Source organism: Acidovorax sp. IB03, assembly GCF_016406015.1.
In the GTDB taxonomy this organism is placed as follows: domain Bacteria; phylum Pseudomonadota; class Gammaproteobacteria; order Burkholderiales; family Burkholderiaceae_C; genus Acidovorax; species Acidovorax temperans.
Genome location: NZ_JAEFCH010000001.1, coordinates 1 through 115343, shown reverse-complemented (window position 1 = coordinate 115343; position 115343 = coordinate 1). Strand labels below are relative to the sequence as shown.

The following is a 115343-nucleotide window of genomic DNA, read 5'->3' as shown; positions in this document are numbered from 1 at the left end:
GCCCCGTGCTGGTCATCCACCAGTCTGATGAGCAATTGGCAAAGATGGACGCCTGGAACCGTGGAACCCATGGCCGCAGCGGACTCACGGACAAGGTGAAAGCATCCACCCTGACGGAAGAGCAGGCCGAGGCGGAAATTCTGGCCTTTCTGCGGCAGTACGTTCCCAAGGGTGTTGCACCCATGTGCGGCAACAGCATTGGTCAGGATCGAAGGTTCCTCGTGCGCTACATGCCCAAGCTGGAGGCGTTCTTTCACTACCGCAATGTCGATGTGAGCACCCTGAAGGAGTTAGCCAAGCGCTGGAAGCCGGAAGCCTATTCGAGCTTCAAGAAGGCGCAGAAGCACACGGCTCTGGCAGACGTTCATGAATCCATCGACGAGCTGGCACATTACCGAACCCACTTCCTGGCCGTCTGAAAAGGGCCAAGGTTTTCCCGGCCTGGTTGCGCCAGCGAGAGAGGTCGGTGAAAGCCCAAGAAGGGCTTATCACCGCCGTTTGCACGCGTCTATTGCGGGGAAACCCTGAACGTGTAATAATCTAGGGCTGCGCAGTTTTCTGCTGCAGATTGTGCATCTCCCCTCACACACTGGGCTCGCAAGCTCGCTGCCATGGCAGCAAAGTTTTTGCATTCTTCGCCCACCCGCTACGACCAAGTTCATGGCAGGTTTCGTTTGATGGTTGATGTTTTTTAACCATTGACGAAACCACCGCAGGCGCCCGCTTGCGGCAGGTCTCGTGTGAGAAAAATATGACCGACACTTTGCAAGTGCAGGGCGAATTCGCGCCTGCTGAATCTTCTTTTGCCGCTGAAACTCTGGCTGCTGCAGTGGTAGCTGATGCAGCTGCTGACGCAGTCACTGCCGAGCCTAACGGCTTTATTGAACTGGGCCTGGCTCCAGAACTCGTGCAAGCGGTGGCTGACCTGGGTTACACCCAGCCCACCAGTGTGCAGCTCAAGGCCATTCCATTGGCGATGGGTAGCGGCAATGATTCCACCAGCTTCATTGATCTGATGGTGTCCAGCCAGACAGGCAGTGGCAAGACCGCCGCCTTTTTGCTGCCTGTGCTGCACACGCTGATTCAGCAGCAAGCTGCTGCTGAAACTGAAGAACGTGCTGCGTTTGAGCGTGCTGTTGCCGAGGCTGCTGCTCGTGGCGAGCCAGCTCCCAAGCGTGCCAAGCGCAAGGACCCCACCAACTCACGCAACTTCAAGGCTGCTACGCCTGGCGCACTGATTTTGTGCCCTACCCGTGAGCTGGCCCAGCAAGTGGCGCACGATGCGATCGACTTGGTCAAGCACTGCCGCGGCCTGCGCGTAGCCAATGTGGTGGGCGGCATGCCTTACCAATTGCAGATTGCCAAGCTGCAGAACGCAAACCTCGTGGTGGCTACGCCTGGCCGCTTGCTGGACCTGCAACGTTCGATGCAGATCAAGCTCGACAAGGTGCAATTCCTGGTGGTGGACGAAGCCGACCGCATGCTGGATCTGGGCTTCTCTGACGACCTGGCTGAGTTGAACCAGCTCACGGCCCAGCGCAAGCAGACCATGATGTTCAGCGCAACGTTTGCCCCGCGCATCCAGCAATTGGCCATGCGTGTGATGCACGATGGCGGCGCATCGGTGCAAAAGGTGACGATTGACTCTCCGCAAGAGAAGCACGCCAACATCAAGCAGATGCTGTACTGGGCAGATAACGCGCAACACAAGCGCAAGCTGCTGGACCACTGGCTGCGTGACACCTCCATCAACCAAGCCATCGTGTTTGCAAGCACGCAGGTGGAGTGCGATGGCTTGGCCAATGACCTGCAGCAAGAAGGCTTTTCTGCTGTGGCGCTGCATGGTGCATTGAGTCAAGGTTTGCGCAACCGCCGACTGATGGCTCTGCGCAGCGGCCAGGTGCAAATCCTGGTGGCAACCGATGTGGCTGCACGCGGTATCGACGTGCCCACCATCACCCACGTGTTCAACTTCGGCCTGCCCATGAAGGCTGAGGATTACACCCACCGCATTGGCCGTACCGGTCGTGCTGGTCGCGATGGCTTGGCTGTGACGTTCGCCGAATTCCGCGACCGCCGCAAGATTTTCGACATTGAAGGCTACAGCCGTCAGCAATTCAAGTCGGAAGTGATTCCAGGTCTGGAGCCTGCACAGCGCGCTCCCCAAACGCCTCGTGGCGATTTTGGTGGCCGTGGCCGCTCTGGCGGTTTTGAAGGTCGTGACTACGCCTCGCGTGATCGCCGTTTTGGTGGTCCAGCACGTGGCAGCAATGACCGTGGCGGCAACGACCGCGGTGGTTTCGGTGGTGGTTTTGCCGGTCGGGGCGGTCCTGCTCCCCGTGGCGGTGAGGGCTTTGCACCTCGGGAAGATCGTGGCTTTGCTCCACGCCGTGACGGCGAAGGCTATGGCCGCAAGCCCGGCTTTGGCGACAACGCCCCGCGTGGCTTTGCCCCGCGTGGTGACATGGGCGCCCCCCGTGGTGCGGACCGTGGTGATTTTGCTCCCCGCAAGCCTGCGTTTGCCAAGCCTGCTGGCGGCAAGCCGTTTGCACCCCACGATGCGCGCAAGCGTCCTGCACGCCCAGCTCGCTGATAATCTGCCAAGTGCCTGACCCTTTGGTGGGTACATCGCATGAAAGCCGCCTCTGATGAGGCGGTTTTTTTATGCCTGATCGCTTGGCGAGAGAGTCACCGACATTGGATGGAGGCGTAGCCCAGGTTCGCATAATGGGCGACGAAAGGATTCAACGTGCAGCCCTATGTTTCTTCTGGTGCAGATTTTGAGCACATGTTCAACCTGGCGCCCGTATCGCTATGGCTGGAGGACTACAGTGCCTTGAAGGCTTTGTTCCAGCGCTGGCGAGAAGAGGGGGTCGATGACCTGGAAGCCTATCTGCGTGCCGATCCCCCGTTGTTGGCGCAGTGCAGTGCGGCTTTGCGGGTGCTTCAGGTCAATCAGCGCACCCTGGATTTGTTTGCTGCGCCTGATCAGGCCACCTTGGTCGCGCAGCTGGGGCAGATTTTTCGAGATGACATGTACCACTCCTTGGTACGTGAGTTGGTTCAGCTCTGGGAGGGGCGGCTGGAATATTCCAATGAGAGCGTGAACTACGCCTTGGACGGGCGGCGCCTGGATGTAAGGGTGAATGTGCGGGTGCTCCCCGGCCATGAGGAGAACTGGAGCCGGGCGCTTGTTTCACTGGAAGACATCACGCGGCAAATGCAGGATGCCCTCCAGCTGCGACGTAGCGAGCAATACGCCCGCGGCTTGTTTGAATACTCCCCCGTGTCGTTGTGGGTTGAGGACTTCAGCACCATCAAGATGCTGCTCGATGGCGTGCGTGCGCAGGGAATCGCTGATTTCAAAACCTTTCTCAAAGTACACCCAGAATTCGTTTCTCGGTGCATGCAAGAAATCCGTGTGATCGACGTGAACCAGCAGACCCTGGAGATGTTCGGAGCACGCTCCAAAGACCACTTGCTCAACAACCTGAGTCAGGTGTTTCGGGGTGAAATGGCGGAGTCGTTTGCCGAGCAGTTGCAGGATTTGTGGGAAGGCAAGACCGTGCAGCAGCGTGAGGTCACCAATTACTCGCTGCCTGGGGATGCGGTGCACATCCACATGCAGTTTTCTGTGCTGGGTGGTCATCAGGACGACTGGAGCCTGGTGCTGCTCTCGCTGGTAGACATCACGGCTCGCAAGAAGGCTGAGGCCTATCTGGAGTACCTGGGCAAGCACGATGTGCTGACCCAGCTTCGCAACCGCGCGTTTTATGCAGAAGAGCTTAATCGCCTTGCGCGCAAGGGGCCGTGGCCATTTGCGGTGATTGCCATCGATCTCAACGGCCTCAAGGCCATCAATGATGAGCAGGGTCACGCGGCAGGTGACGCCATTCTGCGCCGCGCTGGCGAAGTACTTGCCAAGGCGGTTGATGCGCCAGCTTGCGCGGCCCGGGTGGGAGGCGATGAATTTGCGGTGTTGCTGCCGGGGGGGGGGGCGGATGAGCGAGGCGCTGCTGCCATGCGTGACCGGATTCAGTCGCTGGTGGAGTTGAACAACCAGTTCTACTCAGGGCAGCCGCTGGGATTGGCCATGGGGGTCGCGTGCTGTCAATCCGGCGAGGCAGTGGAGTCTGCCCTGCACAAGGCCGACCAGGCCATGTACGAGGAAAAGAAGCGTTACTACCATCAGCAGGGCCTGGAGCGCAGACGCTGACCGCTTCTGCTCACTTCTTCATGAAGCGGTAAAGGTGGAGCTCAGCCGCCGGGTGTTACGCCCGCGTGGCCGCCAATTTCAGGCCAGCGGTGGTGCACGTACATCCATGATGTCAGCCCAATGCACATCATCAGCAAAGACGCTGTGGCCAGCCCAAGTGCAGAGTGCATGACCAGGGGGGAAATCACGCCGGCCACCACCCCGTTCGCGGTAGAGCCTACGAAAGCCTGCAGCGACGATGCCATCCCTCGGCGCTCGGGCACCAGGTCCAGCACCAGCAACGTGACCACGGGCACCATGAGTGCCCAGCCGAAGGAAAAAATGGCGATGGGCAGTAGCGCCCAGGCTGGATGAGGCGCAAGGACGGTGTTAAGCGCCACATTGGCGATGCCCACCACGAACATGATGACGAATCCATGGCGGATTTGCCGCTTGGGTGCGATGCGCCCTGCCAGGCGTCCGCTCAGCCATGCTCCCCCCATGATTCCGGAAATTGTCAGAACGAAGAACCAGAAAAATTGCGTGGGCTCGAGTTTCAAATGTTCGCCCAAGAAAGCAGGGGCAGACAGCACGTACAAGAACATGCCGTTGAACGGTACGCCACTGGCCAGTGCCAGCAAGAGGAACTTGGGGCTGGAGCCCAGCGCCCAATACCCGCGCATCAAGTGCCGCACGTTGAAGGGCTGGCGGTGGCTTGGGTGCAGGGTTTCGGGTAGCAGCCGGAAATTGGTGATCCACAGAATGGCCCCCACCAGTGCCAGGAACCAGAAGATACTGTGCCAGCCGGTGTGTACAAACAGCCACCCACCCACGATAGGTGCCACGGCAGGTGCCACCCCGAAGTAGATGGTGACCTGGCTCATTACCTGCTGGGCTTGCGCTGGCGGGAACATGTCGCGGATCACAGCGCGTGACACCACAATGCCTGCCCCGGTGGATAGCCCTTGTACCGCACGGAAGAACACCAACTGTCCGATGCTTTGCGAGAGGGCGCAGCCTGCAGAAGCTATGGTGAACAGCGCAATGCCCCACAACACTACGGGCCGGCGGCCAAAGCTGTCTGCCAGGGCGCCGTGAAACAGGTTCATGAAGGCGAACCCGAAAAGGTAGGCCGACAGCGTTTGCTGCATCTCAATGGGCGTGGCGCCCAGGGCCGTGGCAATGCCGGCAAAGGCTGGCAGATAGGTATCAATCGAAAACGGCCCCAGCATGCCCAGAACGGCGAGCAGAACCGCTAAGGCCCATTTGGGGCCGGTCCAGAGCATATTGGCTTGTGGATTCATTGCCGTGATCAGATCAGGAAGAGAAACGCCGCGCGTTAGAAATTGATACAGAGGCGCGGAAATGCAAAAAGCCGAAACTACGATGTAGCTTCGGCTTTTTTTGTTTGGTGGGTCCTGAGTGACTCGAACACTCGACCTACGGATTAAGAGTCCGCTGCTCTACCAACTGAGCTAAGAACCCAAACTTTTTAAGTTGTCTGCATCGCTGCAGAGACTCGTATTATGCACGATTTTTTGCGTTGTCCGCAAGTCGTGCAAAAAATTTATTGCATTGCGTTGCGACTGGCCAGCTCCACAAACAGCCCGCTGTGGTCCAGTTCGCCCAGGCCGTGTTCCACGCCTTCGGCGTACAGGGCTTCAAACAAGCTCGTGACCGGTGCGTCAAAACCTATTTCCTTGGCAGTGCCCAGCGCATTGCGCATGTCCTTGAGTTGAACGCCCATGCGTGCCTTGGGCGCAAAGTCGCGGTCCACCATGCGCTGGCCGTGCAATTGAAGGATGCGGCTGTCGGCAAACCCGCCTTGGATGGCCTCGCGCACCCTGGCCATGTCGGCGCCGCCTTTGGCGGCAAACAGCAAGGCTTCTGCCACGGCACCGATGGTGATGCCCACAATCATCTGGTTGGCCAGTTTGGCGAGCTGCCCGCTGCCGTGCGGCCCCACGTGGGTGGCGCGCCCCAGTGCGGCGAACACCGGTTGTGCGCGAGCGAAGTCTTCTGCCCGGCCCCCGGCCATGATGGCGAGGGTGCCGTTCTCGGCCCCTACCGTGCCGCCAGACACTGGAGCATCCAGGTGCGCCAGGCCCATTTCACCAAGCCGTGCGGCGTGGTCGCGCGCCTCGCGGGGCTGGATCGACGCCATGTCGATGAACAGGGTGCCGGGGCGCATGGCTTGCGCGGCACCCGCATGGAACAGCACATGCTCTACCGCTGGACCGTTTTCCAGCAGGCTCACCACGATGTCAGCTTGTCGCACCGCCTCTGCGACGGTGGCATGCACAGCAATGCCCAACGCTGCCAGCGGATCGGCTTTGGATTGGGTGCGGTTCCAGGCGTGCACGGTATGCCCGGCCTGTTGCAGGCGGCGTGCCATGGGACTTCCCATCATGCCGATACCGAGAACGGCGATACGAAGCGAAGGAGTGGTCATGCTTGGTTTGGATGCGTGAGATGTTTGAACTGCGTCCTGAATGATGGGCCGATTTGGAACGAGCAGCCTGTCACGTAGCTTGCAGCATGGAGTGGTTTGGCGGGATGATGTGGCGCTTCTGAGGAGATAAGAACGATGTCGATTCCCTTGCACGACCCAGCCTGGCTGGAGCGCATGTACAACAACCGCGCGCTGGTTCCTGATTACATGGATTACCTGCAGCGCTGGGCCCAGGACTCCGCGCAGGTGCGCGCCAACTGCCCTTGTGCGCTGGACTTGGTCTACGGCCCTGAGGCTGGCGAGACCCTGGATGTCTTCCCCGCGACACGCCCCGGCGCAGCGCTGGCGCCCGTGCTGGTTTTCATCCACGGCGGTTACTGGCGCTCGCTCGACAAGTCCGACCATTCCTTTGTGGCGCCTCCTTTCACCTTGGCGGGGTACTGCGTGGTGGTCGTCAACTATGCGCTGTGCCCAGGCACCCCTGAACACCCGGTCACCGTGTCCCACATTGGCCGCCAAATGGAGGCCGCACTGGCCTGGGTGTGGCGCCACATCGGGCAGCATGGTGGAGACCGCCGCCGCATCACCGTGGCCGGGCATTCCGCCGGTGGGCAGCTGGCCGCCTGGTTGCTGACCAGCTTGTGGCCGCTGGTGGCTTCTGATTTGCCTGACGGGCTGGTGCGCAGTGCGCTGTCCATTTCGGGGCTGCATGATCTGGAGCCCGTCATGCACGCTCCATTCCTGCAGCAATCCTTGCACCTGACCGAACAGCATGTGCAGGACGCCAGCCCGGCACGCCTGCAGGCTCCCGCCCAGGGGCTGCTGTACAGCGTGGCAGGGGCCGATGAGAGTGAGGAGTTTGCGCGCCAGGCGCGGCTGATTCAGGACGCCTGGGGCACCCATGTCGTGCCGCGTTGCCAGATCCTGCCGGGCTTGAACCATTTCAGCATTCTGGATGCCCTGACCAAACCGGGCCATGACCTGCACCACATGGCGCTGAATTTGCTGCGCGCCTGAAAAGAGCCCGCAGTGTTGGCGGCAGTGCGGTGCTGGGTAGGGATCCTCTGCACAAATCACCGCGCCGTGTGCATCTGCGGCCTCGGGCGGTCTGCTGCGTTGCAAATCCTCGCAATAGCAACAGCTATTGCTGCGTTTTGCGCCTTGCAGCCCATCCCGATCCGCAGTGCACACTTGACGCTCGATTCGTGCAGAGGATCCCTAGCACCGCACGCCGGGCTTACATCAGCAGGTGTTCGCCTGCGTTGTCTCCGCCCAGGATGACGTAGTTCACCTTGCGGATGTCCATGAGCTTGGTGCCCCCCGCGTAGCTGATGGAGCTTTGCACGTCCTGCTCCATTTCAATCAGCGTGTTGGCCAGCTTGCCCTTGATGGGCTCCAGGATGCGCTTGCCTTCCACGTGCTTGTATTCGCCCTTGTTGAAGTCACTGGCAGAGCCGTAGTATTCCTTGAACAGCTCGCCGTCCACCTCCACCGTCTTGCCGGGGGATTCTTCATGTCCAGCAAACAAGGAGCCGATCATCACCATGGTGGCGCCAAAGCGAACGCTCTTGGCAATGTCGCCATGGCTGCGGATGCCGCCATCGGCAATGATGGGCTTGGTGGCCACACGTGCGCACCACTTGAGCGCGCTGAGCTGCCAGCCGCCGGTGCCAAAACCGGTCTTCAGCTTGGTGATGCACACCTTGCCGGGGCCCACGCCCACTTTGGTGGCATCGGCGCCCCAGTTTTCCAGGTCAATCACTGCCTCGGGCGTGGCCACGTTGCCGGCAATCACGAAGGATTGCGGCAGCTTTTGCTTGAGGTAGCCAATCATGTTCTTCACGCTGTCGGCATGGCCGTGGGCGATGTCGATGGTGATGTATTCGGGCACCAGGCCTTGGGCCACGAGCTGGTCCACCGTGTCGTAGTCGGGTTGTTTCACCCCCAGGGAGATCGACGCGTAGCAGCCCTTGGCGTGCATGTCTTTCACAAACTGCAGGTTGTCCAGATCAAAACGGTGCATCACGTAGAAGTAGCCGTTTTTCGCCATCCACTCGCAGATCCGCTCATCCACCACCGTCTTCATGTTGGCGGGCACGACCGGCAGGCGAAAACGCCGTCCGCCCAGCTCCACGCCGGCATCGCATTCCGATCGGCTTTCCACACGGCACTTGCGTGGCAGCAGCAGGATGTTGTCGTAATCGAAGATTTCCATGAGATTCCAAGCTCCTTTGAAAAGGCACTGCCGAACCATTTCGGCAGCGTGGGGCGCTTGGCTTGGGACCGGCTTTGTGGGTAGCGGCGTGAAAGCCGATACCGAACCCTGGTTGCACAGGCACAAAAAACCGGGCGTCAAGAAACTTGGGCCCGGTGCTTGATTCTAGGCGCATGGCGCAGCGCCGTCATAACGCCATCCGTATGACCTGTATTACCTGCATACAGATTGGGCGGCCGCCACCACCTCGCCTTGGGTGTTCTGCACCCAGCCCACCATGTGCAACTGCTCTGCCTTGGCCCCTTCAGGAATGCGCATGGGGCGGTTTTCCATCCAGGCAAAGCGGGTTTTTGTTTGCTCTGCTTTTGATAGCTGGTGGCGCTTTTCCCATGTGCCTTGGAGCATGTTTCTTACCAAATTCCGCTCCACAGGGGTGCCTTCCGCTCCCGCAGGCACTGACTCCACCAGCAGCAAGTGGTATTGCCAGGTGCCGGCTGGATTGGCTCGGTGCGGCTTGAAGGCGATGCCGGTGCCCAGGTAGTCATTGAGCGGCAGGCCGTGGGCTACGCGCACGCGGTGGGCGGGAGCTCCTTCCACCGCAAGCACCGCGACATCGGTGGTGCCAGGCGCAGCACGGCCCAGCGCTTGCAGCCGCAGCAGGGCGTCGTTGGTGGCGGCTGCGGCCAAGGGGGCTTCATCCCCCTGGGCTGTGGGCACGATCCAGTCCAGCACCACCGCCGATGGCCCCGGTGCAGGCGTGGCCGGGTCGGCCCAGCAGGCTTCGCAATCGGCACTGATGAAACGCTCGAACACCGCGGTGGGGCGGGGCACGCCATCGCTGCTGCAACTGGCCTGCGCCGCCACAGGGGGCACATAACAGGTTGCCAGGGCGACGGCAGCAAGGGCAAGGGGTTGAATGCGGACCATGGTGGGGGTGGCCTTTCTACAATGGCTGCATGTTCCCACACGATCTGTTTTCAGGGGCGCCCGATGAGTCGGTGCCCCCATCCGCTGCTGCACCATTGGGCGTGCCTGCTTCGTCGCCCTTGCTGGCTGGCCTCAACCCCGAACAACTCGCCGCCGTCACCCTGCCCAACGGGCACGCCTTGATTCTGGCGGGCGCGGGCTCGGGCAAGACGCGCGTGCTCACCACCCGCATCGCGTGGCTGCTGCAAAACGGCCACGCTACGCCCGGCGGCATTTTGGCCGTCACCTTCACCAACAAGGCCGCCAAGGAAATGGTGGCGCGCCTCACCGCCATGCTGCCGGTGAACGTGCGCGGCATGTGGATTGGCACCTTCCACGGGCTGTGCAACCGCCTTTTGCGCGCGCACCACAAGGCCGCAGGCCTGCCGCAGGCGTTTCAGATTCTGGACACGCAAGACCAGCTCTCGGCCATCAAGCGGCTGTGCAAGCAGTTCAATGTGGATGAAGAGCGCTTTCCGCCCAAGCAGCTCGCCTACTTCATTGCGGGCTGCAAGGAAGAGGGCATGCGCCCCGGCGATGTGCCCGCGCACGATGCCGACAGCCGCAAAAAGGTCGAGATCTACCAGCTGTACGAAGAACAATGCCAGCGCGAAGGCGTGGTGGACTTTGGCGAGCTGATGCTGCGCTCTTACGAGCTGCTGCGCGACAACGACCCGATTCGCGAGCATTACCAGCGGCGCTTCCGCCACATCCTGGTCGATGAGTTTCAGGACACCAACCGCCTGCAGTACCTGTGGCTCAAGCAGATGGCGGGCGACGAAGTGGCGGGCCGCCTGCAAAGCCACGCCAGCGTGATGGCCGTGGGCGATGACGACCAGAGCATCTACGCCTTTCGCGGCGCACGCGTGGGCAACATGGCCGACTTTGTGCGCGAGTTTGATGTGCAGCACCAGATCAAGCTGGAGCAGAACTACCGCAGCTACAGCAACATCCTCGACTCGGCCAACCACCTCATCGGCCACAACAGCCGCCGCCTGGGCAAGAACCTGCGCACCACACAGGGCGCGGGCGAACCCGTGCGCGTATTTGAAGCCACCACCGACCTGGCCGAGGCGCAGTGGATGGTGGACGAGATCAAGCAACTGGTGCGCAGCGATGGCTTTGAGCGCAAAGAGATTGCTGTGCTCTACCGCAGCAACGCGCAAAGCCGGGTGATTGAATCGGCCCTGTTCAATGCCAGCGTGCCCTACCGTGTGTATGGCGGCCTGCGCTTTTTTGAACGCGCCGAAATCAAGCACGCGCTGGCCTACCTGCGCCTGCTGGAGAACCCGAACGACGACACCAGCTTTTTGCGCGTCGTCAACTTCCCGCCGCGCGGCATTGGCGCGCGCAGCATTGAAGTGCTGCAAGACGCCGCCCGCGCCGCCGGCTGCTCGCTGCACGATGCCGTGAGCGCCGTGCCCGGCAAGGCCGGAACCAACTTCAAGGCCTTCGTCGCCATGATCGACGTGCTGCGCGAGCAGACCGAAGGCCAGTCGCTGCGCGGCATCATCGAGCAGATGCTCGAATCCAGCGGCCTGGTGGAGCACTTCCGTACCGAAAAAGAAGGCGCAGACCGCATCGAGAACTTGCAGGAACTGGTCAACGCAGCTGAGAGCTTTGTCACGCAAGAAGGCTTTGGCCGCGATGCCGTGGCCCTGCCGCTGGATGAGCACGGCCAGCCGCTCACGCAGAGCGTGCCCACCCAAAGCCCGGTAAGCCAAGGCCTGGATCCGAACGCCCCGGTGCTGGACGAGCCGCTCAAACCTACCAACCCCGCCAACCCCGCCAACCCCGCAGGCATCATCGACGCCGACACGGGCGAAACCCTCTCGCCGCTGGTCGCCTTCCTCACCCATGCCGCGCTGGAGGCGGGCGACAACCAGGCCCAGGCCGGGCAAGACGCCGTGCAGCTCATGACCGTGCACGCCAGCAAGGGGCTGGAGTTTGACGCAGTGTTCATCGGCGGCCTGGAAGAGGGCTTGTTCCCGCACGACAACTCCTCCAGCGACCGCGACGGGCTGGAAGAAGAGCGCCGCCTGATGTACGTGGCCATCACCCGCGCGCGCAAGCGGCTGTACCTGAGCCACTCGCAAACGCGCATGCTGCACGGGCAGACGCGCTACAACATCAAGAGCCGGTTTTTTGACGAGCTGCCCGAACAGGCCCTCAAGTGGATCACGCCAAAGCAGCAGGGCTTTGGCTCGTATGCTCCTAATTCAGGAGCTGGTGGCGCTTATGGGTCAAGCGTTAGAGGCCAATTTGGCTTCAAGTCTGAAACCTTTGCCAGCCCCCCCGTTCCCCCGCAAAAAGCGGCACCCTCGCACGGCCTGCGCGCAGGCATCGCCGTGTTCCACACCAAGTTTGGCGAAGGCAAGGTGCTGGCCATCGAAGGCACGGGCGACGATGCGCGCGCCCAGGTCAACTTCCCCCGCCACGGCACTAAGTGGCTGGCGCTGAGTGTGGCGAAATTGACGGTGGTGGATTGATCGCACCAGCAGGGGCCACCGCAAGTGGCCCCTGCTGCGTTGTGTCCGGCAATGGCCGGGCAGGGCGGGTTATGCTGTGGCCCAGTTAACATTTGGACACCAGCGGGCCCGATGAGCACGAGCAACTTCAGTTTTCTGTCCGCCCACTCGCCCCTGCTGGCCGAGCTGGGCGCCACTGCCGAACGCCTCTACCCCTACGACCCCGCCAGTTGCGTCCTCAAACTGCGCCTGCTGGCCGAAAGCCTCACGCAAGAGGTGGCAGAGCGCATTGGCCTCACAGTGGGCCAAAGCACCCAGGCCGAGTTGCTGCGCGCCGTGGACCAGCGCCTGGGGCTGGACCCGCAGGTGCGCCAGATCCTGCACGCGCTGCGCCAGCGCGGCAACGAGGCGGCGCACCAGGTCAACCACCGCATTGGCTACCGCGAGGGGCTTGAATCCATCAAGCTGGCCCGCGAGCTGGCCCTGTGGTTTCACCGCACCTTTGGCAACGCGCCGCAGTTCAAGCCTGGCCCGTTTGTGCTGCCCGACGACCCCAGCCAAAAGCTCGTCACCCTGCAGCAGCAAATCGCCGCATTGCAAGGCCAACTCCAGCAAACCCAAACCGCCCAGGCCGCGCAGGCAGAAATCGCCCAACTGCTCGAAGCCCAGGCCGCGCAAGAGCGCGACATGGCCCAGCGCGCCCAAGAAGAGCGCGCCATTTACGAGCAACTGGCCGAAGAAGCCAGCCAGCGCCTGGCCGAGCTGCAAAAGGCGCTGGACGAGCGCCCCCGCACCCCGCCCGATGCCGACCCTGCCAAGGGCGACGCCGCCGCCCTGCGCCTGTGGGCCGAGCGCTCGGCCCAGGCCGCCCAGCAGGTGGCCATGGACGAAGCCTCCACCCGCCTGCTCATCGACCAGATGCTGCGCGACGCTGGCTGGGAGGCCGACAGCGCCCGCCTGACCCACGCCCAGGGCACGCGGCCGGAGCGCCACCGCCACCTCGCCATTGCCGAGTGGCCCACCCAGGGCCGCCAAAGTGCCGACTACGTGCTGTTTGCGGGCCTCACGCCCGTGGCAGCGGTAGAGGCCAAGCGCCTGAATGTGAACGTGGCGGGCAAGATGGCCCAGGCTGAACGCTACGCCCGCGGCCTGTCCATGGATGTCGAATGGGCCGCCCCCTGGGTTGCCGAAGGCCGCGACCAGCCCTGGCCCGATGGCGCGGGCCAGCACTTTGCGTTGCCGTTTGCCTACTCGTGCAACGGCCGCCCCTTCGCCCGCCAAAGCCCCGAGGCCAGCGGCACCTGGTTTCGTGACCTGCGCCACCCCGCGCAACTGGCCCGCCCGCTGCAAGGCTTTCACACGCCCGATGGCCTGCTTGACCTGCTGCGGCGCAGCCGCGCCACGGCCGAGGCCAAGCTTCAGCAAGAAGGCTATGCCTACCTGCGCCTGCGCGACTACCAGCAGCACGCGATTGCGGCAGTGGAGCACGCCCTGGCAGCAGGCCAGTCGCAATGCCTGCTGGCCATGGCCACCGGCACGGGCAAAACGCGCACCATCATTGGCCTGATGTACCGGTTTTTGAAGGCCGAGCGCTTTCGCCGCATCCTGTTTTTGGTAGACCGCACCGCGCTGGGCGACCAGGCGCAAGACGCCTTCAACGAAGCCCCGCTCGAAGGCGGCATGCCCCTGTCCAAAATCTACAACGTGGCCGAGCTGGGCGACATGGCCGCCGAGGCCGAAACCCGCGTGCAGGTGGCCACCGTGCAGGCCATGGTGCGCCGCATTTTTGCCAGCGATGCACCGCCCCCGCTCGATGCGTTCGACTGCATCATCGTGGACGAAGCCCACCGGGGCTACACGCTCGACCAGGACATGACCGAAGGCGAGCAAGCCCTGCGCGACCCGGCCCAGTACCTCAGCAGCTACCGCCGCGTGCTCGACTACTTCGACGCCGTCAAGATTGGCCTCACGGCCACCCCCGCCAAGCACACCACCGATATCTTCGGCAAACCCGTCTACACCTACAGCTACCGCGAGGCCGTGGCAGACGACTGGCTCATCGACCACGAGCCGCCCATTCGCTACGAAACCCTGCTCAGCCGCCACGGCATCCACTTCGACAAAGGCCAGCAGGTTGAGGCGCTGAACCTCTCCACCGGCGAAGTCGAATCCGTCGAGCTGGAAGACGAGCTGCACTTCGAGCTCGAATCCTTCAACCGCCGCGTCATCAACGAAGACTTCAACCGCGTCATCTGCCAGCAGCTCGCGCAAGAGCTGGACCCGATGGGCGAGGAAAAGACACTGATTTTTTGTGCCACCGACGCCCACGCCGACATGGTCAAACGCCTGCTGGGCCAGGCCTTTGCCGACCTGTACGGCGACAGCTACAACCAGGCGGCGGTCGAGAAAATCACCGGCGCCTCAGACAAGGTCGATCAGCTCATCCGCCGCTACAAAAACGAGCGCTTTCCCAGCATCGCCATCACCGTCGATCTGCTCACCACCGGCATCGACGTGCCCGCCATCAGCCACCTCGTGTTCATGCGCCGCGTCAAGTCGCGCATCCTGTACGAGCAAATGATTGGCCGCGCCACCCGCCGGTGTGACGCCATCGGCAAAACCGTCTTCAAGATCTACGACCCCGTCGATCTGTACGCCACGCTGCAGGCCGTCAACACCATGCAGCCCCTGGTCAAAGACCCCAAGGTCACGGTGGAGCAACTGCTGGACGAGCTCAACCACCCCACCGCCTACACCACCCCCGGCAGCGGCCCCGGCCGCACCCATGCCGACGACGTGCTCGATCAGCTCGGCCAAAAAGTGATGCGCGTGCTGCGCGACGCCGAGCACAAGGCCGACAAAAAGCCCGCCCTGCGCGAACGCCTGGCCCAGCTGCAAGAGCAGTGGGGCGTGCCCCCCGCGCAACTGCACCGCCACCTGCACCAGCTGGGCAAAGAACAAGGCACCGCCGCAGCGGCAGACTTTTTGCGCCGCAACACCCGCCTGGTGCAGCAACTGGCCGAAGTGCGCCAACTGCTGGGCACCGCCTACATGCCCGTGCTGTCAGGCCACACCGATGAACTGGTGGCCCGCGAGCAAAGCTGGGGCAGCTACACCAAGCCTGCGGACTACCTGGACAGCTTCACCGCCTTTGTGCGCCAGCAGCTCAACCAGTCGGCCGCGCTGTCGGTGGTGGTCAACCGCCCCAAAGACCTCACCCGCGCACAGCTCAAAGAAGTGCGCCTGCTGCTGGACGAAGCGGGCTACACCGAAGCCAAGCTCAAAGCCGCCTGGCGCAACCAAAGCAACCAGGACATTGCCGCCGGCATCATGGCCTACATCCGCCAGGCCGCCCTGGGCGAGGCGCTGGTGCCGTTTGACCAGCGCGTGCAGGCCGCCATGCAAACCATCCGCCGGTCCCGCGCCTGGACGCCCGTGCAACTGCGCTGGCTAGACCGCCTGGGCAAACAACTGCGCCACGAACTGGTGCTGGACCACGCCTTCGTCAACGACGCCTTCGCCACCGACGGCGGCGCCAAACAGCTCGACAAACTGCTGGGCGGCCAGCTCGATGGCGTGATGGACCAACTGGCCGAATCGCTGTGGCCAAGGGCGGCGTGAGAGGCTGTTTGAAGAAGGCTTGATGCCAGATTGGATGCTCGCCCACGGTGAGTTCACACGGCATGTGTCTACGCTTCACTTTGTCCAGGGCACGTTTTCACAGCTTGATGGATCGCTGCAAGTCATCGTGTTGATGGCTGGCATCTGTTGAGTCCGCTTATTCAGTATTCAAAATGACAACTTCTTCGACCCGCTCGGCCCCCCTCCAGAACAAGGTAGACCCTACTGGGGCTTTGCACGCAGTGCGCACGCGCGGCACCCTCATGGGCAATCGGGGCATCCTGCACGACGAGCGCGACCAGATCGTGCGCCGCTGGGCCAACAAAAGCTGGGTGACTTGCTGTTTGGACGCCAGCTTTCAAAAGCGCTCACCTTTCACTCAAGGCACTTATTCCGAACTGTTCTTTTTGGACGAGGCCACTGCCTACGCTGCGGGCCACCGTCCCTGCCGTGTTTGCCAGCGTGAAAAACACGATGCGTTCAATCGCCTCTGGACTGCTGCCAATCGCCCCCAGCATGTGGAGGCAACTGCGCAGGCTCGCCTGCCCATCGCCCAGATCGATGCAGCCTTGCACGCAGAGCGCGTGGGCCCTGACAAAGCCAAGCGCACCTACGACGCCTGTATAGGCGAGCTGCCCGTGGGGACGATGGTGCAAGAAGGTGATCGCACGTTGTTGTTGGGTACAGGTGGGCTGTGGCGTTGGTCATTTCATGGGTACAGTCCAGCGCCAGCGTTACCTGTCAACACCCGCGTACGAGTGCTGACGCCACCGTCCATCGTGGCCGCCTTTCGCATGGGCTTGACGGTAGAGATTCACCCATCCGCAGCGATACCCGGCTAGGCTTGGGTAAATAACACCTCCGCGTTTTATTCGCCAGGCACATGCCCTCAGTCTGGCCATCTTTCCCATTCAATCGAGTAAAGCTTCATGGAAGTAAAAGCACAGGTTCACACCATCGAAAAGCTCAAGGACTACCACTTTCTGGTGCCCGACTACCAACGGGAGTACGTATGGGAAGTTGAGGATCAGGTAGAGCAGTTTCTGGCAGACATTGCCAATGAATTCGACCCGGACGCCAAAGCGCCCAGCAGCTACTTCATCGGCTCCATCATCATTGTCAAAAACGGCAGTAAACATGACGTGATTGATGGCCAGCAACGGCTCACCACCACCGTCATCACCATGTGCGCGCTGCGGGATCTGCTGACCGGTCAGCCGCTGGATGCAGTCCAGGAGCATTACCTCAAGACCATCCAGGCCTGGTTGTCCAGCTTTGACATGCAATCCAAGCAAGTGCAAGTGCGCTTGGAATTGCAGTACGAGGAAAGCAAAGACTTCCTGCTGCAATTGATCCTGGGCAAGCCGCTCCCGCCGAGCAGCACCCTTTCCATCGAACGCATGCATGCCGCTTACGAGCGCATCAAGCAGCATCTGCAAAAGTACCTGGACACGGGCCTGGGGGTGTTGGCAGAGTATGCGTACTACTTCCTCACCAAGATTGACCTCGTTGTCATCGAGTCTGAAAACCTCAGCAGTGCCCTGAAGATCTTTGAAACCATCAACCAGCGGGGCGCGGGCCTCAACGCGATGGATCTGGTCAAGAACCTGCTTTTCAAAGAGGCCAAAGGCAACGATTTCGACCGTATCAAGGGCAAGTGGAAAGAACTCACGGGCCACCTGGAGCGCGCCCGCGAAGGAGACAGCCCGCTGCGGTTCCTGCGCTACTTCCTCATGGCGCGCTACTACGACGGCATCTTGCGCGAGGACGAGATTTACAAATGGATCATCTCCGCCGAAGGCAAGCAGCGCCTGCGCTACGAACAGGCGCCCTATGAGCTGGCCGTGGAGCTGGAAAAGGGCGCGCGTCGCTATGCCGATCTGGTGCGCGCCACCGAACTGATGAACGATGGTGGCGATTACCCCTCCGTCACCCGCATCGGGTTCATGAACAAGGTCAAGTCGCGCCAGCACCTGATCTTGCTGCTGGCGCTGGACCACACCAGCACCGCAGAAGCCATCAACTACCTTGCCCAGCAGATTGAAAGCTTTTTCTTCTACAGCAACACCCTGGGCATACAGGCCAAGAACAACGAGCGGTTGTTTGTGCAATGGGCTGCCAAGTTGCGCGGCCTGAAATCCGAGGCGGAGATCGCCCCCGTCATCGAAACCACGCTCGTGCCGTACCTGAAAGACAAGCTGGGCGAGTTCCGTCAGCGCTTCCTGGCCCTGCGCGACAACGACTACCACCCCCTGTACCGCCTGCGCTACGTGCTCGGCCGTATGGAGAACCAGTTGCTCGCCCTGTGCAACACCCCGCAAAAAGGCCTGCGCTACATCGATGGCTTGCAGATCGAGCACATCCTGCCCCAGACGCCGCGCGATGGTGCCATTCCATCGGCTTTGGCCGCCAGCCGTGCAGACTATGAAGGCCATGTGTACCGGCTGGGCAACGTCACCTTGCTAGAGAGCGTGATCAACCAGGCCGTCAACAAGCACAACGACCTGCACGGCACCTGGTTCACCGACAAGCAGGCCGAATACGCCAAGTCAGGCTTGCTCAGCACCCAGCTGCTGAACCACACCTTCGCCATCGGAGTGAATACGGCTGTCAACCGTTTAGCTTCCCTGGCTGCGGTCAACTTCCGCACTGCCCAGTGGGACGGAGCCGCCATCGCACAGCGCCAGCAAGCCTTGCTCGACCTGGCCTTGGACACCTGGACTCTGAACCACCACCGACTGGACGCGTGAACCTCTGCAAACCCCATGCCCGACCACGCCTGTGGGACCCGGTGCTGGCCGAAATCACGTCGTATTGGTGGCCGCAGGCGACATCAATACAAGATTGGACGCATACTTAATGCATAATTGGACGCAACACAAATACAATATTGGACGCTTTGCCAACGCACGATTGGACGAGCACCAATACCCAGCAACCAGCCCCCATGAACACCCCTCCATCGCCTTCGGCTGACTGGATACCGCGCCACCTCACCCACAACGTTCAGGAATCCTTGCTGGACACGCGGGTGGTGCTGGTCAATGGCCCACGCCAATGTGGCAAGACCACCCTGGTACGCCAGCTCGGGGGCGACATGCGCTACATCACGCTGGACGACCCCAACATGGCCGCTCTTGCGCAGCAAGATCCGGTGGGGCTGATTCGCCAACTGGACAGGGCCATCATCGATGAGGTGCAGCGAGCACCGCAGCTCATGCTGGCCTTAAAAATGGCCGTCGATGAAGACCAGCGCCCAGGTCGTTTCCTGCTGACAGGGTCCGCCAACGTACTGGCCTTGCCGCAAATGGCCGACAGCTTGGCGGGGCGCATGGAGGTCCACACCCTGCTCCCCCTGTCGCAGGCAGAGCTGCAACGGCGCCCCAACGACTTTTTGCAACGCGCACAACAGCAAGACTGGCCCATCACCCATGCCGACTGGGCCATCCCCCCCGTTGCTGGCAAAGCCAACATGGTGGAGCATGCACTCGCGGGCGGCTACCCGGAAATGCGGCGCCGGGCCACCAGCGCAAGGCGCCAGTCCTGGGCGCGTGACTACATCACCACCTTGGTGGAGCGCGACGTGCGCGACATCGCACACATTGAGCACCTGAGCCAAATGCCACGGCTGCTGAGCGTTCTGGCCACCCAATGCGGTCAACTCCTGAATGCCACACAAACTGGCGCGCAACTCGGGCTCAACACGCGAACGCTGGACAAATACATCACCATCCTTGAACGCCTGTTTCTGATTCAGCGTCTGCCCGCGTGGAGCCGCCACGAAGGCAGCCGCCTCATCAAAACGCCCAAGCTGCACTTTCTGGATGCCGGGCTCCAGGCAACGCTGCAACGCCTTTCCCCAGATCTTTTGCTCACGCAGCGCGATCGCTGGGGCGCAACCCTCGAAACGTGGGTGTATGCCGAGTTGCGCAAAGCCATCGCCCTCAGTGCCCACATGTGGTTCCTTTCACATTACCGCGACAAAGACCAGGTGGAGGTGGACTTTGTGCTGGAAGACTCGCTGCGCCAAGTCATCGGCGTTGAAGTCAAGGCTGCCGCCCAGGTCAACCCACAAGACTTCAAAGGCCTCAAACGCTTGCAAGCGCTGGCGGGCAGCGACTTCATCACTGGCATCGTGCTGTACGACGGCACCCATGCCCTGCCATTTGGCAACGGCCTGTGGGCCATTCCCCTCTCTGCACTCTAAAAAAACCATGACCACCCAAGACATCGTCCAGAAACTCTGGAACCTGTGCGACGTGCTGCGCGACGACGGCATCAACTACAGCGACTACGTCACCGAGCTGGTGCTGCTGCTCTTCATCAAAATGGAGCACGAAAGCACCGAAAGCGGTGTGCTGCACAAGCACAAGCTGCCCGACTACGCCCGCTGGGGCGAGTTCACGCGGCGCAGCGGCATGGACTTGCTGCTGTACTACAAAGAAGCGCTGCTCAAGCTCAGCCAAAGCACCGACCCCCTCATTGCCGCCATCTACGCCGACGCGCAAACCAGCCTGAAGGAGCCGCGCCACCTCGAGCAGCTCGTCAAAAGCCTGGACGGCATTGACTGGTTCAGCGCCGAGCGCGACGGCCTGGGCGATTTGTACGAAGGCCTGCTGGAGAAGAACGCCAGCGAAACCAAAAGCGGCGCAGGCCAATACTTCACCCCGCGCCCGCTCATTGACACCATCATCCAGGTCATCAAGCCCCAGGCGGGCGAAACGGTGCAAGACCCCGCCGCAGGCACCGGTGGCTTTTTGATTGCGGCCGACCGCGCCATCAAAGAGCGCACCGACAACCTCTACGACCTGACCGAGCGCGAGCGCCAGTTCCAGCGCAACCACGCCTTCATTGGCATGGAGCTGGTCACCAGCACCCGGCGCCTGGCGCTGATGAACTGCCTGCTGCACGGCATGGAAGGCGACGACCAGGGCGTGGTGCACCTGGGCAACACCCTGGCCAGCGCAGGCAGCACCTTGCCCCACAGCGACGTGATGCTGAGCAACCCGCCCTTTGGCACCGCCAAAGGCGGCGGCGGCCCCACGCGAGATGACTTGACGTTTGTCACCAGCAACAAGCAACTGGCCTTTTTGCAGCACATCGTGCGCCACCTCAAAGACGGTGGCCGCGCCGCCGTGGTGCTGCCCGACAACGTGCTGTTTGAAGCCGGCGTAGGCGCCGACGTGCGCCGCGACCTGATGGACAAATGCCGTCTGCACACCATATTGCGGCTGCCCACCGGCATCTTCTACGCCCAGGGCGTCAAAACCAACGTGCTGTTTTTTGAAAAAGTGAGCCAGGCCGCCACTGGCAGCACACAGGAAGTGTGGGTGTACGACATGCGCGCCAACGCCCCCAAGTTTGGCAAACGCACCCCCCTCACCAACGCCCACTTTGCCGACTTTGTGGCCGCCTACGGTACCGACCCGAATGGAAAAGCCGCCAGGCAAGACCAGGGCGAACAAGGCCGCTTCCGCCGCTTCCGCCGCGAATGGATTGCGACCGAGCGCGGCGACAGCCTGGACATTGCCTGGCTCAAAGACGACAACGCCGAAGACGCAGCGGATTTGCCTGAACCAGCGGTGCTGGCGCGGGAGGCGGTGGAGGCGTTGAATGCGGCGGTGGCGGAGCTGGAAGCGATTTTGGTGGAGTTGGGGGAGGTGGCATGAGTGAAATTCCTGACACCTGGCTCAACACCAACCTGAAAACCGTTGCAAACCTTGTGACGGGCAATACCCCGTCAACAAAGTCACCCGAGTACTACGGTGGCAGCGTCCCGTTCGTAAAGCCTGGTGACCTCGATAGTGCAGATCCCATTACCGTTACGGAGCAGCAGTTGACCGAGCTTGGTGCTCAGCAGTCTCGGTTGGTGCGTGCGGGATCAACACTCGTTTCTTGTATCGGTAACCTGGGAAAAGTCGGCTTTGCGGGTGTTCCTCTTGCGACCAATCAGCAGATAAACAGCGCTGAGTTTCACCGCGAAATCGTAGATGACCGCTATGGTTACTACCTCTGCAAAACCTTGAAGTCGTGGATGGAGCGTGAGTCATCTGCGACGACCATCGCCATACTGAACAAGGGGAAGTTTGGAGAGGCACCGTTTCCGCTGGCACCTCTGCCCGAGCAGAAACGCATCGCTAACAAACTCGACACCGTCCTCACCCGCGTAGACGCCGTCAACACCCGCCTGGCCCGCGTCGCCCCCCTGCTCAAACGCTTCCGCCAATCCGTCCTCGCCGCCGCCACCTCGGGGCGGTTGACGGAGGATTGGAGGCTGGATAGGCGGCTCCCAGCGCCAAAAGCACACGAACTCGGAACCATCATTCGCGTTTCATCGGGTCAGGGACTAACTGCAAAGCAGATGGTCAGTTCCGGTGGCATTCCCGTATTCGGCGGTAACGGCATCACTGGGTACCACGATCAGGCAAACACCGTTGAACCTACGCTGTTGATTGGGCGTGTTGGTTATTACTGCGGCAGCGTGCATTTGACGCCCCCAATTGCATGGGTCACAGATAACGCCCTAATCGTTCGGCATGACCCAAAGATCGTGCAAAAGAACTATCTATTTTTTGCGCTTCAAGCAATCGACCTTCGTCAGAACGATTCATCGACGGCTCAGCCTGTGATATCCGGGCAGAAAATTTACGGCTTGCTCGTTGTGCTTCCTCACTTCGACGAACAAACCGAAATCGTCCGCCGCGTAGAAACCCTGTTCGCCTTTGCCGACCGGCTTGAAGCCCGCCTGGCCCAGGCGCAGACTGCCGCCACGCGCCTGACCCCTGCGTTGCTGGCCAAGGCGTTTCGCGGTGAGCTGGTGCCGCAAGACCCGAACGATGAGCCCGCAGCCGAGCTGCTGCGCCGCCTGCAGGCCGAGCGCGCCACGGCGCCCAAGGCCAGCGCAGGCCGGGGGCGCAAGGCGGTGGTGCAAAGTTGATGGTGAAAAGTGGCTCTGGCGCTTATCCAGTAAGCGCTAGCAGCTATGATTTTGGTAGCGCGTGTGGTGTGCCGTAGCGGTGGTGCGCTGTGGCAGTGCGGGGCGGCCCCACACCGGGGCGGCCCAGCCGATGGGCGGGGTTTTTTGAAGCCAAATAGGCTGCCAGCGCTTATCTAACAAGCGCTGGCAGCTCTCTTTTCAATAGCAAATTGCGGCCGTGTCGTGTCGTGCTGTGTTGGGCTGTGTCGTGCCGCAGCGCCGTCAAAACTCCAGGTTATCAATCAGCCGCGTGCTGCCCAGCCGCGCTGCGCCCAGGGCCACCAGGGTGCCGGGGCCGTCGTGGGCGGTGGCGGGTTGCAGGTCGGTGCGGCGGCGCACGGTCAGATAGTCGGGCTGCCAGCCTCGGGCGCGCAGCACGTCCATGGCTTGTGCCTCCAGCGCGTGGGGCGGGGCGGTGAGGTCGCTTTGCTGCAGGGCCTGCAGCCAGCGTTCGCTCAGGTGCCGCAGGGCTTGCGACAGGGCCACGGCTTCCTGGCGCTCTTGCAGGCTCAGGTACCCGTTGCGCGAGCTCAGGGCCAGGCCATCGGGCGCACGGGCAGTGTCGCCCGCCACGATGGTGATGGGCAGCGCAAACTGCTGCACCATCTGGCGGATGACCATGAGCTGCTGGTAGTCCTTCTTGCCAAACACGGCCACGCCACCGGTCTGGCCCAGCACGCAGGCAAACAGCTTCATCACCACGGTGGCCACGCCGGTGAAAAAGCCGGGGCGAAAGTGGCCTTCCAGCAGGTCGGCCAGGGCGGCGTCGGGGTGCACTTTGAAGGTTTGGGGCTGGGGGTACAGGTCGGCCTCGCGCGGGGCAAACAGCACGTCGCAGCCTGCGGCTTGCAGGGCGGCGCAGTCGGCTTCCCAGGTGCGGGGGTAGCTGTCAAAGTCTTCGTGGGGCAAGAACTGCAGGCGGTTCACAAAGATGCTGGCCACCGTCACATCGCCCAGGGGCTTGGCCTGGCGCACCAGGCTGATGTGGCCTTCGTGCAGGTTGCCCATGGTGGGCACAAAGGCGGGGCGGCGGTAGGGGGCCAGGGCCTGGCGCAGTTCGTCGATGGTGTGGGTGATGAGCATGGGACGGGGCTTTGTGTTCGTGTTCAAAAGGGCTTACCAGGCGACTTACCAGGCGTGCAATGCGTTGTCGGGAAAGCGGCCTTGCTTGACGGCCTGCACGTAGGCTTCCACGGCCCCGCGCACGCTGCCAGCGTCTTGCATGAAGTTGTGGACGAACTTGGGCATCTTGCCCAGGTTCATGCCCAGCATGTCGTGCAACACCAGCACCTGGCCTGCGGTGCCGTTGCCAGCGCCAATGCCGATGGTGTGGCAGTGGGGCAGCTCGGCCGTCAGCTCTGCGGCCAGGGGGGCGGGCACCATCTCCAGCACCAGCATGGTGGCGCCAGCGTCTTGCAAGTCGCGGGCGTCTTTGCGCAGGGTGCGGGCGGCTTCGTCGGTTTTGCCTTGCACGCGGTAGCCGCCCAGGGCGTGCACGGTTTGGGGCGTCAGCCCCAGGTGGGCGCACACCGGCACGCCGCGCTGCACCAAAAATTCCACCGTCGGTGCCGTCCAGCCACCGCCTTCGAGCTTGACCATGTGCGCGCCCGCCTGCATCAGCGTGCAGGCGCTGCGCAGGGCTTGTTCGCGGCTTTCTGCGTAGGTGCCGTAGGGCAGGTCGGCCACCAGCCAGGCGGTGCCTTGCACGCGCTGCAGGCCCCGGGCCACGCTGGCGGTGTGGTAGGCCATGGTGTCGAGCGTGACGCCCACGGTGCTGGGCAGGCCCTGGCACACCATGCCGAGCGAATCGCCCACCAGGATGCAGTCCACGCCCGCCGCATCGGCCACGGCGGCAAAGGTGGCGTCGTAGGCGGTGAGCATGGTGATTTTTTCTCCGGCCTCGCGCATTTGGGCCAAGCGCGGCAGGCTGACAGGGCGGCGCTGGGGCAGGGGCGATGCGGGCGGCAGGGTGCCGTAGGGGGTGGTGCTGGGCGGCTGGGGGGCAGTGGTGGCGGTCATGCGGGGTCACCCTTGGGGTGTTGTCTCTGAAAAAAATTGCCGCGAGTCTATGACAGTGCGGGCCGCGCAGGGGTTGGCCTGGGGTGTGGTGGGGCCTTGGCGCAAGGCGCAGTTGCCTGCCTGGCAAGAATTGTGACCGGGGTGTTTCCGGGTGATTGGCTGCAAAATGGAGGCAAAAGAGCCCAGATCCGCTAAAGGAAAGCGCTTGGACTGGGCTAGGTTGAATAGTGGAATTGGTTGTGAAAACAGGGCAGACGATGGCGATTCTTCAGAACACGGATTTGAGAATTTTGGTGGTGGATGACCAGGATTCAGTACGCAGCCATTTGTCCCAAGAGTTGTTGCGCATGGGCGTGAAGCAGGTGTTGGAGGCCGCTTCAGCCGAAGAGGCGTTGGCCGTTTTTGAACAGCACCAACCCGACCTGGTGCTGCTGGACATCCTGATGCCGGGCAAGAATGGCTACTGGATCGCCGAGCGCATTCGCGACCTGGAAGATGGCCGCTGGACGCCCATCATCTTCCTGACCGGCATGGGCCGCGATGAAGACCTGTGGGAGGGCATTCGGGCCGGGGGCGACGACTACCTGGTCAAGCCCGTGCGGGCCACGGTGCTGGCCGCCAAGATCCGCGCCATGCAGCGCCTGTTGACCATGCAGCGAAGGCTGGTGACGGTAACGGAGGAGCTGTACGAAGCCAACCGCCAGTTGAATTCGCTGATCGAGCGCGATGCGCTGACGGGGCTCGTCAACCGCCGGGGCTTTGACCGGGTGCTGCACGAGCAGATTCGCATGGCCCGGCGTGAGAGCAAGCCGCTCACGCTGATGATGTGCGACATCGACTTCTTCAAGCAATACAACGACAACCTGGGCCACCCTGAAGGTGACAAGTGCCTGCAGGCCGTGGCCAATATGCTGGCGCGGACTTGCCAGCGCCCTGGCGATTTGGCCTGCCGATTGGGGGGCGAGGAGTTTGCGCTGATCCTGCCGAACACGCCCCGTTCAGGCGCCATGATGTTTGCCCGAGCGCTGACCGAGCTGCTGGCCAGCGGCAAGCTGCCGCACCCGGCGTCGCCGGTGTCGCCGTATGTGACGGTGTCTGGCGGCATCACGACCTGTGTGCCCGATGAAAGCACTACCTCGATGGGCATGGTGACTCGGGCCGATGAGGCGCTGTACGCCGCGAAGGCGCTGGGGCGCAACCACTTCTTCAGCTACGAGCTGCAGGTCACGGCCAAAGATCACTTGGCGCACAGCGCTGATCGCGCGCGGCTGCACACACCGCCCATCGTCTGATGCCGTGGTGCGGGCTGCGCTGCAGGAGCTGTGACCCTTTTAGAGCGGCTAACAAAACTCTTCTGGCGTCGTTGCCGCGTCTTGTCGTACTACGCGTACTGCCTGCGACGCGGCGCCTAGCCAGAACCGCTTCGCTGAGTTTTGTTAGCCGCTCTTAGAACCCGTTCAAAGTTTTAACCCCAGGAGATTTCGATGCTGGTTCAAAAAATTCACCACGTTGCCTACCGCTGCAAAGACGCCAAAGAAACCGTGGACTGGTACGTCAAGCACCTGGACATGAAGTTCGTGCTGGCCATTGCCGAAAACGAAGTGCCTTCCACCAAGGCGCCAGACCCCTACATGCACGTCTTTCTGGACGCAGGCGACGGCAACGTGCTGGCGTTTTTCGAACTGCCCAGCCAGCCGCCCATGGACCGCGACCGCAACACCCCCGCGTGGGTGCAGCACCTGGCGCTGAAGGTGGATTCGATGGACACGCTGCTGGCCACCAAGGCGCGGCTGGAGGCAGCGGGCATTGAAGTGGTGGGCCCCACGGACCACACCATCTTCAAGAGCATTTACTTCTTCGACCCCAACGGCCACCGTCTGGAACTGGCCGCCGATGTGGGCACGCCCGAGATGTACGCCAAGCTCGACGAGGTGAAGTGGGCCATGCTGCAGGAGTGGAGCGAAACCCGCCGCGCCCCCCCGCCATGCCGCGTGGATGCACGACGGCAGCATGGCGCAGTAAGGCAATCGCCCAAGAGAACCCCATGACCCTGTTGAACGAAACCCATGACCCCAGCCTGCGCAGCTGGGTGGCCAGCGCCAATGCTGCTGGCAACGACTTTCCGCTGCAAAACCTGCCGTTTGCGGTGTTCCGCCGCAAGGGCAGCGGTGAAGCCTTCCGCGGTGGCGTAGCCATTGGCGACCAGATTCTGGATTTGTCCGCCGCAGCGGCCAGCGGCGCCTTCACGGGCGTGGCGGCCACGGCTGCGCAAGCGGGCGCGCAAGACAAGCTCAATGCCCTGATGGCTTTGGGCGAAGCCGCCTGGAGCGCCCTGCGCCTGGCCTTGTCGCGCGCGCTGCGCGAGGGCAGTGCCCAGCAGGCGGCGTTGCAAGGCTGCCTGGTGCCCCAGGCCGAGGCCGAGTACGACGTGCCCGCCCGCATTGGCGACTACACCGACTTCTACACCTCGGTGCACCACGCCACCAACATCGGCAAGCAGTTCCGCCCCGACAACCCACTGCTGCCCAACTACAAATGGGTGCCGATTGGCTACCACGGCCGCGCATCCAGTATTGGCGTGTCGGGCCAGGCGTTTCATCGCCCCAAGGGGCAGACCATGCCCCCCGGCGCCGAAATGCCCGTGGTGGGCCCGTGCAAGCGGCTCGACATTGAGCTGGAGCTGGGCATCTTCGTGGGTGAAGGCAATGCGCTGGGCCATGCCGTGCCCATCACGCAGGCCGAGCAGCATGTGTTTGGCATCTGCTTGCTCAACGACTGGTCTGCGCGCGACATCCAGGGCTGGGAATACCAGCCGCTCGGCCCGTTCCTGTCCAAAAACTTTGCCACCACGATTTCCCCGTGGGTGGTGACTTTGGAAGCGCTGGCCCCTTACCGCGTGCCGTTCACCCGGCCCGAGGGCGACCCGGCCCCACTGCCTTACCTCGACTCACCCGCCAACCAGGCGCAGGGCGCATTCGACATTCAGCTGCAGGTGGGCTTGCGCACGCCGCGCATGGCGCAGGCCGGGCAGGGCGATGCCACCATCTGCCGCACCAGCTACCGCCACGCGTACTGGACGATTGCCCAGATGCTGGCCCACCACACCGTCAACGGCTGCAACCTGCAGCCGGGCGACTTGCTGGGCAGCGGTACCTTGTCGGGCCCCACGCTCGATCAAGCCGGGGCATTGATTGAGCTGACCACTGGCGGCAAGAACCCCGTGCAGCTGCCCGGCGGCGAGCAGCGCGTGTTTCTGGAAGACGGCGACGCGGTGGTGATTCGCGGCTGGTGCGAGAAGCCGGGCGCTGCGCGCGTGGGCTTTGGTGAGTGCTGGGGCACGGTGCTGCCCGCACTCTGAAGCAAGCGGCCCAGCACTCGGGCGGTGCGGGGCAGGTCGCGCCATGGGTTTTGCATTGCGGCTATGCTCCCGGGCCATGACAGCAGTGTTACAACCCGCGACCCTCCCCATGAACGACAACGACGTAACGGCCCTGGCCCAGGCTGACGTGGCCCGCGCTCTGGCCGAAGACGTAGGCACTGGCGACCTGACGGCCGGCCTGATTGACCCCGCCCGCCGCGCCCGCGCCCGCATCCTGGCGCGCGAAGAGGCCGTGATCTGCGGCGCCCCCTGGGCCGAGGCCGCCCTGCGCGCGCTGGACCCCACCGTGCAGATCACCTGGCATGTGCACGAGGGCCAGCGTTGCGCCCCCGACCAGGTGGTGCTGGAGCTGGAAGGCAATGCCCGCGCCTTGCTGAGCGCCGAGCGCACTGCGTTGAATTTTTTGCAACTGCTGTCGGCCGTGGCCACCAAAACGCGCATTTATGTAGATGTGGTGGCGGGCACCCGCGCCCACATCGTGGACACGCGCAAGACCATACCCGGCCTGCGCCTGGCGCAAAAGTACGCTGTGCGCGTGGGCGGTGGCACCAATCACCGCATCGGCTTGCACGATGCGGTGCTCATCAAAGAGAACCACATCGCCGCTGCAGGTGGCGTGACGGCGGTGCTGAAAGCTGCGCAGGCAGTGGCCGCCCAGGCCAGCTTCATCGAGATTGAAGTGGAAACGCTGGAGCAACTGGCCGAGGCGTTGGATGCTGGCGCGAAGATGGTGCTGCTCGACAACATGCCGCTGCCCATGCTGCGTGAGGCGGTGCGCATCAACGCAGGTCGCGCGATTCTCGAAATCTCTGGCGGCGTGACGTTGGAAGGTCTGCGCGAACTGGCCGAAACCGGCGTGGACCGTATCTCCATCGGCACGCTGACCAAGGATGTGAAGGCGACCGACTTCTCGATGCGCCTGCAGGAGCTGGCATGAGTACCACCACCATGAACCGTATTGACGTCGAGTACGAGCAGCCCGACGAAGCAGCTGCGGGCTCTGTCTGCTCCACCAAACACGCCTGGGCGCGTGTGCCGCCCGAGCCTTCGCAGGCCGAGCGCGTGGCTTTGAAAGACAAGATTCGCCGCTTGCTGAAAGAGAAAAACGCTGTCATGGTGTCGCACTACTACGTGCACCCCGACCTGCAGGATTTGGCCGAGGAAACCGGCGGCATCGTCAGCGATTCGCTGGAGATGGCCCGCTTTGGCCGTGACCACGCGGCGCAGACGCTGGTGGTGAGCGGTGTGCGTTTCATGGGCGAGACGGCGAAGATTCTGAGCCCGGAAAAGACCGTGCTCATGCCTGATCTGGACGCCACCTGCAGCCTAGACCTGGGCTGCCCCATTGACGAGTTCAGCGCGTTTTGCGATCAGCACCCGGACCGCACCGTGGTGGTGTACGCCAACACCAGCGCGGCCGTGAAGGCGCGGGCCGACTGGCTTGTGACATCGAGCTGCGCGCTGGAGATCGTGAGTGCGTTGAAGGCCGCAGGCCAGAAGATTCTGTGGGCACCGGACCGCCACCTGGGTGCCTACATCCAGCGCGAAACGGGTGCCGACATGGTGTTCTGGAACGGCGCCTGCATCGTGCACGACGAGTTCAAGGCGCTGGAGCTGGAGCTGCTCAAAAAAGAGCACCCGAATGCCAAGGTGCTGGTCCACCCCGAAAGCCCCGCCGACGTGGTGGCCCTGGCCGATGCCGTGGGCTCCACCAGCGCCATCCTCAAGGCCGCGCGCGAGATGGATGCCACCGAGTTCATCGTCGCCACCGACAACGGCATGATGCACAAGCTGCGCACGCTCAACCCCGGCAAGACGTTTTACGAAGCCCCCACCGCAGGCAACAGCGCCACCTGCAAGAGCTGCGCGCACTGCCCCTGGATGGCCATGAACGGCCTGGCCGACGTGGCCCGTGTGCTGGAAACCGGCGCCAATGCCGTGCAGGTAGACCCTGCACTGATTCCGCGCGCGCGCCAGCCCATTGACCGGATGCTGGCGTTCACGGCGGCCCTCAAGAATGGTCAGTCCACCGGGAGCCTGGTACCCCACTTGGGCGCTGCCTGATTATTTTGCTATTTATTTGATAGCTGTTCGCGCTTTTGGGATAAGCGCTAGAGGCCTCTGGAGCTTGTAATGACACTGGCTGCAACGCCCGGCACCTGGATCGACTTCACCCAGCCGCGCGCGGCGGGCAACCTGCGCCTGCGTGGGCGGTGGGGGGCTCCAGCCCGCGTGCTGGTCGCTCATCACATCGGCGAAGTCAAGCCTGTGCTGGAGGCCGTGCACGCCGCAGCCGAAGCAGGTCACTGGTGCGTGGGCCATGTGCGCTATGAAGCAGCACCGGCCTTCGACGCGGCGCTGCAGGTGCACGCAGCAGACGGCCCGCTGGTGTGGTTTGAGGTGCATGACGGTGCCCCGTCTGCATGGCCGCCCGCCGAAGCCGCTGGCCCCGCAGAGGCCCGCGCCACTTGGCTGCCCACATTGACCCGGCCAGACTTTGATGCCGCAATCGCGCGCATCCACCAGGCCATTGGTGACGGCGAGCTGTACCAGGTCAACTACACCGCACCGTGGATGGGCACGGTGACCGGTGAGGGCGCCGCCTTGTTCGACGCCTTGCTGCGCGCCCAGCCCGGCGGCTATGTCGCGTGCTTCACCGCGGGCGACGAGCAGGTGCTGAGCGTATCGCCCGAGCTGTTTTTTGACTGGCAGGCCAGCGCGGCTGGCGGCAGCATCTTGGCCCGCCCCATGAAAGGCACGGCCGCGCGGGGCACCACACCGGCGCTGGATGTGGCTGCCGCCGAGCGCCTGCGCGCATCGCCCAAAGAGCGGGCCGAAAACGTGATGATCGTGGACCTGCTGCGCAACGATCTCTCACGCATTGCCGAGCCGCACACGGTGCGGGTGCCCGAGCTGTTCCACACCCAGGCGCTGCCCACCGTGTGGCAGATGACCTCTGATGTGCAGGCCCGCACCCGCAGTGGCCTGCGGCTGCCAGATGTGTTTGCCGCCTTGTTCCCGTGCGGTTCAGTGACTGGTGCGCCCAAGGTGCGGGCGATGCAGCTCATCCGTGAGCTGGAACGCCAGCCCCGGGGCATCTACTGCGGCGCCATCGGCGTGGTGCGGCCAGATGGCCGCGGCGGCATTGCCGCGACCTTCAATGTGCCCATTCGAACCGTGGTGATGCGCGGCACCCAGGCTCGATGCAGCATCGGCAGCGGCATCACCGCGAGCGCAGAGGCGGGTGCCGAGTGGCAGGAATGGCTGCACAAGCAGGCTTTTCTGGCCCGGGCGAGCGAACCGTTCGAGGTGCTGGAAACCCTGGCGCTGGTCGATGGCGTCTATCGCCATCAGGCAGAGCATCTGGCCCGCATGGCTGAGGCGGCGCAGCACTTTGGCTACCCCTGGCAGCCCGCTGCCGTTCACGCGTGCCTGCAGGCACTGGCGGCGCAGCATGGCAGAGGCCCGTGGCGCGTGCGCCTGTTGCTGGACCGCTTTGGCCAGCCACGCGCAGAAGCCTTTGCCTTGCAACCCACGGCCACCCCGGTGCGATTGCAACTGGCCACCCGGCCCCTGGCTGAGGCGCATGGCGAATGGGTGCGCTTCAAAACCACCCGGCGTGCGCACTACGCCACCTTTGCGCCAGCGCCGGGCAGCGGCATCTTCGACACCGTGCTCTTCAATGCCGAAGGCGAAATCACCGAGTCCACCTTCGGTAACCTGGCAATGCAGATGGACGACGGCCGCTGGCTCACGCCACCGCTGGCCTGCGGCCTGCTGCCGGGTGTGGGGCGTGCAGTGGCCTTGCGGGAAGGCCGTGTGCAGGAAGGCGTGGTGCGCGTGCAAGACCTGCACCGCGTGCGCCGCTGGGCCTTCATCAACAGCCTGCGTGGCTGGCTGGATGCGGAACTGGTCTAGTGCCTGTTCACACCAGCGACGGTTTGAGGTGCTGCCGCGCCATGGCCAGAAACGCCATGGCGGCGGGGCTGAGCGGTTGCTTGGCCAAACGGATCGCCACGATGGGAAACTCCAGCACCGGCCGCACGATGGGCACGGCGCGCAGGTCGGGTGGCATCAGGCGTGCCACGTAGCGCGGCAGCAGCGCCACCCCGGCGCCCGCCTGGATCATGCCGAACGCGGTGGTCAGCATCGACACATGGTGCACCACCTGCGGGTACACATTGGCGACGGCGCTCAGCTCGCGGCTGACGGCGCGCCACACCACGGCATCGGGGTTCACGTGCACCAGGGGCAGGCCATCCAGATCGCGCCCTTGCACGCTGGCGCGCTGGGCCAACGGGTGGTCGTGCCGCAGGAACAGCGCCATGCGTTCGCTGAACAGGCGCTCGGTGGCCAGCTCGGAATGTGTCTGGCCAATGTCGGAGCCCAGCGCCAAATCGGCTTCGCGCGAGAGCACCTGCGCCACCATCTGCGCGGCATTGCTATCGTGCAGCGTGGCCACCAGCTGCGGGTGCGCCGCTGAAAAGCGGGTGAGCAAAGCGGGCAGCAAGGCACCGGCCGTGAGGTGCCCCACGGCCACCACCACGCGGCCTTCCTGCAGTTGCGCCTGCGAGCGGCAGGCGTGCACCGATTCGTCAATCATGCGCAGAGCGCGCTGCGCGGTGTCGGCCATCATCTGTCCCGCATCGGTGAGCCGAATGCGCCGCCCGCGCACCACCAGCGGCTGGCCCAGTTGCTGCTCCATGCGCTTGATGAGGTGGCTCACGGCGGGCTGCGTCAGCTGCAGCGCATCGGCCGCCAGCGTGAAGCTGCCCGTCTGCGCAATCGCCGCCAGGGCGCGGAACTGCTGCAGCGAGACTTCATCAGGCGTCGCAAAAGTGGGTTTCATGACGTGGCGTCATAGTGAAATAACTTTGATTATCTGTTTTGATGGATCAACAGCGCCTACATTGGCGCTTGAAAGATCCTGAACGGGTTCTACAGGCCCTGAGTTGTTGTTGTCCCCCTTGTGAGGAATCGATCCATGATCCGTCGCCACCACTTTCTGCGCGGCCTGGCCGCAGCCCTGGCGCTGGGCGCCGCCATGCCAGCCGCCCTGGCCCAGTCCAGCAAACCCATCCGCTTGGTCGTTCCATTCCCGGCAGGCGGTGCCACCGACCTGTTTGCGCGAACCCTGTCGCAAAAAATGGGCGAGCGCTTGGGTACTTCCATCGTGATCGACAACAAGCCTGGCGCAGGTGGCAGCCTGGGTTCAGACATGGCGGCCAAGGCGACTGCGGACGGCCAGACCTTGCTGTTCACCACCACCAGCACCCATTCCATCGGCCCCGCCATTGGCGCCAAGCTGCCGTATGACACGGTGCGCGACTTCACGCCCATCGCCCATGTGGGCAATGCGCCCAGCATCATGTTGGTGCCCAATAGCTCGCCTGCGAAGACGGTGAAAGAGTGGATCGAGTACGCCAAGAAGAACCCCGGCAAGCTCAATTACGCCTCCAGCGGCAACGGCACCATCGTGCAACTGACGGCCGAGCTGTTCAAGGCGCAGGCAGGCGTGTTCGTCACGCACATCCCCTACAAGGGCACGGGCTTGGCGATTCCTGATCTGGTGGCTGGGCAGCTGGATGTGTTGTTTGACTCGCTGCCCACCGGCATGCCCCATGTGCGCGATGGGCGCTTGCGCGCCCTGGCTGTCACCACGCTCAAGCGCTCCCCCCTGGCCCCTGATTTGCCGCCCGTGGCCGACACGCTGCCCGGTTTCGAGTCCAGCACCTGGTTTGGCCTGTATGACCCCAAGGGCTTGCCTGCCGAGGTGGTCAACCGGGTGAACACCGCTGCCAACCAGGCACTGAGCGACCCCGAGGTGCGCGCCAAGCTCACCACCCTGGGCATTGAACCCGTGACCAGCACGCCTGCGCAGTTCGCCAAGATGGTGGCTGACGACCAAGCCAAGTGGAAACGCATCATTGCCGAGCGCAAGATCGTCAACGAATAAACCATTGCTTCACCGCTGCTTCATACCCAGCCACACCCGCTTCCCGGAGACCGCATGCAGATCAACCACCCAAACCCCTACCTGTCCACCCGCATTCCCGTTTTTGCGCGCAATGTGGTGTCCACCTCGCACCCCCTGGCCGCGCAGGCGGGCCTGCTCATCCTGCACAAGGGCGGGAATGCGGTGGATGCGGCCGTGGCCGCAGCCGCTGTGATGACGCTGGTGGAGCCGGTGAGCAACGGCCTGGGCAGCGATGCGTTCTGCATCTTGTGGGATGGGCAGCAACTGCACGGCCTCAATGCCTCGGGGCCCGCGCCGCAGGCCTGGACGCCTGAATATTTCAAGGCCAAATACGGCGATGGCGCACCCACGCCGCCCATGCGCGGCATGGACTCCGTCACCATCCCTGGCGCAGTGCGTGGCTGGGTGGCACTGAGCAAGCGCTTTGGCAAGCTGCCTTTTGCTGACCTGATGGCCCCAGCCATCGAGGTGGCCGAGCGCGGTTACCTGGTGCCCCCCGTGGTGCAGCAGAAGTGGGCAGCGGCCACGCCTGTGCTGCAGGGCATTGCCGGTTTTGCGGGCACCTTCTTGCCCTGGGGCCGTGCGCCCGAGGTGGGAGATCTGTTCCGCTTCCCTGCGGCCGCGCGCGCGCTCAAGGCCATTGCGGCCAGCAACGGTGATGCGATGTACGAAGGCGAGATTGCCGAAGCCCTGGCCGCGTTTGCCAAGGAGCAGGGCGGTGCGCTGACGGTGAAAGACCTGGCCAGCTACCAGCCCGAGTGGGTCACGCCGATTTCGCGCGACTACCGGGGCTACACGCTGCACGAGATTCCGCCCAACGGCCAAGGCATTGCCGCGCTGATCGCGCTGGGCATTCTCGAAAAGTTCGATCTGGCCAGTCTGCCGGTGGACTCCACGGCGTCGCAGCACTTGCAGATCGAGGCAATGAAGCTGGCGTTTGCCGATGTGTACCGTTACGTGTCGGAACGCTCCACCATGGAAGTGACGACCGAGCAGATGCTGGACGACGCCTACCTGGCCTCGCGCGCGCGCCTCATCGACATGCGCAGGGCGCAGGACTTCCAGGCGGGCAACCCGGTCAAGGGCGGCACCATTTACCTCACGGCGGCCGATGAGAACGGCATGATGGTCAGCTTCATTCAGAGCAACTACATGGGCTTTGGCTCGGGCTGTGTGGAACCCCACTACGGCATCAGCCTGCAAAACCGGGGCTACGGTTTCAGCCTGGACGCCGCCAGCCCCAACGTGGTGGCACCGGGCAAGCGGCCCTTCCACACCATCATTCCGGCCTTCCTGACCAAGGACGGCCAGCCTGTGATGAGCTACGGCGTGATGGGCGGCAACATGCAGCCGCAGGGGCACATGCAGACGTTGGTGCGCATGTTGGACTATCGCCAGGGCCTGCAGGCTGCGTGCGATGCGCCACGCTGGCGCTTCAACAAGGGCCTGAACATCAACATGGAAGCTGCCATGAATGCGGCCACGGTGCAGGGCCTGAAAGACCTGGGCCATGAGATCGATGTCATCAACGATTCGTACCAGGACTTTGGCGCGGGCCAGTTCATCTGGCGCGCAGGCAACCCGGCCGTGGAAGGCTATGTGGCCGCCAGCGACCCGCGCCGCGACGGGCTGGCTGCAGGGTACTGAGGCCTGAGGTCCCTCGCGGAGAGCCGGGCCCTGTTGTCACTGGGGATCGATGCGCGCCTTGGCGTAGGGCGCTCGATCCATGTCGCGCACTTCCACGCTCAATTGCACCGATACACCCGCCGGGCGCGGGGTAAGGCGTTGCAGCACTTCCAGCACGCGCGCTGCCAGCTCGCTTTTCGCTTCGGGCGTGCGGCCCGACAGCAAGCGCAGCTCTGCGTGCACAAAGCCGCGCGGCTCAGGCGCTGTGCCCATCACGAAATCGGTCACGTCCACGAAGCGGATCTTCAGGTCAGCCTCGACCGGGATTTGCGGGTGGGCGGTGAGCGAAGCGGCCAACTCTTTGAGCGCCTGGGCTTTGGGATAGGTGCCGAGGTTGGCTGTGGTTTCGATGACCAGATGGGGCATGGTTGCGGGCTTTCGGTACAGTGGGTGTTGATCAGAGTCAGGTGCGCGGGCTGTGGCGCCTTGGGGCAAGCAGGCTCTGGGCAGGGGTGATCCGCTAGTCAAGTGGCACCCCGCGGCCCGAAGTGTGCCCGCTTTTCCATCACTTTGTTCGCGGCCCGTGCACGCTCTGGGTGGGGCTGCTGGCTTGGCAGGCTGCTCAGTCGGTGAAAGATTTCACCTGCACGGGCAGGTTTGGGGGCTGCCAGCGGTACTGGGGGTTCAGCACATTGCGCTCAGGCATTTCACCCTGCCAATCCAAACCCAGAATGTCGGCCACCGTCCACCCCGCCCAGTCGGCGCGGAAGGGGCGCTGCGCCACATCGGTAGACGCGGCCGGGCGGCTGTGGTTGGTCCAGACGATGGTGGGAATGCGGTAGCCCGCTTCCGTGCCGGGGCTGTGGCCTGCACGGTTTTCACCATGGCCCACTTCCTGGCCATGGTCCGACAGGTACACCCAAGCCCGGCGCTCTTGCGCCTTTGCGTCCAGCTGCGTCACGCGCAGGGATTCCGCCACCACGAAGTCGTGGTACAGCAGCGCCGCGTCGTACTCTTGCCGATGGCGGCGCACCAGGGCCGATCGCTGCTGGGTGACCATTTGCGTCTCGACGCTGTCCACTTCATCGTCGAAGGGGTTTTCACCTTTGGGGAAGCGCAGGCGGTAGTGCGGGTGGGCGCCCAGCAGGTGCACGATGATGAACTTGCGCTCGGCGGGGTCTGCCAGCGCTTCCTGAATGCAGTCCAGCAGTTCGCCGTCCAGCGAGGCGCTGGCGCGGCCCGGGGTGCGGTTGACCATGTCCACCACGTTGGCCAGCCGTGCGTGCTGTTGCTCCACCGCGATGTCATCGTGGTTGCTCATCCACCAGACCTTGTAGCCCGCAGTGCGCGCCATGGCGATCAGGTGCTGGGCCTGCGCAGCATCGGGCTCGCCAAACCCGAACAGGTTGTTCAGCGAAGGCAGCGTGCTGGCGTCTGCCGACCAGGCGTGGCGCAGCACCAGCATCTCTTCCGGGTGGCGGCGCTGCATGTCCAGCAGGCGCGGCGTGGTGGCGCGGCCATAGCCATACAGCTGCATGTTGTCGCGGTTGATGCTGTCGGCGATGACCAGCACTACGGTGGATGGGCCGGACAGTGTCATCTGGGGCGCCAGTGCCTGCGCGCGCTGCAGCAACTGGGCGCGGCGCTCGTCCTGGTCGTGCCACTGGGCTTGCAAGGCCGTGACCGACTGGGCCAGCTGCGGCCAGTACAGCAGCGGGTGCAGGCGCCGCCAGGGCTTGCTGACCCAGGCAACGCTGCAGATCACCAGGGCCACAGCCAGTGTGATGGTTTGCCAGCGGGCCGGTGGCCGCACAGGCCCGCTGCCCGCATGGTCTGCCGGTGCCGTGGTGCGCCACACCAGCGCACCGGTGCCCAGCACCATGGCCAGCCCCAGCAGCGCCGTGTGCCAGTGCATGCCCATGTATTCGGCCATCTCGCGCGCATTGGTATTGGCCAGCGCGCCCAGCACGGTGGCGCTGTCGGGGGCAGACTGGTAGGTTTCCATGAGGTAGGCGCGCACCATGCCATCGGCGGCAAAGGCCAGGGTGAGCAGCACCACAGCCACCCGCCGCAACTGACGCATTCCCGCAGTGCGCACCGGCCACGCCATCCACAGCACGGCGGGCAAAAACAGCACCAGCAGTTGCGCTACCCGCCGGCCGTCATGCCCGAGGATGATGAAGAACGTGGCAATGGCGAGCAGGGCGGCGCTGGGCAACATGGGAGAGCTTTTTGGGCAAGGCGGGCAAGACCCGCAAGCACACCCTGCGCTGGGGCAGGCAGGGTGGGCGGCGGCGCAGTCTATCAGCCCCGCGAATTCCCTTCAGTGCCCTGCCTTTTTTCGGGCTTCGCCCCAGTGGCCCTGGCTGGGGCCTCAGCGCTGCACCGGTGGCACCAGAATGGTGGGCGCAGCAGGCGCAGCCACTTCCGGGTAGTCGCGGCTGAAGTGCAGACCCCGGCTTTCGCGGCGCAGCTGTGCGCTTTTCACGATCAGGTCGGCCACCTGCACCAGATTGCGCAGCTCCAGCAGGTCGCGCGTGACGTGAAAGTGCGCGTAGAACTCCTGAATCTCGCCTTGCAGCATCGCAATGCGGTGCGCGGCGCGCTCCAGGCGCTTGTTGGTGCGCACGATGCCTACGTAGTCCCACATGAAGCGGCGCAGCTCGTCCCAGTTGTGCGAGATGACGACGGACTCGTCCGCGTCGGTCACGCGGCTGTCGTCCCAGGCGGGCACGGTGGGCAGTTCGGCAGCAGGTGTGGCGGCAATCGCCAGGGCGGCAGCGCGTGCGAACACCATGCATTCAAGCAGCGAGTTGCTGGCCAGCCGGTTGGCGCCGTGCAGGCCGGTGTAGGCGACTTCGCCCACGGCGTAGAGGCCCGGCAGGTCGGTGCGGCCAGCCAGATCGGTCAGCACGCCGCCGCAGGTGAAGTGGGCGGTGGGCACCACGGGGATGGGTTCCTTCGTGATGTTGATGCCCAGCGATGCGCAGTGCGCCAGGATGTTGGGGAAGTGCTCCTGCAAAAACGCGGGGCTTTGGTGCGAGATGTCGAGGTGCACACAGTCGAGGCCGTGCTTTTTCATCTCGAAGTCGATGGCGCGGGCCACCACATCGCGCGGGGCCAGTTCGGCGCGTGGGTCGTGGTCGGGCATGAAGCGCGTGCCACCGGCCGATGGGGGCAGCTTGAGTTGCCCGCCTTCGCCACGCACCGCCTCGCTGATCAGAAAGGACTTTTCGTGCGGGTGGTACAGGCCTGTGGGGTGGAACTGGATGAACTCCATGTTCGCCACGCGGCAGCCTGCACGCCAAGCGGCCGCAATGCCGTCGCCCGTGGCGGTGTCGGGGTTCGTGGTGTACAGGTACACCTTGCCCGCGCCGCCCGTGGCCAGGATGGTTTGCGGTGCGCGGAAGGTCACAACCTCGTCCGTGTCACTGTCCAGCGCATACAGGCCCAGGCAGCGGTTGCCGTTCAATCCCAGCTTGCGTGTGGTGATCAGGTCCACCAGCGTGTGCTGCTCAAACAGGGTGATGCCGGGCGTGCCGCGCACCACGTCGATCAGCGTGCGCTGCACCGCTGCGCCGGTGGCGTCCGTCACATGGGCGATGCGGCGCGCGCTGTGGCCGCCTTCGCGGGTCAGGTGCAGCTGGTCGCCTTCGAGCGTGAAGGGCACGCCCAGGCCGCGCAGCCAGGCGATGGACTCGGGCGCGTTCTCCACCACAAAGCGCGTGGTGGCCAGGTCGCATAGGCCTGCGCCTGCCACCAGTGTGTCTTCAATGTGCGCGGCAAAGCTGTCGTCGTCGGCCAGCACGGCGGCAATGCCGCCCTGGGCCCAGCCGCTGGAGCCATCTTGCAGCGTGCGCTTGGTGATGACGGCCACGCGGTGTGTGGGCGCCAGGTGCAGTGCGGCCGAGAGGCCGGCGAGGCCGCTGCCTACGATGAGAACGTCGAAGTCGTGGGATGCCATGGCTTGCGGGTGAGGAAAGGGGTAACGCCATGGCCACCGGCCAGGGCGGTGGACGGGGGGAGCCAGTCTAGACTGGCGTGTAAGCGAGGCGCACGTAAATGGGGGCGAATGCCTCGGCCTGCGTGATTTCGATCAGCGTCTCTTTGGCCAGCTCCAGCAGCGCAATAAAGGTCACCACCAGCACCGTGCTGCCTTTTTCAGGCTCGAAGAGTTCTTCAAACTCCACAAAGCGGCGGCCCTGCAAAGTCTTGAGCACCATGCTCATGTACTCGCGCACGCTCAGCTCTTCGCGGGTGATCTTGTGGTGTTGCACCAGCTTGGCGCGCTTCAAAATGTCGCGCCAGGCTTCCTGCAGTTCCACCACATGCACGTCGGGGAAGCGCGGCTGCAGGCTTTGTTCGATGTAGACCTGTGCCTTCAAAAAGTCGCGGCCGTACTGCGGCAGCTGTCCCAGGCGCGCGGCAGCCATCTTCATCTGCTCGTATTCGAGCAGTCGGCGCACCAGCTCGGCGCGCGGGTCTTCGGGCTCTTCGCCCTCGGCCTGCTTCTTGGGCGGGAGCAGCATGCGCGACTTGATCTCGATGAGCATTGCCGCCATCAGCAAATACTCGGCGGCCAGCTCCAGGTTGCGGCTGCGGATCTCGTCCACATACGCCAGATACTGCTTGGTCACCCCCACCATGGGGATGTCGAGGATGTTGAAGTTCTGCTTGCGGATCAGGTACAGCAGCAAATCCAGCGGGCCTTCAAAGGCCTCGAGGAAGATTTCAAGCGCGTCGGGCGGGATGTACAGGTCTTGCGGCAGCGCAAACAGTGGCTCGCCATACAGGCGCGCCAGCGCCACCTGATCCACCACGTCGGGCATGGTGCTGCCAGTAGCTTCCGGTTGATTGTCGGCGGGTGCGCTGCTGGTGGGCGCTGCGTTGCTCATGTTTGCTATGAAATAAATAGCTGCTAGCGCTTGCTGGTCAAGCGCCAGGGGCTGATTACATTGCAAATGCTGGCGGCGGCAAGGCTCAGTCCGCGTTGGTCTGGTAGACGTAAGGCTTTTGGGCCACGCGCGCCTGGCGGTAATCGTTCCATAGCTGGCGGTCTACCTGCTTGTCCCACAGCAGGGCGCGGCCGGCTTGCTGCTGCTTGTCCAGTTCAGGCTTGGTGGCCTTGAGCTGGTTGATGAATTGGGTGGCGTCGGATTGGTAGTCGGGGCGGCGGAAAATAGACATGTGCAGTGAACCTCTTTTGCTGGATTTTACCGGGACGATGCCATGCCACTTTCTGATCATATTCACCGTGCCGCCGCCACCGTGCTGGCGGCACTCGCCCTGCTGGCCGCAGCGGGGTGCGACCCCCAGCGGCTGAGCGAGTTGCAGCCGGGCGTTTCCACCGAAGCCGATGTGCGCGACCGCTTCGGCGCCCCTGAGATGATCTGGGAGGAGCCAGGCGGTGCCCGCACCTTTGAGTACAACCGCCAGCCCGCCGGCCAGGTCAATTACATGATCACGCTGGGGGCCGACGGCAAGCTGGCCGGGGTGCGCCAGGTGCTGACGCCCGAGAACTTCGCGCGCATTCAGCCGGGCATGCCCATGAGCGAAGTGCGCCGCATGCTGGGCAAGCCCGCCAAAACCATGCACTTCGCCCTCAAGGGCGAAACCGAGGTGGACTGGCGCTTTGCCTTGCCCGCCACCTCGCCCAAGCTGTTCACCGTGGTGCATGGGCCAGACCAGCGTGTACTGCGCACCTACACGGGTGACGACATGGATGCCCACGAGAACAAGGGCGGTGGTCGATAGAGCCAGGTGTGCTACTGGATTTTGAAAATAGAAGAAAATAAGGCCCAGCGCTTGAATCTTAAGCGCTGAATGCTATTTATTTAATAGCAATTGAGGCGTTGATTGTCGCTGGCAACAGAGCCACATTCCGTTTGGCGCGCTGTTTGCTTGTGTTCTTGTGCCCCCGTGACAGGGGCCCATGGTGTTGGGGCTCACAAGGCTCTGACCCCTCTCCATTTTCAAAACCAAGAGTTTTTTCCATGTCTCCTGCTGAATCCAGCAACTCGTCTGCCCCCGGCCCCGTAGTGTCTTTGCGCCACGGCACTTATGAAGATGCGCAAGCCCTGTTCTCGGGCACCCTGTTTGTGGCCATGGCGCTCATGCTGTTCAACCAGGCCGGGTTGCTCATTGGCAGCACGGCGGGCATGGCATTTTTGCTGCACTACGTCACCGACATCTCGTTCGGCAAGCTGTTCTTTGTGGTGAACCTGCCCTTTTACTGGTTCGCCTGGACACGCATGGGCCGCGAGTTCACGCTCAAAACCTTCGTCAGCGTGGCACTGCTGTCGCTGTTGACCGAGCTGTTCCCGCATGTGATGCAGGTCAGCTACATCAATCCGCTATTTGCCTCCCTGCTCGGTGGGCTGCTGCTGGGCACGGGCTGCTTGTTCCTGGCTCGGCACCGCTCCAGCCTGGGGGGCGCCACCATCGTGTCGCTGTACATGCAAAACCGCTACGGCGTGCGGGCGGGCAAGGTGCAACTGGCGATCGACTGCGTAGTGCTGCTGCTGGCCCTGTTCGTGGTGCCGCTCGAGCGGGTGTTTTATTCGGTGCTGGCGGCCGTGGTGATGGGCGTGTTTTTATGGATCAGCCACCGGCCGGGGCGGTACGTGGGCGGTTGACGCTTCTGCCCTGAGGCTGGTTGCCTGGCGCTGCTATCAGCGTGTGTTGCCAAAAGAAAAGGCCCTCTGAGCGAGGGCCTTGTCATTGGAACCAATCGCAGGCGATCAGCGCACCCGCATGCCGGGCGTGGCGCCGGGCCAGGGGTTGAGCACGTAGATGCCGGGGTTGGCTTTTTCGTCGCCATGGCTGGCGGCCAGCACCATGCCTTCGCTCACGCCAAACTTCATCTTGCGCGGGGCCAGGTTGGCCACCATCACGGTGTGCTTGCCCACCAGATCTTCGGGCTTGTAGGCGCTGGCAATGCCGCTGAACACGTTGCGGGTCTTGCCCTCGCCCACGTCCAGCGTCAGGCGCAGCAGTTTGGTCGATCCTTCCACCGGCTCGCAGTTCACGATCAGGGCGATGCGCAGGTCGATCTTGGTGAAGTCGTCGATGGTGATGGTGGGGGCCAGCTCTTCGCCTCCTGGAGCTGCTACGGTTTCTGTAGCTGCTGGCGCTTGTGCTGCTTGGGCTGGAGGCTCAAACAATGCCTCAAGCTGCTCGGGCGTCACGCGCTGCATCAGGTGGTTGTAGGGCTGGATGGCCTGCACGTTGCCGTCCACGGCCCACTCGGTCATGCTGCGGCCGACGAAGCCTTCCACGGCACGTGAAAGGCCAGGCAGCACGGGCGCCAGGTAGCGGGTGAGGGCGTCGAACGCGTTGATGAGCACCGAGCACACCTGGTGCAGGGCCACATTGTTGGCGGCGTCCTTGGCCAGGTCCCAGGGCTTGTTCTGGTCCACGTAGGCGTTGATGCGGTCGGCCAGCAGCATGATTTCGCGGGTGGCCTTGCCGTATTCACGGGCTTCGTACAGCTGGGCCAGGGTGTCGCGGGCGCCGCGCACCTCGGCCAGCAGGGCGCTGCCAGCAGCGTCAAAGTCTTGGGTCAGCTTGCCTTCAAACCGCTTGGTCAGGAACCCCGCCGCACGGCTGGCAATGTTCACGTACTTACCGATCAAATCGCTGTTCACGCGCAGCATGAAGTCTTCGGCATTGAAGTCGATGTCTTCGTTGCGCGCGCTGAGCTTGGCGGCCAGGTAGTAGCGCAGCCATTCGGCGTTCATGCCCAGGCTCAGGTACTTGAGCGGGTCGAGGCCCGTGCCCCGGCTCTTGCTCATCTTCTCGCCGTTGTTCACGGTGAGGAAGCCGTGCACGAACACGCTGTTGGGCGTCTTGCGGCCGCTGAAGTGCAGCATGGCGGGCCAGAACAGGGTGTGGAAGGTGACGATGTCCTTGCCGATGAAGTGGTACTGCTCAAGCAGCGGGTCGGCCATGTAGGCGTCGTAGCTTTCGCCGCGTTTGTCCAGCAGGTTCTTGAGCGAGGCGAGGTAGCCCACGGGCGCATCGAGCCACACATAGAAGTACTTGCCGGGCGCGTCCGGGATCTCGATGCCGAAGTAGGGCGCATCGCGGCTGATGTCCCAGTCGCCCAGGCCTTCGCTGGTGGTGCCGTCGGGGTTGGTGCGGACGCTGAACCATTCCTTGATCTTGTTGGCCACCTCGGGCTGGAGCTTGCCGTCTTGCGTCCAGTTCTGCAAAAACTCCACGCAGCGCGGGTCTGAGAGCTTGAAGAAGAAGTGCTCGGAGTGTTTCAGCTCGGGCTTGGCGCCGGAGAGGGCCGAGTAGGGGTTGATCAGGTCGGTGGGGGCGTACACCGTGCCGCACACCTCGCAGTTGTCGCCGTACTGGTCCTTGGCGTGGCACTTGGGGCATTCGCCCTTGATGTAGCGGTCAGGCAGGAACATGTTCTTCTCGGGGTCGAAGAACTGCTCGATGGTGCGCACTTCGATCAGGCTGCCATCGGCGCGGTCGCGCAGGTCGCGGTAGATCTGGCGGGCCAGTTCGTGGTTTTCGGGCGCGTCGGTGCTGTGCCAGTTGTCAAAGCTGATGTGAAAGCCGTCCAGATACTGCTTGCGGCCTGCGGCAATGTTGGCCACAAACTGCTGGGGCGTGACGCCGGCTTTTTCGGCGGCAATCATGATGGGCGCGCCGTGCGTGTCGTCCGCGCCCACAAAGTTCACGGCATTGCCCTGCATTCGCTGGAACCGCACCCAGATGTCGGCCTGGATGTATTCCATGATGTGGCCGATGTGGAAGTTGCCGTTGGCATACGGCAGGGCGGTGGTGACGAAGAGTTTGCGGGCAGGTGACGACATGGGGAGACACTTTCTCAGGCGGAACCCGCGATTTTAGGCCACGGCCCGTGCGGTTGCCACGCAACCCGGTCTTGCCCCGGGGGGCTACTGGTGCAGCTGGGTGCGCACTTCGGCGCCGGTGTCCGTCCAGCCAAAAAACTGGCACACCTGGGCGCGCATGGCCAGGGTGTCGGCCCGGCCCAGGGCCATCAGTTCTTGGGTGTAACCGGCCTCAAACAGCAGGTAACTGGCCAGCGCCGCGCCGCGCACGTCGGCCATGTTCGAGGTGACGCCCAGCGCGCCCAGCATGGTGCGCACCGGCGTGGGCAGGTCGCCCACATGGCGGGCGGCCACGGCATCCAGCCGCTGCGAGGGGGCGATGACCAGCAGCTCAATCGGCCGCAGGGCGCTGTGGGTGCGCTTTTCTTCGGGGATGAGTGAGAGCGTCTGGTTGATGCGCTGCACACGTTCCACATCCACCGCCAGCGCATCCAGAAAGATGTTGGAAAGCGCGTGCCCCGCAATTTGCGCAAGCGACGGGTAGTTGGGCGTGGGGTTGGCAGCTGCGTCGTTCTTGGGTTCGTGCATGCGGCCTGCGCCGATCACCAGAATGCGCTCGGCCCCCAGGTGGATGGCCGGGGCGATGGGCGCGGACTGGCGCATGGAGCCGTCGCCAAAGTATTCGATGTGGTCGTCCACCTCAATGCCCTTGGCCTGGAAGATGAACGGAATGGCTGAGGACGCGAGCAGGTGCTCGTGCGTGATGCGATCGCTGGCCGCCTTGCGCTGCGAGCGCACCCAGGGTTTGACGGGTGTGGCGGCCTCAAAAAACGTGACGTGCTCGCCCGAGCTGTAGCTGGACGCCGTGACGGCCAGCGCCTTCAAATGCCCCTTGCGGATGAGGCGGGGCAGGCGCACCAATGGCACCATCTTGACCAACAGTTTTTCGAGTGGCTTGTTGTCCAGCAGCGACTGAGGCCGCATGCGCCGCCAGCGGGCCAGCGCCCAGCCAATCGACACCAGCGTGAGCCAGCGCGCGCCGCTGCGCATCACGCTCAGTGAATCGGCCCCGTACACCTGGTTGGCATGGAATTGCCGCCACACCCGGGCAATGCGCCGCACGGCGCGGTCAAAGTTGTCGGCCCCGCAGGCCAGCGCGGCGGCGTTGATGGCGCCCGCCGAGGTGCCGGTGATGATGGGAAACGGGTTGGGCTCGCTACCTGCGCCGCAGGCCTGGCGCAGGTCGGCAATCGCCTCCAGCACCCCCACCTGGTAGGCCGCGCGGGCGCCGCCACCGGTCAGCAGCAAGCCTGTGGGCGGAGCGGATGTGGGCGCTTTGGGGGCTGCTTGGGGCATGGTCTGGTGAGGGTGATCAGAAAGAGCCACCGTGGCAGATGCGCTGCAGCGGCTTCGAAGGCTGAAAGTGTGCGGCTCGGCCGCAGCCCGCAGGCTTTGGGAAAACCCGCGCCCCTGGCCACAGGGCGCCGCAGTGTGTCAGCCGAGCAACAGCACGGCCAGTGCGGGCCCCTGCAGGATGGTGATGCCATGGTCGCGCGCAAACAGCGCAGCGGTTTCGCTCACGGTGCCTTGCCCTGCCACGTAGATGCCGCCCTGGGCGTTTTCAGCCTGCATGGCGCTGTACAGCTCGCGCAGTGGTTCCACGCCGTGCGTGGCGGCTTTCCAGCGTTTGGCGCTGACCAGAGTGGTCTGGCCGTTTTGGGTCAACCGCAGGTCTACGGCCCCTTTTGATGGGGCGTTCACCCCATAACCCTGGCCCGCCCAGGCGCGGGTGAGGGCCTGCGAGAACTTGGCCCACGGCATCGCCTGGGCTTGGTCGAGCATGGTTTGCACCTTGGCAGCGCTGGGCGCGCGCAGCTGGCGCCAGGCCGCGATGCAGCCCACCACAAAAATGGGAAAGCCGCCCAGCGCGCCATAAATGAAGTACTCCGATGGCAGCAGCGCCTTGGAGATGAGCGCGACGCAGGCGACCAGCACAAAGCTGATCCACCACGGCGAGCGCAGCAGCAAGGCGAACAGGGAGTTTTCGGACATCTTGAATTTCACGGTGGCTTCTCGCTTGGGCGTTGGGGCAATGGCTGCGCATTGTCGTGCAGTTGCAGGGCTGTTATGGGCATGCGGGAGCACTGCCAAAGTGGGGCCTTCACGGCTTGCCCACAAGAAAAATCGGTGAAAGCCCCTTGGATAGACTACGGCCCCCACAGGAGTTATTTGAATGTCAGTCACCGAACAAGGCCTTTTGGCCGCACTTTCCAGCGTGCTCGACCCCCACACGGGCAAGGATTTTGTCAGCACCCGCGCACTGCGCAATGTGCAGATCAGCGGTGGCGACGTGGCGTTTGACGTGGAGCTGGGCTACCCCGCCAAGAGCCTGGTGCCCGAGCTGCGCCGCAGCCTGGTAGCTGCCGCCAAGGGCGTTGCCGGGGTGAGCAACGTGTCGGTCAACATCACCACCAAGGTCATCGCCCATGCCGTGCAGCGTGGCGTGCAGCTCTTGCCCCAGGTGAAGAACATCATTGCCGTGGCCTCGGGCAAGGGCGGTGTGGGCAAGAGCACCACCGCCGCCAACCTGGCGCTGGCCCTGGCGGCCGAGGGTGCCAGCGTGGGTGTGCTGGACGCCGACATCTACGGCCCCAGCCAGCCCATGATGCTGGGCATCAGCCGCCGCCCGGAGAGCGAGGACGGCAAGACCATGGAGCCGCTCGAGAACTACGGCGTGCAGGTCATGTCCATCGGCTTCCTGGTGGATCAGGACGAGGCCATGATCTGGCGCGGCCCCATGGCTACGCAGGCGCTGGAGCAGCTGCTGCGCCAGACCAACTGGAAGGACCTGGATTACCTCATCATCGACATGCCGCCGGGTACGGGCGACATCCAGCTCACGCTCTCCCAGCGCGTGCCCATGACCGGCGCGGTGATCGTCACCACGCCGCAGGACATTGCGCTGCTGGACGCCAAGAAGGGCATCAAGATGTTCGAGAAGGTGGGCGTGCCCATCCTGGGCATCGTGGAGAACATGGCCGTGCACGTGTGCAGCAACTGCGGCCATGTGGAGCACATCTTCGGCGCCGACGGCGGCAAGAAGATGGCCGCGGACTATGGCATGGACTACCTGGGCGCGCTGCCGCTGGACATGCACATCCGCCTGCAGGCCGACAGCGGCAAGCCCACCGTGGTGGCCGACCCTGACGGCGAGGTCGCGCAGATCTACAAGAAGGTGGCGCGCGATGTGGCGGTGAAGATCGCCCAGCAGGCCAAGGATTTTTCCAGCAAGTTCCCCACCATCTCGATCAGTAAGAACACCTGATCCTCCCGAGCCGCCTGAGCCGCCCCCACTCGCCATGAACCTGCTCGCGTCCCTGCGCTACCTGGTGGCGCTGCACGAGCACCGGCACTTTGGCCGCGCCGCGCAGGCCTGCCACATCACGCAGCCGGCCCTGTCCAACGCGCTGCGTGCGCTGGAAAAAGAATTTGGCGTGGTGGTGGTGCGCCGGGGCCGCAGCTTTGAAGGCTTTACGCCCGAAGGCGAGCGCGTGCTGGCCACCGCCCAGCGCATGCTGCACGAGCACCAGGTGCTGCAGCAGGACCTGAGCAGCGACGCCGCCCACCCGCGCGGCACGCTGCGCCTGGGCGCCGTGCCCACGGCCATGCCCATCCTCGCGCGGTTTGCGGCGCAGTTGCAGGCACGGCACCCGGGCATCGTACCGGTGGTGTTGTCGATGAGCTCGCAGGCGTTGGAGGCGGGGCTGGAAAACATTTCGCTGGACCTGGCGCTGGGCTACACCGAACGCATGCCCGCACGCGGCGGCCCGCTGCGGGCCTGGCCGCAGTATGTGGAGCACTACTTTCTGCTGCGCCGTGCCTCCCAGCCGCCCAAGGGCGCAGCGCGCTGGCTGCAGATTGGCCCGCCCATGGCCTGGGCCGATGCGGCGGCGCTGCCGCTGTGCCTGCTCACCCCCGAGATGCACAACCGCAGCCTGGTCGATGGCGCCTTCCGAGCGGCAGGCGCCACGGTCATGCCCGCCATGGAAACCGATTCGGTGCTGACCCTGGCGCTGAGCGTGGTGGCAGGCCAGTTGTGCAGCGTCCTTCCCGGTGCGCTGGTGGATGCAGTGCGCGGCCATGAGGGGCTGGAGGCGCTGCCTCTGACCGCTCCAATGCTTACCACGCCCATCGGATTCATGTCGCACCGACAGGTGCAGCCCACGCGCGCCCTCGATGCCGCGCTGGCCCTGGCGCAGGACCCCGACTGGCTGCAGCACGCAGCAGCGCACAGTGGGCTTCTGGTCGCCGATTGAGCGCTGACCCCACGGGTTGCGGTGTTTGATTCACGGGCCGTTGCAAAAACGGCCGTTTCATTTGTTTTTGTGATCGCCCCATGTGCATCGGCAATTTGACGCCGTACGAGTCCCTGGCTGACACTGCGGCGGCGCGCCTGGCCTATGCAGGCGCCTTCATACAAAACAACGCGCTCCACGCCCCCGGCCCATGCACCTTGCCCCCGAAGCCCCCAACGCAACCGTTGTCGCCGCTGTATCGGTCAACGACATGCGCGAGCGCATCCGCCGCAAAAGCCGCCTCAAAGGCCGCCAGCCTGAAGAGGCTGCCATGGCAGACGTGGCGCAGTTGCTGGGCCCGCGCCCGGCCAATGGTTTTCGGCGCGATCTGCTCATTGAATACCTGCACCGCCTGAACGACCACTTTGGCGTGCTGCACGACCGGCACCTGGTGGCGCTCGCCAAGCAGATGAACCTGCCGATGGCCGAGGTGTACGAGGTGGCGAGCTTTTATCACCACTTCGAGATCGTGCGTGGCGAGGAAGCCCAGGCACCGCGCCTGGTGCTGCGCGTGTGCGACAGCCTGAGCTGCACCATGGCCGGGGCGCGCGAACTGCTCGAAGCACTGCCGGCACGGTTGCAAGCGGCCGGGCAGGGCGATGTACAGGTGGTAGCTGTGCCCTGCGTAGGCCGTTGTGAACAGGCCCCCGTGGCCGTGGTGCACCAGTGTCCGGTGCCGCACGCCACCTTGGACTCGGTGCTGGAAACCGTCACTTTGAAGCCAAATCGGGCTCTGGCGCTTCACCCATCAGCGCCAGCAGCTATCAATTTTGATATTGCAGCGCTGGCAGAGCACAGCGTACCTGCGCAGCCGGATGGCATCAGCCCCGCGCACACTGATCTCGCCACCTACCGCGCCCGCGGCGGTTACCAGACCGCTGCCGCCTTGGTCAACGGCGAGATGGACGCCGAGGGGGTGCTGGCTGCCATGGAGGATTCGGGCCTGCGCGGCCTGGGCGGCGCGGGCTTCCCGGCGGGGCGCAAGTGGCGGATTGTTCGGGACCAGCCCGCGCCACGCCTGATGGCCGTCAACATTGATGAAGGCGAGCCCGGCACCTTCAAGGACCGCACTTACCTGGAGCGCGACCCGCACCGTTTTCTGGAAGGCGTGCTCATCGCCGCCCAGGTGGTGGGTACCGAGGCCATCTATATCTACCTGCGCGACGAGTACCACGGCTGCCGTGCGCTGCTGCAAAAGGCGCTTGACGACCTGCGCACCGAGCCGCCATGCCCGCTGCCGCACATCGAACTGCGGCGCGGCGCGGGTGCCTACATCTGCGGCGAAGAGTCCGCGATGATCGAGAGCATCGAGGGCAAGCGCGGCGAACCCCGCATGCGCCCGCCCTACATCGCCCAGGTGGGGCTGTTTGGCCGCCCCACGCTGGAGCACAACTTTGAAACCCTGTACTGGGTGCGCGACATTGTCGAGCGCGGCCCGCAGTGGTTCGCCAGCTTTGGCCGCCACGGCCGCATGGGGCTGCGCAGTTTCAGCGTGAGCGGGCGCGTGAAGCACCCGGGCGTCAAGCTGGCTCCGGCGGGCATCACGGTGCAGGAACTCATCGACGAATACTGCGGCGGCATGCTGGACGGCCACCAGCTCTATGCCTACCTGCCCGGCGGCGCCTCGGGCGGCATCCTGCCCGCCAGCCTCAACCAGATTCCGCTGGACTTCGACACGCTGCAGCCCTACGGCTGCTTCATCGGCTCGGCCGCCGTCATCGTGCTCAGCCAGCATGACCGGGCGCGCGACGCAGCGCTGAATGTGATGCGCTTTTTTGAACACGAAAGCTGCGGCCAGTGCACGCCCTGCCGCGTGGGCACGGCCAAGGCGGCCACGCTGATGGAGGCACCGCAGTGGGATGAGGAGTTGCTGGACGATCTGGCACAGGTAATGGCCGACGCCTCCATCTGCGGCCTGGGCCAGGCGGCGCCCAACCCCATCCGCTGCATTCACAAGTATTTTCCGCACGAGGTGGGCGAAGGGCCCTGGCCGGGTGATCTGCCCAAGCCGCGCAACAGCCCGTTGGCAGAGCAATTGCCCCAAGGAGGCCAGCCATGAGCGCGCTGCCCCACACGCCAGGCGTGGCCTTCGAGCTGGACGGCCAGCCCGTCACCGCCCACCCCGGCGAAACCATTCTGAAAGCCGCGCAGCGCCACGGCGTGGAGATCCCGCACCTCTGCTACACCGACGGCCTGCGGCCCGACGGCAACTGCCGCGCCTGCGTGGTTGAGATCGCGGGCGAGCGCACGCTGGCGCCCAGCTGCTGCCGAGCGCCCACCGCAGGGATGAAAGTGCAGGCCGCTAGCCCGCGTGCCCGCAAAAGCCAGCAGATGGTGGTGGAGATGCTGCTGTCCGACATGCCGGACGTGGGATACCAATGGAATGATGACCAGCCAGATACTCCTGAATTGATAGCTGGCGGCGCTTATCCATCATGCGCTGGAGCCCCATTTGATTCAAAAAATACGGAAGCGGTGGGCCAGCATGGCGAGTTGAGCCAATGGGCGGATCGGCTGGGCGTGAGCGTGCGCCCGGCATTGAAGGCCCTGCGCCGCGAGCAGCCCGCGCCCGACCTGAGCCACCCCGCCATGGCCGTGAATCTGGATGCCTGCATCCAGTGCAACCGCTGCGTGCGCGCCTGCCGCGAAGAGCAGGTCAACGATGTGATCGGCTACGCGCTGCGCGGGGCCGACAGCAAGATCGTTTTCGACCTCGACGACCCCATGGCCGAAAGCACCTGCGTGGCCTGTGGCGAATGCGTGCAGGCCTGCCCCACGGGCGCGCTCAGCCCCAAGACGCACATCGGCTCGCAAAAGGTGGACCGCAAGGTCGATTCGGTCTGCCCGTTCTGCGGCGTGGGCTGCCTCATCACCTACAACGTGCGCGATGAAAAAATCATCAGCGTGAAAGGCCGCGACGGCCCGGCCAACCAGGGTCGCCTGTGCGTGAAGGGGCGGTTTGGTTTTGACTACGCGCACCATCCGGACCGCCTCACGGTGCCGCTGATCCGCAAGCCGGGCGTGCCCAAAGAAGTGCGTCCCCATGGCGTCGACTGGCGCGATACCTTCCGCGAGGCGACCTGGGAAGAAGCGCTGGATCTGGCCGCTGGCACGCTCAAAAACCTGCGCGACACCCACGGCCCCAAGGCGCTGGCGGGCTTTGGCTCGGCCAAGGGCAGCAACGAAGAGGCCTACCTGTTCCAGAAGCTGGTGCGCACCGGCTTTGGCAGCAACAACGTGGACCACTGCACGCGGCTGTGCCACGCGTCCAGCGTGGCCGCGCTGCTCGAAGGCGTGGGCTCCGGCGCGGTGAGCAACCCGGTGAACGATGTGGAACATGCCGAGCTGATCTTTGTGATCGGCTCCAACCCCACGGCCAACCACCCCGTGGCGGCGACCTGGATGAAGAACGCTGCGAAGCGCGGCGCGAAGATCGTGCTGGCGGACCCGCGCGTGACCGACATTGGCCGCCACGCCTGGCGCACGCTGCAGTTCAAGGCCGACACCGACGTGGCCATGCTCAATGCGCTCATCCACACGGTGATCGACGAAGGCTTGGTGGATGAGGCCTTCATCCGGGATCGCGCCAACAACTTCGAGGCGCTCAAGGCCAACGTGATGGGCTGCAGCCCTGAGGCCATGGCGCCCGTGTGCGGCATCCCGGCCGAGACGCTGCGCGAAGTGGCGCGCGCGTTTGCCACGGCGAAGGCATCGATGATTCTGTGGGGCATGGGCGTGAGCCAGCATATCCACGGCACCGACAACGCGCGCTGCCTGATCGCGCTGTGCGCTGTCACCGGCCAGATCGGCAAGCCCGGCTCCGGCCTGCACCCGCTGCGCGGCCAGAACAACGTGCAGGGCGCGAGCGACGCGGGCCTGATCCCCATGATGTTTCCCAACTACCAGCGCGTGGACAACGCCGGGGCCCATGCGTGGTTTGAAGAATTCTGGGGGACGAAGCTGGACGAGGCGCCGGGCTACACGGTGGTGGAGATCATGCACAAGGCCCTGGCCGATGACAGCGACCCGCACAAGGTGCGCGGCATGTACATCATGGGCGAGAACCCCGCCATGAGCGACCCCGACCTGAACCACGCGCGCCACGCGCTGGCCAGCCTCTCGTACCTGGTAGTACAGGACATCTTTTTGACCGAAACCGCCTGGCTGGCCGATGTGGTGCTGCCCGCCAGCGCCTGGCCTGAAAAGACGGGCACCGCCAGCAACACCGACCGCATGGTGCAGATGGGCCGCCGAGCGCTGAACCCTCCTGGGGACGCACGGGCAGACCTGTGGATCATTCAGCAGATCGCGCAACGAGTGGGCCCCCACGCTCCGCACTTCGTGTCGTCGCTGCCCCCCGAGGGGGCCGGCCCCGCCTTGGGGCGGCCCGGCGGCGGGGCGGGCCTGAACTGGAACTACGAAGGCGAAGAATCTGGCGTGGCCGCCGTGTACGAGGAAATGCGGCAGGCCATGCACGCGAGCATCGAGGGCATCACCTGGGACCGGCTGGAGCGCGACTCCAGCGTGACCTACCCGTGCCTCACATCTGACGACCCTGGCCAGCCCATCGTCTTCACCGATCATTTCCCCACGCCCACGGGTCGCCTGCAACTGGTGCCTGCCAGCGTGATCCCAGCCGCCGAAAAGCCCAGCGCTGAGTTCCCGTTTGTGCTCATCACCGGCCGCCAGCTGGAGCATTGGCACACCGGCAGCATGACGCGGCGCAGCACCGTGCTGGACGCCATTGAGCCCATGGCCACCGCGTCCCTGCACGGTGACGAACTGGCGCGGCTGGGCGTGCAGCCGGGTACGCTGGTGGGCATACGCTCGCGGCGCGGCATGGTGCAGGTGCGCGTGCGGCGCGACGACGGCACGCCGCGTGGCACGGTGTTCATGCCCTTTGCATATGTGGAAGCCGCAGCCAACCTGCTCACCAACGCTGCGCTGGATCCGTTTGGCAAGATTCCAGAGTTCAAATACTGCGCTGTGGCGGTAGAGGCGCTGCCATCGGCCAAGGCCGATTGAAGAGCAGGGCGCAGGGGTTTGACGGCGCGCCTGTATGGCGGGGGCTGCTACAGAGTACAGTCGCTGCCCATGACTGAGCGCCCCTACACCGATGTTGCTGTGATCATGCGCTGCGAGCGCATTGACAACCGCTGGCAGCCCTGGCGGTGGTCGCTGGCCGAAGTGGTCATGCACGACCCGGCCTTCGGCACCGAACCGCGCCAATTGTTGAGCGACGAGCGCGAACAGCGCTGGATGTTTCCCGGCTTTCGGGTGGAGCTGTTCCGCGACGATGCCGAGGGCTACCACCTGAATGTCGAATCGCCCGCCCCGTGCTGGTTTGTGCTGTGGCGCATGGACGAGGACGATGGTGGCGATGCCCCCCGCCTGGCCCGCCCGGTGGAAGTCAGCCTGAGCTACCACGAGGCCGGCCGCTGGCTGGATGCGCAAGAAACGGTGGAGCAAGTGCCTGTGCCGCCTGAGGTGCTGGAGGTGCTGCAGGCCTTTGTGGCCGAGAACTACCAGCCTGAGCCCAAGCGCCGTAAGCGTCCTGACAGCTTTCAGCCGCTGCAAGACCGGTTCGGCAACCCCGCTTCGGTGAGTACCGAGAAGCACCGTGGTGGAGGTGGCCGTGGCTGACGGATTCCTGGGCCGCTGGTCGCGCCGCAAGCAGGAGGTGCGCGAGGGCAAGCCCGTACAAGACCCTGCGCCACCTTTGCCACAGGCACCTGCGCCAGCCGGGGTGAATGCGCCTGCGCCCCTGGCCGCGCAGCCTGCTGCGGCACCCGTGCCGCCCGAGCCCGCAGTCGCGCCGTTGCCCACGCTGCAAGACGCGCAGTCGCTGTCCATCGATTCCGATTTCAAGCCCTTCGCCAGCCGTGCGGTGGCGCCTGAGGTGCGCAACGCTGCGATGAAGAAGCTCTTCACCGACCCCCACTTCAACGTGATGGACGGCCTGGACATCTACATCGACGACTACACCCAGCCCGACCCGCTGCCCGCTGCCATGCTCAAGGAAATGGCCAGCGCCCAGTTCATGGGGCGGGTGGAAGAAGAGCTGGAAAAGCCACCAGCCGCAGGGCAGGCAGCCGCCCCTGCCGGGCGGAATGACCCGAAAGACCCCGCACCCGTGGAACCCCCTGTGCCATCGGCAGCGCAACCGGGGCAAGACGTGGCACAGTCGGGGGTATGCACAGCTATTCCTAGCACGCACGGGCAAGCGTCGGCGGGTTCCACGGGGGAGCCTGCGTCGCTTGCCCCAGCCAGCCACACAGAACATGACCACGCTCATCTGCGATTGCAACCAGACGATGCCGCTGAACGCCCAGGCCCTGGGCACCGCGCTTCGTGAAGACCTGACCCTCCATTCCACCCTGTGCCGCCGCGAGGCGGGCGCCTTCACCCAGGCCATCCGCTCGGGCGAGGACGTGGTGGTGGCATGCACCCAGGAAGAGCGCCTGTTCGCTGACCTGGGCCGCCAGACGGAAGGCGCCATCTCGCCCATCCGCTTTGTGAATATCCGCGAAACCGGCGGCTGGAGCCGCGATGCGGGCAAGGCCGGCCCCAAGATCGCCGCGCTGCTGGCGGCGGCGCACCTGCCCGAGCCGCCGCCCGTGCCGGTGGTGACATATAAGAGCGCCGGGCGCCTGCTGATCATCGGGCCGCTCGATGCGGCAGAGCAGGTGGCCGGGTTGGTGTCTGATGTGCTGGACGTTACCGTGTTCGCCCAAGGCCCCGGCCAGGCCGGTGGCGCCCAGGCTCGTCGCTACCCCGTGCTGGGCGGGCGCATCGAAGCATTGACGGGCTGGCTGGGTGCGTTTGAATTGCGCTGGCGCGAAGACAACCCCATCAACCTTGACCTGTGCACCCGCTGCAATGCCTGCGTGGCCGCCTGCCCGGAAAACGCCATCGGGCTGGATTACCAGATTGACGTGGCTGCCTGCCAGGGCCACCGCGCTTGCGTGAAGGCGTGCCAGGTGGCGGGGGCGATTGACTTTCAGCGCGCGGTCGAGAGCGAGTCGGCCCAGTTCGATCTGGTGCTGGACATGCGCCGCGCTGACGCCACGCCCACCTTCTTGCAGCACGCGCTGCCCCAGGGCTACCTGCGCAGCGATGGGCGTGACCTGCCCACCGTGCTCAAGCTGCGCGAACTGGTGGGCGAGTTTGAGAAGCCCAAGTTTTTTGAATACAAGCAGAAGCTCTGCGCCCACAGCCGCAACGCCACCGTGGGTTGCAGCGCCTGCGTGGACATTTGCTCGGCCGAGGCCATCAGCAGCGACAAGGCCCGCCAGCGCGTGGTGGTCAACCCCAACCTGTGCGTGGGCTGCGGCGCCTGCACCACCGTGTGCCCCACGGGCGCGATGACCTATGCCTATCCGCCTGCGGCGGAGCAGGGGCAGCGTTTTAAAACTCTGCTGTCCACCTATGCCGCAGCGGGCGGCAAGGACGCCGTGCTGCTGTTGCACAGCCAGGAGCGTGGCCAGGCGTTGGTCAATGAGCTGGGCCGCGCAGCGCAGCTGAAGGTGGCCCATGGCGTGCCTGCGAATGTGATTCCGGTGGCCTTGTGGCACACCGCCAGCACGGGCGTGGACCTGTGGCTGAGCGCCATCGCCTACGGGGCCTCGCAAATCGTCTTGCTGGTTACCACCGAAGAGGCGCCGCAGTACCTGGAAGGGCTGCAGGCGCAGATGGACGTGGCCCAGCGCATCCTCAACGGGCTTGGCTACACGGGCACCCACCTGCGCATCATCGAGGCCAAGCACCCGACGGAGTTGGATGCGGCGCTGCAAACCCTGGGCCAAACGCGCCAGCGCACCCCGAGCGTTGCCGCACGCTTTGCTATCGCGCAGGAGAAGCGCAGCACCCTGGACATGGCGCTGGACCATCTGGTCGAACAGTCGCCCCTGGGTGCAGCCTCCTTGCCAGCGGCGATTGAGCTGCCCGCCAAGGGCTCACCTCTGGGCACCATCACGGTCGATAAAGACCGCTGCACCCTGTGCCTGAGTTGCGTGAGCGCCTGCCCGGCAAGCGCTCTGCAAGACAACCCGCAAACGCCGCAACTGCGCTTTCTGGAGAAGAACTGCGTGCAGTGCGGCCTGTGCCAGACCACCTGCCCGGAAAACGCGATCAGCCTGCAGCCCCGCCTGTCGCTCGCGCCCGAGCGCGCGCAGCTGCGCGTGCTCAACGAAGCGCAGCCCTGGGCCTGTGTGCGCTGCAGCAAACCGTTTGGCACCGTGAAGGCCATCGAGGCCATGCTGGGCAAGCTGGCTGGGCATGCCATGTTCCAGGGCGAAGCGCTGGAGCGGCTCAAGATGTGCAGTGACTGCCGCGTGATTGATCTGTACTCCGCACAAAACGAATCGAAAGTGACCGACCTGTGAGCGCCTCTGTTTCATTGACCCAGCCCGGCAGCTCTGCGCTGGATGAGGAAACCGCACGTGCCGAGTTGTATGGCGTGTTGTCCCAGCTGTATTACGCACCGCCCAGCCCCGAGCTGCTGTCGGCCCTGCGCGTGGCCGTGACCGAAGCGCCCATGGAAGGTGGCTTTCTGCAAGAGCCCTGGCAGCAGCTGGTGGCAGCGGCCCGCGCGCAGGACGACGCCGCCATCGCGGCTGAATACGATCGCCTGTTCGGCGGCGTGGGCAAGCCCGAGGTGTTTGTGTACGCATCGCACTACCTGGCGGGCTTCTTGAATGAAAAGCCCCTGGCGCGCTTGCGCACCAGCCTGGACCGCCTGGGGCTTGCGCGGGGCGACACCATGCCCGAGACCGAGGACCATGTCGCGTATCTGTGCGAAGTCATGCGCTACCTGATTGCGGGTGATGACATGGCTGTCTGTAACCTGACGGCTCAGCGCGAATTTTTTGCCGAGCACATCCAGCCCTGGCTGCCCGCCATGTGCAACGCGCTGGAACAGCACCCGGCCGCGAGCTTCTATGCAGCCGTGGCGCGCCTTACGCGGGCTTTTGCTGCTGTTGAGGCGCAGGGTTTTGACATGCTCGATTGAAGATTGTTTGCGATGTGCCGCGTCTTGACGCGCGGCAATGCTCAAGTGCATTGGTGGGATTAGGGTTGGCCTCGTTGTGAAGGTTACTTGGCTGCCTTAGACTCGCTTATGCAATTTTTTACATAACTGCCAGCCTCCTGGAGACAAGCATGCAGGACCGCCAGCCTTCCGCTTCTACCCCCCCATCCCGTCGCCGCTTCTTTGCGGGCGCCGCCGCCGTGAGCGCCGGTGCTGCCGCCGTGACGGTGCTGCCGCGTGTAATCCCCGCCGAGGTCGTGGCCGCTGAGCCCGCCCGCGTGGCGCCTGAAAAGGGAGGTGGCTACCACCTCTCGGCGCACGTGAAGCAGTACTACAAAACCACCCAACTTTGATTTCGGGGCGCGCCATGTTGCTCACCAAAAAGTCTGCGCATGCACCGCACAGTGCATCGACATCCTCTCCCTTTGTTCACAGCCTGCGCCGGGGCCTGTCCCAAGCGCTGCCCACCATGGACCGCCGCGCTTTCCTGCGCCGCTCGGGCCTGGGCGTAGGCGTTGGCATTGCGGCCTCGCAACTCACCCTGGTCAAGAAGTCGCAAGCGGCTGAAGGTGCCAAGGTGGGCCTGGGCGACAGCAAGATCGAAGTGCGCCGCACGGTCTGCACCCACTGCTCGGTGGGCTGCGCCGTGGATGCCGTGGTGGAAAACGGCGTGTGGGTGCGCCAGGAACCCGTGTTCGATTCCCCCATCAACCTCGGCGCCCACTGCGCCAAGGGGGCGTCAGTGCGCGAGCACGGCCACGGCGAGTACCGCCTGCGGTACCCGATGAAGCTGGTCAACGGCAAGTACGAGCGCATCAGCTGGGATACGGCCCTGGCCGAAATCTCCGCCAAGATGCTGGAACTGCGCAAGGCCAGTGGCCCTGACAGCGTGTACTTCATCGGCTCTTCCAAGCACAGCAATGAACAGGCCTACCTGCTGCGCAAGTTCGTGAGCTTCTGGGGCACCAACAACTGCGATCACCAGGCGCGTATTTGCCACTCCACCACCGTGGCGGGTGTGGCGAACACCTGGGGCTACGGCGCCATGACCAATTCGTACAACGACATGCAAAATAGCAAGGTCGCTCTGTACATCGGCTCCAACGCGGCTGAAGCCCACCCCGTCAGTATGTTGCACATGCTGCACGCCAAGGAAACCGGCTGCAAGATGATCGTGGTGGACCCGCGCTTCACCCGCACGGCCGCCAAGGCCGACGAGTACGTGCGCATCCGCTCGGGCACCGACATCCCTTTCCTGTTCGGCCTGGTTTATCACATCTTCAAGAACGGCTGGGAAGACAAGAAGTACATCCACGACCGTGTCTACGGCATGGAAAAGGTGCGCGACGAGGTCATGGCCAAGTGGACACCCGACAAGGTGGAAGAGGCCTGCGGCGTCAAGGAAGACCAGATGTTCAAGGTCGCCAAGATGCTGGCCGACAGCCGCCCTGGCACCATCGTATGGTGCATGGGCCAGACGCAGCACACCATCGGCAACGCCATGGTGCGTGCCTCCTGCATTCTGCAGCTGGCCCTGGGCAACGTGGGCAAGAGCGGCGGTGGCACCAACATCTTCCGTGGTCACGACAACGTGCAAGGCGCGACTGACGTGGGCCCCAACCCCGACTCGCTGCCCGGCTACTACGGCCTGTCCGAAGGTGCGTGGAAGCACTTCGCCAACGTGTGGGGTGTGGACTTCGAGTGGATCAAAAAGCAGTACGCCACGCCCGCGATGATGACCAAGAACGGCATCACCGTGTCGCGCTGGATCGACGGCGTTCTGGAGAAGAACGAGCTCATCGACCAGGACAGCAACCTGCGCGGCGTGTTCTATTGGGGCCATGCCCCCAACTCGCAGACCCGTGGCCTCGAAATGAAGCGCGCCATGGACAAGCTGGACCTGCTGGTGGTGGTAGATCCCTACCCATCGGCTACCGCTGCCATGGCCGCCATGCCCGGCAAGCCCGAAGACCTGAACCCCAACCGTGCGGTGTACCTGCTGCCTGCAGCCACGCAGTTTGAAACCAGCGGTTCCTGCACGGCGTCCAACCGCTCGCTGCAGTGGCGCGAGAAGGTCATCGAGCCTCTGTGGGAGAGCCGTTCCGACCACATGATCATGTACCAGCTGGCGCAAAAGCTGGGCTTCGACAAGGAACTGGTCAAGAACTACAAGATGCAGAAGGTCAAGGGCATGGACGAGCCCATGGTCGAAGACATCCTGCGCGAAATCAACCGCTCGGTCTGGACCATTGGCTACACCGGCCAAAGCCCAGAGCGCCTGAAGGCCCACATGAAGAACATGCATGTGTTCGACGTGAAGACCCTCAAGGCCAAGGGCGGCAAGGACAAGGAAACCGGCTACGACTTTGCTGGCGACTACTTTGGTCTGCCCTGGCCCTGCTACGGCACGCCCGAGCTCAAGCACCCAGGCACGGCCAACCTGTACGACACCTCCAAGCATGTGATGGAGGGTGGCGGCAACTTCCGCGCCAATTTCGGTGTGGAAAAAGACGGCGTCAACCTGCTGGCCGAGGATGGCTCGCACTCCGTGGGCTGCGAGATCACCACGGGCTACCCCGAGTTCGACCATGTGCTGCTGAAAAAGCTGGGCTGGTGGGACGACCTGAGTGACGCCGAGAAGGCCAAGGCCGAAGGCAAGAACTGGAAGACCGACCCCACGGGCGCGATCATCCGCGTGGCCCTCAAGCATGGCTGCCACCCCTTCGGCAATGCCAAGGCGCGTGCGGTGGTGTGGAACTTCCCTGATCCGATTCCGCAGCACCGCGAACCGCTGTACGGCACCCGCCCCGACATGGTTGCAAAGTACCCCACGCACGAGGACAAGAAGGCCTTCTGGCGCTTGCCCACGCTGTACAAGACGGTGCAGGACAAGAACATGGCGGACAAGGTGTACGAGAAGTTCCCGCTCATCCTCACCTCGGGCCGCTTGGTCGAGTACGAAGGTGGCGGCGAGGAAACACGCTCCAACCCCTGGCTGGCCGAGTTGCAGCAGGAAGCGTTCGTGGAAATCAACCCCAAGACCGCTGCCGACCGTGGCATTCGCAATGGCAGCCGCGTGTGGCTGAGCTCGCCCACCGGCGCACGCCTGAATGTGCAGGCCCTGGTCACCGAGCGCGTGGCACCCGACACCGTGTGGATGCCATTCCACTTCTCCGGCCGCTGGCAAGGCGCCGACATGTTGGCTTATTACCCACAGGGGGCAGCGCCTCTGGTGCGTGGCGAGGCCGTGAACACTGCAACAACGTATGGCTACGACGTCGTGACCATGATGCAAGAAACCAAGACCACGATCTGCAACGTGGAAGCTGCGTGAGGAGACCGCGATGGCCCGCATGAAATTTATCTGTGATGCAGAGCGCTGCATCGAGTGCAACAGCTGCGTGACAGCGTGCAAGAACGAGCATGAAGTGCCCTGGGGCGTGAACCGCCGCCGGGTGGTGACCCTGAACGACGGTGTGCCCGGCGAAAAGTCCATCTCGGTGGCCTGTATGCACTGCAGCGATGCACCTTGCATGGCGGTGTGCCCCGTCAACTGCTTCTACCGCACCGAAGAAGGCGTGGTGCTGCACGACAAAGATGTCTGCATTGGCTGCGGCTACTGCAGCTATGCATGCCCGTTCGGTGCGCCGCAGTTCCCCGCGTCCGGCACCTTTGGTGTGCGCGGCAAGATGGACAAGTGCACCTTCTGCGCTGGCGGCCCTGAAACCCATGGCAGCCAGGCTGAATTTGAAAAATACGGCCGCAACCGACTGGCCGAAGGCAAGCTGCCTGCCTGCGCAGAAATGTGCTCGACCAAGGCCTTGCTCGCCGGCGACGGCGACGTGGTGGCAGATATCTTCCGCAACCGCGTGGTGCAGCGCGGCAAGGGTGCCGAGGTGTGGGGCTGGGGCACTGCCTACGGTTCCAAGCAGGCAGGCCAGCCTCCAGCAGGCGCAACCGGAGCCAAGTCATGACACGCATTGCATCCACACTTTTGACGGCTGCCACCCTGTGCGTGGCACTGGCGGCCTGCGGCGAAAAGCCCCAGACAGGCGGTGCAGTCAAGCACGATGCGGCGCCTTACGCCGGTACGGGCAGCAACTTCACCCAGCCAGGCTGGACGGCGGGTGACAAGACCAGCTGGGAACAGCAGCTGCGCACGCGCCAGCAGTACGGTCAAAACGAGTATTCCCGCAACCAGAAGCCCTGAGCGAGGTCTGCCATGAAACACAGTATCTGTGCCGTGCTGCTGGCCTTGGGTGCGCTGGCTGCGCAGGCCCAGGCGCCAGCGGGGCCCACGGCCTCGGGCGTTGTGGGCGAGGCGCCTGCCGCTTTGGGGGTGCAAGGGCAAAACATTTTTGATGTGAAGCCCGACGCTAGCGCCGAGCCCGGCTATGCCGAGCAGACCAACGGCGAACGCATGAAGGTGCAGCCCGGCAACAATGCGCCCATGTGGCGGCAGGTGGGGCAGGGCGTGACTGGCTACAGCAGTCTGCCCAAAACGCAGGCGCCTGAAGCAGGCAACCTGATCCAGCCCTTCGTGCAGTATCCCGGCTCACGCGTCACCAACGCGGGCGAGGCCTGGCGCCAGGTGCGCAACCAGTGGATCATTCCGTACGGCGCAGCGCTGTTCGCGATTGTTCTGCTGGCCCTGGGCATTTTTTACTTCACCAAGGGGCCACTGGGGCATGACCACCCGGAAGGCCCTGGCACGCGCCGTATTGAACGCTTCACACCGTTCGAGCGCGCAGCCCACTGGGCGAATGCCTTTGCCTTCATTGCTCTGGCCATTTCGGGCATCGTGATGGCGTTTGGCAAGTTCTTCCTGCTGCCCATCATGGGTTCCACGCTGTTTGGCTGGCTGACCTATGCCCTCAAGAACGTGCACAACTTCGTAGGGCCGCTGTTTGCCGTGTCGCTGCTGGTGATCATCCTCACGTTCGTGAAGGACAACATTGCCAACCGCGCCGACTTCGTGTGGCTGTCCAAGGGCGGCGGCATGCTGGGTGGCGACCACCAGGTGCCATCGCACCGCTTCAACGCGGGCGAAAAGGGCCTGTTCTGGTGGGGCGTGACGATTCCCGGCATCTTTGTGGTGGGTTCGGGCCTGGTGCTCGACAAGCTCATCCCCGGCTTTGGTGATGTGCGCAGCGACATGCAAATCGCTCACATGATCCATGCCACCCTGGCGATCTGGATGATGGCGCTGATCTGCGGTCACATCTACATGGGCACCGTGGGCATGAAGGGCGCGTACAAGGCCATGAAGACCGGTTACGTGACCGACGAATGGGCCAAGGAGCACCACGAGCTGTGGCACGACGACGTGCAGGCAGGCAAGATTCCACGGCAGCGCAGCGCCGCCCATCAGGGCGATGCTGCAGCCACCACTGCGGGCCAGCCCGCGCAGGTATGAGGCAACGCACCATGAAGCAAATCTTCCGATCGTCCCTGCTGGCGCTGTGCGCCGGTGTTCTGTGTTCTGTGGCGCTGGCCAAGCTGCCTGCCCCCACGCCTGAAGCAGCTGAAAAGGCCGCCGAAGCGGCTGCCAAGGCTGCCTGGTCGGGCAAGGTAGACAACTACAAGCTCTGTCAGGCGCAAGACCGCGTGGCGGCGCACTACCGCAAGACGGCCAAAGACGCCAAGCCCGCCGCCGCATCCGCACCTTGCGCCGACCCCGGGCCATTCGCCTACACGCCGCCGGCTGCGAAGCCGATTGAGGCGGCAGGCGCTCATTCGCCACCAGGCACGGCCAGCAGCCCGCCCAGTACCACCACACCAGCGGCGTCTGCGCCCAAGTCCTGACAGCGGACCCGGCGGCCATCGGCACGGTAGCGTGCCTGCGTGGTCCACCCCGTCGCTGATCCGGCCGCAAGTTCCAAAGAGCTTGCGGCTTTTTTTTGCGTGTACCCTGCGCCCATGAACGATTCCACATTGGCCCCCTCCCTCCCGTCACAGCCTTTCGTATTGCCCCGCTTGACCCAGGCGCAAGCCCCCCTCACCCAAGCGGTGGATGTGATCAATGAGCGGGGAGAGACTGAGCAGGTGCACATTCCTGCAGAGCGCCCCTTGACGGTGTATGTGGACCGCCGGGAGCTGGTCACGCTGATGACGCTGGGCGCGCACCCCGAGCTGCTGGTGCTGGGCTACCTGCGCAACCAGCGGCTGGTGGATTCGGTGTTCGACATTGAATCCATCACCGTGGACTGGGAGGTGAACGCCGCCGCCGTGCGCACCCGCCACGGTATTGCCCGCATTGAAGAACGCACCGCCAGCAAGGTGGTGACCACCGGTTGCGGGCAGGGCAGTGTGTTTGGCGGCCTGATGGACGAGGTGGACCGCATTGAGCTGCCCCAGGCGCAGCTCACCCAGGCGCAGCTGTATGGTCTGGTGAATGCCATCCGCCTCAAGGAAACCACGTACAAATCCGCAGGCTCGGTGCACGGCTGCGCGCTGTTCCGTGGCGAGGACATGCTGGTGTTTGTGGAAGACGTGGGCCGCCACAATGCCATCGACACCATTGCAGGCTGGATGTGGATGAACCCGGAAGCCCCCTCCGCAGCGCCCTCAACCCAGGCAGGGCAGACCGATACCGCGTCGTTCCAGCCCATGGGCGGGGCCGATAAGGTGTTCTACACCACCGGGCGGCTGACCAGTGAGATGGTCATCAAGTCCGCGCAGATGGGGGTGCCCATCGTGGTGTCGCGCAGCGGCATGACGCAGATGGGCCATGCCGTCGCCCAGCAACTGGGCCTGTGTGCCATTGGCCGTGCCACCAACCGCCGCTTTGTCTGCTACGCGGGCGCGCACCGGCTGGTGCTGCAGCCCGAGCTGGCCTGAGCCCGCATCCTGCTATAAGCCGCCCGCCCTGTACTGCGTTGGATGCTATTGAAAAGATAGCTGCTGGCGCTTGTTGGATAAGCGCCAGGTGCCAATTTTGTCTCATGGCATGATGGCGCCATGATTGCCGAGTCGCCGTCCCCTGAAGCCCCTGACACTGCTCTGCTGCCCAGTGCAGCACCTCCACCCCCGTCCGCGCCTGCGCCCCAGCGTTTGCCCGCCTACCGCTGGGTGCTGGAGGGCCTGCGTGCGGCGGCCTTCCTGGCCCCCCGCACTGGCCTAGCTGTGCCCACGCCATTGCAATTGCTGGTGCTGCTGGCCGCCAACTGGGGGCTGGTGTTGTGGGGCGAATGGTGGGCCACTGCTGGCCCCGTGGAGTTCAATGCACGTGCGTGGCTGGGGCAGCAGTGGCTTTCGCTGGCTTTGATGGGCGCGGCGTGGTGGGCCATGACGCCTGCCCAAGACCGCAGCGGTGTGTTCACCAACCCGCAGCGGGCGCCCGGTGGGGGGCTTCCCGCCTGGCTGCTGCTCAGCAACTGGGCCATGCTGCCCTGGCTGCTGCCCACCTTTGCCTTGCCTGCCAGTGTCGATGCCAGCCTGGCGGCGGGCCCGTTGGCGGGCGCTGGCGACTGGGCCTGGCAGGATGGGTTGCTGGATGGCTTGGCGCTGCTGGCGTTGCTGTTGTCTTTGGTCATACTGCTGCGCCTCACGGCGCGCTTCATCCAGTCGCGCTGGCGCACGGCGGTGTTTGCCCTGTGTTTGTTGGGAGGCATGGCCGCGCAGTTCTATCTGGGCGTGGAGCCTTCGTGGCAGGCCGCGGTCACTGCACCAGCTGCGGGCGCTGATCCGGGCACCGGCGAGACGCCCGCTGGCGTGCCTTTGTCCCAGTCGGTGTTTGAGGGCCAGCAACTCATGCTGGAGGCCTACACCCAGGACCTGACCCCCGAGCGCCCCGGCGTGGTGGATGTGTATGGCCTGGTGTTTGCCCCTTATGCGGGGGAAGAGGTGTTTCGCCGCGAAAGCACCATGGTGAGCGACCTGCTGCAAGACCGCTTCGACGCCGAAGGCCGCGTGCTGCACCTGCTCAACCACCCTGACACCGCAGACACCCACCTGTGGGCCACGCCCGAGAACCTGCGCAGCGCCATCGATGCCCTGGCGGCCACCATGGACCGTGAGGAAGACGTGTTGGTGCTCTATATGACTTCGCACGGCGCGCGCGACCACCAGCTGGCCGCCGCCCACCCGCCGCTGCAGGTGGATCCCATGACCCCCGAGCTGCTGCGCCACATGCTGGACGACGCGGGCATTCGCCACCGGGTGATCGCCATTTCTGCCTGCTATTCCGGCGGCTGGCTCGATGCGCTGACCACCCCATCCACCCTCATCATGACGGCAGCAGACGCCACCCACACCTCCTACGGCTGCGGCACCCGTTCAGAGCTGACCTTCTTCGGCCGGGCGGTGTTCCATGAGCAACTGCGCTCCACCTATTCCTTCACTGAGGCGTTTACCAAGGCCGTGCCCATCATTGCGCAGCGCGAAATTCAGGCTGGCAAGGACGATGGCTTCTCCAACCCCCAGATGCGCGTGGGGGCAGAGATCGACCCCGTGCTCAACGCCCTGGCCCGGCGGCTGGCGGCGGAAGAGGGCCCGGTGCTGCGGCCCGGCGGCAAAGGCCTGGTCGCGCAAATCCCTATGGCCTACCACTCAGCGCAATTGCGCTAAGGTTTGCCCCCTATGAAATTGTCATTCCTGCGCCTTGGGTGGCGCACCTTGCTGCGCGACCTGCGCGCGGGTGAACTGCGTTTGTTGATGGTGGCCGTGACGCTGGCCGTGGCCGCGCTCACCTCAGTGGGTTTTTTTGCGGACCGGCTTCAGGGCGGGCTGCAGCGCGATGCCCTGCAACTGCTGGGCGGCGATGTCGTGGTGGCTAGCGACAACCCCACGCCCCAGGCCTTTGTGGACAAGGCCCAGGCGCTGGGCTTGCAAACCGTGGGCACCATGGGCTTTCCTACCATGGGGCGCGCCAGTGATGCGCAGGGGGGCGCCAGCAAGCTGGTGGCCCTCAAGAGCGTTGCGGCGGGCTACCCGCTGCGCGGCACGCTCAAGGTGGCCGATGCCCCCGGCGCTGCCGAGCAGGCCACGCGTGACATTCCCGCCCCCGGCGAGGTGTGGGTCGATGCCCCCCTGCTCGACGCTCTGGGCCTGGCCATGGGCGACCAGCTCCTGCTGGGCGATGCCCAGTTGCGCATTGCCCGCATCATCGTCATCGAGCCGGACCGGGGCGCCGGCTTCATGAGCTTTGCGCCGCGCGTCATGCTCAACGCGGCCGATGTGCCCGCCACTGGCCTGGTGCAGCCTGCCAGCCGCATCACCTACCGCTTTGCCGTGGCGGGGCAGCCCGCCGCCGTGAAGGCGTTTGCAGAATGGGCGGCTGAAGAGGTCAAAAAGCCCGACGTGCGCGCCGTGCGGGTGGAATCGCTGGAAAGCGGCCGCCCCGAAATGCGCCAGACGCTGGACCGCGCCCAGAAGTTCTTGAGCCTGGTGGCCCTGCTGGCCGCATTGCTCTCGGCCGTGGCCGTGGCGCTGGCCGCGCGCGGCTTTGCGGCTGACCACCTGGACGCATCGGCCATGCTGCGCGTGCTGGGACAAAGCCAGCGCACCATTGCGGGCGCCTACACCACCGAATTTGCGCTCATTGGCGTATTTGCCAGCGCGCTGGGCGTGGCGGTGGGCTATCTGGTGCACAACGTGTTTGTGCTGCTGCTGTCGGGCCTGGTCGAATCGGCCTTGCCCGCGCCCAGCCTGTGGCCCGTGGCCTTTGGCTTGGGCATGGGGCTCACACTGCTGCTGGCCTTTGGCCTGCCGCCCGTGCTGCAACTGGCGCAGGTGCCGCCGCTGCGCGTCATCCGCCGCGATGTGGGCGGGCTCAAGCCTGCATCCCTGGCCGTGCTGTGCGTGGGTGTGGCGGGCTTTGCCGCGCTGCTGCTGGCCGTCAGCAGTGACCTCAAGCTCGGTCTCATTGCCGTGGGCGGCTTTGCCGGAGCCGTGGCCCTGTTTGCGGGCCTGAGCTGGGTGGCCGTGAAGCTGCTGCGCAAAAGCGTGAATGAAACCACCGCGCCGCGCTGGCTGGTGCTGGCCACCCGGCAAATCTCGGCCCGCCCGGCCTATGCCGTGGTGCAGGTCAGCAGCCTGGCCGTGGGCCTGCTGGCCCTGGTGCTGCTGGTGCTGCTGCGCACCGACCTTATCAGCAGTTGGCGCCAAGCCACCCCGCCCGATGCGCCCAACCGCTTCGTCATCAACGTCATGCCGGAGCAGGCCGACGACTTCCAGAAAAACCTGCAGACCAACGGCGTGGCCAAGTACGACTGGTACCCGATGATTCGGGGCCGCCTGCTGGCCGTGAACGGCCAACCCGTGGGGCCGGATAACTACACCGAAGACCGTGCCAAGCGGCTGGTAGACCGCGAGTTCAACCTCTCCACCGCCGTGCAGCAGCCCCCCCACAACCAGATCGTGGCTGGCCGCTGGACCGAAAACGAGGCCGGTGCCGTGAGCGTGGAAGAGGGCATTGCCCAGACCCTGGGCCTGAAGCTGGGCGACCGCCTGCTGTTTGACATCGGCGGCGTGCAAAACGAAGCCCGCATCACCAGCCTGCGCAAGGTGGACTGGGGCTCGATGCGCGCCAACTTCTTTGTGATGTACCCGGTGCAGCAGCTCGAAGGCGTGGCCATCACCTACCTCGCAGCCTATCGCGCGCCTGAAGTGCAGGGCTTTGACAACGCGCTGGTGCGTCAATTCCCCAACATCACCAACGTAGACATGGCCAGCACCATCAACCAGGTGCAGCGCGTGCTCGATCAGGTCATCCGCGCAGTGGAGTTTTTGTTTGCCTTCACCCTGGCGGCCGGGCTGGTGGTGCTGTTTGCGGCCGTCACCGCCACGCGCGAGGAACGCGCGCGCGAGTTCGCCATCATGCGCGCCGTGGGTGCCCGCGCCAGCCTGCTGCGCCAGGTGCAGCGGGCCGAGCTGATGGGCGTGGGCCTGCTGGCGGGCTTTTTAGCCAGCGCTGTGGCCGTGGCCGTGGGCTGGGCGCTGGCACGCTACGTGTTTGACTTTGCCTGGACGGCATCGCTGTGGGTGCCGCTGGCCGGGGCCTTGGCTGGCGCCGTGCTGGCCTTGCTGGCCGGGTGGTGGGGCCTGCGCGAAGTGCTGCGCCGCCCCGTGGTCGAGACGCTGCGCCGCGCCGCCGAATAAAATGCTATAAAAAACAGAGCTGCTGGCGCTTGTCTATCAAGCGCTAGCAGCCAATTTGACTATGAATGAAGAAACCCAAGCCGCCAACACCATCACCCCGTTTGAATGGATTGGGGGTGAGGCCCGCGTGCAGGCCCTGACCGACCGCTTCTACGACCTGATGGACCTGGAGCCCGCCTACACCGAACTGCGCGCCGCCCATGGCCCTGAACTGGACAGCGCCCGGCAAAAACTCTTCTGGTTCCTGTGCGGCTGGCTGGGCGGCCCGTCGTATTACACCGACCAGTTCGGCCACCCGCGCCTGCGTGCGCGGCACATGCCGTTTTCCATCGGCATCAAAGAACGTGACCAGTGGGTGGCCTGCATGGACCAGGCCATGGGTGAGACCGGCGTGCCCGATGACCTGCGCGCACGCCTGCGCGAGAGCTTCATGGGCACGGCCGACTGGATGCGCAACCGGGGTGTTTGAGCCCGCAGTGTGGGGCGCGTAGGCCTGAGCCTTGGCTCGCTGCCCTGGTCTTGGGGCGCGATGCGCCCGGTTCAGACCATGTCCACCGGCACCGTGCTGCCCGTCTTCACACGGTTCATCACCACGAGGGTGTTGAATGACTTCACGTTGCCCGACTCAAAAAACAGTTCGCGCGTGAGCTCCACGTACTGGTCCATCGAACGCACGAGGAAGATCAGCACAAAGTCCCACTCGCCGGTGACGTAGTAGCACTGCTGCACCTGGGGGCAGGCTGCAAAGCGGCGCTGCATCTCATCGAGCAGGTGGGCACGCTCGTTTTCGGCCTTCACTTCCACAATCACCGTCAGGTCGTAGCCCAGTGCGCGCGGGCTCAGTTGTGCCGAGAATTTTTCAATCACCCCCGCGCCTTCCAGCAGCTTGAGTCGGCGGTTGACCGCCGCGGTCGAGAGGTGGGCCCGCTGGCCCAGTTCGCTTTGGGGCACGCGCCCATCGCTTTGCAGGGCCGCCAGCAGCGTGCGGTCGTAGGTGTCCAGCTTCATGGGGGCGCTTTCGTTGCCAAAGTTGAAAAACGTTCAGTTTTCAGATCGATTTTTCGAAAACTGATTCTGGCACGCGAAATATTATTCGCAGCAATCCCCCTGCGAAAGAACCCACATGGCCTTGCCAGAACCCTTGTTGGACACCGCAAAACTGCTGGAGCAGCTTCGCGAACTCGGTGCCATCGGCCACGATGCAGCGCAAGGCGGCCGCACCCGCATTGCCCTGACCGACGAAGAAAAAGCCGGGCGTGACCTGCTGGTGCGCTGGATGCGCGAGCTGGACCTGGAAGTACGCGTGGACCAGATCGGCAACATCTTCGGCGTGCTGCACGCAGAGCACCCCGAGGGCACGGCCCAGCCGCTGATGATGGGGTCGCACATCGACACCGTGCGCAATGCAGGCGCGCTGGATGGCTGCTATGGCGTGCTGGCAGGCTTGGCCGTGGTGCGTGCGTACCGGCAGGCTGGCCTGCGCCCGGCGCGTGCCATTGTGGTGGCGGCGTTCACCAACGAAGAAGGCGTGCGTTACCAGCCGGACATGATGGGCTCGCTGGTGTATGCCGGTGGCATGGATGTGCAGGCAGCGCTCAACACCGTGGGCACCGACGGAACACGCCTGGGTGACGAGCTGGCCCGCATTGGCTACGCGGGTGACATGGCGCCGGGCGCCATCGTGCCGCGCGAGTACATCGAGCTGCACATCGAGCAGGGCCCGGTGCTGGAGGCCGAAGGCAAACTCATCGGCGTTGTGGAGAGCTTGCAGGGCATCTCCTGGCAGAAGGTGACCATCACCGGTGTGGCCAACCACGCAGGTACCACGCCCACGCGGCTGCGCCACGATGCCGGCTACGCAGCTGCGGCTTGCGTGGCCTTCCTGCGCGAGCAGGTGGTGGGCGCGGCGCCTGAAACGACCCTCGCCACGGTCGGGTCGCTGCGCCTGGAGCCCGACCTGATCAATGTCATCCCCCGCAAAGCTACCTTCACCGTGGACCTGCGCGACCCCGGCGAGCAGCGTCTGCAAACCGCAGAGAGCCGTCTGGCCGATTTTCTGGTCACGGTGGCCGAGCGCGAGGGCGTGACGGTTGAAACCGAGCAACTGGTGCGCTTTGAACCGGTGGTGTTCGACGCCGCGCTGGCCGATCGAATTCAGGCCGCAGCACAGCGGCGTGGACTGCCGCACCGCCGCATGACTTCCGGGGCAGGGCATGACGCGCAGATGTTGGCCCGCATCGCCTCATCAGCCATGATTTTTGTGCCCAGCCGCGGCGGTATCAGCCACAACCCGCGTGAGCACACCGACGATGACCAGCTGGCCCTGGGTGCCCAGGTGCTGCTGGATGTGGTGCAAGACTGCCTGCGTGGGCAGTGACCGGCCACCGATTGCCAGTGTATTTTTTATTCCCCCACCCAGAAGGCCCCACCATGTTGTTTCTGAACCCCCGCGCCACGCGCGCCGACTACCCTGCGGAGTTGTCGGCCATCATGAACATCGCGCAGGCGCACCAAAGCCGTGAGTGGTTGTCTTCCTGGCGTGGCATCCATCCCAACGCCACGCCGCTGTACGACCTGCCCGATGCGGCTGCGCGTTGCCAGGTGGGCCGCCTGTGTCTCAAGGATGAATCGGTGCGCTCACCGCTGGGCAGCTTCAAGGCGCTGGGCGCTCCCATCGCCCTGGTGCGCCAAATCTTGCGACTGCACCCCGACTTTGAACCTGCCGCCATCCTCACCGGGCGGTATGCAGAAGCGCTGCGTGGCTACACCGTGATCAGCGCCACCGACGGCAACCATGGCCGCGCCCTGGCTGCCGCCGCCCAAGACGCCGGGTGCCGCTGCGTCATCGTGCTGCACGCCCATGTCAGCCCCGAACGGGAGCAGGCCATTGCCGCCTATGGCGCGGACATCGTGCGCATTGCCGGCAATTACGATGAATCGGTGCAGGAAGCAGCACGCCTCGCCGCAGCCCACGGCTGGCAGGTGATTGCCGACACCTCGTACGACGGCTACGAGGACATTCCACGCGATGTGATGCAGGGCTATGGCGCCATTGCCGAAGAGATCGTGGAGCAGACAAGTGCGCAGCGTGGCATGGCCGGTGCGTTCACCCACGTCTTCCTGCAAGGCGGGGTGGGCGGCATGGCGGCTGGGCTGGCCAGCTATTTCTGGGAATACCACGGCCCGCAGCGCCCTTGCTTTATATCGGTGGAGCCCGCCCAGGCCGACTGCCTGCTGCAAAGCGCCATCCAGGGCCGCCCAGCCAAGGCCACCGGCACGGTCGATTCCGTCATGGCTGGTCTGGCCTGTGGCGAAACATCGCCCCTGGCCTGGCGTTTTCTGCAGCCTTGCGTAGACGCCTTCATGACGATTGAGGACGAGCAGGCCATCGAAGCCATGCGCAGCTTGGCCCAGGGCAGCGAACGTGACACCCCCATCGTTGCGGGTGAATCGGGTGTTGCCGGGCTGGCAGCGCTGGAGTGGCTGCGCAGTGATCCGCAGCGCTCGGAGCAGGTCGGGCTCACGGCCGAGTCGCGCGTGCTCATCATCAGCACCGAAGGCGCTACCGCCCCCCGCGAATACACCCGCCTGGTGGGTCAGAGTGCGGAGCAAGTGCTGCAGCGCCAGCAAGCGTGGCAAGCCGCGCATTCCCTGCAAACCCAACTTGCCTGAACAGGAGGCACCGCATGTATGTGGACACAGAACTGGGCACCCAGATGGTGCGCTGGCGCCGGGAGTTGCACCAGTTCCCGGAAACCGGGTTCAACGAGCACAAGACCGCAGCCTTCGTTGCCGCTGCGTTGCGGGCCATGGGCCTGGAAGTGCACCAGGGCATTGGCGGCACCGGCCTGGTAGCCAGTCTGAAGGTGGGCGAGGGCCAGGGCGTGATCGGCCTGCGCGCCGATATGGATGCTCTGGCCATGACCGAGACGGCGCAAGGGCGCGAACACATCTCGCGCAACCCTGGCTGCATGCACGGCTGCGGCCACGATGGGCACATGGCCATGCTGCTGGGCGCAGCGCAGCTACTGAGCCAAAGCCGTGACTTCAACGGCACGGTGCGCTTCATCTTCCAGCCTGCCGAAGAGCATGGGCGCGGCGCACGCGCCATGATGGACGACGGGTTGTTTGAGCGCTTTCCTGTCGATGAAATCTACGGTGCGCACAACATCCCGGGCATGCCCGTGGGCCATATCGCCACGCGCGAAGGCGGCATCATGGCCAGCGAAGACAACTTCGTCATCCGCATCACTGGCCGGGGCGGCCACGCGGCCCGCCCACACCTGGCCATTGACCCCCTGGTCGTCGCGGCCGAGATCATCCTGGCCCTGCAATCCATCGTGGCCCGCGCGGTAGACCCTGCCGAGCCCGCCGTGGTGTCGTGCACCGAAATCCACAGCGATGGCATTCGCAACGCGCTGCCCACCCATGTGGAAATCAAGGGTGATACGCGCAGCTATTCACGCCAGGTGCAGGCGTTGCTAGAGCGCCGTATGCGCGAAATCTGCCACGGCATTGCCGCAGCCCACGGCGCTACCTGTGAAGTGCAATACACCCACGAATTCGTCCCCACCATCAACTGGCCCCAATGCACCCCGGTGGCCATCCGCGCTGCGCAGGCCGTGGTGGGCCATAGCAACGTGGACGCGAACGTTGCGCCGATGATGATTTCGGAAGACTTCGGCGCCTTCCTCACCGCCGTGCCCGGTGCCTTCGTCTTTATCGGCAATGGCGCCACAGGGGCGACTGGTGGCGTGCCGTTGCACAACGCCCAATACGACTTCAACGATGCCGTGCTGCCGATTGGCGGACGTTACTTTGCAGAAATCGTGCGACAGCGGCTTGCGGTGTGAGCTGTGGGGATGCTTCTGCCGAGCTGTGGTGCTGGCCCAGGGCGGCAGGGGCGGCGCTGACAAGAAAAAAGCCCAAGCAGCTGAACTGCTTGGGCTTTTTGCATTTGGCGGAGACTGTGAGATTCGAACTCACGGACGGTTGCCCGTCGGCAGTTTTCAAGACTGCTGGTTTAAACCACTCACCCAAGTCTCCGGGTAGCCACGTATTCTAGCCGCTCGCTGGCCTGTTTTTTGCGAAGCATGCCGTCAACCGCATGGCCTTGGGTTGGAGCGCCGCTTTGGCGGAGTCTTGCGAGCGGGTCACCGCACGTTAGCCCAGTCGCAGACTCAACAACCCACCGCAGGGGGCGCCAGCCGGTGGTGGCGCCCATTACATTGGTGGTTGGCACAGCGTCTGGCTTTTGCGGGCTGTGCGTTTTCTTGTTTGTTGTTTGTTGAAGGAACCCGTTGCATGCGCCCAGTCATCGCCCAGCTCGAAGCATCCAAGATCCGCGAGATCGCCAACGCCGGCATGGGGCGCAAAGATGTGTTGGCCTTCTGGTTTGGTGAGAGTGATGAGGTCACGCCCGATGTGATTCGCAACGCGGCCATCGAGTCGCTGCAAAGTGGCGAAACCTTTTACGCGCAGAACTGCGGCCTGCCCGAGTTGCGCGAGGCACTGGCGCAGTACACCCGGGAATCGCACCCTTCGGCGGAGGTGGACGCCAACCGCATCGTCGTCACATCGGGCGGGGTCAGCGCACTCATGCTGGCCGTGCAGGCGCTGGTAGATGCAGGGGATGAAGCCGTGATCATCACCCCCGTGTGGCCCAATTTGGTGGCGCAACCCACCATCATGGGGGCGCAGGTGCGCTGCGTGCCACTGCAGCCGCAGGGCGGGGCCTGGGGGCTGGACTTGCCTGGGCTGCTCCAGACCATCACCGAGCGCACGCGGCTGCTGATCGTGAATGCGCCCAACAACCCCACGGGCTGGACGCTGACGCGTGAAGAGCAGGAGCAAATCCTGGCGCACTGCCGTCGCACGGGCACGTGGATTTTGGCGGACGAGGTGTACGAAAAGCTTTATTACGAGCCCACCCCCCACGGCTGCGCCCCCAGCTTTCTGGACATTGCCGAGCCTGAAGACCGCCTGCTGGTAGCGCACAGCTTTTCCAAGAGCTTTTTGATGACCGGCTGGCGCATGGGCTGGCTGGTGCTACCGGCATCGCTGGCCGATGCCATGGGCAAGCTCATCGAGTTCAACACCTCGTGCGCCAGCGTGTTCACCCAGCGCGCTGCGCTGGCGGCGCTCGCCCACCGCAAAGAGATCACGCCCCGCGTGGTGGAGCATTTCAAAACCTGCCGCGACACCCTGGTGCCCCTGCTGGCCGCCGTGCCCGGCGTGCAGGTGGCTGCGGCACATGGCGGCATGTACGCGTTTTTCCGACTCGAAGGGTTTGACGACTCCATGACCGTGGCCAAGCGCCTGGTGGCCGAGGCTGGCCTGGGCCTGGCCCCGGGCGATGCCTTTGCCCCCGAGGCCCAGGGCTGGCTGCGCTGGTGCTTTGCCTCCAAGGACCCCTCGCGGCTGGTGGAGGGTGTGCGACGATTGAAGGAGTGGCTTGAAAAGCAGTGACTGGCGCTGATTTGTTGGCCCGCCCCTCGGGCGGCGCAAGGCCTTGCACATCGGCTGAGCATCGGGTGCGGCCCGCAGGGCTTGAATGACCACTGCGGGCGGCTGCCAGGTCGGCCGCGAAGGCGTGCGTTTCCGCCCTAGCCAACGCCCCAGCATCCACGCCGCCGCGCCGCCCGCCATGCCTGCCACGCACAGCGCGTGCAGGGTGGGCAGCGGTATCCACGCATAAAGGCCATTGGCGTCCGTCCACGGCGCCCAGGGTGTGATGTCGGCGTGCATCACGCTGTCGAGCAACACATGCGACCAGGTCCCGGCCAGCGCGCTGAGCAGCACGGTGCGGGGCTTCCACCGTTCGTCTTCAGCCAGCCATGGCGCGCGGTAGTGGGTGACCTCCTGATTCCATCGCTTTAACAGTGGGCGGCACAGCCAGGGCGCCAGCACTGCCGTGGCCAGCGCGATGGGCACCGCGCCCAAGTAGGTGTGCGTGGGCCCATGCAGCACGGCGGCGCCGCGCAGCATGCCCACCAGGGGCTCAATGTCCATCGCCACCTGGGCAATGCCGAAGGTGAGCACACTGAAGTGGCGCCCGGCCACGGCCTTGAGGGCCAGGCCAGCGCCCATGTGGAAAGGGGTGAAGGGCATGGGGTTGCAGGCTTTCAGTAGGGAGTACGGTGGTTCCGCAGCAGTGTGCCATTGCAGACCAAGGGTCGGCCGTCGGCGGATGGGGACGGGCCATTACCGCAGGCTGTCAACACTTGAGGTGTGTGGCGGTCGGCTCGCTATGTGCTGGCACGGGGGCATTCCTGCAGCGTATGCTCAGCCAACCGCCTGTGCAAATGGCACAGGATCTCGGGAGATGCTTTAAATTTCGCCGCTTGCTACCTGCCATGACCCACCACGTATTGCTTACAGGCTTTGAACCGTTCGACCAAGACCCGCTCAACCCCTCGTGGGAAGTGGCCCGCGCGCTGGACAGGTGGCAGCCTGCAGTTATGGGCCGTGCAGGTGATGCCTTCGAGGTGCGAGCGGCGCAGTTGCCCTGTGTCTTTGGCGATGCTGTGGTGCGTCTGCAGGCGGCCATCGCGCAGTGGCAGCCCGTGCTGGTGATTTGCCTGGGCCTGGCGGGCGGGCGCAGCGAGATCACACCCGAGCGGGTGGCCATCAATGTGGACGATGCGCGCATCCCAGACAACGCGGGCCGCCAGCCTGTGGACACGGCGGTGCAGTTGCATGGGCCTACGGCCTACTTTTCAACGCTGCCCATCAAAGCCATGGTGCGCAATCTGCGTACCGAGGGCATTCCGGCGTCTGTGTCCAACACGGCGGGCACCTTTGTGTGCAACCACGTTTTTTATGCGCTGATGCACCATTTGGCACAGGCCACCACGAAGGATGGCCGCCCGCAGGCCCGCGAGGCGCGTGGAGGATTCATCCATGTGCCTGCGCTGCCCGAGCTGGCTGCGCGCCACCCGGGTATGCCAAGCATGGCTTTGGCCACGCAGGTGCGCGGGTTGCAGGTGGCCATAGAAACAGCATTGTCCGTGGCAGACGATGTGCGCGAAGTGGGCGGCGCTTTGCACTGAAAGCCTGCCCGCGCCCCGCGCCTTTGAACAGGTTCTGAGCCAAAAGCAGCGCGCTGGTGGCGTGTGGCTACTTGGGCTGACCGCCGTCTGAAATGCGCCGTGCATACACGGCCAGCACGATGCGTTCGGAGTGCACCAAGTAGTCGTTGAGTGCGGCGGCGGCTTCGGCCAATTTGCCCGCTTCAAACAGCTCCAGGATCTTGACGTTCATCTCCACATACGGGGCGTGGAGGAACTCGGGGTCGTTGAGCAGGCCAAATGCCAGGCGCAATTCGGCCAGCAGATGGGCGAACATGGTGTTCAGCCGCTCGCTGTCGGCCAGCTCCACGATGGCCATGTGGAACTCCATGTTGGCGGTGCCCACGCCTTGCCAGTCGGCGTTGTCGCGGCATGTTTGCCCGGCCTCTACGGCGCGGCGCATGTGCTGGATGGCGGGGTTGCGGGGGTAGGCCTGGGCCATCGCCTGACACTCTATGAGTCGGCGCACCCGGTAGATGTCAATGATGGAGGCGATGCTGGGCACGGCGACCGACACGCCCCGGTTGGGCTCATGGCGCAGCAAACCCTCTTTGGTCAGCAGCCTGAATACTTCGCGCAGCGTGTTGCGCGAGATCTGCAAGTGCTCGCTGAGTGCGGCCTCCGACAGCCGCTGGCCGGGCGCGAATTCCCCATGCACGATTTTTTGGCGCATCTGCTCGGCAATGCGGTCAGAGAGATTGAGCAGGGTGTCAGACGGGCTGGGCATGGGGCGATCGAAGGGGCGTGCGGTCATCCGAGTGTATCTGCGGCGCCTGCTGCAAACGCGCGCCGCGCGGCTCGCTCTCTGGCGGGGCGGGTGGTGGGTGTGGCAAGGGCTGGCACATCTGTGCACGACATGGGTGCAACAGTGCACCTTGCAGGCGCTTAGATAGGGTAACTACTGATCACAGGTGGTGCATATATTGTTCAACAATATAAGATCAATGCAATGACAAATGATTTGGTGCCAAAGAACGTTGGTATGCATTTTGCATTGCCAAGTTGTCTTTATTCATCCATTATTTGATGCATTGGCTTGAACGTATGGCCCTTTCTGCGCTGGCGCGTAAGGGTTGCACGGACGGACCCACCATCGGTTTCTGTGAGTTTTTTAAGGAGTCATTTCATGAAACGCAGCCTTTTGTCGCTCGCCCTGGTTGTGGCCGGAGCCGCTCATGCCCAAGTAAAGTGGGATTTGCCCACCGGTTATGCCGCCAACACCTTCCAGACCCAGAACAACCAGCAGTTCGCCAAAGAGGTCGATGAGCTGACGGGCGGCAAGCTCAAGATCACCTTGCACCCCGGTGGCTCGCTCTACAAGGCCAACGAAATCAAGCGTGCGGTGCAGACGGGCCAAGTGCCTTCGGCCGAGTTCATCCTGTCGGGCGCTGCCAACGAAAACGCGTTGTACGGCGTGGACTCTGTCCCGTTCCTGGCCACTTCGTACGCTGAAGCGTGGCGTCTGTACCAGGCCGCCAGGCCAGCGCAAGAAAAGCTGCTCGCTTCGCAAGGCATGAAGCTTCTGTTCAGCGTGCCGTGGCCCGGCCAGTCGCTGTACTCCAACAAGCCCATCCAGGCACCGTCGGACTTTGCCGGAACCAAGATGCGCGCCTACAACCCCGCATCGACGCGCATTGCGCAGCTGCTCAAGGCGCAGCCGGTCACGATTCAGCTGTCCGAGCTGGGCCAGGCCTTGGCGACCAACACGGTCAACAACTTCCTCACCTCGTCGGCCAGCGGCGTGGAAAGCAAGCTGTACGAACAGGTCAAGTACTTCTACACCGTGAACGCATGGCTGCCACGCAACGCAACAGTGGTAAACCAGAAAGCGTTTGACGCGCTCGACAAGCCCACGCAGGAGGCTGTGATGAAGGCCGCGGCCGCCGCTGAAAAGCGTGGCTGGGAAACCAGCGAACGCCTGGACAAGGAGTACGTGAAGGAACTCGCTGCCAAGGGCATGGTGATTGCCGAGCCGTCTGCGGCGCTGAAGGCCGAATTCGCCAAGATCGGCGACACCATGACCGAAGAATGGATCAAGAACGCGGGCGCCGATGGCAAAGCCATCGTGGACGCTTACCGCAAGCGCTGATCGGCTTGACCGAACCGGGGCGCCACAGGCCCCCGGCGAGACCCGCGTCGGTGCGTTGTCCGCGATGCAGGGCCGGGTTCCTCTTTCTTTTCACCTCATTCACGCACTGCGTACGCCTGGAGTCCGCCATGGGTCAGCTCGTCCGTCATTTGTATCGCCTGCTCATCGGACTCGCTTGCGTGTCCATGGTGGCCGCCTTTGTCATTGTGTTGCTGGGCATCTTGGCCCGGCAGGTGACGTTCATTGATATCCAGGGGCTGGATGCCTACGCAGGCTATGCCATCGCTGCCACCCTGTTTTTTGCATTGCCCACGGCGCTGCTGCACGGGGATCACATCCGCGTGACTTTGGTCCTGGATCGCCTGGGTGCCAAAGCGCGGGCCGTCTTTGAATGGGGCGCGCTGATTGCCGCCCAGCTGCTGTCGGGCTATCTGGCCTGGTATGCCGTGCGCGCCGTGTGGCTGTCGTACATCACGCACGACGTATCGCCCTCGGCAGATGCCACACCGCTGTGGATTCCGCAGCTGTGCATGGCCATTGGCTGTGTGGCGTTTGCGCTGGCGTTTCTGGATGCGATCGTGGCACGGCTGCGGGGGCGTGAGTGGTTCATTGCGGGCTCCGGCTCGGTGGCTGAGTAAACAAGGAGAACATCATGGACATGATGGCTGCCGTGGTATTGATCGTGGCCCTGTTTGCCGTGCTCGGCGCAGGCATGTGGATTGGCCTGGGCCTGCTGGCCGTGGGTCTGATAGGAATGGAGCTGTTCACCAGCCGGCCGGTGGGCGACAGCATGATGCTGACCATCTGGGGTGCCAGCTCTGCGTGGACGCTGACCGCCTTGCCGCTGTTTTTGTGGATGGGCGAAATCCTGTTTCGAAGCAAGCTGTCGGACAGCATGTTCCGGGGCCTGGCGCCTTGGATGGACAAGCTGCCTGGGCGGCTGCTGCACACCAACGTGGTGGGTTGCACCATTTTTGCGGCCATCTCGGGCTCGTCGGCGGCCACCTGCGCCACGATCGGCAAGATGACCTTGCCCGAGCTGCAAAAGCGCGGTTATCCCGACGCGATGGCCGTGGGCACATTGGCTGGTGCGGCCACGCTGGGGCTGCTCATTCCGCCGTCGATCATCATGATCGTGTACGGCGTGGCGGCCAACGTTTCGATTGCCAAGCTGTTTCTGGCGGGCGTGTTTCCAGGGCTGATGCTGGCGGGGCTCTTCATGGGTTACATCGCCATCTGGGCACTGTTCCATCGCGACCAGGTGCCTGCGTCGGACATGTCCATGACCTTCATGCAGAAGATCTATGAGTCCCGCCACCTGATCCCTGCCGTGATCCTGATCGGTCTGGTCCTGGGCGGTATCTACAGCGGCATTGCTACGGCCACCGAGGCAGCCGCTCTGGGCGTGGCCGGTGCACTGGGGCTGGCTGCGTGGGAAGGATCGCTGAGCTGGCAAAAGTTCAAGGAAGGCCTGATCAGCGCTTGCCGCGTGTACTGCATGATCGGTCTGATCCTTGCCGGGGCGGCCTTCCTCACGCTGGCCATGGGCTTCATCGGCCTGCCGCGCCACCTTGCCGAGTGGATTGGCTCGCTGCACCTCTCGCCGTTTGCGCTGCTGATGATGCTGACAGTCTTCTTCATCGTGCTGGGCTGCTTCCTGGACGGCATCTCGATGGTGGTGCTCACGATCGCCGTGCTGCTGCCCACCGTGGAGGCCGCAGGCTACGACCTGATCTGGTTTGGCATTTTCATCGTGCTGGTGGTGGAGATGGCGCAGATCACGCCACCCGTGGGGCTGAACCTCTTTGTGATTCAAGGGCTGACCAAGCGCGACATCGGCTGGATTGCAAGGGTGGCGGCACCGATGTTCTTCGTGATGCTGGCTGCGGTGTTGATGCTGTACGCAGTGCCTGAAATTGTGCTGTGGCTGCCCTCGCGGATGTGAGCCTGCCTGAATTGCCACGGTGAACGAGGAGTGCCCGCTTGGTGTGGGCACTTCACCGGTTCGACTCAACCCAGAGGTGTTCTATGGACCGTCTTCCGTCTTTGGAATCGTCGGCCTGCGTCGGCCTGCGTCGGTGGCCATGCCTAACACCCTGGCGCGCAATGCGACGGTAGAGGCCGCGCGTGCAGGCGAACAAGGCGGGGGTTTTGCCGTGGTGGCCGGGGAGGTGCGCAGCCTGGCCGGCCGCGCGGGCGCCACGACGTCTGAGGCGGTGGACAGCGTGGCGCAGATCCTCTCGGGCCTGAGCCTTGCCAGCCTTGGGCAGAGCGATGACATCGCCCGGGCCAGCCGCGCGGTGACGGCGCTGGATGAAGTCACCCGGCAAAACGCGGCTTGGGCGGAGAAGGGCACTGCCGCGGCCCAAAGCTTGCAAGACCAGGCCATGCGGCTGAACATGGCCATGGGGGGGGCTCCCGCTGGGGGGCTGGGGTTGGTGAAATTTTGTGGGGTGATTTAACTTGTATTGTTGAACAATAGATGTTTTATTGATTGACAATGATGGCTTTGCTGGGATGATTCATCCCCACGCTCCACCGGCATGTAGGCCGGGGCGTCAAGACAACAGACCTGAGACAGAAGGCTTGAGACAAGCAGAAGGAAAACAGCCAATGACGACGATGGACTTGAACAGCGACCTGGGCGAGAGTTTTGGCGCCTGGCGCATGGGCGATGACGAGGCGATCCTGCGCGTGGTCACCAGCGCCAACGTGGCCTGCGGTTTTCATGCGGGCGATCCTGCGGGCATTCTGGCCACATTGCGTGGCGCAGTGGCGCAGGGCGTGACGGTAGGGGCCCACGTGTCTTACCCCGACCTGGTGGGCTTTGGCCGCCGCAATATGGACGTGACCAGCGCCGAGTTGCAGGCCGACGTGATGTACCAGATAGGGGCTTTGCAGGGGCTGGCCACGGCCGCAGGCACCCGGGTGCGCTACGTCAAGCCCCACGGCGCGCTCTACAACACCATCGCCCACGACGAGCGCCAGGCCAAAGCCGTCATCGCCGCCGTGCGGGCGGTGGATCCCACGCTGGTGCTGGTCGCCTTGGCCGGTGCCCCGCTGGTGCAGTGGGCGCGCGACGCGGGCCTGACGGTGGTGGGCGAGGCCTTTGCCGACCGGGCCTATACGCCCGAAGGCACGCTGGTTTCGCGCCGTGAAAAAGGGGCCGTGTTGCACGATGCCACGCTGGTAGCCCAGCGCATGCTGCGCCTGGTGCGTGAGGGCGTGGTCGAAGCCATCGACGGCAGCCTGGCGCGCATCGATGCCCAGTCCATCTGTGTGCACGGCGACAGCGCCGGTGCGGTGGAGATGGCGCAAGCCGTGCGCGCCGCCCTGGAGCAAGACGGCGTGGTGCTGCGCTCCTTTGTAGACCCTGCATGAAACCCTTGGCCTGATCACTCACAGGATTTCCAATGCCAACCACCTACCAAAACCCATCCCTGCAAGCCGCCCTGCGCCAGGCCCGTGCAGCCCGGCAGGCCTACCGCGAAGGCAAGGTCGAGCCCACAGCAGGCATTGCCCCCGGCATGACGCAGGCCAACATGATTGCGCTGCCGCGCGATTGGGCCTGGGACTTTCTGCTCTATGCCCAGCGCAACCCCAAGCCTTGCCCGGTGCTTGACGTGATTGAAGCCGGCGACCACCGCACGCTGTTGGCCGAAGGGGCCGATGTGCGCACGGATATTCCGCTGTACCGCGTCTGGCGCGACGGCCAGCTGGTGGAGGAGGTGAGTGACGCCCGGCCGCTGTGGCAAGAGCACCCCGATCTGGTCACCTTCCTCATCGGTTGCAGCTTCACTTTCGAGACGCCCTTGCAAGAAGCTGGCATCGAGGTGCGCCATATCGAGCAAGGGTGCAACGTGCCGATGTACCGCACCAACCGCGCCTGCCGCCCGGCCGGGCGGCTGCATGGCGACATGGTGGTGTCGATGCGGCCCATTCCGGCACACCGCGTGGCAGACGCGGTGTCGATTTCCGGGCGCTTCCCGTCTGTGCACGGTGCGCCAGTGCATGTGGGCGACCCCGCAGCGCTGGGCATTGCAGACCTGCAGCGCCCCGACTTTGGCGACCCGGTGCGCATCGAGCCCGGCGAGGTGCCGGTGTTCTGGGCCTGTGGCGTCACACCCCAGGCCGCCGTGATGGCATCGCGCGTGCCTTTTGCGGTGACCCATGCGCCGGGGCACATGTTTATCTCGGACGTGCCCGATAGCACCTACCACGTATAAGCGCCAGCGCTCAACGTCCAACGCCCCTCTGCAATCTGGAGACACTGTGTTGCGCTTCTTGCCCGTGACCCACAACGCGCTGCTGGTAGAGCTGGCCGATCTGGACCAGACCCTGGCTTTGCTCGCGTCGCTACAGCGGCATCCTCCCCACGGCGTGGAGGAGCTGGTCCCCGCTGCGCGGACCATTCTGGTGGAGTACCGCGCCTCGGCCACCCGGGCCGAAACCTTGGTGCAGGACATTGCTGCGCGCAGCCTGACGCAGCGCGCCGAGCGCAGCGACACGCTGATCGAAATCCCCGTGCATTACAACGGCGAAGACCTGGCCGAGGTGGCGCAGATTCTGGGCATCACCGCCGATGAAGTGGTGCAGCGCCACACGGGCAGCGAATACACCGTGGCTTTCACCGGCTTTGCGCCCGGCTTTGCGTACCTGAGCGGCGGCCACCCCAGCCTGAACGTGCCACGCCGCAGCACCCCGCGCACGCGCCTGCCTGCAGGCTCTGTGGGCTTGGCCGGTACCTTCAGCGGCGTGTACCCGCAGGCCAGCCCCGGTGGCTGGCAAATCATTGGCACCACGCCTGTAGCCATGTGGGACATCACCCGCGCGCAACCCGCCTTGCTACAGCCCGGCTACCGCGTGCGCTTTGTGGATATTGCTACTAAAAACATAGCTGCTAGCGCTTATTCAGAAAGCGCTGGAGGCCAAAAAGACCCCAAACCCGCTGGCCGCACGCAGCACCACCTGGCCGCCGGGCACACCGCGCTGCAGGTGCGTGCCACGGGCCTGCTCACTGTCTTCCAGGACCTGGGCCGCCACGGTCAGGCCGGGCAGGGTGTATCGGCCTCAGGCGCCATGGACCAGGCCGCCCTCAAGGCCGCCAACCGCCTGGTGGGCAATGCCAGCAACGCCGCTGCGCTGGAGACCGTGGGCGGCGGCCTGCAACTGCGCAGCGTGGGCGATAACGTGGTGGCCGTCACCGGGGCCGATGCCGTGCTGACGCTGACCACGGCCGACGGCCAGCGCTGGTCTGTGCCACGTTACGAACCTGTGGCCCTGGCCGATGGCGACATGCTGGCCGTGGGCCAACCCACCGCAGGCGCACGCTGCTACGTCGCCGTGCGCGGCGGCTTTGCCGAAGCGCCCGTGATGGGCAGCTGCGCCACCGACACCCTGGCCCATGTCGGCCCCGCGCCCGTGGCCGTGGGCGACTGGCTGGCCGTGCAACCCGCGCCAGCCACCAGCGTGGTAGCCGCCCCCGAGCTGCCGCCTGCTGATTTGCCCACGCTGGAGCAAGAAGTGGTGCTGGACGTGGTGATGGGCCCGCGCACCGACTGGTTCACCCCCGAGGCCATTGCCCGCTTTGCTTCGCAGCGCTGGCAGGTCACGCCCCAGTCCAACCGCGTAGGCCTGCGCCTGGCGGGCGAGGTGCCTTTGGACCGCGCCATCACCGGCGAGCTGCCCAGCGAAGGCGCGGCCCTGGGCGCCTTGCAGGTGCCTCCCAGCGGGCAGCCCGTGCTGTTTTTGGCCGACCACCCGCTCACGGGCGGCTACCCGGTCATTGGCTGCGTGGCGCCGTACCACCTTGACCGGGCAGGGCAGATCCCTGTGGGCGCGTGGTTGCGGTTCAACCCGATTCAACCGTTTGCAGAGCTGATACCCGCAGGCGTGGCCCCTACGCCTTGACACCTATTTGAAAGTTCACGATGAAAAAAGTCCTGATCGCCAACCGAGGCGAGATCGCCGTCCGCATCGCCCGCGCCTGCGCCGACTACGGCGTGCAGTCCGTCGCTGTGTATGCCAATGCCGACATCGACGCGCTGCACACCCGCATGGCCGATGAAGCCTATGGGCTGGACGGTGACCGCCCTGCGGACACCTACCTCAACGTCGAAAAGCTCCTGGCCATCGCCAAAAAAAGCGGGGCCGATGCGGTGCACCCTGGCTACGGCTTCCTTTCGGAAAACGCCGCCTTTGCCCAGGCCGTGATCGACGCCGGCCTGGCCTGGATTGGGCCGCGCCCCGCCACCATTGCCCAACTGGGCGACAAGGTGTCTGCACGCAAGATTGCGCTGCAGGTGGGCGCACCGCTGGTGGTGGGCACGCCCGACCCGGTGAAGGACGCGAGCGAAGTGCTGGCCTTTGCCGAGCAACACGGCCTGCCCATCATCATCAAGGCCGCGTTTGGCGGCGGTGGGCGGGGCATGAAGATCGCGTGGCGCATGGACGAAGTAGCCGAGCTGTATGAATCCGCTGTGCGCGAAGCCGTCACCGCCTTTGGCCGGGGCGAGTGCTTTGTGGAGCAGTTCCTCGACAAGCCCCGCCACATCGAAGCCCAGGTGCTGGCCGACACCCACGGCAACGTGGTGGTGCTGGGCACGCGCGATTGCTCGCTGCAGCGGCGCAACCAGAAGCTGGTGGAAGAGGCCCCCGCTCCGTTTTTGAGCGATGCCCAGCGCGAACGCATCCACACCGCTGCGCGCGACATCTGCGCCGCCGCAGGCTACGTGAGCGCAGGCACGGTGGAGTTTTTGCTGAGCCGGAGCGGCGCCATCTCGTTCCTGGAGGTCAACACCCGCCTGCAGGTGGAGCACCCTGTGACCGAGCAAACCACGGGTGTGGACCTGGTGGTGGAGCAACTGCGCGTGGCCGATGGCCTGCCGCTGTCCATCACGCAAACGCCCGCGCCGCTGGGCCACTCGTTCGAGTTCCGCATCAACGCCGAAGACGTGGGCCGGGGCTTTTTGCCCACACCAGGGCCCGTGCAGCGCTTTGATGCCCCCTCGGGCCCTGGCGTACGGCTCGATACGGGCGTGCAGACGGGCTCTGCCGTGCCCGGCACGTTCGATTCGCTCATGGCCAAGCTCATCGTCACCGGCGCCACTCGAGAGCAGGCCCTGGCCCGCGCCCGCCGTGCGTTGCGCGAGTTTCAGATTGAAGGCGTGGCCTCGGTGCTGCCATTCCACCGCGCCGTCATCGACCACCCCGACTTTGTAGGGGCTGATGGATTCAAGGTGCACACCCGCTGGATCGAATCCGACTTCGCCACGCCACTGGCTGCTGCGGTACGGGCCGCGCCCGTGGCAGACACCAGCCTGCTGCGCACCGCCATCGAGATCGATGGCCGCCGTGTGCAGCTGGGCCTGCCTGCCGTGCTGCTGCAAGGCTTGGCGACTGCGGGCGGGCAGGGCGCTGCTGCCGCACCAGCCGAGGCAGCGGTGGATGCCGCCGCCGTCACCTCGCCCATCGCCGGCAACCTGCACGCCTGGAAAGTGGCCGATGGCGACACGGTGCAAGAGGGCGATGTGATCGCCGTGATGGAGGCCATGAAGATGGAGATGCAGGTGACGGCACACCGCGCTGGGCGCGTGGCCTTGGCTGCAGCGGCGGGCACTGCACAAGCGCTGGGTGCGGTGATTGCCCGAATCGCCTGAGACGCGCCGTCTTACTGCCGCGCCAGGGCGGCGGGCGCGCCCCGCCAGCGGGCCATGCTGTCCATGATGAGCACGGTGCACACCATCCAGGTGCCGCCCAGCACCCAGCCGGCCAGCACGTCACTCACGTAGTGCACATGCAGCACCACGCGGCTCCAGCCGGTGGTGAAGATCAGCGCGCCCGCGCAGCACACGGCGGGCACCTGCCAGGCCCGTGGCAGCAGCCGCACCGCCAAGTAGGCCAGCATGGCGTAGGCGACCATGGAGGCGCTGCTGTGCCCGCTGGGAAAGCTGAACCCATCGGCCTGCGCTGCCCCATGCACATGCTCGGGCCGCACGCGGGCGAACACGTCTTTCAAAATCTTGGTCAGCAGCCCATTGCCCGCCATGGCCACCAGCCAGCCAACGGCCAGCAAACGGTGCCTGCGCCACCACAGGGCGGCCGTCACCGCCAGGGTCAGCGTGGTCAGCACGGCGGTGTCCCCCAGGTGGGTGAGTGCGCCAAACCACCGCAGGGCCGCCATGTCTGCATGCAGGCGCAGTTGCTGCGCAATGCTTTCGTCCACCCGGCTCCAGGTGCCTGTGCGCTGCCAGCCCTCGGCCAGCTCTGCCATCAATGCGCCCCCGGCCAGCAGGGCGCAAGCGGCTGCGGCCATGCTCAGCAGCATCACAGTGGTGGCGCTGGCTGCGTGAAGCAAATGCCGCACAGGCGAGGGGCGGTGGCGCAGGGTTTTCAAGGCCCACAAGGCGCCACTGCCCAGCAAGGCGCCCGCAGTCATTCCCAGCAGCCAAAGGGCAATGGGGTGGCGGGCTACAGTGGTGGCGAGCGTGTGCAGGTCCATGAATTCAAAGGTGTTTTTGGGGTAAGGAAACCGGGGCGGGGAAGCGTTGTTACTGCGTACGCAGCGGATGCTCTGCAATCGTCTTCAGCCGAGCGAATGGCCAGCCTGTGCAGCTTTTGGCAGCGTGGTTTTTACCCCAGCAAGGGGGGGGCCGTTGCGATCACAGGGTTTAGCGCTGCGATGCGCAGTTCTGCCTGTAGGCGCACGCCGACGCGCCAAGGCGCCGCCCGCTGGCTGCGCTGTAGCTACTGCGCCGTGATCATTGAATAGCGGCCCCGTGCCGGGTCTTTGGCCTCACAGGCATCGTTACGCCCACCACGCTTTTCATCCCCATGACCGATTTGCACAGTCCCATGATCCTTCATCACCACAGTCCCATCCATGTGGTGGTTCCACTGCGGCCAGGGGCTGATCTGGATCTGGTGCGCGCAAAGCTGAGTGGTGCATTCGCTCAGCACGACCATCCCGTGGTGTGGCACATACCGCGTGAGCGGGGTGACATCGTTCAATTGGCGGATCACGCAGCAGAGGCTGCACGTGATAACGCTGGTTTGCTGGTGGCGGCGGGTGGAGATGGCACCATCAACGCGGTGGCCGCAGCCGCCTTGCGTGCCGGTGTGCCTATGGGCGTGGTGCCCATGGGGACTTTCAACTATTTCAGCCGCGAGCAAGGCTTGGAGCTGGACGCTGAAGCCGCCGTGCTGCAGCTGCTGGAAGCCCTGCGCGCGGGCGAGTTGCGGCCGGTGCAGGTCGGCTTTGTGAATGACCGGGTGTTTTTGGTCAACGCCAGCGTGGGGCTGTACCCCCGGTTGCTGGCAGAGCGCGAGCAGGCCACGCGCAAGCTGGGCCGCTCTCGCGCGGTGGCCATGGCCGCTGCGGTGTGGAGCATGCTGCGCCCTTCTGCCCGGAGGCGCTGGCGCGTGGTTGTGCGCACCCGCCAGGGCACGGAGATGCAAGAGCAGGAACACGAAGTCACCACGCTGTTTGTGGGCAACAACCCCTTGCAACTGGAACAGGTGGGTTTGGCACAAGCCGAATCGGTGGCGCAGGGCGGGATGCTGGCCGTGGTGTTGCTCAAACCCCAAAGCCGCTGGGCCATGGCTCGCACGGTATGGCGCGCCGCTACCGGCCAGCTGGAGGACGACCCGGCCGTGCAAAGCCTGGCCTGTGCCGAGCTGAGTGTGGCGCCTGCCGGGTGGCGCAAGGCCAGCGTGAAGGTGGCTTTTGATGGCGAGCGCGAACGCATGAAAGCGCCTCTGTGTTTTTCGCTACACACGCGGCCCCTGTGGCTGGTGGCACCAACGCTGCTGGAACATTTGCCGCAGCGCGACCCTGCCAACGCACCACCTGCCGCAGCGCCGCCCTTGGCTGAACCTGCGCTGGCGCCTGCCTGAACACCATGCGCCAGGAACTGCCTGCAGTCGCGGGGAACGCTGGTGCCATGCTTCGCCACGAAGGTCATGAAGCAGCGCCCGTTCCCCCGTCGTTGAAGGTGGAGGCTGACAAGGAGCTGGGGCTTGGCAAGAACGAAGCGAAAGTTTTGCATCCAGCACCAGCGTCGGCAATCGCCACCACGCACAAATTGATGCATCTTTCCGATCTGCATTTTGGAGCGCACGACCCGCTGGTGTGCGCTGCAGTGCAGCGGCTTGCGCACCGGCTGCGTGTGGATGTGGTGGTGGTTTCGGGCGATCTGACCCAGCGTGCCACACGCCAGCAGTTCGCCTTGGCGCACGATTTTGTTTGCGGCCTGGGGGTGGATGAGCGCGTGGTGCTGGCCGGCAACCACGACTTGCCCCTGTTCGCCTGGTGGCTGCGTTGGGGCCGGGCCTACCAACGATTTGCATCGCAGTTTGGAGCCCAGCTCGAACCTCAGCGGCAGGTGGGGCCGTTCTGGATTGTGGGTGTGAACACGACCAGACCTTGGCGACACGAGCGCGGCACGCTATCGGCCGCGCAGGTGGCGCGGGTGGCGGAAGACTTGCGGTCTGCACCCGCGCAGGCATGGCGCATCGTAGTCAGTCACCACCCCTTGGTGGCTCGCAGTGCAGAGGATCGATCCCACCGGCCCCACGGCGCCAACGCTGCCGTGCAACGCTGGCGCGATGCGGGTGCCCACATGTTGCTCTCAGGCCATGTGCACCATCCGGCCTTGCTCCAACCCTTGCCGGGTTTGTGGTCCATGCAGGCAGGCACGGCCGTGTCGCGCCGCCTGCGCAGTGGGCAACCCAATAGTCTGGTGGTGTTGCAGATGCAGTCAGAGCCCACGGGTTCGCTGGGGCGGCAATACCCTAATCGTTTTGCTCAGCGCTGGGATTTTGATGCCCGCTCGGGTGACTTCGTTTGCGTGGAATCGATGCCCGTGGCGGGCTGAAATACGCTCGTTTCCTCAGAGCCAGGGCTTGAGCCAGCCCAGCCCGTCGCTGGTGGCATGGACTGCCGTACCGCGCGCGGGGCGGTATTCGCAGCCAATCCAGCCGTCGTAACCCAGGCTGTCCAGCAACTTGAACAGGTAGGTGTAGTTCACTTCGCCCACATCGGGCTCGTGCCGCTCGGGCACACCGGCAATCTGGAAGTGGCCGACGTTGCCGGTGGGCAGGTATTGGCGCACCTTCATGGCCAGGTCGCCTTCCACGATCTGGCAGTGGTACAGGTCCATCTGCACCTTCACGTTGGCGGCGCTGATCTCGGCGATCAGCGCGTGGGCCTGGTCCTGGCGGCTCAGGAAGAAGCCGGGCATGTCGCGGCCATTGATGGGCTCCAGCAGGATCTGGATGCCGTGCGGCGCAGCCTGCTCGGCGGCGTAGCGCAGGTTGGCGATGTAGGTAGCGCGCACGGTGGCTGCATCGACCCCCTGGGGTACCAGCCCGGCCATGACATGGATGCGGGGGCATTGCAAGGCCTTGGCATAGTCGATGGCTTTGGCGATGCCTTCGCGGAATTCGGCCTCACGTCCCGGCAGGCAGGCCAGCCCGCGCTCGCCTGCGTCCCAGTTACCGGGTGGTGCATTGAACAGCACCTGCTGCAGGCCATTGGCTTGCAGGCGCTGGGCCAACTCTTGCGCAGGGTAGGCGTAAGGGAAGAGGTACTCCACCGCCTTGAAGCCATCGCGCGCAGCGGCGGCAAAGCGGTCGAGAAAGTCCACGTCGTTGTAGAGCATGGACAGGTTGGCGGCAAAGCGGGGCATGGGTGTCTTTCTGTCTGATGGTGAAGGCAGGGCCTTACCACTGCGCGCCAAAGGTCTGGCGCAGTTGTTCAATCTGGGGCTCGGTCAGCGGGGTGGGGCGGGGCTGGCACAGCAGCCACAGGCGGGCGGTTTCTTCCAGTTCCTCCAGCACGGCCATGGCAGCGGTGGGCGTGTCGTGCCACACATTGGGGCCCAGGCGTGCCAGCATCACGGCGCGCACCGGGCTGCCCTGGGCGGCATAGCGGGTGATGGTCTGTGCCACCAGTGCTGCCGCTGCGGCATCGCCGGGGCGGTGGTAGGGGATGTGCGGCACGCGGCCTACCTTCATCACAAAGTAGGGCGTGATGGGCGGCAGCAATTGCGCATCCGCTGCCAATTCCCCGTCTGCAGCGGTGTCGGCTTGCAGCGAGCAGCCCACCAGGTGCGTGCTGTGGGTGTGGATCACGCAGCGCGCTGGGGCGGCTGTCGAAGCAGAGGCCTCGTAAATCTGCCGGTGCAGCGCAATGGTCTTGCTGGCCCGGTCGCCCGCCACCTGCTGGCCTTGTGCGTCCAGGCGCGCCAGCCGCTCAGGCTGTAGCGTGCCTAGGCAGGCATCGGTGGGGGTGATGAGGTAGCCATCGGCCAGGCGCACGCTGATGTTGCCTGCGGTGGCGTGCACATAGCCCCGCTCAAACAGGCTGCGGCCTACGCGGCAGATCTCGTCGCGGGCTTGGGCTTCATCCATGAAGGCGGGGGGTGAGGTCATGCCTGCAATTGTGCAAAAGCCTTGGTGAAAAAGTCGGTGCTGCCAAAGTTGCCCGACTTCAGCGTGATGTGCAGCCCGTCCCTGGCGTCGGGTGCCACGGCATGGCACCACGGCACGCCGGGGTCAATCTGCGCGCCAATGCGCATTTGCGTGATGCCCAGGGCCTGCACGCAGGCACCGGATGTCTCACCACCCGCCACGATGAGCTGGCGCACACCGCGCTGCACCAGGCCGCGTGCAATGGCGGCAATGGTTTCCTCCACCATGGCACCGGCCTTTTCAGAGCCCAGCTTGCCCTGAATGGCGCGCACGGCCGAGGGCTCGGCGGTGGAATACACCAGCACCGGGCCTTGGCCGATGTGGCCTTCGGCCCAGGCCAGCGCTTCGGCGGCCACGTCCACGCCTGCCGCAATGCGCAGCGGGTCAATGGCCAGGGCGGGCTTGCCTGCCTTGATGAAATCCATGACCTGCTGGTTGGTGGCCACAGAGCAGCTGCCCGACACGATGGCCTGCAGCCCTTGTGCGGCAGGCAGGCGGGCGGCCTCGTTGCAGGGGGCCACGCCAAAGTTGCCCGGCAGGCCTATGGCCACGCCCGAGCCCGCGGTGACCAGCGGCATGCCCTTGAGGGCCGGGCCCAGGCGCAGCAGGTCGGCGTTGGACACCGCATCGACCACAGCCATGCGAACGCCCTCGGCCTGCAGTTGATTGATGCGTGCGCGGATGGCGGCCTCGCCCTGATCGACCACACTGTGGTCGATCAGGCCCACGCGGCTGGGTGTCTGCGCTTGCAGCACGCGCACCAGGTTGGGGTCGGTCATGGGCGTGAGCGGGTGGTTCTGCATGCCGCTCTCGCTGAGCAGCACATCGCCCACAAACAGGTAGCCCTTGAACACGGTGCGCTTGTTGTCGGGGAACGCGGGCGTGGCGATGGTGAAGTCGGTGCCCAGGGCCTGCATCAGCGCATCGGTCACGGGGCCGATGTTGCCATCGGCCGTGCTGTCAAAGGTGGAGCAGTACTTGAAATAGATTTGCTCGGCGCCTTGCGCCTGCAGCCACTTCAGCGCCTCAAGCGACTGGGCGATGGCCTCGTCCTTGGGAATGGTGCGTGACTTGAGCGCGACCACGATGGCATCGGCCTCGGTATCCAAAGGTGCCGTGGGCACGCCCATGGCCTGCACCACGCGCATGCCTGCGCGCACCAGGTTGTTGGCCAGGTCGGTCGCGCCGGTAAAGTCGTCGGCAATGCAGCCCAGCAACGCGCGTGTCATGCCTTTTTCTCCTTGCCTTCGGGCAGAGTGATGCCGGGGAAAATCTTGATCACGGCGCTGTCATCTTCCTTGGCAAAGCCTGCGGTGGATGCTTGCATGAACATCTGGTGCGCGGTGGCCGCCAGGGGCAGGGGGAATTTGCTGGCGCGTGCGGTGTCCAGCACCAGGCCCAGATCCTTCACGAAGATATCGACAGCCGACAGCGGCGTGTAGTCGCCCGCCAGCACATGGGCCATGCGGTTTTCAAACATCCAGCTGTTGCCTGCGCTGTTCGTGATCACTTCATACAAGGCGCTGGCCTCCACGCCTTCGCGCAGGCCCAGGGCCATGGCTTCGGCGGCCACGGCAATGTGCACACCGGCCAGCAGCTGGTTGATGATCTTGACCTTGCTGCCTGCGCCCGCCTTGTCGCCCAGGCGGTACACCTTGCCGGCCATGCCGTCGAGCACGGCGTTGGCCGCGGCATAGGCCTCAGGCTTGGCCGAGGTCATCATCGTCATCTGGCCCGACGCGGCCTTGGCGGCACCGCCGGAGATGGGGGCGTCCACATAGTGCAGGCCCAGGGCGTTCAGGCGCGCCTCCAGTGCCACCGACCAGTTCGGGTCCACCGTGGAGCACATCACAAAGGTGCTGCCGGGGCGCATGGCGCTGGCTGCACCGCCCTTGCCGTCATCGCCAAACAGCACGCTCTCGGTCTGCGCGGCATTCACCACCACCGACACCACCACATCGCTCACCGCCGCCAATGCCGCCGTCGTGGCGTGTGCCGTGCCACCGTCTGCCACAAAGGCATCGGCCACGCCGGGACGCACGTCGCACACGTGGATGGTGAAACCGTTGTTGCGCAGGGTCTTGGCAATGCCAGCGCCCATGGCGCCCAGGCCGATGATGCCGACGGTGGGTTTGGTCATGTTGTCAGTCCTTCAAAGAAATTCAAAACAGTGGGCTCAGGCCACCAGCATCCACAGCAAGGCAGTGAGGGCAAAACCCGCCAAGCCCAGCACCGTGGTCAGCACCGTCCAGGTGCGCAGGCCATCGCCCACGCTCAGGCCCAGGTAGCGGGTCACGATCCAGAAGCCCGAATCGTTGACGTGCGACAGGCCCAGGCTGCCAAAGCCAATGGCAACCGTGAGCAGCGCCACTTGCAAGGGGGAATACCCGCCACCCGCCATCGCATCGGCCAGCAGGCCGCAGGTGGTGATGATGGCCACGGTGGCCGAGCCCTGTGCGGCGCGCAGGGCCAGCGCAATGATGAACGCCAGCAGGATGAGCGGCAGGTGAGTAGCGGTGAGGCTTTGCGACAGCGCCGCGCCAATGCCGCTGGCGGTGAGCACCTTGGCAAACACGCCGCCTGCACCCGTCACCAGGATCACGGTGGCAGCAGGGGGCAGGGCAGATTCCATGATGGCGTTGGTGCGCTCGCGGTTCCAGCCCTGGTTGCGGCCCAGCAGAAACATCGCCAGGCCCACGGCCACCATCAGCGCAAAAATGGGCGAGCCAATGAAGCCGAGCACGTTGCGCAGACTGTCGCCCTTGGGCAGCAGCGTGGCCCCGGTGGTGCCCGCCATGATGAGGGCCAGCGGGATCAGGATCAGCGCCATGATGGTGCCCACGCCCGGTGCGCTGCGGGCTTTGGATGCCGTGCTTTCTTCGCCCTTGCCAAAGGCCGCAAACTGCTCGGCCGTGGTCGGCAGCATGGGGTAGCCCTTGCGGTTGAGCCAGCCCGAAACGACCTGCGCCAGCGCCGCCAGCGGGATGCAGATGGCCAGGCCAATGATGGTGATCCAGCCAATGTCGCCCTTGACGATGGCCGCCCCGCCCACGATGCCGGGGTGCGGTGGCACCACCACGTGCGCGGCCAGCATGATGCCCGCCACGGGCAGACCGAACTTGATGGGGTTGACGCCCGCAGCCTTGCAAAAACCGTAGACGATGGGCACCAGGATGATGAAGCCCACATCAAAAAACACCGGAATGGCCAGTACCAACGCGGCGGCCGTGAGGGCCATGGGCACCCGTGTGGGGCCCAGCAGTTGCGTGAAGCGGTTGGCCAGGCTGGCTGCGCCGCCCGAGACCTCAATCATGCGCCCCAGCATGGAGCCCAGCGCCACCAGGATGGCCACCGAACCCAGCGTGCCGCCCATGCCCGCAATCAGCGTGCTGATGATGTCGCCAATCGGCATGCCCGTGGCAAACGCCACCAGAAAGCTCACCAGCATCATGGCCACGAAGGCGTGGACCTGCCAGCGGATGATGAGCAACAGGAGCAGGGCAATGCTGCCGGCGCCGATGCCGAGAAGTGCGAGGGTGGACATGGACTGGGTATCTCCGGGAGGAAAAGGCCGTGCACGCAGCAGGGCTCTTTTGTGATGTGTTTATATGGTTATCATACAAATTTAAAACAACGTCTGATTACGGGTTAACCCTGAAGTTGTTTGGGTCTCGACCTCTGCTGGGGGGCTGGCTTCTGTCGCAGGTGAGCGGTGCAGGCGTCTGCAACACGCCCGACATGGCGCGGTTCAGGCGCGTGGTGAGGGCGGCGCCTCGCCCACCAGGGGTTGCGCCAGCCGGGCACCGTCTTGCGCCCAGAAGGTGGTGTCGGCTTGCTCAATGCGGCGCAGTGCATTGCACATGTGTTCGGTGGCCGCGTTGCGGGCCCCACGCGCATCGCCAGATTCAATGGCCCGCACGATCTGCTCGTGTTCCTGCGTCACTGCCTGTGCGAAGTCAGAGCGCCGCGCCTCGTTGGCCCGGGTGACGCGGGTGGCGCCTTGAAGAAACCGGGCCAGATAGTCCAGCGTGCTGATCAAAAAAGGATTGCCCGCTGCGCGGGCGATGGCGCGGTGAAATTCCACGTCTTCCTCGGCCCCGTCGCGCCCGGCTTGCACGGCGTCGCTGATGCGCTGCATGGCTTCGCGAATGGCCTGCACATCGGCTTCACTGCGGCGTTGCGCTGCCAGTTCGGCCACTTCAGACTCCAGAGCGCGGCGCACTTCCACAATTTGCATGACTGCCTCGCGCGATGCGGCATGGGGCAGGTCAAAGTGCAGGGGCTCAATGCCCGGCGCTTTGACGTACACGCCGCTGCCCTGGCGTGAATCCACCAGGCCCAGCGATTTGAGGCGCGAAATCGCCTCGCGCACCACGGTACGGCTCACCTCAAACTGCTGCGCCAGTGCAGCCTCGGTAGGGAGCTTCTCTGACGCCTGAATGCGACCCGCGCGGATTTCGGTCTCCAGCGTGCTGGCAACCTGGTCGGCCAGTTTGAGGCTGGGTTTGACGGCGGAGAAGGGGGACGACATGGCGTGAGCGGGAGGGTGGTCAAAGGCGCTGTAGTAGCGTGCTGTGGACTGTACCGCAGGGGCGTGTGGCGGATGCGTCTCCTGAGTGCTAGTTTGTCTACTTCGGCGCCGTGCAGGAGTCGTCCAGCCGCGCCATGCCTGCCAATTTTTGCAGGCTGCTGCGCTTTTCAAGGCAGGTCTGGTATTGGGCTTCTGCGGCTTTTTGCTGTGCGGCGCGTGCAGCGTTGGCGCGCTCGGCCTGCAGTTGGGCGACGCGTTCGCGGATCTGGGGCATCACAGCCAAGGCGGCTTTTTCGCCTTCCAGGATGGCGTTGGCGCGCTGGCTGAAATCGGCCGAGCCAATGTCCAGAACCTGCGGGCGAATGACCACATCAGCCCGCGCCAGCTCCGCCTGACCGAGCTTCTGACCCATGATGGCGATCGACTGGCCCAGCGTGCCCAGCATGTCGCCCGGCGTCTGGCCCCGCGCTTTGTTGGAGATGTCCACCGCAATCACGATGTCGGCGCCCAGCTGGCGCGCGGCATCCACCGGCACGGGGCTCACGATGCCGCCGTCCACAAAGTGGTACTTGCCGATGGTGACGGGCTGGAACACGCCGGGCACGCTGCTCGATGCGCGCACGGCCTGGCCCGTGTTGCCGCGTGCAAACACGGTGCGCTCGCCGTCTTCCAGCCGCGTGGCCACGACCACAAAAGGCTTGGCCATCTGCTCCAGTGGCTTGCGGCGCACCTGCTCGTTCACATAGTCTTCGAGCTTCTGGCCCAGCACCAGGCCACCCGACGAGAGCTGCAGGTCGCGGATCTTGGCCTCGTCCAGCGCCACGGCTTTTTCCTGCATTTCAAAGGCGTTCATTCCACTGGCGTAGAGCGCGCCCACCACGCTGCCTGCGCTGGTGCCCGAGACCACCGCAGGCGCAAAGCCGTTGGCCTCCAGCATCTTGATGACACCAATGTGCGCGAACCCTTTGGCTGCGCCACCGCCCAGGGCGATGCCGATGCGGACAGGGGGAGCGGAGTAGGAAAGAGCAGGCTGCATCACCGCGTCGGGCCGGGCGGGGGTGGTGCTGCCACATCCAGCCAAGGTCAGGGCTGCCAGCATGGTCACGGTGGCAATGCGGGCCAGCGGGTGGAAAAAAGCGGTGAAGCGCATGCCAGGCGGTCCTGCGGTGCAACGGGGCGCGAAGTATAGCGGCGGCGTTGATCCCACACCGTGGGTGGCGCTGTTTGCTCCTAAAAATGTAGCTGCTAGCGCTTTATGTATAAGCGCTGGGTGGCATTTTCGGTGAGTTTTTGAAAACCGCCCGTGCAAACTCACTCGCCTTGCGAGCCCCGGTGCGCCCACCCTGTGGTGCGCTTTTCGATCCAGCTGAACAGCTCGTACATCACCATGGCCATGGCGCCCACCACCATCAGGCCCGCAAAGGCCAGACCCATCTGCATGGACGAGCCCGCGCTGATCAGCAGGTAGCCAATGCCTTCGTTGGCTGCGGTCATTTCGGACACCGTGGTGCCCACAAAGGCCAGTGTGATGGCGACCTTGAGCGAGCCGTAGAAGTACGGCATGGAGCGGGGCAGCCCCACCTTGGTCAGCACGTCCCAGCGCTTGGCGCCCAGCACGCGCAGCACGTCTTCCAGCTCGGGCTCCAGCGTGGCCAGGCCCGTGGCGATGTTGACCATGATGGGGAAGAAGCTGATGAGGAACGCCGTGAGGATGGCCGGGCCCACGCCGATGCCGAACCACACCACCAGGATGGGCACAAAGGCGGCCTTGGGCAGCGCGTTGAAGGCCGTCATCAGCGGGTACACGGCGGCATAGGCGATGCGCGAGCTGCCGATCACAAAACCCAGCAGCACGCCTACGACGATGGCGATGCCAAAGCCCGCCATGGTGACCCAGAAGGTGCGCCAGGCATGGCCCGCGATGACGCCGCTGAACTCCACCAGCTGCACGCCGATGGCCCAGGGGCTGGGGAACAGGTATTCAGGGATGCTGAAGGCCGAGCAGATGATTTGCCACAGCAGGATGGTGGCGACGAGCAGGATCCAGGGGGACCAGCGCTCCACGGTTTTCTTGTGCATGGGGATGAGGCGCTTTCTTTGTTCTTATGGCTGGATGGGCGCGCCTGCTTTTCGCAGGGCGCCGATGTGGCCGCGCAGTTCATGCACGATGTCGGTGAATTCCTTGGTATAGGTCACCTCCAGGTCGCGCGGGCGGGGCAGCTCGATCTCCTTCTTCACCACAAACCGGCCGGGGCTCTTGCTCATCACATACACCGTGTCGGCCAGGAAGACCGATTCGCGCAGGTCGTGCGTGACCAGGATCACGTTGAACTGCTGCTCGGTCCACAGGTCGCGCAGGATGCACCACAGCTCTTCGCGCGTGAAGGCATCCAGCGCGCCAAACGGCTCGTCCAGCAGCAGCATCTTGGGCTCGTGGATCAGCGCGCGGCAGATGCTGGCGCGCTGCTGCATGCCGCCCGACAGCTGCCAGGGAAACTTGTCCTCATAGCCCGCGAGGCCCACTTTCTGCAGCAGCTTGCGGGCGCGTTCTTCGTACTCCTTGCGCTTTTGCTTGAAGTTGCTGCGGTAGGGCTCGACGATTTCGAGCGGCAGTAGCACGTTGTCCACCGTGGTGCGCCAGGGCAGCAGCGAAGGCGCCTGAAACGCCATGCCCGACACCTTGAGCGGCCCCGTCACCGGCTGGCCGTCGATGAATATCTTGCCCATGGAGGGCATCTTCAGCCCCGTGGCCAGCTTCATGAAGGTGGATTTGCCGCAGCCCGAGGGGCCAACGATGGCGATGAACTCGCCGCGCCGCACCTGCAGGTCGATGGCTTCGACCGCAAACTGGTTCTTGGCGCGCAGCTCGTCGTTGTAGGCGAGCCAGACATTGCGAAAGTCCACAAAATAGGAATCGGCAGCCTGCATGGAAGGTCGTTCTTGCTTTTTAATGAAAATGGCTGCTGGCGCTTGTCTATCAAGCGCTAGCAGCTATCAAATTGATAGTATTACTTCTTGGGCAGGATGTTGAGTTCCGCCGTGCTGGGCAGGAAGCTGGGGTTCCACACGTCGTCGGCGTTCACGCGCGTCTTGGTGTTGAACGCGTCAGACACCTGCGATGCCATCAGCGACAGGCGGCCGGGTACGGCCTTGCCAAACCCTTCGGCGCGCGCGTCGGGGCTGTTGATGACGGTGTCGATGGCCAGCTGCAGGCGGCGAGTTTCGAGCGGCACGTTCACGATGCCATCGCGCGCCTTTACATGCTCGATGGCGGCAGCGGGGTTGGCGATGACTTCCTTGGCGCCCTTGGTGAAGGCCGACAGGAACGCCTTGATGGCGGCAGGGTTTTCCTTGATGAGCTTGGGGCTGGCAATGATCACGTTGCCGTACAGCTTCACGCCAAAGTCGGCATAGGGCAGCACCACCACGTCGGCGGCCTTGGCGCCGCGCGCTTCCAGGTTCAGCAGCGAGGTGAAGGTGAAGCCGGTGATGGCGTCCACGTCGCCGCGCACCAGCATGGTTTCGCGCAGTGGCGGGTCCATGGCGGTCCAGGTCACGGCGCCAATGCCGTTGGCCTTCTGGAAGATAGGGAACGCGCGGCGGCCTGCGTCGAACACGGGGGCGCCCAGCTTCTTGCCCGCCAGGTCGGCGGGCTTGGTGATGCCGCTCTTTTTCAGCGCCATGACCGATGCGGGCGTGTTGTTGTAGACCATCATCACCGCCACGGGCTTGTTCTGCGCGTCGGGGTTGTTGGCGTGGAATTCCATCACTGCGGCCAAGTCGGCAAAGCCCATGTCGTACGTGCCCGAGGCCACGCGCTGCACCGCACCGCCGGAGCCGTTGCCTGCATCCACCGTCACATCCAGGCCAGCCGCCTTGAAGTGGCCTTTGGCCACGGGTTGCAGGAACAGCGCCGCTGGGCCTTCAAAACGCCAGTCCAGCTGGAACTTGATGGGCGTGCTCTGCGCATGCGCCACGGGCAATGCGCTGGCCAGCGCCAGTGCCGCTGCGGTGTGCATGAAGGTTCTTTTTTTCATGGGATAGCTCCTGGCGGTTGCCAAATAAAAAACAGAAGGAAAAGGCAGTCATGCCTTGGCTGTACAAGCCATGCAGCAAAAAAGATGCCCGCTTTCAAGCGCGCTGTCGGGTCTTTGCAAGGGCGGCGCGGCACGGCAAACCCTTCCTCACCGAAGTGGTGCACCCAGGCATGAAGTGTTTCCCGCAATGGTGCGTGTGCGGTGGCATCGGATTGGAATCAACGCGCAGATGGGTGCACGGCCGCAGCGGTGCAACGAAGTCGCAGCATCCAAAAAACAGGGCATGGCATCGCAGATCACAGGCGTTGCTGGTCGGTGCTTCTGGGGATGGATGCGCAGCCCGTTGCACTTCAGCCCGAAGGCTTGCGTCTTCGGGTTTTCAAAGAGCCACGAGAGGGCTCACCCATGCCACACCTGACCGGGTTTTTCTTGACAACGTGCACTGGCGCACCATGCCCGACGTGGCGCGGGATCCAGGGTGGCCACGATGCAGGACGGCGACATCCTGTACGGCGGCCGCTGGGAGCGTGAAAAGCGCCTGCTGGGCTTTAGCGGGGCGCAGCTGACGGCTGCGTTGGCCAGGCGCTGGCGCTTTCCTGATTCGATCGTGCGTGCGCTGGAAACTGCTGAAGACCCCGTGGCCGCTGTGCCGTTTTGTCGCCTGGGCGGCATCGTGCATGTGGCCATGCTGCTGGCCGAGATTGGGCTGGAGGAGCCCAAGTCCCCCGCCGACACCATTGCCAGCCTGCGTGAGGAAATCAAGCGGGCGCTGCCACTGGACTCGGACTGGCTGGCCGAACATCTGCCGCCGGTGGCGGACTTTGTGGATGTGTCTGTGCGCTGACGCAGGCCGGGCAAAGACCTGCGTATCGATACACCCAAAAAGAAAGGCCCCTCGGGGCCTTTCTTGTGTCAGAGCCTGATCGAATCAGGCGGCGCGCGCCGCAGCGCTGGCCACGGCCAGGGCCGTCATGTTGAACACGCGGCGCACGGTGGCGGCCGGCGTCAGGATGTAGGCCGCAGCCGCCGCACCCATCAGGATCGGGCCCACCGTCACACCGCCGCTGGTGGTGGTCTTGAGCACGTTGTAGAGGATGTTGGCTGCGTCAATGTTCGGGCAGATCAGCAGGTTGGCCGAGCCGCTGAGCGTGGAATCTGCCATGTACGCGTTGCGGATGCCTGGCTCCAGCGCGGCGTCACCGTGCAGTTCGCCGTCGCATTCGATCTCGGGGTGGGCCGCTACGAACAGATCGCGCGCTTCACGCATCTTGCGGGCCGAGGCGCGCTTGGACGAACCGTAGCTCGAATGCGACAGGAACGCCACCTTGGGTGGCAGGCCAAAGCGCTGCACTTCCTGCACCGACATCCAGGCAATGTCGGCCAGCTCCTGCGCCGTGGGGTCTTCGTTCACGTAGGTGTCTGCAATGAACAGGGTGCCGTTGCGGTCCGTCATCAACGCGTTCAGCGCGGCGTAGTTGGTGGCGCCGGGGGCATGGCCCAGGATGTTGCGGATGCGCTCCAGGTGGGTTTCATAGGTGCCCACCAGGCCGCAGATCATGGCGTCGGCATCGCCCAGCTTCACCATCAGCGAGGCGATGATGGTGTTGGAGCGGCGCACGGCCGCCTTGGCTACCTCGGGTGTGGCGCCTTCGCGCTTCATGAGCTGGTGGTAGGTTTCCCAATACTGGCGGAAGCGTGGATCGTCTTCGGGGTTGCACACTTCCACATCCTTGCCGATCTGCATGCGCAGGCCAGCCTTTTCAATGCGGGCGGCAATGACGGCAGGGCGGCCGATGAGGATGGGGTGGGCAATCTTGTCGTCGATGGCCAGCTGCGCTGCACGCAGGGCGCGCTCGTCTTCGCCGTCGGCATAGGCCACACGCTTTTTCGCATCGGGCAGGGCCTTTGCGGCCGTGATCACGGGGCGCATGAGCATGCCGGTTTGGTAAACAAAGCGCGACAGGCTTTCCTTGTAGGCATCCATGTCTTCGATGGGGCGCGTGGCCACACCGGATTCGGCCGCAGCCTTGGCCACCGCAGGCGCGATCTTGAGGATCAGGCGCGAGTCAAACGGTGTGGGGATCAGGTAGTCGGGGCCAAAGGTCAGCTCCTTGCCTGCATACGCGTTGGCCACCTCTTCGCTGATGTCGGCCTTGGCCAGGTCGGCAATCTGGCGCACGCAGGCCAGCTTCATGGCTTCGGTGATCTTGGTGGCGCCGCAGTCCAGCGCGCCACGGAAGATGTACGGGAAGCACAGCACGTTGTTCACCTGGTTCGGGTAGTCCGAACGGCCGGTGGCAATGATGCAATCGGGCCGCACGGCCTTGGCCAGCTCGGGGCGGATTTCGGGCTCGGGGTTGGCCAGTGCCAGGATGATGGGCCTCTCGGCCATCGTCTTGACCATCTCGGCCGTGAGCACGCCAGGGGCCGAACAGCCCAGGAACACGTCGGCGCCGTTCACCGCGTCAGCCAGCGTACGCGCGTCGGTCTTTTGCGCGTATTGGGCTTTGGACTCGTCCAGACCACCGGGGCGGCCTTCGTAGATCACGCCCTTGGAGTCGCACACGAAAATGTTTTCGCGCTTCACGCCCAGGCCCACCATCACATTCAGGCAGGCAATGGCGGCGGCACCGGCGCCAGAGACGGCCACCTTCACGTCGCCAATTTGCTTGCCCACCAGCTCCAGTCCGTTGAGCAGCGCAGCGCTGCTGATGATGGCCGTGCCGTGCTGGTCGTCATGGAACACCGGAATGTTCATGCGCTTGCTCAGCTCGCGCTCGATGTAGAAGCACTCGGGGGCCTTGATGTCTTCGAGGTTGATGCCGCCGAGCGTGGGCTCCAGGCTGGCGATGATCTCGATGAGCTTGTCGGGGTCGCGCTCGGCCAGTTCGATGTCAAACACGTCCACACCGGCAAACTTCTTGAACAGGCAGCCCTTGCCTTCCATCACCGGCTTGCCGGCCAGCGGGCCGATGTCGCCCAGGCCCAGCACAGCGGTGCCGTTGGTGATCACGCCCACGAGGTTGCCGCGCGAGGTGTAGTCAAACGCCTTGGAAGGGTCGGCCTGGATGTCCAGGCAGGGGTAGGCCACGCCAGGCGAATAAGCCAGGGACAGGTCGCGCTGGTTGGACAGCGGCTTGGTGGGCGTGACGGAAATCTTGCCCCGGCTGGGGTTGCGGTGGTATTCACGCGCGGCATCGCGCAGGGCTTGTTCGGCGGCGGACAGATTCTGGGTCATACGAAAAAGTGGGAGGCTTTCACGGGATTCAGCGGCAGGCGCAAGGGCGCCATGCCTCGAAGCGGTATCGGTTCATTCACAGGCCGCGTAGGGCCCTCGGATGGTGTGCAAGGCCTGCACCCGAGGAGAGCGCCGCAGCGGTCACATCAGTCTGCCTCGGTCAGGCGGGTCCGCAGGTGTGCGGCAGGCCTGGCGAGGTGCCCGCAACGCACAGGTCAAGCGGCGGGCAGGTTCCCTGCGGTGGACTACAGGGCAGGGTTTTGGACTGCGATGGCCCACAGGATAACCCGATTGCCGGGCAACCTGAATGAATTCTGACTAACCCATTGGTATCAGAGGGGCTGGGTGTGGAGGGCCATCGCGCGGCGCGCGACACACCCACATTCGCTGGCTTTTAGACCAGCAGGTCGCGCAGCGCCCTTGCGATGACCTTGGTGGCCCGGCGCAGGTCTTCCAGCTGCAGCCGCTCGTCGGCGCGCTTCGCGTGCGATTCCAGCACGGTGCGTGGCCCCGCGCCGTAGATCACGCCGGGGATGCCGCGCTCCACATACAGGCGCACATCGGTGTACAGCGGTGTGCCCACGGCGGGCACGGGCTCGCCGATCACGGCCAGGGCGTGCTTCTGGATCGCATCGACCAGCGGCTGGTTGCCCGCCAGCGGCGTCATGGCATTGGCCAGCAGCAGCCGTTTGATCTCGGCGCTGAGGCCAGCACGCTCGGCTGTTGCCTGTGTGATGGTGTGGCGGATGGCGGCTTCCACCTCCACCGGGTTTTCTTCCGGAATCATGCGGCGGTCGAGCTTGAACGTGACCTTGCCTGGGACCACGTTGGTGTTGGTGCCGCCCTCGATGCGGCCCACGTTCAGGTACGGGTGCTTGATGCCCGCGACGTTGGACGTGATCTTCTTGTATTCATCGTTTTGTGCATACAGCGCGTTCAGGATGTGCACCGCGCCCTGCAGTGCGTCCACGCCGGTGTGCGGCACGGCGGCATGGGCCATCTTGCCGTGCACGGTCACTTCCATCTGCAGGCAGCCGTTGTGGGCGGTGACCACCTCGTAGCTGAAGCCCGCCGCAATCATCAGGTCCGGCTGGGTCAGGCCCTTTTTCAGCAGCCAGCCCGGGCCCAGCTCGCCACCAAACTCTTCGTCGTAGGTGAAGTGCAGCTCCACCGCGCCTTGCGCGGGGCGCGCCACGGCTTCGAGCGCGCGCACTGCGAAGGTGAAGCTCGCGAAATCGCTCTTGCTCACGGCGGTGGCGCGGCCATACATGGCACCGTTGACGATTTCGGCGCCGTAGGGGTCGTGCGTCCAGCCTTCGCCGGGCGGCACCACGTCGCCGTGGGCGTTCAGGGCAATGGTCTTGCCGCCTGTGCCGTAGGGCCTGCGCACGATCAGGTTGGTAATGGATTCCATGCCGTAGGCCTGCACGTCGGCGGTGGGCACAGCGTGCTTTTCGGCGTCAAAGCCAAAGTCTTTCAGCAGCTCGGCCGTTCGTTCAGCGTGGGGCGCGTTGTTGCCGGGCGGTGTGTCGGTGGGCACGCGCACCAGGGCCTGCAAAAAGCGCACTTCCTCGTCAAAGTGCTGGTCAATCCACGCGTCGATCGCGTCGTAGGAGGCCTGTGGGGTCATGGTTGGGTTTCCTCGGCTAGCTGGTGCAGCACCTGGGTGAAGGCGTCCACAGTCAGCTGAATGTCGTTGTTGGTGGTGGATTCGAGCGGGTTGTGGCTGATGCCGGAGTTCTGACCGCGCGTGAACAGCATGGCCTGCGGCATGATTTCGTGCAGCTTCATCGCGTCGTGCCCGGCGCCGCTGGGCATGCGGAACACGGGCACGCCCAGGGTGTCCACGGCGCGCTCCCAGTGGTGCTGCAGGGCGGGGGCGCTGGGCGCGGCAGCGGCGCGCATCGATTCTTCAATCGTGTAGCGCAAGCCGCGCCGCTGGGCGATTTTGGCCAGTTCGTCCAGCACGTCGGTCACCATTGCATCGCGCTGGGCGTCGGTGGGGGCACGCAGGTCCAATGAAAAAAGGCAGCGCCCCGGCACCACGTTGATGGAGCCACTGGGCACGTTCAAGAGACCGATGGTGCCCACCGAATCGCCGTCTTTCGCAGCGCGCTGCTCCACATACAGCGCCAGCTCGGCCACGGCCACGGCGGCATCACGGCGTCGGTCCATGGGCGTGGTGCCCGCGTGGCTGGCAGTGCCGATCATTTCGCAGAGGTAGCGCACGCCCCCGTTGATGGAGGTGACCACGCCCAGCGGCAGGTCCAGTTCGTTGAGCACCGGCCCCTGTTCAACGTGCACTTCGATGAAGCCCAGGTACTGCGCCGGGTCGCGCTGCAGCTTGGGAATGTCGTCCAGGCGCAGGCCCGCGTGCTGCATGGCCTCGCGCATGGTCACGCCGCTGGCGTCTTTCTGATCCAGCCAGGCGGGGTTGAAGTGGCCGATGAGCGCGCCCGATCCGAGGAAGGTGGCCTTGTAGCGCTGGCCTTCTTCTTCGGCAAACGCCACCACCTCGATGCCGAAGGGCAGGCGCTTGCCAGCGCGGTGCAGCTCGCGCACGCAGGCCAGGGGCACGAAAATGCCCAGGCGCCCGTCGTACTTGCCGCCGTTGCGCACCGTGTCGTAGTGGCTGCCGGTCATCAGGTAGCGTGCCCCTGGCGCAGCCGGGTAGTAGCGGCCCACCACATTGCCCACGGCGTCTATCTCCACCCTGTCAAAGCCGCACTCGCGCATGCGCTGAGCAACGTCTCGGCCGCAGGCGCGGTGCGCGTCGGTGAGGTACGTCACCGTGAGCTGGCCCTTTTCGGCAAAGCCGGGGTCAGAGTGCCGGGCCAGCGCCTCGTGCCAGTCCCACACATCGTTGCCCAGCACCGGCTCCGCAGCGAACTTGTCGTTCAGGCGAATCTCGGCAATGCGGTGGATGTTGCGCAGGGCCTCGGCCAGCTCAAATTCGGGGTGGTTGTCCAGCCGCCGTGCAAAGGTGTCGATGATTTCCTGTTTGGAGAGACCCGTGCCGCGTGGCCCGCGCACCGCCAGGATGAAGGGGAAGCCAAAGCGTTCGTTGTAGGCCGCGTTGAGCTGCTGAATGCGTTCAAATTCCTCCGGCGTGCATTGCGTCAGTCCCGCCTTGCTCTGCTCGTGGGTGGATTCGGCCGTGAGGCTTTTGGCCACCATGGCCTTGCCCGCCAGTTCGGGGTGTGCGCGAATCAGGGCCAATTGCGCGTCCAGCCTGGCCGTGCGTACCACCTGCGCCAGCGCGTGCTTCAGGTGCGCCAGGCTGCGAAAGGGCCGCTGCGCCAGGGCCTCCTCGGCAATCCAGGGCGAGTGTTCGTACAGCCCGTCCAGCAGCGCCAGCGCTTCGGCGGGGCTGGCGGCGTTGAGTTGTTCCAGAGTCAGTGGCATGGTGGTTGCTTCAAAAAAGTGAGCGGCTGGCGCTTATTGAATGGGCGCTGGAGTCCGATTTGGTTCATAAAGCCGGGGCGGGGTGGTGCTGCGCCCAATGGCGGGCAATGTCGATGCGCCGGGCCACCCACACCTTGTCGTGCTGGGCAATATGGTCCAGAAAACGCTGCAGCGCCGTGATGCGGCCGGGCCGGCCCAGCAGGCGGCAGTGCATGCCGATGCTCATCATCTTGGGCGCGTTGTCGCCAGCGGGGTCACCCTCGGCATACAGCGCGTCAAACGTGTCTTTCAGGTACTGAAAGAACGGGTCGGCGTGCGAATAGCCCTGCGGCAGGGCAAAGCGCATGTCGTTGCAGTCCAGCGTGTAGGGCACGATGAGCTGGGGCACCACGCTGCCGTCGGTCTTCTTCACCTTCATCCAGAAGGGCAGGTCGTCGCCGTAGTAGTCGCTGTCGTAAGCAAAGCCGCCGTAGTCGGCCACCAGGCGGTGGGTGTTGGGGCTGTCGCGGCCGGTGTACCAGCCCAGCGCCCTTTGCCCGGTCATGCGCTGGATGATGTCCATGGCCTCGTGCATGTGGGCGCGCTCCACATCCTCGGGCACGTTCTGGTAGTGAATCCACTTGAGGCCGTGGCAGGCGATCTCGTGGCCCAGTTCCACGAAGGCAGCCGTCAGCTCGGGGTGGCGCTGCAGCGCGGTCGATACACCAAATACGGTCAGCGGCAACCCGCGCTTTTCAAACTCGCGCAGGATGCGCCACACGCCTGCCCGCGAGCCGTATTCGTAGATGCCCTCCATGCTCATGTGCCGATCAGGGTAGCTGGCCGGGTTGAACATTTCCGACAGAAACTGCTCGCTGCCCGCATCGCCGTGCAGCACGGCGTTCTCGCCGCCTTCCTCGTAGTTCAGCACAAACTGCACCGCAATGCGGGCGCCGCCGGGCCACTGGGCATGGGGCGGGTTTTTGCCGTAGCCAATCAGGTCGCGGGGGTAGGGGGCGGTGGCGTCGTAGATCATGGCGTCAGGGGCATGGAATGGGGTCAAGACAGGGCCAGCGAGAGATCGTTGACCGGTGGCTGGCGGTCAAACGTCAGACTTTCTTCCACATGCAGCAAATGTGCCTGCATGAGCTGCACGGCCCGCTCTTCGTCCTTGGCGCCCAGGGCCTTGACGATCTGGGCGTGCTCTTCGTGCGAATGCGCGGCGGCGCTGGCGCTTTGGTACATCAGCGTGATGAGCGAGCAGCGCGAGATCAGATCGCCCAGCATTTGCGCCAGCACCTGGTTGCCCATCAGCTCGGCCATGCGCACATGGAAGTCGCCCAGTAGCTCGGTGCGCTCTGGCGCGTCGCCCTGGGCCACGGCCTGCTTTTCGCGGGCCACATGCTCGCGCAGGGCGCGCAGTTTGGCGGGGGTGACCTGGCGCATGAAGGCGCGCACCATTTCGGCTTCGAGCATGCGGCGCACGGCGAACACCTGGCGCGCCTCGTCGGCCGAGGGGGCCGCCACAAACGCGCCCCGCGCGGGCTCCAGCCGCACCAGGCGGTTTTGCGCCAGCTGAAACAGCGCCTGCCGCACCAGCGTGCGCGACACGCCAAAGTGGTCGGCCAGCTTTTGCTCTGCCAGCTTGGTGCCCGGTTGCAGGCGGTGCTCGACGATGGCGCGGGTCAGGCGCGCAGCGATGAGGCTGGTGGTCGAGTTGTCCATGTGCCGCATGATAGCGGCAAGCGGTGTTTTGTATACAGTTTTGGTGGACGATTGGCGCGCTCAGTGCCCTGGCGAGCTGGTGGCAAAGCGTTCTGCCAGAAAGTCTACAAACGCGCGCACCCGCGCTGCTGTCTGGTGGCGTTGGGGGTAAATGGCGTAGATGTCCGCCGGGGGTGTCTGGTGGTCTGCCAGCACCTGTACCAGGCGGCCACTGCGCAGGTAGCGGGCCACGTCCCATTCGGCCCGCATCACGATGCCGTGGCCGTCCAGCGCCCAGTTGACGGCGATCTCTCCGTCGTTGGTGCTCAGTGCGCCCCGCACCTTCACCACTTCGGTCTTGCGCCCGGCCGTCAGCCGCCACTGGCCATAGGCATCGTCGCCCTGGCGGATGCCTATGCAGTCATGCCGTGCCAGGTCGCTGGGCAACTTGGGGGTGCCCCGGCGCTCCAGGTAGGCGGGTGCTGCGCACAGCAGGCGCCGGTTGGGTGCAATGCGGCGTGCAATCACGCGGGCGTCGGGCGGCTCGCCAAAGCGGATGCACACGTCAAACGCATCGGCGGCTAGCGGTGGTGGGTCTACCGAAAGTTGCAGTTGCACCTGCACCAGTGGGTGCTGGCGCACAAAGTCTGAAATCAGCGGCGCAATCTGGCTGCGCCCAAAGCCCAGCGTGGCGTTCACGCGCAGCAGGCCTTGCGGTGTGGCCAGGGTGCGCGAAACCAACTGCTCCATGTCGTCAATCTCGGCCAGGATGCGCCGTGCATGCTGCAGGTAGGTCTCGCCCTCGGGCGTCAGGCTCACGCGGCGGGTTGTGCGGTTGACCAGTTGCACACCCAGGCGCGTTTCCATCTGCGCCAGCCGTTTGCTGACGGCGGGCGTGGTCACATTCAGCTCGCGTGCTGTGGCCGAGAAGCTGCCGCAACGCGCCAGGAGGCTGAAAAAGCCCATCTCCGAGGGGGCCGGCAAAGGTGTGTTCATTGTTTCTTTGAAGTTAACAATAGGATAACTTGAAGAATGGTTTTGTGAATACGAAGCCGGTAGATTTGCCTCCGTCCGGCGCACCCGTTGCGCGCCACCCAACTACAGGAGACAGGTTTCATGACGAGCAAGACGTTCCGCATTGCGTGCATTCCCGGTGACGGCATTGGCAAAGAGGTGATTCCCGCAGGGCAAGAAGTGCTACAGGCCTTGGCCGCGTCACAACCCGGCCTGGCGTTTGAATTCACCAGCTATGGCTGGGGCGGCGACTGGTACCGCGCCCATGGCGAGATGATGCCCGCTGATGGGCTGGCGCAATTGCGGGACAAGGACGCCATCCTGTTCGGCTCGGCGGGCGACCCGCACATCCCCGACCACATCACGCTATGGGGCCTGCGCCTGAAAATCTGTCAAGGTTTTGATCAATACGCCAACGTGCGGCCCACCCGCATCCTGCCCGGCATTGATGCCCCCCTCAAGCGCTGCGCGCCCAAAGACCTGGACTGGGTCATCGTGCGCGAAAACTCCGAGGGCGAATACGCCGGTGTGGGCGGCCGCGCCCACCAGGGCCATCCCATCGAGGTGGCCACCGACCTGAGCGTGATGACCCGCGCCGGGGTGGAGCGCATCATGCGATTTGCCTTCCGCCTGGCGCAGTCGCGGCCCCGCAAGCTGCTCACCGTCATCACCAAGAGCAACGCCCAGCGCCACGCCATGGTGATGTGGGACGAGATTGCGCTGCAAATCAGCCAGGAGTTTCCTGATGTGAAGTGGGACAAGGAACTGGTAGACGCTGCCACCGCTCGCATGGTCAACCGCCCGGCCACGCTCGACACCATCGTCGCTACCAACCTGCACGCCGACATCCTCTCGGACCTGGCCGCCGCGCTGGCGGGCAGCCTGGGCATTGCGCCCACCGGCAACATCGACCCCGAGCGCCGCTACCCCAGCATGTTCGAGCCCATCCACGGCTCTGCCTTTGACATCATGGGCAAGGGCCTGGCCAACCCCGTGGGTACGTTTTGGAGTTGCGTGATGCTGCTCGAACATCTGGGCGAGTACGCCGCCGCAAAGCGCCTGATGGCTGCCATCGAGCAAGTCACCGCCGATGCCACCTTGCACACCGGCGACCTGGGCGGCAAAGCGACTACAGGGCAGGTAACCCGTGCTGTGTGCGAGCGACTGGCCACCGCAGCCTGATTCCTCTTGCATCCGTTTCCCCCGCCAATACGCTCCCGACAAGAGGCGCGAGGGCGGAGTACCCCTTCACAGAACGATATTGGAGACAAGCCATGACCACGTTTCAATCCCCCAAGCGCCATACTTTGCGCCACTTGGCAGGCGCTGCCCTGCTGTGTGCTTTGGCTACCACGGCCGCAGCCCAGGCCTGGCCCACCAAATCCGTCAGTCTGGTCGTGCCCTTCCCCGCCGGGGGCACGACGGATGTGCTGGCCCGCGCGCTGGGGCAAGAGCTGGCCAAGAGCCTGGGCCAGCCCGTCATCGTGGAGAACAAACCCGGTGCAGGTGCCACGCTGGGCGCCGACTTTGTGGCGAAAGCCAAACCCGATGGCTACACCCTGCTGATGGGGGCGGTGCACCACACCATTGCCACCAGCGTGTACCGCAAGCTGGCGTACGACTTTCAGAAAGACCTGGCCCCTGTCACCACCGTGGCCATGGTGCCCAATGTGCTGGTGGTGCAGGCCGATGCGGCCACACCCATCCGCACCGTGCCCGAGCTGATCTCCCAGGCCAAGCGTGCGCCGGGCAAGCTCGCGTTTGGCTCCAACGGCAACGGCACAGGCCAGCACCTGATTGGCGCGCAGTTTGAAGCCATGGCCGGGGTGCAGCTGCTGCACGTGCCCTACAAAGGCAGCGGCCCAATGACCACCGACTTGCTGGGCGGGCAGATCACCATGTCCTTCGACACCATCACGCCCGTGCTGCCACACATCAAGGCGGGCAAGCTGCGAGCACTGGCAGTGACCACGGCCAAGCGTTCTGCCGCGCTGCCCGATGTGCCCACGCTGGACGAAGCCGGGCTCAAAGGCTTTGACCTGGGCACCTGGTTTGGCGTGCTGGCCCCCGCAGGCACGCCCAAAGACGTGGTCACGCGGCTGAACACGGAGATGGTCAAGATCATCCAGTCGCCCGACTTCCGCAAGAAGATGGAAGACATCGGTGCCGACCCGATCGGCAACACGCCTGAGCAAATGGCCCGACAGATCAAGGAAGACACCGAGCGCTTTGCGCGCCTGGTGAAAGAGGCCAAGGTGGTGCTGGAGTAAGCCGGGCCAGCGCGACGGTGCTTACGTCACAATGCCCCGCCATGACCATGCCTGACCCTCGCCAGAATCCCACCGCCTTCTTGCGCCACCTGTACGACGTGGCGGTGCAAAGCGCACAGCCCCTGCAAGGCCTTCAAGCCCATCTGCCTGCTCCACCCAAAGGCCGCACCCTGGTGCTGGGCGCGGGCAAGGCCGGGGGCTCCATGGCGCAGGCGCTGGAGGCGCTGTGGCCTGCCGATGCGCCGCTGAGCGGCCTGGTCGTCACCCGCTACGGCCACATACCGCCCCGGCCGGCAGGGTTGGTGCAGCGCATTGAAGTGGTGGAGGCCGCGCACCCCGTGCCCGATGCCGCAGGCCTGCAGGCGGCCGAGCGCATGCTGGCGCTCACCCAGGGGCTCACGGCCGATGACTTGGTCATCTGCCTCATCTCCGGCGGCGGCTCGGCCTTGCTCACGCTGCCTGCCGATGGCCTCACGCTGGCCGAAAAGCAGCGCATCAACAAAGAACTGTTGGCCAGCGGTGCCGCCATTGGCGAGATGAACTGTGTGCGCAAGCACCTCTCGCGCATCAAGGGCGGGCGGCTGGCGGCGGCCTGTGCCCCGGCGCGTGTGGTCACCCTCACCATCAGCGATGTGCCGGGCGACGACCCTTCCATCATTGCCAGCGGCCCCACGGTACCGGATGCCAGCACCTGCGCCGATGCGCTGGCGATTCTGGACCGCTACCGCATCACCGTGCCCCCTGCCGTGCGCGCGGCGCTGGAGGCGGGCCTGCTGGAAACCCCCAAGCCCGGCGATGCCGTGTTTGCAGGCCATGCGGTGCACCTTATCGCCACGCCGCAGCAGTCGCTCGAAGCCGCAGCCCAGGCCGCCCGCGCCGCAGGCTGGGCCGCGCACATCCTGTCGGACGAAATAGAAGGCGAATCGCGCGAAGTGGGCAAGGTGCACGCGGCCCTGGCACGGGCGGTGGCCCAGCGTGGCGCGCCGTTTGCACGCCCCTGTGTGCTGCTGTCAGGCGGTGAAACCACGGTGACGGTGCGCCCTCGGCCCGAAGGCGCCCCCAAAGGCCGAGGTGGCCGCGCAGGTGAGTTCTGCATGGGCCTGGCCCAGGCCCTGCAAGGCCAGAGCGGCGTGTGGGCCCTGGCGGCTGACACCGATGGCATCGACGGTGTAGAAGACAACGCGGGCGCCATCGTCACGCCGGACACCTTGGCCCGTGGCCGCGCCCTGGGTTTGCGGCTGGACGACCATCTGGACCGCAACGACGCCTACGGCTACTTCAGCGCTTTAGGTGATCTGGTGGTGACCGGGCCCACGCACACCAATGTGAATGACTTTAGGGTGCTATTGATTTTGTAGCTGCTTGCGCTTATGTATTAAGCGCCAGGTGCCAAAAAGGCTTGAAGCCTTGGCCGGCTCAGGTGGCCAAAGCCTGTTCCACCGCAGCCTTGGCATCTTCCAGGCTGCTGAAAAAGCTCATGGGCTGCGGCGTGGCCTTGGGCATGTGGGCTGGTGGCTGCCACAGGCGGTCACCCATCCAGGTCGCCGTCCATCCGCCAATGTCTTTGCCCTTGAGAATGCAGACAGGCTGCCCATTCAGGTTCGCCGCCCAGCTGGTGGGGGGGCTGTGGTGTCCAGGTAACTGTCATGGTAGGTCCGTGGGGTGGCTATGCCCCAGTGTAGGGGCCGTGGCAGCTGCGTCGGCATTCTGGACAACCCTGAGGAACGGGGCTTGCGCGCAGGTGGACGGTGCTTTGGTGCGGCACTGATCCGGCGCATCTGCCGACCAGCGTACAGCCTAGGCAGGGCCGCACCCTGGGGTGATGCCGCTATGGGCGCGGCGCCCGTGCTTCCTCGTCAATCACCTGCTGCACTTCACGGTAGAAGTTCTCGCGCGCCTCGGTGGCCTGGGGGTCTCGCGCCCCGTGGGCCCAGTTGGCGTTCGACACGATCACCAGCTTGCGTTGGGGGTCGATGAAGATGCCTTGGCCGAAGATGCCTCGGGCCGCATAGCTGCCGTCGTCATAGGTCCACCACTGGTAGCCATAGCCGCGCCCGGGGCGGCCAATGTCGGCGCGCTTGGTGGTGGCCTCGGCCCACCAGCCCTCGGGCACGATGCTCTGGCCGTTCACCAATGCGCCACTCAGTATGAACACGCCCAGGCGGGCATAGTCGCGTGGCGATGCCTGCACGCAGCAGCCGCCAATCTCCTTGCCGGTTTTGCTCAGAAGCCAGGTGGCCTGCTGCTCCATGCCTGCCGGGCCCCACACTTTTTCTGCCAGGTAGGTGGCCAGGGGCTTTTTGGTGGCCTGCTGCACCAGGGTGCCCACCAGGTTGGTCTCGCCCGTGCTGTACAGCCAGCGGGTGCCTGCCGGTACATCGCGCGGTAGCTTGCGCATGTAGCTCACCAGCGCTTCCACGCCGGGTTCGGGCTGGTGGTTGTTGAACTTGGCCACGTCTGAATTCGGGTCGGCGTAGTCTTCATTCCACTTCACGCCAGATGTCATGGTCAGCAGTTGCCGAACGCTCACATCGTCGTAGGCAGAGCCTTTCAGCTCGGGGATGTAGACGCTGACCTTGTCGTCCAGGCTCTGGATGAAGCCGTCTTTGACCGCAGCGCCCACCAGGGTGGAGGTGAGCGACTTGGCCACAGAAAAGCTGGTCCAGCGGCCTGCGGCATCAAAGTCCAGGCCATAGCGTTCCAGCCGCAGCTTGCCGTCGTGCACCACCAGCAGTGCGGCGCTGCGCTGGCCTGCCATGTAGGCATCCACATCGCTCTTGAGCTTCAGGGGCGGCCCTGGGGGCAGGGGCGATGGCGTGCTGCTGGCGGGCACCACGTTGGCCTTGGCCAGCAGCGGGATGCGGTCCAGCGCGCGGAAGGCGGCGTCGCGTTGCGGTTGGGTCCAGAACAGCAAATCGCGGTTGGTGGGCACGGTGGCCAAAAGCCCGCGCGTTTCCTTGTCCAGGCTGTACCAGCCGCCCACGGCGGCGGCCGCCACAACGACCAGTGTGCCCAGCACTACTTTTTTCAAAGCCACGTTTGTCTCCTTGGGGTTCTCAAAGCCTGCAACCCCCGGTGCAAAAGCCGCCGCGCCTGGGTGGCGGGCTGTGCTGCGGGCGCGGCCCGTTTTGTTGATGTTGCCGAGTGTACATCATCGCGTGCGGACAGAGTGTCGGGAGGTGCACACAAGCCCGACATCCGCGCAGTGGATTGACCGCCGTGCGGCGACCTGCAAGCTGTGAGGCACCCCTCTGCACAAGGCCCAGTCCATAAAAAAAGGGGCCGCAGAATGTGCTAGCCGTTCCGTTAAGGGGTTGCTAAGACCCTGCTGATTGTTACAGAATGGGCT

The 115343-nt window shown here is 64.5% G+C and carries 92 protein-coding genes, 2 tRNA genes and 2 pseudogenes (1 of these 96 running past the window's edge); 58 read left to right on the top strand and 38 right to left on the bottom strand.

The annotated features are described in order from the left end of the window. The 3 genes from orn to IHV84_RS00475 all read left to right on the top strand — a co-directional run. Positions 1-419: the 3' portion of an oligoribonuclease gene (gene orn, locus IHV84_RS00485; RefSeq protein ID WP_044395985.1), read on the top strand. 160 nt of this gene lie to the left of the window's left edge; the window shows 419 of its 579 coding nt (coding positions 161-579); its start codon lies off the left edge, out of view; its stop codon occupies positions 417-419. 332 nt (positions 420-751) lie between these two features. Further along, on the top strand, positions 752-2593 hold the full coding sequence (locus IHV84_RS00480) for a DEAD/DEAH box helicase (RefSeq protein ID WP_198845390.1): 1842 nt from the start codon (positions 752-754) through the stop codon (positions 2591-2593). Positions 2594-2749: 156 nt separating this feature from the next. After that, a complete protein-coding gene (locus tag IHV84_RS00475; protein WP_370541151.1) occupies positions 2750-4216 on the top strand; it encodes a diguanylate cyclase domain-containing protein in 1467 nt (488 codons plus the stop codon). 41 nt (positions 4217-4257) lie between these two features. Here the strand turns inward: IHV84_RS00475 and IHV84_RS00470 are convergent, their stop codons facing one another. From IHV84_RS00470 to IHV84_RS00460, 3 genes are all read right to left on the bottom strand, one after another. Beyond that, the gene (locus IHV84_RS00470; RefSeq protein ID WP_198845389.1) at positions 4258-5499 is read right to left on the bottom strand and encodes a multidrug effflux MFS transporter; all 1242 of its coding nucleotides are present in this window, start codon (positions 5497-5499) and stop codon (positions 4258-4260) included. Positions 5500-5604: 105 nt separating this feature from the next. After that, positions 5605-5680: transfer RNA gene (locus IHV84_RS00465), tRNA-Lys, on the bottom strand. 82 nt (positions 5681-5762) lie between these two features. Beyond that, a complete protein-coding gene (locus IHV84_RS00460; protein WP_198845388.1) occupies positions 5763-6647 on the bottom strand; it encodes an NAD(P)-dependent oxidoreductase in 885 nt (294 codons plus the stop codon). A 135-nt stretch (positions 6648-6782) separates the two neighbouring features. Between IHV84_RS00460 and IHV84_RS00455 the strand changes: the two genes are divergently transcribed. Continuing rightward, entirely contained in the window at positions 6783-7664 is an 882-nt protein-coding gene (locus tag IHV84_RS00455) for an alpha/beta hydrolase (protein WP_198845387.1), read from the top strand. A gap of 220 nt (positions 7665-7884) precedes the next feature. On the opposite strand, the gene IHV84_RS00450 is transcribed toward IHV84_RS00455, so the two are convergent. Together IHV84_RS00450 and IHV84_RS00445 are read right to left on the bottom strand one after the other, a co-directional pair. Beyond that, positions 7885-8862 (bottom strand): GMP reductase, encoded by a 978-nt coding sequence (locus IHV84_RS00450; protein ID WP_044395995.1) that lies wholly within the window; start codon positions 8860-8862, stop codon positions 7885-7887. A gap of 213 nt (positions 8863-9075) precedes the next feature. Then, positions 9076-9789, bottom strand: a complete 714-nt coding sequence (locus tag IHV84_RS00445) for a hypothetical protein (RefSeq protein WP_198845386.1) — start codon at positions 9787-9789, stop codon at positions 9076-9078. A 29-nt stretch (positions 9790-9818) separates the two neighbouring features. Here IHV84_RS00445 and IHV84_RS00440 point away from each other — a divergent pair, with 29 nt between their 5' ends. The 7 genes from IHV84_RS00440 (at position 9819) to IHV84_RS00410 (ending at position 22854) form a co-directional block, all read left to right on the top strand. Further along, positions 9819-12317 (top strand): UvrD-helicase domain-containing protein, encoded by a 2499-nt coding sequence (locus IHV84_RS00440; protein WP_198845385.1) that lies wholly within the window; start codon positions 9819-9821, stop codon positions 12315-12317. Positions 12318-12428: 111 nt separating this feature from the next. Further along, on the top strand, positions 12429-15917 hold the full coding sequence (gene hsdR / locus IHV84_RS00435) for a type I restriction-modification system endonuclease (RefSeq protein WP_198845384.1): 3489 nt from the start codon (positions 12429-12431) through the stop codon (positions 15915-15917). 173 nt (positions 15918-16090) lie between these two features. Continuing rightward, positions 16091-16759 carry a hypothetical protein gene (locus IHV84_RS00430; protein WP_198845383.1) on the top strand — a complete coding sequence of 223 codons (669 nt, stop codon included), beginning with the start codon at positions 16091-16093 and terminating at the stop codon, positions 16757-16759. Positions 16760-16846: 87 nt separating this feature from the next. Continuing rightward, the gene (locus IHV84_RS00425; RefSeq protein WP_198845382.1) at positions 16847-18667 is read left to right on the top strand and encodes a DUF262 domain-containing protein; all 1821 of its coding nucleotides are present in this window, start codon (positions 16847-16849) and stop codon (positions 18665-18667) included. 197 nt (positions 18668-18864) lie between these two features. Further along, entirely contained in the window at positions 18865-20124 is a 1260-nt protein-coding gene (locus IHV84_RS00420) for an ATP-binding protein (RefSeq protein WP_198845381.1), read from the top strand. A 7-nt stretch (positions 20125-20131) separates the two neighbouring features. Then, positions 20132-21586 (top strand): N-6 DNA methylase, encoded by a 1455-nt coding sequence (locus IHV84_RS00415; RefSeq protein WP_198845380.1) that lies wholly within the window; start codon positions 20132-20134, stop codon positions 21584-21586. Next, a complete protein-coding gene (locus IHV84_RS00410; RefSeq protein ID WP_198845379.1) occupies positions 21583-22854 on the top strand; it encodes a restriction endonuclease subunit S in 1272 nt (423 codons plus the stop codon). Before IHV84_RS00415 ends, IHV84_RS00410 begins: the two co-directional genes overlap by 4 nt. 261 nt (positions 22855-23115) lie before the next feature. Here IHV84_RS00410 and panC read toward each other — a convergent pair whose 3' ends face one another. Together panC and panB are read right to left on the bottom strand one after the other, a co-directional pair. Then, positions 23116-23976 carry a pantoate--beta-alanine ligase gene (gene panC / locus IHV84_RS00405; RefSeq protein WP_066789102.1) on the bottom strand — a complete coding sequence of 287 codons (861 nt, stop codon included), beginning with the start codon at positions 23974-23976 and terminating at the stop codon, positions 23116-23118. Between the two features lie 45 nt (positions 23977-24021). Continuing rightward, positions 24022-24912: a 3-methyl-2-oxobutanoate hydroxymethyltransferase gene (panB, locus tag IHV84_RS00400; protein WP_198845378.1), complete on the bottom strand. Its 891-nt coding sequence runs from the start codon at positions 24910-24912 to the stop codon at positions 24022-24024. A 257-nt stretch (positions 24913-25169) separates the two neighbouring features. On the opposite strand from panB, the gene IHV84_RS00395 reads away from it, so the two are divergent. The 6 genes and pseudogenes from IHV84_RS00395 to IHV84_RS00370 all read left to right on the top strand — a co-directional run bounded on the left by IHV84_RS00395 (position 25170) and on the right by IHV84_RS00370 (position 32209). Then, entirely contained in the window at positions 25170-26204 is a 1035-nt protein-coding gene (locus IHV84_RS00395) for a diguanylate cyclase domain-containing protein (RefSeq protein WP_198845377.1), read from the top strand. Between the two features lie 192 nt (positions 26205-26396). Next, positions 26397-26934: pseudogene (locus IHV84_RS00390) on the top strand (VOC family protein). 22 nt (positions 26935-26956) lie between these two features. Continuing rightward, a complete protein-coding gene (fahA, locus tag IHV84_RS00385) occupies positions 26957-28270 on the top strand; it encodes a fumarylacetoacetase (RefSeq protein WP_198845376.1) in 1314 nt (437 codons plus the stop codon). Positions 28271-28379: 109 nt separating this feature from the next. After that, positions 28380-29228: a carboxylating nicotinate-nucleotide diphosphorylase gene (gene nadC, locus IHV84_RS00380; protein WP_198845375.1), complete on the top strand. Its 849-nt coding sequence runs from the start codon at positions 28380-28382 to the stop codon at positions 29226-29228. Continuing rightward, positions 29225-30355: a quinolinate synthase NadA gene (gene nadA, locus IHV84_RS00375; protein ID WP_198845374.1), complete on the top strand. Its 1131-nt coding sequence runs from the start codon at positions 29225-29227 to the stop codon at positions 30353-30355. Before nadC ends, nadA begins: the two co-directional genes overlap by 4 nt. 69 nt (positions 30356-30424) lie before the next feature. Then, the gene (locus tag IHV84_RS00370) at positions 30425-32209 is read left to right on the top strand and encodes a chorismate-binding protein (protein ID WP_198845373.1); all 1785 of its coding nucleotides are present in this window, start codon (positions 30425-30427) and stop codon (positions 32207-32209) included. 7 nt (positions 32210-32216) lie between these two features. On the opposite strand, the gene IHV84_RS00365 is transcribed toward IHV84_RS00370, so the two are convergent. Further along, positions 32217-33140, bottom strand: a complete 924-nt coding sequence (locus IHV84_RS00365; RefSeq protein ID WP_198845372.1) for a LysR family transcriptional regulator — start codon at positions 33138-33140, stop codon at positions 32217-32219. A gap of 135 nt (positions 33141-33275) precedes the next feature. Between IHV84_RS00365 and IHV84_RS00360 the strand changes: the two genes are divergently transcribed. Both IHV84_RS00360 and IHV84_RS00355 read left to right on the top strand, forming a co-directional pair. Then, entirely contained in the window at positions 33276-34247 is a 972-nt protein-coding gene (locus IHV84_RS00360; RefSeq protein WP_198845371.1) for a tripartite tricarboxylate transporter substrate binding protein, read from the top strand. A gap of 54 nt (positions 34248-34301) precedes the next feature. Then, a complete protein-coding gene (locus IHV84_RS00355; RefSeq protein WP_198845370.1) occupies positions 34302-35915 on the top strand; it encodes a gamma-glutamyltransferase family protein in 1614 nt (537 codons plus the stop codon). Positions 35916-35951: 36 nt separating this feature from the next. Here the strand turns inward: IHV84_RS00355 and IHV84_RS00350 are convergent, their stop codons facing one another. The 5 genes from IHV84_RS00350 to IHV84_RS00330 form a co-directional block, all read right to left on the bottom strand. Continuing rightward, entirely contained in the window at positions 35952-36320 is a 369-nt protein-coding gene (locus IHV84_RS00350) for a 5-carboxymethyl-2-hydroxymuconate Delta-isomerase (protein WP_044396029.1), read from the bottom strand. A 196-nt stretch (positions 36321-36516) separates the two neighbouring features. Then, positions 36517-38115, bottom strand: coding sequence for a phosphoethanolamine transferase (locus tag IHV84_RS00345; RefSeq protein ID WP_198845369.1), 1599 nt, complete (start codon positions 38113-38115; stop codon positions 36517-36519). A gap of 153 nt (positions 38116-38268) precedes the next feature. Further along, entirely contained in the window at positions 38269-39858 is a 1590-nt protein-coding gene (gene nadB, locus IHV84_RS00340) for an L-aspartate oxidase (RefSeq protein WP_198845368.1), read from the bottom strand. Between the two features lie 67 nt (positions 39859-39925). Continuing rightward, positions 39926-40789, bottom strand: coding sequence for a ScpA family protein (locus IHV84_RS00335; RefSeq protein WP_066786414.1), 864 nt, complete (start codon positions 40787-40789; stop codon positions 39926-39928). A gap of 85 nt (positions 40790-40874) precedes the next feature. Further along, positions 40875-41081, bottom strand: a complete 207-nt coding sequence (locus tag IHV84_RS00330) for a DUF3460 family protein (RefSeq protein WP_044396037.1) — start codon at positions 41079-41081, stop codon at positions 40875-40877. 42 nt (positions 41082-41123) lie between these two features. On the opposite strand from IHV84_RS00330, the gene IHV84_RS00325 reads away from it, so the two are divergent. Both IHV84_RS00325 and IHV84_RS00320 read left to right on the top strand, forming a co-directional pair. Next, positions 41124-41648, top strand: coding sequence for an outer membrane protein assembly factor BamE (locus tag IHV84_RS00325; protein WP_198845367.1), 525 nt, complete (start codon positions 41124-41126; stop codon positions 41646-41648). A gap of 239 nt (positions 41649-41887) precedes the next feature. Then, the gene (locus IHV84_RS00320) at positions 41888-42529 is read left to right on the top strand and encodes a YitT family protein (protein ID WP_198845366.1); all 642 of its coding nucleotides are present in this window, start codon (positions 41888-41890) and stop codon (positions 42527-42529) included. A 105-nt stretch (positions 42530-42634) separates the two neighbouring features. On the opposite strand, the gene metG is transcribed toward IHV84_RS00320, so the two are convergent. From metG to IHV84_RS00305, 3 genes are all read right to left on the bottom strand, one after another. Next, positions 42635-44725, bottom strand: coding sequence for a methionine--tRNA ligase (gene metG, locus IHV84_RS00315; RefSeq protein WP_198845365.1), 2091 nt, complete (start codon positions 44723-44725; stop codon positions 42635-42637). An 84-nt stretch (positions 44726-44809) separates the two neighbouring features. Further along, positions 44810-46060 (bottom strand): patatin-like phospholipase family protein, encoded by a 1251-nt coding sequence (locus IHV84_RS00310; protein WP_198845364.1) that lies wholly within the window; start codon positions 46058-46060, stop codon positions 44810-44812. A gap of 138 nt (positions 46061-46198) precedes the next feature. After that, positions 46199-46756, bottom strand: coding sequence for a restriction endonuclease (locus IHV84_RS00305; RefSeq protein WP_198845363.1), 558 nt, complete (start codon positions 46754-46756; stop codon positions 46199-46201). Positions 46757-46937: 181 nt separating this feature from the next. Between IHV84_RS00305 and apbC the strand changes: the two genes are divergently transcribed. The 18 genes from apbC to IHV84_RS00215 all read left to right on the top strand — a co-directional run bounded on the left by apbC (position 46938) and on the right by IHV84_RS00215 (position 69656). Further along, positions 46938-48029, top strand: coding sequence for an iron-sulfur cluster carrier protein ApbC (gene apbC / locus IHV84_RS00300; RefSeq protein ID WP_198845362.1), 1092 nt, complete (start codon positions 46938-46940; stop codon positions 48027-48029). A gap of 34 nt (positions 48030-48063) precedes the next feature. Beyond that, positions 48064-49020: a LysR substrate-binding domain-containing protein gene (locus tag IHV84_RS00295; protein WP_198845361.1), complete on the top strand. Its 957-nt coding sequence runs from the start codon at positions 48064-48066 to the stop codon at positions 49018-49020. A 190-nt stretch (positions 49021-49210) separates the two neighbouring features. Next, complete coding sequence (locus IHV84_RS00290) at positions 49211-51118, top strand: NAD(P)H-dependent oxidoreductase subunit E (protein WP_198845360.1); 1908 nt, start codon at positions 49211-49213, stop codon at positions 51116-51118. Further along, entirely contained in the window at positions 51115-54084 is a 2970-nt protein-coding gene (locus IHV84_RS00285; protein ID WP_198845359.1) for a molybdopterin-dependent oxidoreductase, read from the top strand. The genes IHV84_RS00290 and IHV84_RS00285 overlap by 4 nt, the downstream gene beginning before the upstream one ends. A 69-nt stretch (positions 54085-54153) precedes the next feature. Then, complete coding sequence (locus tag IHV84_RS00280; RefSeq protein ID WP_198845358.1) at positions 54154-54702, top strand: DUF3305 domain-containing protein; 549 nt, start codon at positions 54154-54156, stop codon at positions 54700-54702. Then, on the top strand, positions 54695-55414 hold the full coding sequence (locus IHV84_RS00275; RefSeq protein ID WP_198845357.1) for a DUF3306 domain-containing protein: 720 nt from the start codon (positions 54695-54697) through the stop codon (positions 55412-55414). Before IHV84_RS00280 ends, IHV84_RS00275 begins: the two co-directional genes overlap by 8 nt. Beyond that, complete coding sequence (locus IHV84_RS00270) at positions 55374-57443, top strand: 4Fe-4S binding protein (RefSeq protein WP_198845467.1); 2070 nt, start codon at positions 55374-55376, stop codon at positions 57441-57443. Before IHV84_RS00275 ends, IHV84_RS00270 begins: the two co-directional genes overlap by 41 nt. Then, positions 57440-58069, top strand: coding sequence for a molecular chaperone (locus IHV84_RS00265; protein WP_142083951.1), 630 nt, complete (start codon positions 57440-57442; stop codon positions 58067-58069). The genes IHV84_RS00270 and IHV84_RS00265 overlap by 4 nt, the downstream gene beginning before the upstream one ends. A gap of 149 nt (positions 58070-58218) precedes the next feature. Further along, a complete protein-coding gene (locus tag IHV84_RS00260; protein WP_066698995.1) occupies positions 58219-58440 on the top strand; it encodes a formate dehydrogenase in 222 nt (73 codons plus the stop codon). A 14-nt stretch (positions 58441-58454) separates the two neighbouring features. Further along, complete coding sequence (locus tag IHV84_RS00255) at positions 58455-61421, top strand: formate dehydrogenase subunit alpha (protein WP_198845356.1); 2967 nt, start codon at positions 58455-58457, stop codon at positions 61419-61421. Between the two features lie 10 nt (positions 61422-61431). After that, positions 61432-62061 carry a formate dehydrogenase FDH3 subunit beta gene (fdh3B, locus tag IHV84_RS00250; RefSeq protein ID WP_198845355.1) on the top strand — a complete coding sequence of 210 codons (630 nt, stop codon included), beginning with the start codon at positions 61432-61434 and terminating at the stop codon, positions 62059-62061. Next, complete coding sequence (locus tag IHV84_RS00245) at positions 62058-62297, top strand: hypothetical protein (protein WP_142083955.1); 240 nt, start codon at positions 62058-62060, stop codon at positions 62295-62297. Before fdh3B ends, IHV84_RS00245 begins: the two co-directional genes overlap by 4 nt. Before the next feature lie 12 nt (positions 62298-62309). Next, on the top strand, positions 62310-63503 hold the full coding sequence (locus IHV84_RS00240; protein WP_198845354.1) for a formate dehydrogenase subunit gamma: 1194 nt from the start codon (positions 62310-62312) through the stop codon (positions 63501-63503). A gap of 11 nt (positions 63504-63514) precedes the next feature. Beyond that, positions 63515-63892: a hypothetical protein gene (locus IHV84_RS00235; protein ID WP_066697499.1), complete on the top strand. Its 378-nt coding sequence runs from the start codon at positions 63515-63517 to the stop codon at positions 63890-63892. A 114-nt stretch (positions 63893-64006) separates the two neighbouring features. Next, on the top strand, positions 64007-64927 hold the full coding sequence (locus IHV84_RS00230; protein ID WP_198845353.1) for a formate dehydrogenase accessory sulfurtransferase FdhD: 921 nt from the start codon (positions 64007-64009) through the stop codon (positions 64925-64927). Between the two features lie 120 nt (positions 64928-65047). Then, positions 65048-66655 carry a C13 family peptidase gene (locus IHV84_RS00225; RefSeq protein ID WP_198845352.1) on the top strand — a complete coding sequence of 536 codons (1608 nt, stop codon included), beginning with the start codon at positions 65048-65050 and terminating at the stop codon, positions 66653-66655. A gap of 12 nt (positions 66656-66667) precedes the next feature. Further along, positions 66668-69187, top strand: a complete 2520-nt coding sequence (locus IHV84_RS00220; protein ID WP_198845351.1) for an ABC transporter permease — start codon at positions 66668-66670, stop codon at positions 69185-69187. A 61-nt stretch (positions 69188-69248) separates the two neighbouring features. Continuing rightward, positions 69249-69656, top strand: a complete 408-nt coding sequence (locus tag IHV84_RS00215; protein WP_066782916.1) for a group II truncated hemoglobin — start codon at positions 69249-69251, stop codon at positions 69654-69656. Between the two features lie 71 nt (positions 69657-69727). Here IHV84_RS00215 and IHV84_RS00210 read toward each other — a convergent pair whose 3' ends face one another. Continuing rightward, the gene (locus IHV84_RS00210) at positions 69728-70195 is read right to left on the bottom strand and encodes an Lrp/AsnC family transcriptional regulator (RefSeq protein WP_198845350.1); all 468 of its coding nucleotides are present in this window, start codon (positions 70193-70195) and stop codon (positions 69728-69730) included. A 115-nt stretch (positions 70196-70310) separates the two neighbouring features. On the opposite strand from IHV84_RS00210, the gene IHV84_RS00205 reads away from it, so the two are divergent. The 3 genes from IHV84_RS00205 to IHV84_RS00195 are packed head-to-tail and all read left to right on the top strand — an operon-like array spanning position 70311 to position 74040. Further along, a complete protein-coding gene (locus IHV84_RS00205; protein ID WP_198845349.1) occupies positions 70311-71564 on the top strand; it encodes a Zn-dependent hydrolase in 1254 nt (417 codons plus the stop codon). Between the two features lie 53 nt (positions 71565-71617). After that, positions 71618-72859: a diaminopropionate ammonia-lyase gene (locus tag IHV84_RS00200; RefSeq protein WP_198845348.1), complete on the top strand. Its 1242-nt coding sequence runs from the start codon at positions 71618-71620 to the stop codon at positions 72857-72859. Positions 72860-72873: 14 nt separating this feature from the next. Continuing rightward, a complete protein-coding gene (locus IHV84_RS00195; protein ID WP_198845347.1) occupies positions 72874-74040 on the top strand; it encodes a M20 aminoacylase family protein in 1167 nt (388 codons plus the stop codon). Positions 74041-74145: 105 nt separating this feature from the next. Here IHV84_RS00195 and IHV84_RS00190 read toward each other — a convergent pair. After that, positions 74146-74233, bottom strand: a tRNA-Ser gene (locus IHV84_RS00190). 258 nt (positions 74234-74491) lie between these two features. Here IHV84_RS00190 and IHV84_RS00185 point away from each other — a divergent pair. Continuing rightward, positions 74492-75655 carry a pyridoxal phosphate-dependent aminotransferase gene (locus IHV84_RS00185; RefSeq protein WP_066697482.1) on the top strand — a complete coding sequence of 388 codons (1164 nt, stop codon included), beginning with the start codon at positions 74492-74494 and terminating at the stop codon, positions 75653-75655. 189 nt (positions 75656-75844) lie between these two features. On the opposite strand, the pseudogene IHV84_RS20695 reads toward IHV84_RS00185, so the two are convergent. Continuing rightward, positions 75845-76276, bottom strand: a pseudogene (locus IHV84_RS20695) (DUF4184 family protein); the annotation flags it as partial. 266 nt (positions 76277-76542) lie between these two features. Here IHV84_RS20695 and pcp point away from each other — a divergent pair. Next, positions 76543-77238 carry a pyroglutamyl-peptidase I gene (gene pcp / locus IHV84_RS00175; protein ID WP_044400700.1) on the top strand — a complete coding sequence of 232 codons (696 nt, stop codon included), beginning with the start codon at positions 76543-76545 and terminating at the stop codon, positions 77236-77238. Between the two features lie 67 nt (positions 77239-77305). On the opposite strand, the gene IHV84_RS00170 is transcribed toward pcp, so the two are convergent. Next, the gene (locus IHV84_RS00170; protein ID WP_044400732.1) at positions 77306-77983 is read right to left on the bottom strand and encodes a GntR family transcriptional regulator; all 678 of its coding nucleotides are present in this window, start codon (positions 77981-77983) and stop codon (positions 77306-77308) included. Between the two features lie 399 nt (positions 77984-78382). Here IHV84_RS00170 and IHV84_RS00165 point away from each other — a divergent pair, with 399 nt between their 5' ends. The 8 genes from IHV84_RS00165 (at position 78383) to IHV84_RS00130 (ending at position 87003) form a co-directional block, all read left to right on the top strand. Then, positions 78383-79345: a TRAP transporter substrate-binding protein gene (locus IHV84_RS00165; RefSeq protein ID WP_066697475.1), complete on the top strand. Its 963-nt coding sequence runs from the start codon at positions 78383-78385 to the stop codon at positions 79343-79345. Between the two features lie 128 nt (positions 79346-79473). Further along, positions 79474-79983 carry a TRAP transporter small permease gene (locus IHV84_RS00160; protein ID WP_044400706.1) on the top strand — a complete coding sequence of 170 codons (510 nt, stop codon included), beginning with the start codon at positions 79474-79476 and terminating at the stop codon, positions 79981-79983. A 14-nt stretch (positions 79984-79997) separates the two neighbouring features. Beyond that, on the top strand, positions 79998-81290 hold the full coding sequence (locus IHV84_RS00155; RefSeq protein WP_198845346.1) for a TRAP transporter large permease: 1293 nt from the start codon (positions 79998-80000) through the stop codon (positions 81288-81290). A gap of 139 nt (positions 81291-81429) precedes the next feature. After that, positions 81430-81807 carry a methyl-accepting chemotaxis protein gene (locus IHV84_RS00150; RefSeq protein ID WP_066697469.1) on the top strand — a complete coding sequence of 126 codons (378 nt, stop codon included), beginning with the start codon at positions 81430-81432 and terminating at the stop codon, positions 81805-81807. Positions 81808-81958: 151 nt separating this feature from the next. Further along, positions 81959-82726, top strand: a complete 768-nt coding sequence (locus IHV84_RS00145; RefSeq protein WP_198845345.1) for a LamB/YcsF family protein — start codon at positions 81959-81961, stop codon at positions 82724-82726. Positions 82727-82758: 32 nt separating this feature from the next. Further along, positions 82759-83571, top strand: coding sequence for a putative hydro-lyase (locus tag IHV84_RS00140; RefSeq protein ID WP_198845344.1), 813 nt, complete (start codon positions 82759-82761; stop codon positions 83569-83571). A 49-nt stretch (positions 83572-83620) separates the two neighbouring features. After that, complete coding sequence (gene pxpB / locus IHV84_RS00135; protein ID WP_198845343.1) at positions 83621-85255, top strand: 5-oxoprolinase subunit PxpB; 1635 nt, start codon at positions 83621-83623, stop codon at positions 85253-85255. Between the two features lie 20 nt (positions 85256-85275). Then, entirely contained in the window at positions 85276-87003 is a 1728-nt protein-coding gene (locus IHV84_RS00130) for a biotin carboxylase N-terminal domain-containing protein (protein WP_198845342.1), read from the top strand. An 11-nt stretch (positions 87004-87014) separates the two neighbouring features. Here the strand turns inward: IHV84_RS00130 and IHV84_RS00125 are convergent, their stop codons facing one another. Beyond that, entirely contained in the window at positions 87015-87845 is an 831-nt protein-coding gene (locus IHV84_RS00125) for a phosphatase PAP2 family protein (protein ID WP_142083985.1), read from the bottom strand. Positions 87846-88198: 353 nt separating this feature from the next. Between IHV84_RS00125 and IHV84_RS00120 the strand changes: the two genes are divergently transcribed. Beyond that, positions 88199-89239: a diacylglycerol kinase family protein gene (locus IHV84_RS00120; protein WP_233099622.1), complete on the top strand. Its 1041-nt coding sequence runs from the start codon at positions 88199-88201 to the stop codon at positions 89237-89239. A 191-nt stretch (positions 89240-89430) separates the two neighbouring features. Continuing rightward, a complete protein-coding gene (locus IHV84_RS00115) occupies positions 89431-90219 on the top strand; it encodes a metallophosphoesterase (protein WP_198845340.1) in 789 nt (262 codons plus the stop codon). Positions 90220-90234: 15 nt separating this feature from the next. On the opposite strand, the gene otnI is transcribed toward IHV84_RS00115, so the two are convergent. From otnI to IHV84_RS00065, 10 genes are all read right to left on the bottom strand, one after another. Beyond that, the gene (gene otnI, locus IHV84_RS00110) at positions 90235-91032 is read right to left on the bottom strand and encodes a 2-oxo-tetronate isomerase (protein ID WP_198845339.1); all 798 of its coding nucleotides are present in this window, start codon (positions 91030-91032) and stop codon (positions 90235-90237) included. 34 nt (positions 91033-91066) lie between these two features. After that, positions 91067-91756 carry an aldolase gene (locus IHV84_RS00105; protein WP_198845466.1) on the bottom strand — a complete coding sequence of 230 codons (690 nt, stop codon included), beginning with the start codon at positions 91754-91756 and terminating at the stop codon, positions 91067-91069. Between the two features lie 17 nt (positions 91757-91773). Beyond that, positions 91774-93045 carry a 3-oxo-tetronate kinase gene (gene otnK / locus IHV84_RS00100; protein WP_198845338.1) on the bottom strand — a complete coding sequence of 424 codons (1272 nt, stop codon included), beginning with the start codon at positions 93043-93045 and terminating at the stop codon, positions 91774-91776. After that, the gene (ltnD, locus tag IHV84_RS00095; protein ID WP_198845337.1) at positions 93042-93956 is read right to left on the bottom strand and encodes an L-threonate dehydrogenase; all 915 of its coding nucleotides are present in this window, start codon (positions 93954-93956) and stop codon (positions 93042-93044) included. Before ltnD ends, otnK begins: the two co-directional genes overlap by 4 nt. A 36-nt stretch (positions 93957-93992) precedes the next feature. Continuing rightward, positions 93993-95360 (bottom strand): GntP family transporter, encoded by a 1368-nt coding sequence (locus IHV84_RS00090; protein ID WP_198845336.1) that lies wholly within the window; start codon positions 95358-95360, stop codon positions 93993-93995. A gap of 204 nt (positions 95361-95564) precedes the next feature. Then, positions 95565-96347, bottom strand: a complete 783-nt coding sequence (locus IHV84_RS00085) for a FadR/GntR family transcriptional regulator (protein WP_198845335.1) — start codon at positions 96345-96347, stop codon at positions 95565-95567. A gap of 97 nt (positions 96348-96444) precedes the next feature. Beyond that, positions 96445-97497 (bottom strand): patatin-like phospholipase family protein, encoded by a 1053-nt coding sequence (locus IHV84_RS00080; RefSeq protein ID WP_198845334.1) that lies wholly within the window; start codon positions 97495-97497, stop codon positions 96445-96447. Positions 97498-97658: 161 nt separating this feature from the next. Continuing rightward, positions 97659-98426 carry an ABC transporter permease gene (locus IHV84_RS00075; protein ID WP_060986854.1) on the bottom strand — a complete coding sequence of 256 codons (768 nt, stop codon included), beginning with the start codon at positions 98424-98426 and terminating at the stop codon, positions 97659-97661. 24 nt (positions 98427-98450) lie between these two features. Continuing rightward, positions 98451-99275: an ABC transporter ATP-binding protein gene (locus IHV84_RS00070; protein ID WP_198845333.1), complete on the bottom strand. Its 825-nt coding sequence runs from the start codon at positions 99273-99275 to the stop codon at positions 98451-98453. Between the two features lie 80 nt (positions 99276-99355). Next, the gene (locus IHV84_RS00065) at positions 99356-100384 is read right to left on the bottom strand and encodes an ABC transporter substrate-binding protein (RefSeq protein ID WP_198845332.1); all 1029 of its coding nucleotides are present in this window, start codon (positions 100382-100384) and stop codon (positions 99356-99358) included. A gap of 487 nt (positions 100385-100871) precedes the next feature. On the opposite strand from IHV84_RS00065, the gene IHV84_RS00060 reads away from it, so the two are divergent. Further along, entirely contained in the window at positions 100872-101228 is a 357-nt protein-coding gene (locus IHV84_RS00060) for an HDOD domain-containing protein (RefSeq protein WP_233099621.1), read from the top strand. Positions 101229-101312: 84 nt separating this feature from the next. Here the strand turns inward: IHV84_RS00060 and IHV84_RS00055 are convergent, their stop codons facing one another. From IHV84_RS00055 to IHV84_RS00030, 6 genes are all read right to left on the bottom strand, one after another. Further along, positions 101313-103622 (bottom strand): NADP-dependent malic enzyme, encoded by a 2310-nt coding sequence (locus tag IHV84_RS00055; protein ID WP_198845331.1) that lies wholly within the window; start codon positions 103620-103622, stop codon positions 101313-101315. A gap of 394 nt (positions 103623-104016) precedes the next feature. After that, the gene (locus IHV84_RS00050) at positions 104017-105252 is read right to left on the bottom strand and encodes an ArgE/DapE family deacylase (RefSeq protein WP_198845330.1); all 1236 of its coding nucleotides are present in this window, start codon (positions 105250-105252) and stop codon (positions 104017-104019) included. Then, positions 105249-107027: a 2-oxo-4-hydroxy-4-carboxy-5-ureidoimidazoline decarboxylase gene (uraD, locus tag IHV84_RS00045; protein WP_198845329.1), complete on the bottom strand. Its 1779-nt coding sequence runs from the start codon at positions 107025-107027 to the stop codon at positions 105249-105251. The genes IHV84_RS00050 and uraD overlap by 4 nt, the downstream gene beginning before the upstream one ends. Positions 107028-107091: 64 nt before the next feature. Beyond that, positions 107092-108042: an allantoinase PuuE gene (gene puuE / locus IHV84_RS00040; protein WP_198845328.1), complete on the bottom strand. Its 951-nt coding sequence runs from the start codon at positions 108040-108042 to the stop codon at positions 107092-107094. Positions 108043-108065: 23 nt separating this feature from the next. Then, positions 108066-108740 carry a GntR family transcriptional regulator gene (locus IHV84_RS00035; RefSeq protein ID WP_198845327.1) on the bottom strand — a complete coding sequence of 225 codons (675 nt, stop codon included), beginning with the start codon at positions 108738-108740 and terminating at the stop codon, positions 108066-108068. Between the two features lie 51 nt (positions 108741-108791). Further along, positions 108792-109706 (bottom strand): LysR family transcriptional regulator, encoded by a 915-nt coding sequence (locus IHV84_RS00030; protein ID WP_198845326.1) that lies wholly within the window; start codon positions 109704-109706, stop codon positions 108792-108794. Positions 109707-109826: 120 nt separating this feature from the next. Here IHV84_RS00030 and IHV84_RS00025 point away from each other — a divergent pair, with 120 nt between their 5' ends. From IHV84_RS00025 to IHV84_RS00015, 3 genes are all read left to right on the top strand, one after another. Then, positions 109827-110906, top strand: a complete 1080-nt coding sequence (locus IHV84_RS00025; protein ID WP_198845325.1) for a tartrate dehydrogenase — start codon at positions 109827-109829, stop codon at positions 110904-110906. Between the two features lie 92 nt (positions 110907-110998). Further along, entirely contained in the window at positions 110999-111994 is a 996-nt protein-coding gene (locus IHV84_RS00020; protein WP_198845324.1) for a tripartite tricarboxylate transporter substrate binding protein, read from the top strand. Between the two features lie 41 nt (positions 111995-112035). After that, positions 112036-113352, top strand: a complete 1317-nt coding sequence (locus tag IHV84_RS00015; RefSeq protein ID WP_198845323.1) for a glycerate kinase — start codon at positions 112036-112038, stop codon at positions 113350-113352. Between the two features lie 470 nt (positions 113353-113822). On the opposite strand, the gene IHV84_RS00005 is transcribed toward IHV84_RS00015, so the two are convergent. Further along, positions 113823-115031 (bottom strand): serine hydrolase, encoded by a 1209-nt coding sequence (locus IHV84_RS00005; RefSeq protein ID WP_198845322.1) that lies wholly within the window; start codon positions 115029-115031, stop codon positions 113823-113825. Between the last annotated feature and the right edge of the window lie 312 nt (positions 115032-115343).

Coding starts and splice junctions, on each gene's coding strand:
- IHV84_RS00460 (WP_198845388.1), bottom strand. CDS start 6,647: ATGACCACTCCTTCGCTTCGTATCGCCGTTCTCGGTATCGGCATGATG.
- fdh3B (WP_198845355.1), top strand. CDS start 61,432: ATGGCCCGCATGAAATTTATCTGTGATGCAGAGCGCTGCATCGAGTGC.
- IHV84_RS00075 (WP_060986854.1), bottom strand. CDS start 98,426: ATGCACAAGAAAACCGTGGAGCGCTGGTCCCCCTGGATCCTGCTCGTC.
- IHV84_RS00215 (WP_066782916.1), top strand. CDS start 69,249: ATGAATGAAGAAACCCAAGCCGCCAACACCATCACCCCGTTTGAATGG.
- nadA (WP_198845374.1), top strand. CDS start 29,225: ATGAGTACCACCACCATGAACCGTATTGACGTCGAGTACGAGCAGCCC.
- panB (WP_198845378.1), bottom strand. CDS start 24,912: ATGACCGCCACCACTGCCCCCCAGCCGCCCAGCACCACCCCCTACGGC.
- IHV84_RS00420 (WP_198845381.1), top strand. CDS start 18,865: ATGAACACCCCTCCATCGCCTTCGGCTGACTGGATACCGCGCCACCTC.
- IHV84_RS00345 (WP_198845369.1), bottom strand. CDS start 38,115: ATGTTGCCCAGCGCCGCCCTGCTCGCCATTGCCACGTTCTTCATCATC.
- IHV84_RS00325 (WP_198845367.1), top strand. CDS start 41,124: ATGCCACTTTCTGATCATATTCACCGTGCCGCCGCCACCGTGCTGGCG.
- IHV84_RS00055 (WP_198845331.1), bottom strand. CDS start 103,622: ATGACCCAGAATCTGTCCGCCGCCGAACAAGCCCTGCGCGATGCCGCG.
- IHV84_RS00225 (WP_198845352.1), top strand. CDS start 65,048: ATGATTGCCGAGTCGCCGTCCCCTGAAGCCCCTGACACTGCTCTGCTG.
- IHV84_RS00140 (WP_198845344.1), top strand. CDS start 82,759: ATGCCAACCACCTACCAAAACCCATCCCTGCAAGCCGCCCTGCGCCAG.
- IHV84_RS00350 (WP_044396029.1), bottom strand. CDS start 36,320: ATGCCCCATCTGGTCATCGAAACCACAGCCAACCTCGGCACCTATCCC.
- IHV84_RS00115 (WP_198845340.1), top strand. CDS start 89,431: ATGCATCTTTCCGATCTGCATTTTGGAGCGCACGACCCGCTGGTGTGC.
- IHV84_RS00105 (WP_198845466.1), bottom strand. CDS start 91,756: ATGGATGAAGCCCAAGCCCGCGACGAGATCTGCCGCGTAGGCCGCAGC.
- IHV84_RS00235 (WP_066697499.1), top strand. CDS start 63,515: ATGAAGCAAATCTTCCGATCGTCCCTGCTGGCGCTGTGCGCCGGTGTT.
- IHV84_RS00360 (WP_198845371.1), top strand. CDS start 33,276: ATGATCCGTCGCCACCACTTTCTGCGCGGCCTGGCCGCAGCCCTGGCG.
- IHV84_RS00240 (WP_198845354.1), top strand. CDS start 62,310: ATGAAACACAGTATCTGTGCCGTGCTGCTGGCCTTGGGTGCGCTGGCT.
- IHV84_RS00050 (WP_198845330.1), bottom strand. CDS start 105,252: ATGACCCCACAGGCCTCCTACGACGCGATCGACGCGTGGATTGACCAG.
- IHV84_RS00320 (WP_198845366.1), top strand. CDS start 41,888: ATGTCTCCTGCTGAATCCAGCAACTCGTCTGCCCCCGGCCCCGTAGTG.
- IHV84_RS00285 (WP_198845359.1), top strand. CDS start 51,115: ATGAGCGCGCTGCCCCACACGCCAGGCGTGGCCTTCGAGCTGGACGGC.
- IHV84_RS00145 (WP_198845345.1), top strand. CDS start 81,959: ATGACGACGATGGACTTGAACAGCGACCTGGGCGAGAGTTTTGGCGCC.
- IHV84_RS00425 (WP_198845382.1), top strand. CDS start 16,847: ATGGAAGTAAAAGCACAGGTTCACACCATCGAAAAGCTCAAGGACTAC.
- IHV84_RS00415 (WP_198845380.1), top strand. CDS start 20,132: ATGACCACCCAAGACATCGTCCAGAAACTCTGGAACCTGTGCGACGTG.
- otnI (WP_198845339.1), bottom strand. CDS start 91,032: ATGCCCCGCTTTGCCGCCAACCTGTCCATGCTCTACAACGACGTGGAC.
- IHV84_RS00295 (WP_198845361.1), top strand. CDS start 48,064: ATGAACCTGCTCGCGTCCCTGCGCTACCTGGTGGCGCTGCACGAGCAC.
- IHV84_RS00085 (WP_198845335.1), bottom strand. CDS start 96,347: ATGTCGTCCCCCTTCTCCGCCGTCAAACCCAGCCTCAAACTGGCCGAC.
- IHV84_RS00020 (WP_198845324.1), top strand. CDS start 110,999: ATGACCACGTTTCAATCCCCCAAGCGCCATACTTTGCGCCACTTGGCA.
- fahA (WP_198845376.1), top strand. CDS start 26,957: ATGACCCTGTTGAACGAAACCCATGACCCCAGCCTGCGCAGCTGGGTG.
- panC (WP_066789102.1), bottom strand. CDS start 23,976: ATGCTCATCACCCACACCATCGACGAACTGCGCCAGGCCCTGGCCCCC.
- IHV84_RS00035 (WP_198845327.1), bottom strand. CDS start 108,740: ATGCGGCACATGGACAACTCGACCACCAGCCTCATCGCTGCGCGCCTG.
- IHV84_RS00070 (WP_198845333.1), bottom strand. CDS start 99,275: ATGCAGGCTGCCGATTCCTATTTTGTGGACTTTCGCAATGTCTGGCTC.
- IHV84_RS00430 (WP_198845383.1), top strand. CDS start 16,091: ATGACAACTTCTTCGACCCGCTCGGCCCCCCTCCAGAACAAGGTAGAC.
- IHV84_RS00470 (WP_198845389.1), bottom strand. CDS start 5,499: ATGAATCCACAAGCCAATATGCTCTGGACCGGCCCCAAATGGGCCTTA.
- IHV84_RS00330 (WP_044396037.1), bottom strand. CDS start 41,081: ATGTCTATTTTCCGCCGCCCCGACTACCAATCCGACGCCACCCAATTC.
- puuE (WP_198845328.1), bottom strand. CDS start 108,042: ATGATCTACGACGCCACCGCCCCCTACCCCCGCGACCTGATTGGCTAC.
- IHV84_RS00370 (WP_198845373.1), top strand. CDS start 30,425: ATGACACTGGCTGCAACGCCCGGCACCTGGATCGACTTCACCCAGCCG.
- IHV84_RS00160 (WP_044400706.1), top strand. CDS start 79,474: ATGGGTCAGCTCGTCCGTCATTTGTATCGCCTGCTCATCGGACTCGCT.
- IHV84_RS00120 (WP_233099622.1), top strand. CDS start 88,199: ATGATCCTTCATCACCACAGTCCCATCCATGTGGTGGTTCCACTGCGG.
- IHV84_RS00065 (WP_198845332.1), bottom strand. CDS start 100,384: ATGAAAAAAAGAACCTTCATGCACACCGCAGCGGCACTGGCGCTGGCC.
- IHV84_RS00025 (WP_198845325.1), top strand. CDS start 109,827: ATGACGAGCAAGACGTTCCGCATTGCGTGCATTCCCGGTGACGGCATT.
- IHV84_RS00185 (WP_066697482.1), top strand. CDS start 74,492: ATGCGCCCAGTCATCGCCCAGCTCGAAGCATCCAAGATCCGCGAGATC.
- IHV84_RS00210 (WP_198845350.1), bottom strand. CDS start 70,195: ATGAAGCTGGACACCTACGACCGCACGCTGCTGGCGGCCCTGCAAAGC.
- IHV84_RS00280 (WP_198845358.1), top strand. CDS start 54,154: ATGACTGAGCGCCCCTACACCGATGTTGCTGTGATCATGCGCTGCGAG.
- IHV84_RS00195 (WP_198845347.1), top strand. CDS start 72,874: ATGTATGTGGACACAGAACTGGGCACCCAGATGGTGCGCTGGCGCCGG.
- IHV84_RS00445 (WP_198845386.1), bottom strand. CDS start 9,789: ATGGTCCGCATTCAACCCCTTGCCCTTGCTGCCGTCGCCCTGGCAACC.
- IHV84_RS00230 (WP_198845353.1), top strand. CDS start 64,007: ATGAACGATTCCACATTGGCCCCCTCCCTCCCGTCACAGCCTTTCGTA.
- hsdR (WP_198845384.1), top strand. CDS start 12,429: ATGAGCACGAGCAACTTCAGTTTTCTGTCCGCCCACTCGCCCCTGCTG.
- apbC (WP_198845362.1), top strand. CDS start 46,938: ATGTCAGTCACCGAACAAGGCCTTTTGGCCGCACTTTCCAGCGTGCTC.
- IHV84_RS00155 (WP_198845346.1), top strand. CDS start 79,998: ATGGACATGATGGCTGCCGTGGTATTGATCGTGGCCCTGTTTGCCGTG.
- IHV84_RS00310 (WP_198845364.1), bottom strand. CDS start 46,060: ATGCCCCAAGCAGCCCCCAAAGCGCCCACATCCGCTCCGCCCACAGGC.
- IHV84_RS00165 (WP_066697475.1), top strand. CDS start 78,383: ATGAAACGCAGCCTTTTGTCGCTCGCCCTGGTTGTGGCCGGAGCCGCT.
- IHV84_RS00090 (WP_198845336.1), bottom strand. CDS start 95,360: ATGTCCACCCTCGCACTTCTCGGCATCGGCGCCGGCAGCATTGCCCTG.
- IHV84_RS00450 (WP_044395995.1), bottom strand. CDS start 8,862: ATGGAAATCTTCGATTACGACAACATCCTGCTGCTGCCACGCAAGTGC.
- IHV84_RS00245 (WP_142083955.1), top strand. CDS start 62,058: ATGACACGCATTGCATCCACACTTTTGACGGCTGCCACCCTGTGCGTG.
- IHV84_RS00395 (WP_198845377.1), top strand. CDS start 25,170: ATGGCGATTCTTCAGAACACGGATTTGAGAATTTTGGTGGTGGATGAC.
- IHV84_RS00130 (WP_198845342.1), top strand. CDS start 85,276: ATGAAAAAAGTCCTGATCGCCAACCGAGGCGAGATCGCCGTCCGCATC.
- IHV84_RS00270 (WP_198845467.1), top strand. CDS start 55,374: ATGCCGCTGAACGCCCAGGCCCTGGGCACCGCGCTTCGTGAAGACCTG.
- IHV84_RS00170 (WP_044400732.1), bottom strand. CDS start 77,983: ATGCCCAGCCCGTCTGACACCCTGCTCAATCTCTCTGACCGCATTGCC.
- pcp (WP_044400700.1), top strand. CDS start 76,543: ATGACCCACCACGTATTGCTTACAGGCTTTGAACCGTTCGACCAAGAC.
- metG (WP_198845365.1), bottom strand. CDS start 44,725: ATGTCGTCACCTGCCCGCAAACTCTTCGTCACCACCGCCCTGCCGTAT.
- IHV84_RS00015 (WP_198845323.1), top strand. CDS start 112,036: ATGACCATGCCTGACCCTCGCCAGAATCCCACCGCCTTCTTGCGCCAC.
- IHV84_RS00060 (WP_233099621.1), top strand. CDS start 100,872: ATGCAGGACGGCGACATCCTGTACGGCGGCCGCTGGGAGCGTGAAAAG.
- IHV84_RS00080 (WP_198845334.1), bottom strand. CDS start 97,497: ATGCGCTTCACCGCTTTTTTCCACCCGCTGGCCCGCATTGCCACCGTG.
- IHV84_RS00365 (WP_198845372.1), bottom strand. CDS start 33,140: ATGAAACCCACTTTTGCGACGCCTGATGAAGTCTCGCTGCAGCAGTTC.
- nadC (WP_198845375.1), top strand. CDS start 28,380: ATGAACGACAACGACGTAACGGCCCTGGCCCAGGCTGACGTGGCCCGC.
- IHV84_RS00355 (WP_198845370.1), top strand. CDS start 34,302: ATGCAGATCAACCACCCAAACCCCTACCTGTCCACCCGCATTCCCGTT.
- IHV84_RS00260 (WP_066698995.1), top strand. CDS start 58,219: ATGCAGGACCGCCAGCCTTCCGCTTCTACCCCCCCATCCCGTCGCCGC.
- ltnD (WP_198845337.1), bottom strand. CDS start 93,956: ATGACCAAACCCACCGTCGGCATCATCGGCCTGGGCGCCATGGGCGCT.
- IHV84_RS00220 (WP_198845351.1), top strand. CDS start 66,668: ATGAAATTGTCATTCCTGCGCCTTGGGTGGCGCACCTTGCTGCGCGAC.
- IHV84_RS00150 (WP_066697469.1), top strand. CDS start 81,430: ATGCCTAACACCCTGGCGCGCAATGCGACGGTAGAGGCCGCGCGTGCA.
- IHV84_RS00255 (WP_198845356.1), top strand. CDS start 58,455: ATGTTGCTCACCAAAAAGTCTGCGCATGCACCGCACAGTGCATCGACA.
- IHV84_RS00440 (WP_198845385.1), top strand. CDS start 9,819: ATGTTCCCACACGATCTGTTTTCAGGGGCGCCCGATGAGTCGGTGCCC.
- IHV84_RS00125 (WP_142083985.1), bottom strand. CDS start 87,845: ATGGACCTGCACACGCTCGCCACCACTGTAGCCCGCCACCCCATTGCC.
- IHV84_RS00305 (WP_198845363.1), bottom strand. CDS start 46,756: ATGTCCGAAAACTCCCTGTTCGCCTTGCTGCTGCGCTCGCCGTGGTGG.
- IHV84_RS00410 (WP_198845379.1), top strand. CDS start 21,583: ATGAGTGAAATTCCTGACACCTGGCTCAACACCAACCTGAAAACCGTT.
- otnK (WP_198845338.1), bottom strand. CDS start 93,045: ATGACACGCGCGTTGCTGGGCTGCATTGCCGACGACTTTACCGGCGCG.
- IHV84_RS00455 (WP_198845387.1), top strand. CDS start 6,783: ATGTCGATTCCCTTGCACGACCCAGCCTGGCTGGAGCGCATGTACAAC.
- IHV84_RS00030 (WP_198845326.1), bottom strand. CDS start 109,706: ATGAACACACCTTTGCCGGCCCCCTCGGAGATGGGCTTTTTCAGCCTC.
- IHV84_RS00480 (WP_198845390.1), top strand. CDS start 752: ATGACCGACACTTTGCAAGTGCAGGGCGAATTCGCGCCTGCTGAATCT.
- IHV84_RS00200 (WP_198845348.1), top strand. CDS start 71,618: ATGTTGTTTCTGAACCCCCGCGCCACGCGCGCCGACTACCCTGCGGAG.
- IHV84_RS00205 (WP_198845349.1), top strand. CDS start 70,311: ATGGCCTTGCCAGAACCCTTGTTGGACACCGCAAAACTGCTGGAGCAG.
- uraD (WP_198845329.1), bottom strand. CDS start 107,027: ATGCCACTGACTCTGGAACAACTCAACGCCGCCAGCCCCGCCGAAGCG.
- IHV84_RS00290 (WP_198845360.1), top strand. CDS start 49,211: ATGCACCTTGCCCCCGAAGCCCCCAACGCAACCGTTGTCGCCGCTGTA.
- nadB (WP_198845368.1), bottom strand. CDS start 39,858: ATGGCATCCCACGACTTCGACGTTCTCATCGTAGGCAGCGGCCTCGCC.
- IHV84_RS00335 (WP_066786414.1), bottom strand. CDS start 40,789: ATGAGCAACGCAGCGCCCACCAGCAGCGCACCCGCCGACAATCAACCG.